General features: G+C 70.7%; 105 protein-coding genes (1 of these 105 running past the window's edge). 39 read left to right on the top strand and 66 right to left on the bottom strand.

Going from position 1 to position 114,429, the window contains the following annotated elements; translation table 11 throughout:
* The 4 genes from HUT18_RS09080 to HUT18_RS09095 form a co-directional block, all read right to left on the bottom strand.
* Positions 1–40, bottom strand: partial view of an FAD-dependent oxidoreductase gene (locus HUT18_RS09080; protein WP_176099405.1) — the start only. It extends 1,502 nt beyond the left edge of the window; 40 of the gene's 1,542 nt are visible here — the first part of the coding sequence; the start codon lies at positions 38–40; its stop codon lies off the left edge, out of view.
* On the bottom strand, positions 40–393 hold the full coding sequence (locus HUT18_RS09085; RefSeq protein WP_176099407.1) for a (2Fe-2S)-binding protein: 354 nt from the start codon (positions 391–393) through the stop codon (positions 40–42). Before HUT18_RS09085 ends, HUT18_RS09080 begins: the two co-directional genes overlap by 1 nt.
* Positions 390–1,688, bottom strand: a complete 1,299-nt coding sequence (locus HUT18_RS09090; RefSeq protein ID WP_176099409.1) for an FAD-binding oxidoreductase — start codon at positions 1,686–1,688, stop codon at positions 390–392. The genes HUT18_RS09085 and HUT18_RS09090 overlap by 4 nt, the downstream gene beginning before the upstream one ends.
* A 160-nt stretch (positions 1,689–1,848) precedes the next feature.
* A complete protein-coding gene (locus tag HUT18_RS09095) occupies positions 1,849–2,454 on the bottom strand; it encodes an XRE family transcriptional regulator (RefSeq protein ID WP_217710475.1) in 606 nt (201 codons plus the stop codon).
* A 307-nt stretch (positions 2,455–2,761) separates the two neighbouring features.
* Here HUT18_RS09095 and HUT18_RS09100 point away from each other — a divergent pair, with 307 nt between their 5' ends.
* Positions 2,762–4,426, top strand: a complete 1,665-nt coding sequence (locus HUT18_RS09100; protein WP_176099411.1) for an alpha/beta fold hydrolase — start codon at positions 2,762–2,764, stop codon at positions 4,424–4,426.
* Between the two features lie 161 nt (positions 4,427–4,587).
* Here HUT18_RS09100 and lpdA read toward each other — a convergent pair whose 3' ends face one another.
* From lpdA to HUT18_RS09115, 3 genes are all read right to left on the bottom strand, one after another.
* Positions 4,588–5,991: a dihydrolipoyl dehydrogenase gene (lpdA, locus tag HUT18_RS09105; protein ID WP_176099413.1), complete on the bottom strand. Its 1,404-nt coding sequence runs from the start codon at positions 5,989–5,991 to the stop codon at positions 4,588–4,590.
* A gap of 374 nt (positions 5,992–6,365) precedes the next feature.
* Complete coding sequence (locus HUT18_RS09110) at positions 6,366–6,812, bottom strand: phospholipase (RefSeq protein WP_176099415.1); 447 nt, start codon at positions 6,810–6,812, stop codon at positions 6,366–6,368.
* 416 nt (positions 6,813–7,228) lie between these two features.
* Positions 7,229–7,786, bottom strand: a complete 558-nt coding sequence (locus HUT18_RS09115; protein WP_176099417.1) for a hypothetical protein — start codon at positions 7,784–7,786, stop codon at positions 7,229–7,231.
* A 307-nt stretch (positions 7,787–8,093) separates the two neighbouring features.
* On the opposite strand from HUT18_RS09115, the gene HUT18_RS09120 reads away from it, so the two are divergent.
* Both HUT18_RS09120 and HUT18_RS09125 read left to right on the top strand, forming a co-directional pair.
* Complete coding sequence (locus tag HUT18_RS09120; protein WP_176099419.1) at positions 8,094–8,333, top strand: hypothetical protein; 240 nt, start codon at positions 8,094–8,096, stop codon at positions 8,331–8,333.
* 75 nt (positions 8,334–8,408) lie between these two features.
* Entirely contained in the window at positions 8,409–9,605 is a 1,197-nt protein-coding gene (locus HUT18_RS09125; protein ID WP_176099421.1) for a hypothetical protein, read from the top strand.
* An 87-nt stretch (positions 9,606–9,692) separates the two neighbouring features.
* On the opposite strand, the gene HUT18_RS09130 is transcribed toward HUT18_RS09125, so the two are convergent.
* Positions 9,693–10,721 carry a ParB/RepB/Spo0J family partition protein gene (locus tag HUT18_RS09130; protein WP_176099423.1) on the bottom strand — a complete coding sequence of 343 codons (1,029 nt, stop codon included), beginning with the start codon at positions 10,719–10,721 and terminating at the stop codon, positions 9,693–9,695.
* Positions 10,722–11,094: 373 nt separating this feature from the next.
* On the opposite strand from HUT18_RS09130, the gene HUT18_RS09135 reads away from it, so the two are divergent.
* From HUT18_RS09135 to HUT18_RS09150, 4 genes are all read left to right on the top strand, one after another.
* Positions 11,095–11,997, top strand: coding sequence for a sigma-70 family RNA polymerase sigma factor (locus HUT18_RS09135; protein WP_176099425.1), 903 nt, complete (start codon positions 11,095–11,097; stop codon positions 11,995–11,997).
* A gap of 409 nt (positions 11,998–12,406) precedes the next feature.
* On the top strand, positions 12,407–13,195 hold the full coding sequence (locus HUT18_RS09140) for a response regulator transcription factor (protein ID WP_176099427.1): 789 nt from the start codon (positions 12,407–12,409) through the stop codon (positions 13,193–13,195).
* Positions 13,196–13,611: 416 nt separating this feature from the next.
* Entirely contained in the window at positions 13,612–14,406 is a 795-nt protein-coding gene (locus tag HUT18_RS09145) for a DUF3050 domain-containing protein (protein WP_176099428.1), read from the top strand.
* A 175-nt stretch (positions 14,407–14,581) separates the two neighbouring features.
* Positions 14,582–15,175 (top strand): TetR/AcrR family transcriptional regulator, encoded by a 594-nt coding sequence (locus HUT18_RS09150; RefSeq protein WP_176099430.1) that lies wholly within the window; start codon positions 14,582–14,584, stop codon positions 15,173–15,175.
* A gap of 171 nt (positions 15,176–15,346) precedes the next feature.
* Here the strand turns inward: HUT18_RS09150 and HUT18_RS09155 are convergent, their stop codons facing one another.
* Entirely contained in the window at positions 15,347–15,811 is a 465-nt protein-coding gene (locus tag HUT18_RS09155) for an ATP-binding protein (protein WP_176099432.1), read from the bottom strand.
* 379 nt (positions 15,812–16,190) lie between these two features.
* Between HUT18_RS09155 and HUT18_RS09160 the strand changes: the two genes are divergently transcribed.
* On the top strand, positions 16,191–19,271 hold the full coding sequence (locus HUT18_RS09160) for a LuxR family transcriptional regulator (protein WP_176099434.1): 3,081 nt from the start codon (positions 16,191–16,193) through the stop codon (positions 19,269–19,271).
* A 91-nt stretch (positions 19,272–19,362) separates the two neighbouring features.
* Here the strand turns inward: HUT18_RS09160 and HUT18_RS09165 are convergent, their stop codons facing one another.
* The 3 genes from HUT18_RS09165 to HUT18_RS09175 all read right to left on the bottom strand — a co-directional run bounded on the left by HUT18_RS09165 (position 19,363) and on the right by HUT18_RS09175 (position 21,395).
* Positions 19,363–20,235 (bottom strand): D-hexose-6-phosphate mutarotase, encoded by an 873-nt coding sequence (locus tag HUT18_RS09165; RefSeq protein ID WP_176099436.1) that lies wholly within the window; start codon positions 20,233–20,235, stop codon positions 19,363–19,365.
* Positions 20,236–20,301: 66 nt separating this feature from the next.
* Positions 20,302–20,859: a GNAT family N-acetyltransferase gene (locus HUT18_RS09170; protein WP_368661512.1), complete on the bottom strand. Its 558-nt coding sequence runs from the start codon at positions 20,857–20,859 to the stop codon at positions 20,302–20,304.
* A gap of 71 nt (positions 20,860–20,930) precedes the next feature.
* On the bottom strand, positions 20,931–21,395 hold the full coding sequence (locus HUT18_RS09175) for an ATP-binding protein (protein ID WP_254878493.1): 465 nt from the start codon (positions 21,393–21,395) through the stop codon (positions 20,931–20,933).
* A gap of 196 nt (positions 21,396–21,591) precedes the next feature.
* Here HUT18_RS09175 and HUT18_RS09180 point away from each other — a divergent pair, with 196 nt between their 5' ends.
* From HUT18_RS09180 to HUT18_RS09195, 4 genes are all read left to right on the top strand, one after another.
* Positions 21,592–22,386 (top strand): helix-turn-helix transcriptional regulator, encoded by a 795-nt coding sequence (locus tag HUT18_RS09180; RefSeq protein ID WP_176099438.1) that lies wholly within the window; start codon positions 21,592–21,594, stop codon positions 22,384–22,386.
* Positions 22,379–22,600 carry a DUF397 domain-containing protein gene (locus HUT18_RS09185; protein WP_176099440.1) on the top strand — a complete coding sequence of 74 codons (222 nt, stop codon included), beginning with the start codon at positions 22,379–22,381 and terminating at the stop codon, positions 22,598–22,600. Before HUT18_RS09180 ends, HUT18_RS09185 begins: the two co-directional genes overlap by 8 nt.
* 102 nt (positions 22,601–22,702) lie before the next feature.
* Positions 22,703–23,209 (top strand): hypothetical protein, encoded by a 507-nt coding sequence (locus HUT18_RS09190; RefSeq protein WP_176099442.1) that lies wholly within the window; start codon positions 22,703–22,705, stop codon positions 23,207–23,209.
* An 85-nt stretch (positions 23,210–23,294) separates the two neighbouring features.
* The gene (locus HUT18_RS09195; protein ID WP_176096573.1) at positions 23,295–23,786 is read left to right on the top strand and encodes a GNAT family N-acetyltransferase; all 492 of its coding nucleotides are present in this window, start codon (positions 23,295–23,297) and stop codon (positions 23,784–23,786) included.
* Positions 23,787–23,958: 172 nt separating this feature from the next.
* Here HUT18_RS09195 and HUT18_RS09200 read toward each other — a convergent pair whose 3' ends face one another.
* The 7 genes from HUT18_RS09200 to HUT18_RS09225 form a co-directional block, all read right to left on the bottom strand.
* Positions 23,959–24,618 carry a hypothetical protein gene (locus tag HUT18_RS09200; protein WP_176099444.1) on the bottom strand — a complete coding sequence of 220 codons (660 nt, stop codon included), beginning with the start codon at positions 24,616–24,618 and terminating at the stop codon, positions 23,959–23,961.
* 125 nt (positions 24,619–24,743) lie between these two features.
* Complete coding sequence (locus tag HUT18_RS09205; RefSeq protein WP_176099446.1) at positions 24,744–26,045, bottom strand: hypothetical protein; 1,302 nt, start codon at positions 26,043–26,045, stop codon at positions 24,744–24,746.
* Positions 26,045–26,896: an ATP-binding cassette domain-containing protein gene (locus HUT18_RS09210; protein WP_254878494.1), complete on the bottom strand. Its 852-nt coding sequence runs from the start codon at positions 26,894–26,896 to the stop codon at positions 26,045–26,047. The genes HUT18_RS09205 and HUT18_RS09210 overlap by 1 nt, the downstream gene beginning before the upstream one ends.
* 11 nt (positions 26,897–26,907) lie before the next feature.
* The gene (locus HUT18_RS34160; RefSeq protein ID WP_303246535.1) at positions 26,908–27,033 is read right to left on the bottom strand and encodes a hypothetical protein; all 126 of its coding nucleotides are present in this window, start codon (positions 27,031–27,033) and stop codon (positions 26,908–26,910) included.
* A 252-nt stretch (positions 27,034–27,285) separates the two neighbouring features.
* Positions 27,286–28,872: an alpha/beta hydrolase gene (locus HUT18_RS09215; protein ID WP_176099447.1), complete on the bottom strand. Its 1,587-nt coding sequence runs from the start codon at positions 28,870–28,872 to the stop codon at positions 27,286–27,288.
* Between the two features lie 230 nt (positions 28,873–29,102).
* Complete coding sequence (locus HUT18_RS09220) at positions 29,103–29,771, bottom strand: response regulator transcription factor (RefSeq protein WP_176104387.1); 669 nt, start codon at positions 29,769–29,771, stop codon at positions 29,103–29,105.
* Positions 29,772–29,836: 65 nt separating this feature from the next.
* The gene (locus HUT18_RS09225) at positions 29,837–30,475 is read right to left on the bottom strand and encodes a TetR/AcrR family transcriptional regulator (RefSeq protein ID WP_176099449.1); all 639 of its coding nucleotides are present in this window, start codon (positions 30,473–30,475) and stop codon (positions 29,837–29,839) included.
* A gap of 171 nt (positions 30,476–30,646) precedes the next feature.
* Between HUT18_RS09225 and HUT18_RS09230 the strand changes: the two genes are divergently transcribed.
* The 4 genes from HUT18_RS09230 (at position 30,647) to HUT18_RS09245 (ending at position 35,556) form a co-directional block, all read left to right on the top strand.
* Positions 30,647–31,537 carry a metal-dependent hydrolase gene (locus HUT18_RS09230; protein ID WP_176099451.1) on the top strand — a complete coding sequence of 297 codons (891 nt, stop codon included), beginning with the start codon at positions 30,647–30,649 and terminating at the stop codon, positions 31,535–31,537.
* Positions 31,538–31,574: 37 nt separating this feature from the next.
* Positions 31,575–32,687, top strand: coding sequence for a PDR/VanB family oxidoreductase (locus HUT18_RS09235; protein ID WP_176099453.1), 1,113 nt, complete (start codon positions 31,575–31,577; stop codon positions 32,685–32,687).
* 79 nt (positions 32,688–32,766) lie between these two features.
* Positions 32,767–33,636, top strand: coding sequence for a M24 family metallopeptidase (locus HUT18_RS09240; protein ID WP_176099454.1), 870 nt, complete (start codon positions 32,767–32,769; stop codon positions 33,634–33,636).
* A 162-nt stretch (positions 33,637–33,798) separates the two neighbouring features.
* Positions 33,799–35,556, top strand: coding sequence for an SDR family oxidoreductase (locus HUT18_RS09245; protein ID WP_254878956.1), 1,758 nt, complete (start codon positions 33,799–33,801; stop codon positions 35,554–35,556).
* Positions 35,557–35,684: 128 nt separating this feature from the next.
* Here the strand turns inward: HUT18_RS09245 and HUT18_RS09250 are convergent, their stop codons facing one another.
* Positions 35,685–36,326 carry a histidine phosphatase family protein gene (locus tag HUT18_RS09250; protein ID WP_176099456.1) on the bottom strand — a complete coding sequence of 214 codons (642 nt, stop codon included), beginning with the start codon at positions 36,324–36,326 and terminating at the stop codon, positions 35,685–35,687.
* 297 nt (positions 36,327–36,623) lie between these two features.
* Here HUT18_RS09250 and HUT18_RS09255 point away from each other — a divergent pair, with 297 nt between their 5' ends.
* Positions 36,624–37,706, top strand: coding sequence for an MBL fold metallo-hydrolase (locus HUT18_RS09255; protein ID WP_176099458.1), 1,083 nt, complete (start codon positions 36,624–36,626; stop codon positions 37,704–37,706).
* A gap of 164 nt (positions 37,707–37,870) precedes the next feature.
* Here the strand turns inward: HUT18_RS09255 and HUT18_RS09260 are convergent, their stop codons facing one another.
* Positions 37,871–38,440: an SMI1/KNR4 family protein gene (locus tag HUT18_RS09260; RefSeq protein WP_176099459.1), complete on the bottom strand. Its 570-nt coding sequence runs from the start codon at positions 38,438–38,440 to the stop codon at positions 37,871–37,873.
* Between the two features lie 931 nt (positions 38,441–39,371).
* Between HUT18_RS09260 and HUT18_RS09265 the strand changes: the two genes are divergently transcribed.
* Positions 39,372–40,412, top strand: coding sequence for a UbiA family prenyltransferase (locus HUT18_RS09265; protein WP_176099461.1), 1,041 nt, complete (start codon positions 39,372–39,374; stop codon positions 40,410–40,412).
* Positions 40,413–40,457: 45 nt separating this feature from the next.
* Here the strand turns inward: HUT18_RS09265 and HUT18_RS09270 are convergent, their stop codons facing one another.
* From HUT18_RS09270 to HUT18_RS09305, 8 genes are all read right to left on the bottom strand, one after another.
* The gene (locus HUT18_RS09270; protein WP_176099462.1) at positions 40,458–41,327 is read right to left on the bottom strand and encodes a hypothetical protein; all 870 of its coding nucleotides are present in this window, start codon (positions 41,325–41,327) and stop codon (positions 40,458–40,460) included.
* Positions 41,328–41,427: 100 nt separating this feature from the next.
* Positions 41,428–41,967: a DUF6817 domain-containing protein gene (locus HUT18_RS09275; RefSeq protein ID WP_254878495.1), complete on the bottom strand. Its 540-nt coding sequence runs from the start codon at positions 41,965–41,967 to the stop codon at positions 41,428–41,430.
* Between the two features lie 601 nt (positions 41,968–42,568).
* Positions 42,569–43,417: a helix-turn-helix domain-containing protein gene (locus HUT18_RS09280; RefSeq protein WP_368661565.1), complete on the bottom strand. Its 849-nt coding sequence runs from the start codon at positions 43,415–43,417 to the stop codon at positions 42,569–42,571.
* A complete protein-coding gene (locus tag HUT18_RS09285) occupies positions 43,399–43,908 on the bottom strand; it encodes a DUF6879 family protein (RefSeq protein WP_176099464.1) in 510 nt (169 codons plus the stop codon). The genes HUT18_RS09280 and HUT18_RS09285 overlap by 19 nt, the downstream gene beginning before the upstream one ends.
* Positions 43,895–44,164, bottom strand: a complete 270-nt coding sequence (locus HUT18_RS09290; RefSeq protein ID WP_217710476.1) for a hypothetical protein — start codon at positions 44,162–44,164, stop codon at positions 43,895–43,897. The genes HUT18_RS09285 and HUT18_RS09290 overlap by 14 nt, the downstream gene beginning before the upstream one ends.
* A 148-nt stretch (positions 44,165–44,312) precedes the next feature.
* Positions 44,313–44,405: a DUF397 domain-containing protein gene (locus HUT18_RS09295; RefSeq protein ID WP_176099466.1), complete on the bottom strand. Its 93-nt coding sequence runs from the start codon at positions 44,403–44,405 to the stop codon at positions 44,313–44,315.
* A gap of 190 nt (positions 44,406–44,595) precedes the next feature.
* Complete coding sequence (locus HUT18_RS09300; RefSeq protein ID WP_176099468.1) at positions 44,596–45,441, bottom strand: hypothetical protein; 846 nt, start codon at positions 45,439–45,441, stop codon at positions 44,596–44,598.
* Between the two features lie 400 nt (positions 45,442–45,841).
* A complete protein-coding gene (locus HUT18_RS09305) occupies positions 45,842–46,606 on the bottom strand; it encodes a bifunctional 2-polyprenyl-6-hydroxyphenol methylase/3-demethylubiquinol 3-O-methyltransferase UbiG (protein ID WP_254878496.1) in 765 nt (254 codons plus the stop codon).
* 245 nt (positions 46,607–46,851) lie between these two features.
* Between HUT18_RS09305 and HUT18_RS09310 the strand changes: the two genes are divergently transcribed.
* Positions 46,852–47,196 carry a hypothetical protein gene (locus tag HUT18_RS09310; protein WP_176099471.1) on the top strand — a complete coding sequence of 115 codons (345 nt, stop codon included), beginning with the start codon at positions 46,852–46,854 and terminating at the stop codon, positions 47,194–47,196.
* Between the two features lie 258 nt (positions 47,197–47,454).
* On the opposite strand, the gene HUT18_RS09315 is transcribed toward HUT18_RS09310, so the two are convergent.
* The 9 genes from HUT18_RS09315 to HUT18_RS09355 form a co-directional block, all read right to left on the bottom strand.
* Positions 47,455–47,637 (bottom strand): rubredoxin, encoded by a 183-nt coding sequence (locus HUT18_RS09315; protein WP_176099473.1) that lies wholly within the window; start codon positions 47,635–47,637, stop codon positions 47,455–47,457.
* A complete protein-coding gene (locus HUT18_RS09320) occupies positions 47,634–48,500 on the bottom strand; it encodes an alpha/beta fold hydrolase (RefSeq protein ID WP_176099475.1) in 867 nt (288 codons plus the stop codon). The genes HUT18_RS09315 and HUT18_RS09320 overlap by 4 nt, the downstream gene beginning before the upstream one ends.
* A complete protein-coding gene (locus HUT18_RS09325) occupies positions 48,497–49,642 on the bottom strand; it encodes a fatty acid desaturase (protein WP_176099477.1) in 1,146 nt (381 codons plus the stop codon). Before HUT18_RS09325 ends, HUT18_RS09320 begins: the two co-directional genes overlap by 4 nt.
* A 72-nt stretch (positions 49,643–49,714) precedes the next feature.
* Entirely contained in the window at positions 49,715–49,999 is a 285-nt protein-coding gene (locus HUT18_RS09330; protein ID WP_176099478.1) for an acyl carrier protein, read from the bottom strand.
* Between the two features lie 114 nt (positions 50,000–50,113).
* Complete coding sequence (locus HUT18_RS09335) at positions 50,114–51,097, bottom strand: acyl-CoA desaturase (protein WP_176099480.1); 984 nt, start codon at positions 51,095–51,097, stop codon at positions 50,114–50,116.
* Positions 51,094–52,041: an acyl-CoA desaturase gene (locus HUT18_RS09340; RefSeq protein WP_176099482.1), complete on the bottom strand. Its 948-nt coding sequence runs from the start codon at positions 52,039–52,041 to the stop codon at positions 51,094–51,096. Before HUT18_RS09340 ends, HUT18_RS09335 begins: the two co-directional genes overlap by 4 nt.
* On the bottom strand, positions 52,038–53,807 hold the full coding sequence (locus tag HUT18_RS09345; RefSeq protein ID WP_176099484.1) for a fatty acyl-AMP ligase: 1,770 nt from the start codon (positions 53,805–53,807) through the stop codon (positions 52,038–52,040). The genes HUT18_RS09340 and HUT18_RS09345 overlap by 4 nt, the downstream gene beginning before the upstream one ends.
* Before the next feature lie 218 nt (positions 53,808–54,025).
* Complete coding sequence (locus tag HUT18_RS09350; protein ID WP_303246576.1) at positions 54,026–54,790, bottom strand: thioesterase family protein; 765 nt, start codon at positions 54,788–54,790, stop codon at positions 54,026–54,028.
* Positions 54,791–55,666: 876 nt separating this feature from the next.
* On the bottom strand, positions 55,667–56,422 hold the full coding sequence (locus HUT18_RS09355; protein ID WP_176099488.1) for a sulfite exporter TauE/SafE family protein: 756 nt from the start codon (positions 56,420–56,422) through the stop codon (positions 55,667–55,669).
* 291 nt (positions 56,423–56,713) lie between these two features.
* On the opposite strand from HUT18_RS09355, the gene HUT18_RS09360 reads away from it, so the two are divergent.
* The gene (locus HUT18_RS09360; RefSeq protein ID WP_176099490.1) at positions 56,714–57,625 is read left to right on the top strand and encodes a LysR family transcriptional regulator; all 912 of its coding nucleotides are present in this window, start codon (positions 56,714–56,716) and stop codon (positions 57,623–57,625) included.
* Between the two features lie 40 nt (positions 57,626–57,665).
* Here HUT18_RS09360 and HUT18_RS09365 read toward each other — a convergent pair whose 3' ends face one another.
* Together HUT18_RS09365 and HUT18_RS09370 are read right to left on the bottom strand one after the other, a co-directional pair.
* Positions 57,666–58,130 (bottom strand): helix-turn-helix domain-containing protein, encoded by a 465-nt coding sequence (locus tag HUT18_RS09365; RefSeq protein ID WP_176099492.1) that lies wholly within the window; start codon positions 58,128–58,130, stop codon positions 57,666–57,668.
* A 169-nt stretch (positions 58,131–58,299) separates the two neighbouring features.
* Positions 58,300–59,463, bottom strand: a complete 1,164-nt coding sequence (locus tag HUT18_RS09370) for a thiolase family protein (protein ID WP_176099494.1) — start codon at positions 59,461–59,463, stop codon at positions 58,300–58,302.
* A gap of 650 nt (positions 59,464–60,113) precedes the next feature.
* Between HUT18_RS09370 and HUT18_RS09375 the strand changes: the two genes are divergently transcribed.
* Both HUT18_RS09375 and HUT18_RS09380 read left to right on the top strand, forming a co-directional pair.
* Positions 60,114–61,352 (top strand): cytochrome P450, encoded by a 1,239-nt coding sequence (locus HUT18_RS09375; protein ID WP_254878498.1) that lies wholly within the window; start codon positions 60,114–60,116, stop codon positions 61,350–61,352.
* A gap of 223 nt (positions 61,353–61,575) precedes the next feature.
* A complete protein-coding gene (locus HUT18_RS09380; protein ID WP_176099495.1) occupies positions 61,576–62,472 on the top strand; it encodes an alpha/beta fold hydrolase in 897 nt (298 codons plus the stop codon).
* A gap of 225 nt (positions 62,473–62,697) precedes the next feature.
* Here the strand turns inward: HUT18_RS09380 and HUT18_RS09385 are convergent, their stop codons facing one another.
* The 3 genes from HUT18_RS09385 to HUT18_RS09395 all read right to left on the bottom strand — a co-directional run bounded on the left by HUT18_RS09385 (position 62,698) and on the right by HUT18_RS09395 (position 67,541).
* Entirely contained in the window at positions 62,698–64,158 is a 1,461-nt protein-coding gene (locus HUT18_RS09385; protein ID WP_176099497.1) for a DHA2 family efflux MFS transporter permease subunit, read from the bottom strand.
* 390 nt (positions 64,159–64,548) lie between these two features.
* Positions 64,549–66,468: a long-chain fatty acid--CoA ligase gene (locus HUT18_RS09390; RefSeq protein WP_176099499.1), complete on the bottom strand. Its 1,920-nt coding sequence runs from the start codon at positions 66,466–66,468 to the stop codon at positions 64,549–64,551.
* A gap of 371 nt (positions 66,469–66,839) precedes the next feature.
* Positions 66,840–67,541: a TetR/AcrR family transcriptional regulator gene (locus HUT18_RS09395; RefSeq protein WP_176099501.1), complete on the bottom strand. Its 702-nt coding sequence runs from the start codon at positions 67,539–67,541 to the stop codon at positions 66,840–66,842.
* Positions 67,542–67,689: 148 nt separating this feature from the next.
* Here HUT18_RS09395 and HUT18_RS09400 point away from each other — a divergent pair, with 148 nt between their 5' ends.
* Together HUT18_RS09400 and HUT18_RS09405 are read left to right on the top strand one after the other, a co-directional pair.
* Complete coding sequence (locus HUT18_RS09400; RefSeq protein WP_176099503.1) at positions 67,690–68,151, top strand: SCP2 sterol-binding domain-containing protein; 462 nt, start codon at positions 67,690–67,692, stop codon at positions 68,149–68,151.
* A gap of 4 nt (positions 68,152–68,155) precedes the next feature.
* On the top strand, positions 68,156–69,367 hold the full coding sequence (locus HUT18_RS09405) for an acyl-CoA dehydrogenase family protein (protein WP_176099505.1): 1,212 nt from the start codon (positions 68,156–68,158) through the stop codon (positions 69,365–69,367).
* A 168-nt stretch (positions 69,368–69,535) separates the two neighbouring features.
* On the opposite strand, the gene HUT18_RS09410 is transcribed toward HUT18_RS09405, so the two are convergent.
* The 4 genes from HUT18_RS09410 to HUT18_RS09425 all read right to left on the bottom strand — a co-directional run bounded on the left by HUT18_RS09410 (position 69,536) and on the right by HUT18_RS09425 (position 76,112).
* On the bottom strand, positions 69,536–69,892 hold the full coding sequence (locus tag HUT18_RS09410; RefSeq protein WP_176104393.1) for a PRC-barrel domain-containing protein: 357 nt from the start codon (positions 69,890–69,892) through the stop codon (positions 69,536–69,538).
* Positions 69,893–70,382: 490 nt separating this feature from the next.
* Positions 70,383–72,185: a von Willebrand factor type A domain-containing protein gene (locus tag HUT18_RS09415; protein ID WP_176099507.1), complete on the bottom strand. Its 1,803-nt coding sequence runs from the start codon at positions 72,183–72,185 to the stop codon at positions 70,383–70,385.
* Positions 72,186–72,481: 296 nt separating this feature from the next.
* Positions 72,482–73,336: an ABC transporter permease gene (locus HUT18_RS09420; protein ID WP_176099509.1), complete on the bottom strand. Its 855-nt coding sequence runs from the start codon at positions 73,334–73,336 to the stop codon at positions 72,482–72,484.
* A 79-nt stretch (positions 73,337–73,415) separates the two neighbouring features.
* Entirely contained in the window at positions 73,416–76,112 is a 2,697-nt protein-coding gene (locus tag HUT18_RS09425; protein WP_176099511.1) for an alpha/beta fold hydrolase, read from the bottom strand.
* Between the two features lie 365 nt (positions 76,113–76,477).
* Here HUT18_RS09425 and HUT18_RS09430 point away from each other — a divergent pair, with 365 nt between their 5' ends.
* On the top strand, positions 76,478–76,915 hold the full coding sequence (locus tag HUT18_RS09430; RefSeq protein WP_176099512.1) for a GNAT family N-acetyltransferase: 438 nt from the start codon (positions 76,478–76,480) through the stop codon (positions 76,913–76,915).
* 94 nt (positions 76,916–77,009) lie between these two features.
* On the top strand, positions 77,010–78,143 hold the full coding sequence (locus HUT18_RS09435; protein WP_176099514.1) for a right-handed parallel beta-helix repeat-containing protein: 1,134 nt from the start codon (positions 77,010–77,012) through the stop codon (positions 78,141–78,143).
* Positions 78,144–78,247: 104 nt separating this feature from the next.
* On the opposite strand, the gene HUT18_RS09440 is transcribed toward HUT18_RS09435, so the two are convergent.
* Positions 78,248–78,598, bottom strand: a complete 351-nt coding sequence (locus HUT18_RS09440; protein WP_176099516.1) for a DUF1330 domain-containing protein — start codon at positions 78,596–78,598, stop codon at positions 78,248–78,250.
* A 213-nt stretch (positions 78,599–78,811) separates the two neighbouring features.
* Positions 78,812–79,852: an NAD(P)-dependent alcohol dehydrogenase gene (locus tag HUT18_RS09445; protein WP_176099518.1), complete on the bottom strand. Its 1,041-nt coding sequence runs from the start codon at positions 79,850–79,852 to the stop codon at positions 78,812–78,814.
* A gap of 176 nt (positions 79,853–80,028) precedes the next feature.
* On the opposite strand from HUT18_RS09445, the gene HUT18_RS09450 reads away from it, so the two are divergent.
* Positions 80,029–80,955: a helix-turn-helix domain-containing protein gene (locus HUT18_RS09450; RefSeq protein WP_176099520.1), complete on the top strand. Its 927-nt coding sequence runs from the start codon at positions 80,029–80,031 to the stop codon at positions 80,953–80,955.
* A gap of 217 nt (positions 80,956–81,172) precedes the next feature.
* Here HUT18_RS09450 and HUT18_RS09455 read toward each other — a convergent pair whose 3' ends face one another.
* Together HUT18_RS09455 and HUT18_RS09460 are read right to left on the bottom strand one after the other, a co-directional pair.
* The gene (locus tag HUT18_RS09455) at positions 81,173–82,435 is read right to left on the bottom strand and encodes an Ig-like domain-containing protein (protein WP_176099521.1); all 1,263 of its coding nucleotides are present in this window, start codon (positions 82,433–82,435) and stop codon (positions 81,173–81,175) included.
* Between the two features lie 268 nt (positions 82,436–82,703).
* Complete coding sequence (locus HUT18_RS09460) at positions 82,704–83,066, bottom strand: hypothetical protein (RefSeq protein WP_176099523.1); 363 nt, start codon at positions 83,064–83,066, stop codon at positions 82,704–82,706.
* A 110-nt stretch (positions 83,067–83,176) separates the two neighbouring features.
* On the opposite strand from HUT18_RS09460, the gene HUT18_RS09465 reads away from it, so the two are divergent.
* Entirely contained in the window at positions 83,177–83,500 is a 324-nt protein-coding gene (locus HUT18_RS09465; protein WP_254878499.1) for an LAETG motif-containing sortase-dependent surface protein, read from the top strand.
* A 320-nt stretch (positions 83,501–83,820) separates the two neighbouring features.
* On the opposite strand, the gene hutH is transcribed toward HUT18_RS09465, so the two are convergent.
* Positions 83,821–85,398: a histidine ammonia-lyase gene (hutH, locus tag HUT18_RS09470; RefSeq protein WP_176104395.1), complete on the bottom strand. Its 1,578-nt coding sequence runs from the start codon at positions 85,396–85,398 to the stop codon at positions 83,821–83,823.
* A 250-nt stretch (positions 85,399–85,648) separates the two neighbouring features.
* Positions 85,649–86,416, bottom strand: coding sequence for a DUF4232 domain-containing protein (locus HUT18_RS09475; RefSeq protein ID WP_176099524.1), 768 nt, complete (start codon positions 86,414–86,416; stop codon positions 85,649–85,651).
* A 199-nt stretch (positions 86,417–86,615) separates the two neighbouring features.
* Here HUT18_RS09475 and HUT18_RS09480 point away from each other — a divergent pair, with 199 nt between their 5' ends.
* Complete coding sequence (locus tag HUT18_RS09480) at positions 86,616–88,292, top strand: helix-turn-helix transcriptional regulator (RefSeq protein ID WP_176099526.1); 1,677 nt, start codon at positions 86,616–86,618, stop codon at positions 88,290–88,292.
* Positions 88,293–88,514: 222 nt separating this feature from the next.
* Here the strand turns inward: HUT18_RS09480 and HUT18_RS09485 are convergent, their stop codons facing one another.
* The 5 genes from HUT18_RS09485 to HUT18_RS09505 form a co-directional block, all read right to left on the bottom strand.
* Positions 88,515–88,976 (bottom strand): pyridoxamine 5'-phosphate oxidase family protein, encoded by a 462-nt coding sequence (locus HUT18_RS09485; protein ID WP_176099528.1) that lies wholly within the window; start codon positions 88,974–88,976, stop codon positions 88,515–88,517.
* Between the two features lie 105 nt (positions 88,977–89,081).
* The gene (locus tag HUT18_RS09490) at positions 89,082–90,233 is read right to left on the bottom strand and encodes a GGDEF domain-containing protein (RefSeq protein WP_176099530.1); all 1,152 of its coding nucleotides are present in this window, start codon (positions 90,231–90,233) and stop codon (positions 89,082–89,084) included.
* A 159-nt stretch (positions 90,234–90,392) separates the two neighbouring features.
* On the bottom strand, positions 90,393–91,196 hold the full coding sequence (locus HUT18_RS09495; protein WP_176099531.1) for an enoyl-CoA hydratase-related protein: 804 nt from the start codon (positions 91,194–91,196) through the stop codon (positions 90,393–90,395).
* A gap of 292 nt (positions 91,197–91,488) precedes the next feature.
* Positions 91,489–92,799: an adenylate/guanylate cyclase domain-containing protein gene (locus HUT18_RS09500; protein ID WP_176099534.1), complete on the bottom strand. Its 1,311-nt coding sequence runs from the start codon at positions 92,797–92,799 to the stop codon at positions 91,489–91,491.
* 172 nt (positions 92,800–92,971) lie between these two features.
* Entirely contained in the window at positions 92,972–93,853 is an 882-nt protein-coding gene (locus tag HUT18_RS09505) for a biotin--[acetyl-CoA-carboxylase] ligase (RefSeq protein WP_176099536.1), read from the bottom strand.
* Between the two features lie 166 nt (positions 93,854–94,019).
* On the opposite strand from HUT18_RS09505, the gene HUT18_RS09510 reads away from it, so the two are divergent.
* The 4 genes from HUT18_RS09510 (at position 94,020) to HUT18_RS09520 (ending at position 97,067) form a co-directional block, all read left to right on the top strand.
* Positions 94,020–95,615 (top strand): acyl-CoA carboxylase subunit beta, encoded by a 1,596-nt coding sequence (locus HUT18_RS09510; RefSeq protein ID WP_176099537.1) that lies wholly within the window; start codon positions 94,020–94,022, stop codon positions 95,613–95,615.
* Positions 95,616–95,645: 30 nt separating this feature from the next.
* Positions 95,646–95,852, top strand: coding sequence for an acyl-CoA carboxylase epsilon subunit (locus tag HUT18_RS09515; protein ID WP_176099539.1), 207 nt, complete (start codon positions 95,646–95,648; stop codon positions 95,850–95,852).
* Between the two features lie 319 nt (positions 95,853–96,171).
* Positions 96,172–96,300 carry a morphogenic membrane protein MmpB gene (gene mmpB, locus HUT18_RS34165; RefSeq protein WP_303246536.1) on the top strand — a complete coding sequence of 43 codons (129 nt, stop codon included), beginning with the start codon at positions 96,172–96,174 and terminating at the stop codon, positions 96,298–96,300.
* A gap of 146 nt (positions 96,301–96,446) precedes the next feature.
* Positions 96,447–97,067 (top strand): nucleoside triphosphate pyrophosphatase, encoded by a 621-nt coding sequence (locus tag HUT18_RS09520; protein WP_176099541.1) that lies wholly within the window; start codon positions 96,447–96,449, stop codon positions 97,065–97,067.
* 34 nt (positions 97,068–97,101) lie between these two features.
* Here the strand turns inward: HUT18_RS09520 and HUT18_RS09525 are convergent, their stop codons facing one another.
* Positions 97,102–97,560, bottom strand: a complete 459-nt coding sequence (locus HUT18_RS09525) for a hypothetical protein (protein ID WP_254878500.1) — start codon at positions 97,558–97,560, stop codon at positions 97,102–97,104.
* A gap of 605 nt (positions 97,561–98,165) precedes the next feature.
* Here HUT18_RS09525 and HUT18_RS09530 point away from each other — a divergent pair.
* Entirely contained in the window at positions 98,166–99,938 is a 1,773-nt protein-coding gene (locus HUT18_RS09530; RefSeq protein WP_176099542.1) for a biotin carboxylase N-terminal domain-containing protein, read from the top strand.
* A 141-nt stretch (positions 99,939–100,079) separates the two neighbouring features.
* On the opposite strand, the gene HUT18_RS09535 is transcribed toward HUT18_RS09530, so the two are convergent.
* From HUT18_RS09535 to HUT18_RS09550, 4 genes are all read right to left on the bottom strand, one after another.
* A complete protein-coding gene (locus HUT18_RS09535) occupies positions 100,080–101,036 on the bottom strand; it encodes a DeoR/GlpR family DNA-binding transcription regulator (RefSeq protein WP_176099544.1) in 957 nt (318 codons plus the stop codon).
* Positions 101,037–101,244: 208 nt separating this feature from the next.
* Positions 101,245–101,721: a (2Fe-2S)-binding protein gene (locus tag HUT18_RS09540; protein WP_176099546.1), complete on the bottom strand. Its 477-nt coding sequence runs from the start codon at positions 101,719–101,721 to the stop codon at positions 101,245–101,247.
* A gap of 20 nt (positions 101,722–101,741) precedes the next feature.
* Positions 101,742–104,126: a xanthine dehydrogenase family protein molybdopterin-binding subunit gene (locus HUT18_RS09545; protein ID WP_176099548.1), complete on the bottom strand. Its 2,385-nt coding sequence runs from the start codon at positions 104,124–104,126 to the stop codon at positions 101,742–101,744.
* A gap of 248 nt (positions 104,127–104,374) precedes the next feature.
* Positions 104,375–105,823 (bottom strand): NAD(P)H-quinone dehydrogenase, encoded by a 1,449-nt coding sequence (locus HUT18_RS09550; RefSeq protein WP_176099549.1) that lies wholly within the window; start codon positions 105,821–105,823, stop codon positions 104,375–104,377.
* Between the two features lie 254 nt (positions 105,824–106,077).
* Between HUT18_RS09550 and HUT18_RS09555 the strand changes: the two genes are divergently transcribed.
* From HUT18_RS09555 to HUT18_RS09565, 3 genes are all read left to right on the top strand, one after another.
* Complete coding sequence (locus tag HUT18_RS09555; RefSeq protein ID WP_176099551.1) at positions 106,078–106,515, top strand: gamma-glutamylcyclotransferase; 438 nt, start codon at positions 106,078–106,080, stop codon at positions 106,513–106,515.
* Between the two features lie 232 nt (positions 106,516–106,747).
* Complete coding sequence (locus HUT18_RS09560) at positions 106,748–107,572, top strand: purine-nucleoside phosphorylase (RefSeq protein WP_176099553.1); 825 nt, start codon at positions 106,748–106,750, stop codon at positions 107,570–107,572.
* A 116-nt stretch (positions 107,573–107,688) separates the two neighbouring features.
* Entirely contained in the window at positions 107,689–109,338 is a 1,650-nt protein-coding gene (locus tag HUT18_RS09565; RefSeq protein WP_176099555.1) for a phospho-sugar mutase, read from the top strand.
* 29 nt (positions 109,339–109,367) lie between these two features.
* Here the strand turns inward: HUT18_RS09565 and HUT18_RS09570 are convergent, their stop codons facing one another.
* The 3 genes from HUT18_RS09570 to HUT18_RS09580 all read right to left on the bottom strand — a co-directional run bounded on the left by HUT18_RS09570 (position 109,368) and on the right by HUT18_RS09580 (position 111,649).
* Positions 109,368–109,826, bottom strand: coding sequence for a VOC family protein (locus HUT18_RS09570; protein ID WP_176099557.1), 459 nt, complete (start codon positions 109,824–109,826; stop codon positions 109,368–109,370).
* A gap of 88 nt (positions 109,827–109,914) precedes the next feature.
* Positions 109,915–110,757, bottom strand: a complete 843-nt coding sequence (locus HUT18_RS09575; RefSeq protein ID WP_254878501.1) for a septum formation family protein — start codon at positions 110,755–110,757, stop codon at positions 109,915–109,917.
* A 247-nt stretch (positions 110,758–111,004) separates the two neighbouring features.
* Positions 111,005–111,649, bottom strand: coding sequence for a PH domain-containing protein (locus HUT18_RS09580; RefSeq protein WP_176099560.1), 645 nt, complete (start codon positions 111,647–111,649; stop codon positions 111,005–111,007).
* 233 nt (positions 111,650–111,882) lie between these two features.
* On the opposite strand from HUT18_RS09580, the gene deoC reads away from it, so the two are divergent.
* Both deoC and HUT18_RS09590 read left to right on the top strand, forming a co-directional pair.
* The gene (gene deoC, locus HUT18_RS09585) at positions 111,883–112,851 is read left to right on the top strand and encodes a deoxyribose-phosphate aldolase (protein ID WP_176104396.1); all 969 of its coding nucleotides are present in this window, start codon (positions 111,883–111,885) and stop codon (positions 112,849–112,851) included.
* Positions 112,852–112,856: 5 nt separating this feature from the next.
* Positions 112,857–114,335, top strand: coding sequence for an aldehyde dehydrogenase family protein (locus HUT18_RS09590; protein ID WP_254878502.1), 1,479 nt, complete (start codon positions 112,857–112,859; stop codon positions 114,333–114,335).
* Positions 114,336–114,429 lie beyond the last annotated feature (94 nt).

Consider the following 114,429-nt stretch of genomic DNA (forward strand, 5'->3'; position numbering starts at 1 on the left):
CGGGGCCCGCACCGACGACGACCACCTGACGTCGCCTCATCAGCTCGCGCTTTCGGGCGAGTTGGGCTGCTGGGGCGTTGCGCCCTCCCCCGGCGACGTACGGGCCTGGGTGGTCACCTCGTCGCCGTCCTGTGCGCGGCGTCGGCAGGCGCGGACGTCCGGGACGCCGTTGACGGTGACCAGGCAGTCGAAGCAGACGCCGATGCCGCAGAACACTCCGCGCGGGGCACCCGAAGCACCCCGGCGCCAGTGGAGCCTGCCGGAGGCGAGCAGCACGCCCGCGAGGCTCTGGCCCGCGAGGCCGTCGACCCGCTCGCCGTCGACGGTGAGGCGCAACGGCCGCTCGCGGCGCCCGACGGCGTCGGCCGCCGCCGGTACGAGACGTGGAGTCACGGGTGCTCCCTTCCTTCGGAGTGCTCGGAGTTCTCAGGGCGTTCGGAATGCTTGGAGTTCTCGGGGTGCTCGGGGTGTTCCGGATGCTCGGGGCGCTCGGGGTGTTCCGCCGGGGGCGCCTCGGCGAGTACGGCGGGGCGGTCGACGCGGAACGGGTCCGGATCGATCTCCGTCGGGCGGCCGAGGACGAGTTGGCGCAGCAGCCGTGCCGTGCCGAGGGCGAGTCCGATGCCCGCGCCCTCGTGCCCGCCCGCGTGCCAGAGTCCGGCCAGGCGCGGGTCGGCGCCGAGTACGGGCAGATGGTCGGGGACGTACGGGCGGAAGCCGCCGTAGGCCCGCATCACCGGGATGTCGGCGAGGGACGGGAAGAGCCGCAGGGCCTTGGCGGCGACGGCGGCGAGCACCTCGGGGCGCAGCCGGTCGTCGAAGCCGACCCGGCGCCGCGAGGAGCCGAGCAGCACGCTGCCGCCGCGAGTGGACTCCACCACCGCCGAGGTCTGGAGGTCGGCGTCGTCGCTGCCGACGGCACCCACGTAGTCGGCGTCGTAGACCTTGTGGAAGACGGTGGGCGGCAGGGGTGTGGTGACCAGGACGTCGCCGCGCCGGGGGCGTACGTCGACCGGTGCGCCGAGCCGCGCGGAGAGCGCACCGGCCCAGGGTCCGGCCGCGTTGACGAACAGTTCGGCTTCGAGCAGACCGAGCGAGGTGTGTACGCCGGTCAGGCCCGTGGGGCCGGTCCGGGCGCCCAACACCTCGCAGCCGGTGCGGAGTTCGGCGCCCTCGGCGAGGGCGTCGGCGAGCAGGGCGGTGGCCGCGGCGGCGGGCTGGACCTGGGCGTCCTCGGGGTAGTGCAGTGCGGTGCGCCGGTCGCGGGTCAAGAAGGGTTCGGCGGCGGTGAGTTGATCCTCGTCCAAGGTCTCGGCCCGTACGCCGCACGCGCGTTGGCCCGCGGCGAACGCGGTCAGCGCCTCGGCGCCCGGTTCGGTGGTGGCGACGACGATGCCGCCCTTGGGCTCCCATTCGACGGCACGCACCAACTCGGCGGCCCTGCGTGAGCGTTGGGCGATGGCGTCGAGCACCTCGGGCCACAGGCGGCGGGAGAGCTTGGCCAACTCCAGCTCGGGTCCCGGGCCCTTGTCGGAGAGCAGGATGTTGCCCTCGCCGTGCGCGGTGGTCGCCGAGGCGGCGCCGCCCCGGTCCACCACGGTGACGGCGAACCCGGCGAGCGCCAGCTCACGCGCGCAGGCGGCACCGACGATCCCAGCACCGATCACCACCGCTCGTGTTCCGCGCATCGAACCCTCCCGTTCGTTTTATCGAACGAGAGGAGGTTAGGCGTGCCCACAGCAGGGTGTCAACGGTCACGGGCTCGGCGTCTTCGGCCCACACTCATGGGCGGTCCGGAAGTCGCGGGATCGCGCGCCGGCGGGCGAGCCGCGCCCCGGCCTCGCGCCCTTACTCGCCTTCGCCCGGCGAGGCGTACGGCGACTGGGACGGCGCCCGGTCCTTCCCGTACTGGAGCAGCAGCACGGACCGCACAGGACCGTCGAGCGCCTCGTAGCCGTGCGGCTGGGCGGCGTCGAAGCCGACGTAGTCGCCGGGGCCGAGTTCGGCCTCCTCGCCGGCGACCCGTACGCCGAGCCGACCGGACTGGACGATGGTGTGCTCGGTGCCGACGTGCCCGAGCGAGTCGCGCCGCGAACCGGCCTGAACCTGCTGGTCGTACACCTCGAAGACGGTGTCGCCCGACTCGATGCGCTGGAGCGGGCGCAGGTCGAGACCCTCGCCGCTGAGCGCCTCCACCTCCCCGGCGCGCACCACGCGCAGACCGGCCGGGGGCCGGGTGTCGAGCAGTTCGGAGATCGGCACTTCGAGGACCCGGGAGAGGCTGAACACCGTCTCGATGGTCGGGTTCCCGGTGCCGGACTCCAGCTGCGAGAGCGTGGCCTTGCCGATCTTCGAGCGCCGCGACAGCTCGGACAGCGAGAGCCCGCGGCGCGAGCGCAGCCGCTTGAGATTGACCGCCAGCATGTCCCGGATGGAGCCGTCAGGGGCGCTCACAGGTCGTTCCTTCCTCGGTGGCGCTTCGCAGCGATGTCGAGCGATCTCGTTCGTTTTGCAGAACGATCAATGGGTGGGTGCGTTCATTATCCCGATCGGACCCGGGCGTCCGGAACCCCCGTCCCGGTACGGGCGCCGAGAACCCCGAGCGTCCGCAAGGGTGATTCCGCGCAGCCATCGGAGGTCACGGCCCGAGGCGGTGGGACGGGTGCGGCGGGCCCGGTCATGTATGGACACGCCCCTCGGCGCACGGGGGGCGGCCCGTGCACCCGTACCGGGCCCGTACACAACGGAGGACGACACTCAGATGCGCGCTCGCAAGCTCACCCCGCGCCGGGCCGTGCTCGGCGCCTCGATGGCCGTCGCCCTCGCCGCGACGGCCGTGCCCGCCGCGGCCGACGCCTCTCCGGTCGCCGAAAGCGGCCCGAAGCCGCCCGCGATCCAGCCCCGCGCCTGCGCGAACCCGGAGGGCGAGACGCCGATCCCGGCGGACTGGCGCTGCGGGTACCTGGAGGTGCCGCTCGAATACCGCGCCAAGGGCGGCTACGGCGACAGCGCGGCCTCGGACCGCACCGCGGGCACGGTGCGCCTCGCGATCGCCTACCGCCCGGCCGGTGACCCCGCCGCCCGGGTCGGCGCGCTCTTCCTCAACCCGGGCGGTCCCGGCGGCTCCGGGATCGACCTGGCACGCGGCGGCGCCTGGGCCGAGGAGGTCTCGCCCGAGGTGCGCGAGCGCTTCGACCTGGTGACCTGGGACCCGCGCGGGGTCGGCGAGAGCACCCAGCTGCGCTGTGCGGCCGACGACGAGGCACGTGAGGACCTGGACGAGTTGGCGGCCCCGTACCAGGCCCCGCGCAGCACCGCCGAACTGCGCGGCAACCTCGGGGCGGCCGACCAGCTCGCGAAGTCCTGTCACACACACGCCGGGCCGCTCCTGAGCCATGTGTCGACCATGGAGAACGTGCACGACCTGGACCGGCTGCGGGGCGCCTTCCACGATCCGCGCCTCAACTACTTCGGCATCTCCTACGGCACCACCATCGGCGCCGTGTACGCCAACGTCTTCCCGCACAAGGTGCGTGCCATGGCCCTGCACGGGGTCGTCGACAACCCGGCCCGGTTCAACGACCTCCAGCGGTACGTCGCCACCGACGCCGAGGAGTCCGACCGCACCATGGAGGCGGTCCTTGCCGCCTGCGACCGGGCGGGGAGCGCGGTCTGCGCCCTCGCGGGCGGGGCCGAGGCCAAGTACCGGCGTCTGGTCGAGAAGTTCGGCTCCGACGACTCCGGCGGCGCCGAGGCCCGCGAGGCGTGGCTCGCCACCGTGGGCAACGCCCGCGCGCTCAGCGGCTCCTTCACGGCGTCCGCCGCCTCCCAGGCCGCGGCCAACCTCCAGAAGCTGTACGCCGCCGCGTTCCCGGCCGACGGCACCACCACGTTCTCGATGCCCCGGCTCGCGCCCACGCCCCGGCCCGGCTTCCTGAAGCCCGCCTACACCCACTCCGGCGACGACGTCCTGAACGCCACCAACTGCACCGACCTGCCGCCCGCGCCCCGCTCGGACGCGGGCTGGACCGGCGTATGGGGCCGGGCCCGGACCGCGTCCACGCTCGACGGGGCGATGCTGACCGGCGCGTACACGGTCTGCCGCAGCCTGCGCGACCGTTCACCGCTGCCCCGCTGGACCGGCCCCTGGGACCGGACCCGGGCCAAGGTGCTGCTCCTGAACGAGACCCACGACCAGGCCACCTCACTGGCCTGGGCCGAGCGGATGCGCGAGGCCATGGGCTCGCGCGCCGCCCTCGTCCCGATCGACGGCTTCGGCCACGGGGTCGGCACCGCGTGCAGCAGGAAGGTCATGGAGGAGCACCTGCTGACCACCCGCCTGCCCGCTTCCGGGACCCGCTGCGCCGACGGCATCCGGAACCCGTTCCTCAACACGGCGAAGACCTTCGGCCTGTTCGGCAAGTGACCGCCGGGCAGGGCGAGTAGAGGCCGCACGCAGCCACAGCGCACACGGGAGCCGGGGCCGCGCACACCGCGCGGCCCCGGCTCCGTCATGACGTATACGTACGAGCACGAAGAGGACCGGACCCCGATCCCCGTACCGCCCGCGTCGGAACCGTCAGAACGTCAGAAGTTGATCATGTGCCCCGCGAGCCCGTGCACCGCTTCCTTGACCGCCTCGCCCAGCGTCGGGTGGGCGTGAACGTTGCGGGCGACCTCGTGGACGGTGAGGTCCCACTGCTGGGCCAGCGTCAGTTCCGGCAGCAGCTCGGTGACGTCGGGGCCGATGAGGTGGGCGCCGATCAGCTCGCCGTACTTGGCGTCGCTGATGAGCTTCACGAAGCCGCCGGAGTCGCCGAGACCGTGCGACTTGCCGTTGGCGGTGAAGGGGAACTTGGCCACCTTCACCTCGAAGCCCTCCAGGCGGGCCTGCTCCTCGGTCCAGCCGAAGCTGGCGATCTGCGGCTGGCAGTAGGTGGCGCGCGGGATCATCACGTAGTCGAGTTCCATCGTCTCGGCGTCCGCGATGGTCTCGGCGGCGATGACGCCCATCGACTCGGCGGCGTGCGCGAGCATCAGCTTGGCGGTGACGTCGCCGATGGCGTACAGGTGCGGCACGTTGGTGCGGCAGCGGCCGTCGACCTCGATGGCGCCGCGCGCGTTGACGTGGACGCCGGTGGCCTCCAGGCCGTAGCCGGTGACGTTCGGCGCGAAGCCGATCGCCTGGAGCACCTTGTCCGCCTGGAGCACCTGGCTCGCGCCGTCCTTGCCGGTGACCGTGACACTGACCTGCGGTCCGGACTCGTCGATGGACTCGACCCGGGTGCCGGTGAGCACGTCGATGCCGAGCTTGCGGTAGCGCTTGGCGAGTTCGGCGGAGACCTCGGCGTCCTCCAGCGGGGCGATCCGGTCGAGGAACTCGACGATGGTGACCTTCACGCCGTAGTTGTGAAGGACGTACGCGAACTCGATACCGATGGCGCCCGCGCCCGCGATCACGACCGACCGCGGCAGTTCATCGGCGAGGATCTGCTCCTCGTAGGTGACCACGCGCTCGGTGCGGCTGGTGCCGGGCAGCAGGCGCGGGGTGGCGCCGGTGGCGATGATGCAGTTGTCGAAGGTGAGGATCTCGGTGGAGCCGTCCGCCTTGGCGACCTGGAGGGTGTGCGGGTCGGTGAAGGTGCCGCGGCCCTCGTACTCGGTGATGTCGTTCTTCTTCATCAGGAAGTGGACGCCCTTGACCCGGCCGTCGGCGACCTTGCGGCTGCGGCGGAACGCCTCGCCGTAGTCGAAGCTGACCTCGCCGTCCACCTTGATGCCGAAGGTCTTGCGCTCGTGCGTGAACAGATGGGCCAGTTCGGCGTTACGCAGCAGGGCCTTGGTGGGAATGCAGCCGACGTTCAGACAGACGCCGCCCCAGTACTTCTCCTCGACGATCGCGACCCGCTTGCCCAGCTGGGCGGCGCGGATGGCGGCGACATAGCCGCCGGGCCCCGATCCGAGTACGACAACGTCGAAGCGCTCGGCCATTGGAAGATCCCTTTCCTCTGTACTGCCGTACTGCCGATGTGCCGAGGCCGCGGGTCTGCGGCCGGCGGGGCGGCCGGACCTGCCCGCTCGGGGTCACCGGCGCGGCGTCGGACACCGTCGCCCTGACCACAGTGTCACCGAACGCCTCGGCACGCGTGTCACCCAGGTCACGCCCGGCACAGGCGGGCGGGGGCGCATGGGCGGATACGCCCGGATGTGTACGGCATCGGTCGCGCATACCCAGGCGTACGACCGCCAAGTCGACGCGCGTAGCGCGACGGCCCGGGTGCCCCCCGTGGACATCCGGGCCGTCGGTGGTGCTCAGGTGGTGCGCGTGCTCAGGTGGTGCGTGGGGCGCTGTGCCCGGCGGTCCGTCAGCCGAGCACCTTGACGGCCTGGTAGTACGTCCAGGCGGTGGAGTTGCAGGCGGTCTTGGTGGCGCCCGAGTGGCCGTTGCAGACGCGCTTCAGGTCCTCGTAGAACGCCGAGTCGATGCGGGCCTTGTTGGCGCTGAAGGTGCCCATGGCCTTGTAGTTGCGGTAGCCGAAGTCGTGGCGCGCACAGGACAGCTTGAAGTTGAAGCCGAACGGGTTGTCGGGCGAGGAACTGCAGTAGTCCGTCGACCAGTCGAAGTTGTAGGAGGCCCACTGGCCCTGGTTGTTGCGGGCGGAGTTCCAGGCGTTGTAGCTGGAGGCGCTGGTCTGGGTCCAGGAGCTGAGGACCTCGGGCTTGGTGGCGGCCGAGGCGGTGCCGGTGGACAGGAAGGTGGCGGGCAGGGCCATGGCCGTGGCGGCCAGGGTCAGGGCGTAGCGGCGGCGCATGCGAAACCTCCGGAGGGGGGCGAGAGCCTCGCGGGGTCACGAGGCGCCAGAATCCTGCCCCTCCAGAGGTGCGGCCAACAGGCACCGTCAGCGAGCCGAAGGTGAATTCTTCATGCAGAACACCGCCCCAATGGCCCCTGACGACAAGCCTGTTGACGGAAGTTCAGAAGAAGGTCGGTACAAGGTCAGGGGCAGGTCGTGGAAGTGTCCGGCAGGTGTCAGGAGTCGCGCCGCCTTACATCGCCCCAGCGTGTCGGCCGTGCGCGGGCCGCGGCGCGCGGGTACGGTCCGCCGCTCGCCGGTGGGCGGTACGTGAACGGGCCCGGCGAGGGCGAGGAGTTGAGGTGCGAGAGGGCGCGCGCGAGGCGCCCGCGCTCCCGCGTCACACCCGGGCGCCTGCCGAACGAGGCCGTGTGTCAGGCGAGGTTGTCGCGGACGCCGGTGAGGACCTTGCCGAACCGCTTGCCCGCCTGCCCGTCGGAGAACGCCTCGGCCAGCGAACCGAGCGCCTCCAGGACGGGCAGCGCCCGGACCGGGGCCACGTCCTGGAACGGCTCCCACGGCTGCGGAAACGGGGCGGAGACGAGCCACGGATCGGGCACCGGACCGAGGACGAGCCAGGGGTCGGGCAGCGGACCGGCGACCTCGTTCCCGCCCACCGGCGGCTTCGGCCAGCGGACGCCGACGGGAAGGGGCCTGGGCGGCGGGCAGAGGTCCTCCAGCTCCGAGAGGGTGTCGAGGACGGGCTCCATCCGGGCGAAGACGTCCGCCGGAGTGAGCGACTGACGGTTGCCGTTCAGTCCGGCCGCGACCCGGGTCAGCTCCGCGTACACCTCACGCGCCTTGGCCTCGGGCAGGGCGCGCAGGAGATAGCGCTGCGTCTGGGCGACCAGGAACCGGTCCCAGTCGCGCGAGTTCCGGATCCGCTTGAGGACGAACGGGGGCAGGTCTCGCACATCGTCGTCGGTGCGCATGGGACAACCTTTCCTACCGGCCGCACAGCGAGGCCCGGGGCCCGGCGGCGCGGCAGGTGAAGTCGACTGATACACGGCCAGATTCGCAGCGCCGCGCGGCGGGCGACCGCCGGGCCGAGCCGCTCGGGTGAGGCCCGCCGGCCGGCGCACCGGGGAGCCCCCGCCACTTGGCCGGACAGAATCGATCATGCGGAAGCTGTACGGGTGAAACCTGTGCCGGAGGTTCCGGATACGCGTGGAATTCGGTCACCATCGACCGACGCGAGGAAGGGAATTCCCGCGAAAGTCCACTCCGGAAAGGAACCCGATGAAACACGACCCGAAACTTCTCGACGCCCAGGTGGACGACATCAGAAAGCTGGTCGGCCAGATCCACGACGAACAGTACTGGGCCGATCTCACCGACTTCTGGCGGCGCCCGGGCTGGACGACTCCGGCGGAATGGGTTCTGGTCTCGGGTCACCTCGAATCGGTGCGGATGATGCTGGAACAGGTACGCCGGACGCAGGAGACCCTGCACGAGGGAGTAAGCGCGGTGGGGGGCTGAGCCCCTGACCACACCCCGTCCGTCCGCCCCTCTGCGCACCTCTCCCCCATCCCTCGCTCACGGAGGACACCGGACATGTCCGAGATCCTGGTCAACACATCCACCGCCGGAATTCAGCAGTTCCCGACGGTCACCGAACTGTTCGGTACGCACTATCTGGTCTGCTGGAGCGATTTCCAGGACGGCACGGTAAAAGGCCAGGCCTTCCGGGCGGACGGAACTCGGGCCGGTACGGAATTCGTCGTCAACGAGCCCGGTCCCGAGTCACGGCGGCGCATTCTCCCGGCCGCCGACAACACCGGCATGGGACCGGTGGTGGTCTGGATCGAGGTACCCGCCGAGCCCGGCGGGCGCCGGGTGAAGGCACAGCGGCTCGACCAGTCGCGGCAGCGGCTGGGCGCGGAGATCGCGGTGAGCACCGACGACGTCGACCCGGAGCACCGTCCCACGGTGGCCTCGCTGCCCGACGGGGGCTTCCTCGTGGTCTGGGTCGGCTCGGCTCAGGAACGGCGCGTCCGGGCACGGCGCTACGGTCCGGACGGCGCACCGGTCGGCGCGGAGCTGGCCGTCAACGCCACCGCCGGATTCCACGAACGCCCGGTCGTGACCGCACTGGGCGGCGGCGGTTGTGTCGTCGCCTGGGTCGGCGCACCCGGCGTCGGCGGCGGCCGCGCGGTCTTCAGGATCTTCGCGTCCGACGGGACCCCGGTGACCGGCGAGGTCAAGCCGAACCTCGCCGGCTTCCTGGGCCGCAGCAGCAAGCCCGCCGTCGCTGCACTGCACAAGCCCTACGTCGGCCCCGACGGACAGCTCGCCTTCCGCAGCCACTTCGCCCTCGCCTACGTCCGCGCCGTCTCCGAGGACACCTCCAAGGTCTACTCGGCGGTCTACGACGGCGACGGCGTCGAGCAGGTCCTGCCGCTGCCCGCGTCCGAGGGGACCGGTATCACCTGCGACGATCCGACGGTGGCCACCCTGTCGAACGGACGCGTCCTGGTGGCCTGGACGCAGAAGAACGCGGGCGCCGCGGTCCCGAGCGTCCGGGCACGGATCGTCTCCGACGAGTTCGGCGCCATCGGCGGCGAGGTCACGGCCGAGTCGGGCACGGCGGCCGACCGCTTCCAGGTACGGGCCGCGGCCGTCTTCGACGGCGGGGAGGGCAATACGGCCTTCCTGACCTGGGCCGACCGCGCGGGAGCGGCCGAGGACCCCTCGGAGTTCGCCGTCCGCGGCCGTCTCCTGACCGTGGCCGCCCAGGACTTGTTGCCGTAGTGACCTGAGTCGGAGACGCGTCGGCAGTAGGCGACCGCAAAGGCCGGGCACCCCGCCGGGAGGCGGGGCGCTCCTCCTCGGCCTCGGCTACTCCGCCCGCTGCTGCAGCTGTTCGGCGAGTTCGCTCCACGCGGCCGCGCAGCTACGGGCCAGGTCGGCGACCTCCGGGGCCCAGTGGCAGGGCAGGCCGCGGCCGAGGGTCTCCAGGCCGTCGCCGTCGACGGAGTAGTGGTGCAGCCAGCGCAGCGCGCGGCGGCCCGCCTCGTTGAGCCGCAGGGAGGGGTCCTCGCTCAGCTTGGCGAGGAGCTTCTGCCGGTCCACGCCGACGGGGACCCGCTCGGTACGGGCCGGGGCGGGCTGCGGGCGGCGCCGGTTCGCGGCGGCCGGGTCGCGGTCCTGCTTGCGGGTGTTGCGGTAGCGGCTGGGCACCGGGTCCTCGCCGCGGGCGATGCGCTGGCGTACGTCCCGCACCGTGGCCGGGGACAGTCCGGTCGCCCTGGCCACCTCGCGCAGCCCCGCCTCGGGCCGGTCCAGGAACATCGCGGCGGCGCGGCGGCGGCGCTGGCCGCTGTCGAGCGGGCGTACCCGGCCGTCCCTGCCGAGCCGGGTGGCCGAGGGCGCGGTGTCCGTGACCGAGCGGATCCGCGAGACGGTCTTGTCGGAGATGCCGGTGGCGGCGGCGACCGCGCGGTCCGACCACTGCGGGTGGGTCAGGATGATCCGCGCCGCGGCGGCGGCCCGGTCGGCGCGGGACAGCGGCAGCCCGTGCGTGACGTTGACCTTGACCGACAGGACAAAGGCGGCGGCCTCGTCGCAGTCGAGCAGCCGGGCGTCGATCTCGTCCTGTCCGTTGAGCTGGGCGGCGCGCACCCGGTGCACGCCGTCGATGACGCGCATGGTGGCGCGGTGCACGGTGATGGCGGGCAGCGGGCGCCCGGCTCCGGCGAGCAGTCGTACGTGGTCCTGGTCCTCCCCGTTCAGGCGCGGAGAGTCCGCGAGAGCAAGGGAGTTGATCCGTACACGAGTGACAGGGTGCGATTCGATCCAGATGGCCGACGACTCGATCTCGTCCAGATCGACTGCCGGGGGAGTCAACTGCTCGGCCAGAGACAACATGCACCTCCTGACAGCAATTCGGAAGCGGAATCCAGTTCCGGTAGCGATATTAGAGGCGAGCCCGATCACAGTGTCAACAGCGGGGCCGAGAGGCCGGATTGGGCCCTGTCGAGTTCCGGCCAAGGTGTGAAGCTTTTTGGCAACGCCATCAACTCATCCTTCTCACCAGGGAATTGAGATTCCGGATGTGTCCGTTCCGGCAACGGCGGACCAATACCGGGCGGCGCACCCGTACCGTGGGATGGCCCCGCACCACGCCTGCCGTGCGGCGATGGCCGACACCACCTCCCCGCGGCCCGCCCTCCCCGTGTCACATACGCTGCGTCACAGCCGTCATTCCCATGACGGGACACGAGCCGCGATGAGGTGACCGGTGAACAAGGGCGACTGGCCGACGCTCGCGGAGGAGTTCGAGGCGCACCGGAGTCATCTGCGAGCGGTGGCCTACCGGATGCTCGGGTCCGCGGCCGAGGCGGAGGACGCCGTACAGGAGTCCTGGCTGCGGCTCGGCCGCGCGGACACCACCGATGTGGAGAATCTCGGCGGCTGGCTGACCACCGTGGTCGGCCGCATCTGCCTGGACATGCTGCGCTCGCGCACCGCGCGCCGCGAGGAACTGCTCGGCGGCCCGCTGCCCGAGCCGGACCCGCACACGGGCGGAGCCGGGGATCTCCCTCAAGACCCGGTGCGCGAAGCCGAGTTGGCCGACTCGGTGGGCCGGGCGATGCTCATCGTCCTGGACACCCTCACCCCCGCCGAACGGCTCGCCTTCGTCCTGCACGACATGTTCGCCGTGCCCTTCGGGGAGGTCGCCACGATCATCGGCAAGTCCCCGGCTGCGGTGCGGCAGCTCGCCAGCCGGGCCCGGCGCCGGGTACAGACCGCCGACACCTCGCCGGACTCGGATCTGCCCCGGCAGCACGCGGTGGTGAGCGCCTTCCTCGCGGCGGCCCGTGACGGACGCTTCGGCGACCTGCTCACGCTGCTCGACCCCGAGGTGGTGCTGCGCGCCGACCCGGTGGCGGTTCCGCCGGGCGCCCTCGCGGAGGTCGTCGGCGCCGAGGCCGTGGCGGGCCGGGCGCGGATGTTCGCCGACCGCGCCCAGGGCTCCCAACTCGCCCTGGTCGACGGCCGGATGGGCATGATGGCCCCGGCGTACGGCGCGCTGACACCCGTCGGCGCCTTCGAGGTGCGGGGCGGACGGATCACCCGTATCGACATCATCGCGGACCCCGCCCGCCTGGCCGCGCTCGATCTGGCGCTGCTGCCCGCCTGACGAACGGCCGCCCCGGACCCGGGCCTCTCCCCCGCCGCCAACGGTGCGCCGGGGGACGCACGCACGCGGGCGGGGCGGCCGAATCCCTTCGCTCCAGGGTCACTTGACACCCGCGCCCGCGAAGAACGACCGGAACCCATATCCGGAATTGACCCCTCCCGCATCCCCGGGAAAGCCTGACCAATTCCCCACCGCGGGCCTGGCGAAATCGGGTAACGTCCCAGCGCGAGGCCACTCCTCACCTTCTTCGGAACAGTTGTGCGGCCATGACGGGTGGCAGCCCTCTGTCCGGAAAGAAGGGTCGCGCTCCTTCATTTCCGACACAGCCGTCTTGTAGGTTCGCCTTCCGTTTCGGGTTCCGACGGCTTTTTTGGCCACCGGGCGGAGCACATGACTCAGGGGGAGAGACATGGCACAGATTTCGTCCGAAACGCTCACGGAATCCGGCATCACCACGCGCCCCGGCCCGGCCGCGCCGCACACCGGCGAGAGCGAAGGCGCCTCGGCGGCGGTGCGCAAAGCCGTGGAGCTCCCCAGCGGGCAGCGGATCCTGGTCGTCGACAACGACGGTGACAGCGCCGAGTCCCTGGTACTCGGACTGCGCAGACACGGCCACGAGGCCGTGAGCGTCAAGGCGGGCGCAGCCGCCCTGACGGCCTTCGAGGACATGGACCTGATCCTGCTCGACCTCGAACTCCCCGACCTGGACGGCCTTGAGGTCTGCGGGGCGATCCGGTCGGTCAGCCGTATCCCGGTGATCATCGTGACCGCCCGCGGCACCGAACTCGACCGGGTGCTCGGACTCCAGGCCGGGGCCGACGACTTCCTGGTCAAGCCGTACGGCTTCCGCGAACTCCTGGCGCGTATCGAGGCGGTCATGCGACGTGTGCAGCAGCAGCCGGAGACCTCCCGGGAGATCCAGCACGGCCCGCTGCGGATCGACGCGAACTCCCGCGAGGTCAGCCTGCACGGCCGGACGGTCTGCCTGACCCGCAAGGAGTTCGACGTCCTGCTGCTGCTCGCCTCGCACCCGGACACCGTCATCCCGCGCAAGCGTCTGCTCCAGCAGGTCTGGGGCGACTCCTGGTCCCGCAGGACCATCGACACCCATGTGAGCAGCCTGCGCGGCAAGTTGGGCAACAGCGGCTGGATCGTCACCGTGCGCGGTGTGGGATACCGACTGGGCGGCGGCGTCTGAGCGTCCGCCCACACGGCGTACGACAACCCGCGAATTCCCGCGTACTGATTTCCGGTTTGCTGTCGATCGCCGACCTCACCGGAAACTCCCACTGAACGCCAGGACAGACGGTCCGGCAAGGCGTTCACAGGCGAAAACCATGACAGGAAGCGGCGATTCCGTTTCCATTTCCCGGTCGCCGCAAGGTGTGCAACAGAGAAATTCCCGCACTTGCACACACCCGAACCCGCTCTCACCTGGAACACGCCTGCCCCGCGCCCCGTTTGCACTCGATCGCCGGACCTCACATCACGTTGCGAGCCGATGTGAGGTCCGTTCATAGTGATGCTCACAGCCCGCTGTGTGCTGCCGTGAGATCAGCCCATAACGACTCTCGCGGCAGCGGCTGCCACACATACACGAGCAAGGGGATTCCTGTGTCGCGATACGACTGGGGTAAAGAGAACGCCCGCATCGAGAAGCTGCGCGCGGTCATCGAGACGGCGCGCGCCGAAGTGGTCAAACACCCCATCTACCACCAGCTCAACACGCTTGAGGACGTCAACACCTTCAACGAGAACCATGTGTTCGCCGTCTGGGACTTCATGTCGCTGCTCAAGAGCCTTCAGCGCAGCCTGACGTGTGTGCAGGTCCCCTGGGTTCCGCAGGGCTCCTCGGAGAGCCGCCGGCTGATCAACGACATCGTCCTGGTCGAGGAGAGCGACGAGCTCGGCGACGGTTTCATCAGTCACTTCGAGATGTACGTCAACGGCATGGCCGAGGCCGGTGCCGACGTCGGCACGATCAACGGCTTCCTGGACCGGATCCGCGAGGGCGAGCGCGTACGTTCCGCCCTGGTCACCGCCGAGGTGCCGACGGCCGCCGCCACCTTCGTCAACGCCACCTGGGACTTCATCGAGACGGCCCCGCTGCACTGCCGTGCCGCCGCCTTCGCCTTCGGCCGCGAGGACCTGATCCCCGAGATGTTCGACCAGGTCATCAAGGTCGACGACCAGGGCGGCAAGCTGGCCACGTTCCGCGAGTACCTGGCCCGCCACATCGAGGTGGACGGCGAGGAGCACACCCCGATGGCGATGGCGATGGTCGCCGACCTGTGCGGCGATGACGAGGCCAAGTGGGAGGAGGCGGGCAACACGGTGACCGCCGCCCTGCGCGCCCGAGTCGCCCTGTGGGGCGGCATCATGAAGGCACTGGAGGCACAACGGGCCTGATCCATCGGCCTGTTGAGCCTTCCGCCCGGAAGGCCCCGCTCGCGAAGCCGCGTACGCACCCACCGCGTACGCGGCTTTTCGCGTGCTGTGCAGGCACGTTGAACGGGTACCCGTACCTCTCCCGATCGGGAAGAAACGGAGGCATAGTATAGGTAAAAACGGAAGGAGGTTCCGCATGAGTTCCACGGGCAAGGACGAGAATCCCACCCCCCCACATCCCCGCCGCCGAGCGGATGCGGAACGCAACCGGGCCCGCGTGCTGAGCGCCGCGCGCGAACTCTTCGCGGAGCGCGGCTCCGAGGTCTCGATGGACGAGGTGGCCCGCCGCGCCGAGGTCGGCATCGGCACGCTGTACCGCCACTTCCCGACCAAGCAGGCCATGGTCCTGGCCGCAGGTCAGCAACGCTTCGGCGAGATCCTCACCTACTACCGCACCACCTGCCGCGACTCCGCCGAACCCCTCGAAGCGCTGCACCTGTTGCTCACCCACATCGCCGAAGTGGAGTCCAGGGACCGGGGGTTCGCGACGGCGGTCACCCAAGGCGCCCTCGGCTCCGCGGGCCCGCGCAGCCCCCTGCGCGAGGACCTGGAAGCGGAACTGATGTCACTGATCGGCAAGGGCCAGTCGGGCGGCACCATCCGCGGGGACGTCCAGGGCTCCGACATTCTCGCCCTCACCTGCGGCCTGACCTCGATCGTGCACCACCGCAGCGGGGACTGGCACCGCTACATCGACATCGTTCTCGACGGCCTCAAGCCCGCCCCGTAGACGGCGGGAAGCGGAAGGGGACGGCGAGCACCGAGAGAGCGAAAGCGGCGCGGGCGCCGAAGAACTTCCGGAGGCCGACAGGGCCACCGCATCGGGAACGCCCTTATGAAAAGCGGAAGTTGAGTATGCGGGTGCGGGTGCGGGTGCGGGTGCGGGTGTGGGTGCGGGCCCTCAGGCCCCGACCGCGATCTCGGCACGTACGCGCGTGCCGTAATCGCTGCCGTCCACCTCGCAGGCGACCGCGTAGGCGTCGACCAGGCGGAGCCCGCGGCCGCACGGGACGTTCGCGTCCTGGCTCGCGCGGCGGGCGCCCTCACGGCGCTTCCAGCGGCCGTCGTCGTCGACATGGATGGTGAGGGAACAGTCGCCGCGCACGATCCGCAGGGTGACATCGCGACTGCCACTGTGCAAAAGGACGTTGGTCACGAGTTCCGTGACGATGACGCAGGCCGCTTCCTCGGCGTTGCCGGGCAGGTCCCACTGCCGGGAGGTGTCCCTGGCGAACCGTCGCAGCAGTGGGACCGCTTCGGCACTCACCGGCATCGAACACAGCGCCTCGGTGACCCTGGCAACTCGCGCCCGGGCCGCGAGGCCGGTGAGGGCGGCGAGCGGTCCGGGGTTCTTGACGGTGCTCATGCGTTGCTCCAGATCTCCTGACCGGGGTGAGTCGGGATGGTGGATACACGCGCTGACGGCGTCGGCCTGCTTGCTCTGGCACCCGGTCGATGGAGAGGCCGGACCGCCTTGTGGGGAGACGGTCCGGACGCTCACCGACCGCGTCCGGATTCCTCGTGAGGCCCCGGACACGTACCTGGGGGGTGGTGCGATCCACCATCGGGGCTGGCCGTAGGGGCACACAATCAGGGACACTGAACTACGGATACGCAAACAACTCCCGACCCGGCAGGTGTCGCGACCGTGCCGTACGCGCACCCTGCCGAGGTGCCGTGCACCGCACGCCGCCAAGCACAACCGCTCGGTCGGACAGGACCATGAGCAGGGGCGTGATCGCGCGGTGACCGGCAGTGATACTACCGCAGGTAGCCGACTGCGCCACCTGCTGGTCTCGCAGAGCTCCGAACCCAGGATCGCGCTGGTCGCGGGGCGGGCCGGGACGGGCAAGACGCGCCTGGTGGAACGGCTCCTCGAACTGCCCCAGTCCCGCGCCCGGTCGGCACTCGTCCTCGCCTTCACCGCCTCCGGCGAGGCGGTGAAGCGCGTCGAACGCCCGCTCGTACGTAGTACCGCCGCCACTACGTCCACCCCTCCCGCGACCGCGGACGCGAACCACCCGCGCACGGCGACCCACCGGACGGACAGGTCGGACCAGAGAGCGGAATACGGCACAGAACGGGCGGACCGGGCAGACCGGTTGGAACACCTCGATCGCCCGGACCGTGTCGACCGCATGGACCGTGTCGACCGCACGGACCGTCCGGAGCGCGCAGACCGTCCGGACCGCACGAGCGGGACGGAACCCAGACCCTGCATACCCGGCGCCCGTACGGAGACCTTCGCACCGGACGCCACCCCCGCCGCGCCCCACACCGCGACCACGACCGCCCCCACTCCGCCGTCGCCCGCGACCCTCGGCGCGCTCGCCGCGCTCGGCGACCTCGCCGCCGCCACCGACCCCGTCCTCCTGGTGGCCGAGGACGTGCACCGCGCCGACCCCGCCGCCCTCGCCCTCCTCACCAGGCTACTGACAAAACCGCCCGCCGGACTCGTCGCGGTACTCACCTACCGCCCGGAGGAACTTCCCGAGCCGGGGCTGCCGCTCGGCGGCCCCGTCGACTACCCGGCCGAGGCGGCGGTCATCCGGATCCCCCTCGAACCGCTCACCGAGGAACAGATCGCCGCATACGCGGCGGAAGTGCTCGGTGCGCACCGGTGCAGCGCCGAGTTCACGGCGCGGCTGCACCAGCGCTCCGGTGGCGTGGCCCAGGTCGCGGCGGACCTGCTGCGCGCGCTCGACGACGGTGGCAAGGAACCGTACGGCGCCGCCGAAGTGGACGCGGTGGGGGTCCCGGTGCGCCTGGCCGAACTGATCGCGGGCCGCATCCGCGCGATACCCGCCGAGCACCGCCCCGTGGTGTGGGCGGCGGGCGTGCTCGGCGAGCCCGCCCCGGCGCACGAACTGGCCGCCGTCGCCGGAGTGCCCCTGGAGACCGGACGGGCCGGGCTGCTCGCCGCCGAGGCGGCCGGGGTGCTGCGCGAACTCGACCGCGGCCGCTACGGATTCGACGTACCGCTCGCCGCGCACGCGGTGCACGACCTGCTGCCCGGCACGGTGCGCGAGGACATGCACCGCAGGGCCGCCCGTACGCTCGGCCGCCGCCAGCCGGTGCCCTGGGCCCGGCTCGCGCGGCACCACCGGCACGGCGGGCGCACCCGGGACTGGCTGCGCGCGGTGGAGCGCGCGGCCGAGCAGTACGCGGCGGGCGGCAGGCACATGGACGCGATCGTCCTGCTCGACCGCACGCTCTCGGCGACCGGCATCCCCCAGCACCATCGGGTGAAACTGGCCCTGCTGCTCGCCCGCAGCGCGGTCATCGCGCTGCGTGTGGACGAGACGGTCGGCGTGATGCGGCACATCGTCGAGGATGTCGACCTGCCCACCGAGGTACGCGGCGAGATGCGCCTGGACCTCGCCCTGCTGCTGTCCAACACGGTCGGCCTCGGCGAGGGCGGACGGGCCGAACTCACCCAGGCCGCCGAGGAGTTGGAGTCCCGTCCGGATCTCGCGGCGCGCGCCATGTCCGCACTGGCCATGCCGTACTGGCCCGGCCCGCCGCTGGAGGCCAACCTCCGCTGGCTGGAGCGGGCCGAGGAAGCCGCCAAGGAGAGCGGCAACCTCGCGGTACAGATGGCCGTCGCCGCCAACCGGGCCACCGTCATGCTCAACATCGGCGCTCCGGGCGCCTGGCAACTCGTCGAGCAACTCCCCCGGGACACCGAGGAGTTGGCGGCGCGCCAGCAGGTGGCGCGCGGCGTGGTCAACGCCGCCGACTGCGCGTACTGGCTCGGTGAGTACGCCACGGCGGACGCGCTGCTCGCCGAGGGCCGCGAACTCGCCTCCCGCACCGGCGCCTCGGGCGCCCACCGGACCGGCCGCAGTACCGAACTGCTGCTGCGGATGGCCACCGGCCAGTGGGCGGCTCTCAGCGAGCACGCGACGGCGTACGCGATCGAGGTCGGCGAGGACCATCTCGCCGCCGTGGACGCCAACTTGGTACGGGCGCTGCTCGCGTTGGCCCGCGGCGACTGGAGCACCTGCTTCGAACTCCTCACCGGCAACGCCGTGTCGAACGAGGAGAGACCCGTACCGCTGGGCGCCGCCGCCTCGGCACTGCGGATCCGGCTCGCACTGGCCCGGCGGGAGCCGGAGGCAGCGGCCGAGGAAGCCGAGCTGGCCTGGGGACGGCTGCGCGCCAAGGGCGTCTGGGCCTGGGCGGCCGACCTCGCGCCCTGGGCCGTGGAGGCCCAGGCCCTCACCGGTCGGCGCGAGCGGGCCGCCCAGTGGGTGACCGAGTTCGCCGAGGGCGTCGAGGGCCGCCCGGTCCCGGTCGCCACCGCCTCGCTCGCCCGCGCCCGGGCCGCGCTCGCGGAGAGCGCCGAGGAACACGTCACCGCCGCCGAGCTGTTCCGCGAGGCCGCCGAGTCCTACGAAGCACTGCCGCGCCCGTACGAGGCGGCGCTCGCCCGCGAGGCGGCGGGCCGCTGCGCGCTGGCGGCCGGGGGCCGCGAGACGAGCCGCGGGGTGGACGAACTGACCGCGGCGGCAAGGGTGTTGGACGACCTCGCCGCAGTCTGGGACGCCGCCCGGGTACGCGCGACCCTGCGCACCAACCACCAGGCCCCCGACCGCCGCCCGCCGGGCCGCCCCGGCTACGGCGACCGCCTCTCCCCGCGCGAACGCGAGGTGGCGGTACTCGCGGGCCGTGGCCTGACCAACCGCGAGATAGCCGAGACGCTGCACCTGTCCTCCCGCACCGTCGAACAGCATGTGGCGCGTGCCCTGCGCAAGCTCGGTGCGCATTCGCGACAGGACTTGGCCCAGGCGGCGGAGGCCCAGGGGCCCGAGCAGGGCCAATAGGGCTCGTAGGGCTCGTAGGGCTCGTAGGGCCTCTCGTTCGGATCTTGCCGGGGGGCGGCTGGATCTTGTCGGTGGCCGGCGCCCGAGCGGATCAGGCGGGGAGCAGGCGCAGGGTGAGGCCCAGTCGGCCGGGGCGCTCCTCCGTACTCACCAGCGGGGCGTTGATCCGTCCGGTCTCCACGCACAGGAAGTGGCGGTGGTCCTCGTCGGTCAAGTCGCCCATGGAGGCGGCCAGTTCGGCGCCGGGGTTCCAGACCACGACATCGCTCGCCCCACGGTGCGCGAGCTCGACGACCCGGCCGAGGGCCTCGTCCCTGAGCAGGCTGACGTCCTCCGGCTCGGTGTAGACCCGCTCGATGTGGTCCGCGGGCACCACCGTGCCGTCGACGTCGGACACGTCCACCGCCAGCAGGTTGTCGCGGTAGCTCCCGCCGAGACCGGAGACCTCCGCCTTGCCCAGGGCGCCGACCGCCAGATAGGTGTGCAGCGCGCCCGTACTGCTGTGGTCGCCCTGCGCCTCCAGCTCGATGTCGCACGTCGCGCCGAGCACGATCCGGATGCTCAGGGTGAACTCGTGCGGCCAGACCTCACGCGTCTTCTCCGAGGCCTTCAACTCCAGGGCCAGCAGGACCCCGCCCTCCCTCTCCTCGTGCGCCACGAGGTCCCAGTCGAGGAGGCGGGCGAAGCCGTGCGAGGGCTTCGCGGCGGGACCGAACCACGGCCAGCACAGGGGCACCCCGCCCCGGACGGGCTTCCCGGCCTGCCAGGTGTTCCGCTCGCCCAGCCACAGGCCCGGCGCGGATCCGGCGGGTTGCCAGGCGAGCACCTGGCCGCCCTGGAGGCTGACCGCGCCCCGGACACGCGGGTGGTCGACGACCAGGACCGGGATCTCGCCGAGCAGGCGGCGGGTCACCGAAGGCGACAGTTCTTCGATGACGGGCAGGGCGGAGAGTGCGTCGTTCATACCGGCGACTCTTCAGAAGCGGCAGAGGAGAGTCAAGCCGGACCCAACCCCGCTTGGACAGGGCGATCAGACAGGCAGCTCGAAGACGATCTCGCGCCCGTCCCGCTCGTCCCACTGCTCGCCGACCTTCTCGAACCCGAAGCCCGAAATCGTCGCCAACGAGGCGGTGTTGTCGGGCCTGATGGTCACCCGCAGCTTTCTGACGAGGGGTTCGGCGGTGGCCCGGTCCAGGAACGCGGTCAGGATGGCCCGCGCATAGCCCTGCCGCCGGTGTTCAGGGACCACCGAGTACCCCAGTTCCACCATGCCCGCCCCGTCCGGCGGCCCATGGAACCCGGCGTACCCCACGACGTCGCCCCCCGGTTCGTCCACCACGATCTGCGTGATCCACCCCGCGCACGCCGGGTTCGCGGCCAGCTGATCGAGCCGGTACTGCCACACCCACCGCGCGTCCTCGGTGACGAAGAACTCGGTCAGAGCGACACCCGCTTCCCTACTGGCACCGGCCAGGTCGTGGTTCAGCAAGGCGGTCATGGTCTCCCGCGACAGCTCGACGAAGCCCACGGACTTCGGGCTCGTGGGGGCGGGAGTGGGGCGCGCGGCGGCGTTGTCTGTGTCTGTCACAGGGCGAATCGTCATGGCGAGCCCCGGACGTGTCCAACCGATTTCGCGCGGACCGGCCATTCCCGGTCGGCTCACGAGCGCGGGTCCCTGCCCTCCGGGCCCCGCACGGCTGCCTCCGTACGAAACCTCGCCCAGACCGTCTTGCCGATCGGCACCCGGGGATGGTGACCGAAGTCCTCGGCGAGCGCGGCGACCAGAGCGAGCCCACGTCCGCTCTCGTCGTCCTCGCCGGCGCACACGGGCCGCGGCACCCGCTCCGAGGCATCGGACACCTCAAGGAGCAGCCCGTCGAGCTCCTCGGTCAGCCGTACTTCGAAGAGCCGATCCCGAACTCGCCCGTGCCGTACGGCATTTGTGGCCAGCTCACTCACGGCGAGCACGATCCGGTCGGTGTCGCACTGTCCGTAACCCCAGGCGCGCAGGGTCTTTTCGGACTGATGCCGAGCGAGGGCCACGGCTTTCACGGAGGTGGTGAACTGCATGTACCACTGCCCGAAGTCCCCCTCCACCGGCACCGAATCCCCTGCTGACCGCACGTACGACTCCCTTGGCAACCACCTCAACTCCCCTTCCCCGCACACCGTTTCCGCCACGGGCAACCGCCCGCCGAGCATCGCCATCCAACCCACAACCTCTCTCTGTGTAGCAATTCGCTCACAGCTTGAAGTCACTCGGCGTAGTCTCGCCAGGGGGCGGGGAGTGACATCGGTTCCGTCGCGAGGGAGTTGGCACATGGGCAGCAAGTACGGCGACTGGCTCAAGGAACAGCGCGAGGCAGCGGGTCTGACGCAGCAGGAGCTCGCGGATCGCGCGATCATGACCCGTTCGCACATCTCGCACATCGAGGCGGGGCGCAGGGTTCCGTCGAAGGACGACGCGAAGCGGCTGGACAGGGCGTTGAACACGGGGAATGTGTTGCAGACGTTTCTACCGCGCACCGACGTCGTGATCGCCGACTACTTCGAGTCGGCGCTCGAACTCGAACAACAGGCAACGGTGATCCGGGAGTTCGCGCCGTCTCTGGTCCCGGGCATTCTTCAGACGGAGCCCTACATGCGAGGTGTCATCGGCGCCGTCTTCCCTCCATGGAGCGCTGAGGAGTGCGACAAGCTGGTGGTCACTCGACTCAACCGGGCGAAGATTCTTACCGACCCGACCACTCCCATGGTGTGGGCGCTTCTGGACGAAGCAGTGCTCCGCCGCCCGGTCGGTGGTCCGGAGGTCATGCTGGAGCAGATCCAGCACCTCATCGGTCTGGCCGAGTCAGGGCGAGTGCGGATTCACGTGCTTCCCCTCGGCCTTGGCGTTCACTCTCTGCTGCCAGGAATGCTGTCCCTGATGTCGTTCGAGGACCAGCCACCGGCCGCCTACACAGAGGGGCTCTACACAGGGACGCTGCACGATTCCCCGGCTATTGTCGAACAGTTGCAGGGGACCTACGACCTGGCCCTGGGCGACGCTCTGCCGATCAAGGAATCGCTTGCTCTCATGCGAGCAGCGGCGAAGGATTACGGACACCATGACTGAGCACACGCTTCCCCAAGCCTCCGCCCTCGGCGGCTGGCGCAAGTCGACCTACAGCGACGGAAACGGCGGCAGCTGCCTAGAGGTCGTCGACACCCACCCCACCGGCATCCCCGTACGCGACTCCAAGAACCCCAACGGCCCCGCACTCTGCTTCACCACCGGCACGTGGGGCACCTTCGTCTCCGCGGTGAAGGCCGACCGCCTCGCCCGCTGAGCGGCGTACCGCCCTTCCGCCGCCCCGCGTACGGCGCCGTCCGCCCTCCGACGAGGATGGGCACGGTCCGCCCGTCCGGGGCGGCGGCTTCAAGGAGCACCCGTGCGCCGCATCCGAGCAGTGACAGCCCTCGTCGTCGTCCCGCTGTCGGTTCCGGCCATGCAGGGCTGCAACCCGCACCAGTACGACTCCGTCCCCTCGGTCACGGATGTCCGCAGCTCCGAACTCACCGGAACCTGGCGGGGGTTGGACGGTACGCGGGTCGTACTGAAGGCCGACGGCACAGCGGAGGTGGCGCGCCTCGACGGCCAGGAGTTCGACTTCGACGAGGGCTGGCGCCTGTCCGGAACCGGGACGTGGCGGCTCACGGATAGGCCGTCGGGCTGGGGTGACGGGCAGCATGTCTCCCTGAAGGTCACGCGGCGGACCGCAGCGGAGACCCGGGAACCGGAGGACGGCGAGCCGCGCGCGAGCCAGGATGGCGAGCCCGCCCCGAAGGCGTACACGTGGACGCTGGAGATGGAACGCGGCGAAAAGGGCCTGCGCCTCTTCTTCCTGTTCGGGGATCCCGACTCGCGCAGCTACTACGTTCTGCAGAGGGCGGGCTGACGCGTTCGGCGAGAAGCACGGCTCGCGCGGTCGGGAAGACGCCGCCCATCGGCTCCTGTCGGTGGCTCCCCATATCCTCGGACGCGTGATCGAAACCGAGCGGCTCATTCTGCGACCTCTGGGGACCGCGGACGCCGACCTCTTCGTCGAGTTGCATGCCGACCCGAGAGTCAATCGCTTCGTCGGGGCCTACTCCCGTCAACAAGCCCTGGAACGACTCGCCTTGATCGAGCGGCAGTGGTCCGAGCGCGGGCACGGCCTGTGCGCGATCGAACTCAGGTCGACCGGGGAATTCGTGGGCCGCAGCGGCTTGCAGTACTGGGAGCAGTTCGACGAAGTCGAGCTGGGCTGGACCCTCCGTGCGGAGCACTGGGGGCACGGATACGCGACCGAAGCCGCACGAGCCTGTCTCGACTGGGGCTTCGCCACGCTCCAAGAGGACTACTTCACGGCTCTCATACGACCGGGCAACGAGCCGTCGGTGAAAGTGGCCGAGCGCCTTGGCTTCTCCCCACGGCGTCAGGACGAGGTCATGGGGAACGCCGTCACGGTGTACGCGTTGGATCGGCCCCGCTGACCGGTCCGTCGTCACGGCGAGGCGCGCCGCAGCCGACCGTTGGCCAGTCCGGCGCCCCGACGCCCGGAACTGGACGGGGCACCCGGCGGGACGCTTGCTTCGCAATTCGTCGGGGCACTTCGCGGTCCGGGGCGGCAGAGCCGGGCGACATCAGCCGTCCCTCTCGGGACGGCTACCGCCGCTCGGCCCGCTCCACCTGCCGCGGCCTCGCCGTCGCACCGACGCAGGCGCCGATGAACCAGAGCGCCGCCGCCACAGCACTGGCCGTCGCACTGTCCGAGGCATGCAGCGACCAGGCCCAGGGCTCCGGTGTGTTGTCGCTGTCCACTCCGAGGAGCAGCGTCGGGCCGAACATGCCGAACGGGAGCAGCCAGGCGAGGCCGCTGCCGAAGAGACGGGCGCTGATCAGGGCGAGGCCGAGGTAGCCGACGGCGTTGCGGGCCGCGGCGACCGCCACGTCTGCGCTCACTCCGCCTGCCAGTGGCAGCACGCTCAGGCCGACCGCCAGGGCCAGCAACAGCACCAGGTACACGCTCCGGTGGCGGTCCATCGGCTGGGCCGAGGTCTGCTCCAGATCGGCCATGGGCGAGAAGAGCGTCGCGGCCAGGAGCACGGCATGGGCGAGTGGGACGACTTCCGCCATCGGCACGCTGAAGTCCACCAGGTAGCGGAACTCGGGCACTGCCACGCGCTGCCCCGCGAAGGCGGTCGCCGCCAGCGCGATGACCAGTGCCGCCGCGGCTGCCCGGGGCAGGCCGCGGCAGCGTACGAAGGCGGAAGCGGCGGCCAAGTGCGGGCGGAGGCCGAGCACTTGGCGGGGGCGCTCCGTCACAGACTGAGGGCCGGGCATCCGACGGGGCGAGGGGTTCTCCGTCACGGGCTGAGGGCGGGACGTCCGGCCGGGCGAAGGGTTCTCCGTCGCGGGCTCCGCTCGTCGAGGTCGGTCCACAGGGTCGTTCACCTCGGCAACTCAGGGACGGGACGGCAGTCCCTGATCCGCTCGGCGGCCCGCTCGATCCAGGTGTCCTGCTCGGCGCGCGGGAGGCTGGTGATCCGGTCGAGGGCGCGGCCGAATCTGTCGCCGTAGTACTCGCCGGGGGCTCCGAGACGGGCGCGTACGGCGGCCTCGAAGAGGAAGGTGTCGGGGTAGCCGCCGGTCTCCTTGAGCACGTGGGGTGCGCAGTTGGGCGGTTCGGGTTCGGGAAGTGCCGCCGTGTACAGGGCGTCGGTCAGGCCTTCCTGGGTCTGTGCCGGTGTCATCAGGGGCAGTTCGGCGGTGTGGCCGCGCGGGCGGGTGAGGCCGCTGGCGTAGAACCGCCGGTTCAGGCCCTCCAGTGAGCCGAGTCCCGAGTCGAGGGTGTCGACCGCGGCACGGGCCGTCGGCAGCAGGTGGCGGTCCTCCGGCCACAGGCACACCTTGCTACGACCGCTCGCGGCGCAGAGCGGCTGGGCGGGCTGGGGCTTGCGCACCGCCCAGTACGAGTCGGGCGTCGGGGTCCGGAAGGCCACCAGCGTGCTGCCCGCGACCAGCGCGACCAGCGCGAGCGCTCCGGCGGCGAGGGGCCGTGGGGCCAGGGCGGCGCGGCGCCACAGTCCCGGCAGGGCGGTGAGCAGGAGGGCGAGTGCCAGGCACCAGACGACGGCGATCAGCATGCGGGACCGGTTCGGCTCGAACTCCGAGCTCCAGAACTCGTCTATCGCCGGGAACAGTTTGTCCAGAGCGGTGTTCGGGACGAACGCCACGCAGACGAAGAAGCCGTACCAGAGGATCCCCGCGAAGGGTGCGACCGCGCGTGAGGGGAACGCCGAGCCGATGGCGACCCCGAGGGCGATCTGCACGCCCATCATCGCGGCGCCGAGCAGCAGCGGTGTCCAGGACGGTTCGCTGACGTCACTGACCGAGGCGGTCCGCGAGAAGGCGAGGGCGATGAGCACGGCGTAGGCGATCAGTGCCCACAGCCAGACCGCGAACCACTGCAACAGCGCCTGCGCCCAAGCACTTTGGGCTGCGGTGTCGGCCCAGACCCGGGTGCGGTGGCGGAAGGCACGGCCCGCTCCCCAGGCCGCCGCCGCGCTCATCGTCGAGCCCATCACGATCACCGAGTAGAGCTGGACCTGGAGACTGGTCTGGGTCCACCAGCCGATCCAGTCGCTCTGCTCCGGGTCCTCGGCGGTGAAGTAGTAGATACCGATCGCGCACATCAGGGCGGCGGCCCATTTCGCCTCGCCGCGCCGCATCTCGGTGAGCAGCAGGCGCATCAGCGCACCGTCCCGGGTCCGGCGAGATGCAGGTATCCGGCTTCCACGGCGCCGCCGTCGACTTCCGTGACTGCCTCTTCTCCACCCGCCTCTTCTCCGCCCGCCCCTTCCGTACTCGCCTCGGCCTCGGCCTTGCTGCGGGGCAGGGCGCACAGTTCGGCGACCGTGCCCGTGAAGCGGACCGTCCCGTCGAGCAGTACGGCCACCCGGTCGCACACCCCCGCGACGTCCTCGGCCAGATGTGTGCTCATCACGACCGCACAGCGTTCGCTCAACTCCCGTATCAGGGACCGGAATCCGACCCGCTGGGCGGGATCCAGTCCTACCGTCGGTTCGTCGAGGAGCACCAGCGAGGGCTCGTTGACCATGGCCTGGGCGATACCGGCCCGGCGCAGCATGCCACCGGACAGGGCGCCCATCCGGCGGTCGGCGTACTTCTCCATCTCCACCAGGCGCAGTGCCGCCAGGGCACGTTCACGGCGCTTGGCGGCGGGCACCTTGCGCAGCCAGGCGGCGTACTCGGTGAACTCCAGGACGGTGAAACGGGGGTAGAAACCGAAGCTCTGCGGCAGCACCCCGATCCGCTGTCGCAGCCGCCGCACCCCCGCACGGCCCGAGGCCGCTTCGCCGAGCAGCGTGACCGCGCCCGACCTGGGTCTGGTCGCGGTACTCAACAGGGACAACAGGGTGCTTTTTCCGGCCCCGTTGGGCCCCAGCAGGCCGGTGACCCCGGCGGGGAAGTCGAGTGAGACGTCGTCGAGGGCGCGCGTGGACCCGTAGGTGACCGACACGCCCGCCACCGCCGCGACCGGCTGGTCGTCGGTCTCGGCAGCGCTGTGGGGGGAGGACACGTGATTCCCGATCAGCTCTGCGCGTCCGCGGCCGCGCCCTCATCCGCGCCCGCGTCCACGGCCGCCGACTTGGGCTTCCTTACCGAGATGTTGCCCATCAATCCCCCTGAAAGCAGGACTACTTGGTCGTTGATCAAGCTATCCGAGGGGGTGGGGATCCGCTGACGCAGGGGTCAGTTGTAGGCGTGGTCACTCGGAGGCGCGGGCGACTCCAACTCCCCATCCGTACAAGAGACATAGGGACACCGAGACACAGGGGAACAGGCCCCAGGGCCCCAGGGCCCCAGGAGCACCGGAAAACACCGAGACGCCCGGCGCAGGGGGCAGCCGGGCGTCTCGGTCGGGTTGTACGAGTCCCCACCCCCGCACAACCCGGTTCAGCGGATCCGTCAGCAGGTGGCGCCCGCGCGGATCTTCTTGCGGTGCAGGAAGTAGTCGTCGACGATCTTGCTCACGCAGGAGCCGCCGCGGCCGTAGGCCGTGTGGCCGAGGCCCTCGTAGGTCAGGAGCATGCCCTTGGGCAGCTGCTTCGCCAGGCTCCGGGCCTCGTGGTACGGGGTGGCCGGGTCGCCGGTGGTGCCGATGACCAGGGCCGGGGCCATGCCGGGGGTCTTGGCGCGGTGCGGCTTGGTGGTGCCCTTGGGCCAGTTGCGGCAGCTCATCTCGTCGACGATGGACTGGGTGCCGAAGACGCCGGCCTTGCGGTGGGCGCCGCCGAGCGCCTTCCAGTACGCCCCCGGGTCCTTCGGGTGCGGTATGTCCAGGCAGTTGATGGCGAGCAGGGCGTCGCCGCTGTTGTCCTCCGCCTTGGCAGCGGCCCGCGCCGCCGTCCGTTCCATCGTCCGTGCCGCCGTCCGTGCCGTCTCCGTCTCGGGTTCCTCACCGTCGGAGAGCTTCTGGAGCTTGGTGCCGTCGCCCTGGTCGTAGGCCTCCCACAGGGCGTCGGACAGGCCCTCCCACTGGTCCTCGGGCGAGTACATGGCGTCGGTGATCACACCGTGCAGGGTCTGGATGTCGACGGTGGTCTCGGAGCCCTGGACCGGCAGCGGCTCGGCCTCGACGTCGCGGTAGAGGGTGTCGACGACGTCGCGTATCTCCTCCGGCGTGGTGCCGGGGCAGCGGTCGCCCGCGAGGTCGGGGCAGAACTGTGCGTAGTCGTCGATGGACTTGGCGAAGGCGGTGCCCTGACTCAGCGCGCGCTGCTGCCAGTTGAGGCTCGGGTCGACGGCGCCGTCCAGGACCATGGTGCGCACCCGGTGCGGGAACAGTTCGCCGTAGGTGGTGCCGAGGCTCGTACCGTAGGACCAGCCGAGGAAGTTGATCTTCTTGTCGCCGAGTACGGAGCGCAGGACGTCGACGTCGCGCGCGGCGTCCGGGGTGCCGACGTGGCGCAGTACCTCGCCGGTGCCCTTGCGGCAGTTCTTCGCCTCCGCGTCGGCGCCCGCGAGCGCGGTCCGCCGCTCCTGCGCGTCGTCCGGGTAGAGGGTGGGGGCACTCGCCTCGCCGCCGCCCGAACCCCCTTCCTTCCAGGGGCACTTGATGGCGGGCTTGCTGCCGCCGACGCCGCGCGGGTCGAAGGAGACCACATCGAAGCGGGCACGCACCTTCTTGCCGAAGGTGGTGATGGTGCCGCCCTTGAGGTCCTCGACTCCGGAGGCGCCGGGGCCGCCGGGGTTGTAGACGATGGCGCCGATGCGCTTCTTCCTGTTCTCGGCCGGGTGCTTCACCAGCGGCAGCGTGAAGGTCCTGCCCTTGGGCTTCTTGTAGTCCATGGGGACCTTCAGCGAGGCGCACTGCAAGCCGTCGCCGCAGTTCTTCCAGCGCGGCTTCTGGTTGTAGAACTTCTGCAGCTTCGCGGAATGCGCGGGGTCGTTGTCGGCCCCGGCCGAGGCGACCTGGCAGGCGGTGAGCAGCAACGAGCCGGAGGCGGCGAGGGCCACGAGCGTGGCGGTACGCCGTCGAACGCCGAAGATCATGTGAGGGACTCCGTCGAAGGTGTGAGGGATGCCCACACCCTGGCGGGAGGAACCTGAGGAAATGCTGAGTGGCCGGGGGCCGCCGCGGACGGCCTGCGGCCGGATGTCCGGGTTTTGGACCTATGGGCCGGTCCGGGTGCGACATGAATCACAGGGCGGCGGGAGCGGGGGAATCATCCCGTCCGCGCTCGCGGTCGCGAAGGAGCACGGCCCGCCGTCGCTTCCGTCGCTCACTCGGAGCCCTGTGCCGCCTCCAAGCGGTAACCGACCCCGCGTACCGTCCGGATCACCGGCGGATCGCCCAGTTTCCGGCGCAGCTGGGACATCAGCACTTCCAGGACGTTGGACTGCGGCTCGGCCATCTCGTCCCAGCAGCCCTCGATCAGTTCGGCGCGGGTGACGGCCTGGTCGGCGCGGGCGGCCAGCATTTCGAGGACCGCGAACTCCTTGCTGGTGAGCATGAGCAGCACCCCGGCCCGGCGTACCTGCCGCCGCGCGGTGTCGATCTCCAGGTCGCCGCAGCGGTACACCGGCGGCCGCACCGCCCCCGAGCGGCGGCACAGGCTGTGCACGCGGGCGATCAGCTCCGGTACGGCGAAGGGCTTGACCAGGTAGTCGTCCCCGCCCGCGGCGAAGCCCTCGACCCGGTCGGCCACGGTGTCCCGCGCGGTGAGGAAGAGCACCGGCACCGCGCCGCCCTCCAGACGCCAGCGCCGTACGTGCTCGGCCGCGTCCCCCGACGGCAGGTTGCGGTCAAAGACGACACAGTCGTACGCGGTGATGAACAGGGCCTCGTCGGCCTGCGGCAGGTCCGCCGCCTCGTCCACCGCGAGGCCCGAGCCGCGCAGCGCGGCCGTCAGGGCGAACCGCAGATTCTCGTCGTCCTCGACCACCAGCACACGCACGGTGACCAGCCTAGACCGGCCGAGGGCAGCCCCGGACACCACGGGCGTACGGGACCCCCTCAGGGCCGTACGACCATGAGCTCCCGGATCCGCGCCCAGCGCTCCTCATCGCCGATCGCGCCGCCCGCCAGGTCGTAGAAGCTGCGCTCGCACATGTCGGTCAGCTCCTCCTTGGTGCACAGGGGGTTCGCTATCCAGCCGAGGACGACCTCCTCCATGTACGCGAGCCAGCCCGCCACGGTGAGCCGCAGCGGGCCGGTGACCTCCACACCCACCTGCTCGATGCCGTCGAGGATCCAGTCGGCGATGGTGCCGCGCACCGAGGAGTGCAGGGTCTTCACGTCCGAACCGCGGCCGAGGCTGACCACGGCCCGGTAGATCGTCGGGAAGCGGGTGACGTAGTCGATGAAGGTCACCACACCGGCGTTGAGCTGCTCGGCGAGGCTGAGGGCGGGGTCGGGGCGGACGTGGCTGAGCAGTTCCTCGGCGGCCATGGTGAGGACCGCGTGCCGGAACTTTCGCTGCGATCCGAAGTAGTGGAAGAGCAGTCCTGGGGAGACTCCCGCCTCGGCGGCGACCGCGTCGACGGAGACCTCGTCGATGGGTTTGTGCTCCAGGATGCGCCTGGCCGCGGCCAGGATCTGGGCCTGGCGGTCGGTCGGCAGCATGCGCGAGCGGGAAGCGGAAGTTCTGGGCATGGCTCCCAGTGTATTGACAGCGACTCAATAACTCCTACTGTTGAGTAAACATCAATAAGCCTGAGCCGCCTCACCCCGGATGGCTCCCCGGCCGAGGCCCGCCCCCCAGCCTTCGTGCCCGCCTCGCCTCCCCCCAAGCCTTCGCCTCAGTCTTCGCCCGAAGGAGCCGCCATGAGCAAGACCGTTGCCACCGATGAGCACGAGGATCTGGTCCTCACCCCGCGTGACGTGCGCTTCGACTGGAGCAGTGTCCCCGTGCACTGGATCCCGAACGAGCCCACGGCCACCCATGTGATCAATGTGCTGCACATGCTGCTGCCGGAGGGCGAGCGCTGGTTCGTGCGCGTCTTCCAGCAGGCCGTGCCGCTGATCACCGACGACGAGCTGCGCGAGCGGGTGCTCGGCTTCACCGGCCAGGAGGCCATGCACGCCAGCGCCCACCAGGAGGTGCTCGACGACCTGTTCACGGCCAAGGGCGTGGACATCGGCCCGTACCTCACGCAGATCGAGTACCTCTTCAACCACCTGCTCGGCGACCGGCCGGGGCTGAGCCCGACCCGCGAGCGCGAGTTCCTCATCGAGCGGGTCGCGATCATCGCGGGCATCGAGCACTTCACCGCCTTCCTCGGCGACTGGATCCTCAACGCCAAGGCCCTCGACCGGCGCGGCGCCGACGCGATGATGCTGGACCTGCTGCGCTGGCACGGCGCCGAGGAGGTCGAGCACCGCAGCGTCGCCTACGACCTGCTCAGGCACCTCGACCCGGGCTACGTCCGGCGCGCCCGCACCATGATCATCTCCATCACCGCGCTGCTCCAGCTCTGGGTGCGCGGCACCCGCCACCTGCTCGCCGTCGACCCCGAGCTCGGGGGTTCGGTGGAGCCCTCGGTCAAGCTCGCCCTGTCGGCCGCCCGGCGCGGTCTGCTGCCCAACCCGGTCAAGCTCGGCATCTCGGCGCTGCGCTACTTCAGCCGCGGCTACCACCCGAGCCAGGAGGGCTCGACCCGGCAGGCCATCGCCTACCTGGGTGCTTCCCCCGCGGCCCGCGCCGCCGCACACTGACGCCCGCCGAGCCGCGAACCCGAGGAAGAGCAGCGCCATGAGCCGCCAGCACGAAAGCATCGCCCCGCTGGACAGACTGACTCCACCACCGGACCTGTACGGCCGCCCCCGTCCGGACCGCTACCTCGCGGGCCTGGACTGGATCGCGTCCAAGTACGTGCCGCTGGTCACCAGGAAGGACCGGTACGGCTCGCGGCCCCTCGAGCCCGGCAATCCGCAGGAACTCGTCGTCGCCACACGGGAGTTCGTCGCCGACGACGTGGTCTCGCTGCGGCTGACGGCGCCGGGCGGCGGGCTGCTGCCGCGCTGGCAGCCCGGTGCGCACCTGGACCTGCACCTGGCCTCGGGACTCAAGCGCCAGTACTCGCTGTGCGGTGACCCGGCCGACCGGTACGCGTACCGGATCGCGGTACGGCTCCTCGCGAACGGCGGGGGCGGCTCGGCGGAGGTGCACAAGGAGCTGACCGTGGGCGCCCGGGTGGAGATCCGCGGGCCGCGCAACGCCTTCCCGTTCGCGGCCGACAAGAAGGTCCTGCTGATCGCGGGCGGCATCGGGCTCACCCCGATCCTGCCGATGGCGCGGGAGGCGGCCTGGCGGGGCATCGACTGGCAGCTGATCCACACCGGCCGTACCCGGGACTCGCTGCCCTTCGCCGAGGAAGTGGCCCGGCTCGGGCGGCGTCACCCCGGCAAGGTGACCGTACTCACCGACGACGAGCACGGCATGCCCAGCGCCGCCGAACTGCTCGCCCGCGCGCCCGAGGGCGCGGCCGTGTACTGCTGCGGCCCCACCCCGATGCTCGACGCGCTCCAGGCCGCCTTCCCGGCGAGCGGCGGCAAGGCGCTGCACTTCGAGCGCTTCAGCGCCGCGCCGATCGTCGACGGCAAGCCCTTCACACTGAAGCTGCGCAGCGGACGCGAACTGCCGGTGCCCGCCGACAAGAGCGCCCTCGAAGTGCTGCGCGACGACAACCCCGGCACCCCCTACTCCTGCCAGCAGGGCTTCTGCGGCGTGTGCAAGCTGCGGGTGCTCTCCGGCACCGTGGACCACCGCGACCGCAAACTCACCGATCGAGAGCGCGCGAACGGTGAGATGCTCGTCTGCGTCTCCCGCGCCGACGAGGGCGAATGCCTCGAACTGGACGTCTGAGCCCAGCCGTCACCCCTCCCAGCCGTTACCGCCCCCGGCACCGCCGAGGCGACGTACGACGAAGGCGAGATACCAGACCATGAGCACCGCAACCCCCGTGAAGCCGACCGCCCCGCTGCCCGCGTTTCCCTTCGACGAGGCCGACCTGGACCGCTTCCGCGAGCTCCAGCAGCTCTCCTACCGCTGCGCCGAGAAGGTCGCGGCCTGGCTGGAGCCGGGCGTCACCGAGCGCCAGGCCGCGGCCCGGCTGCGCAAGGAACTCGTCGCCGAGGGCGTCCAGGACTTCTTCCACGTCCCCTTCGCCTGGTTCGGCGACCGCACCGCCTTCCGCCACTTCCGCACCCCGCTCCAGTTCTTCGCCACCGGGCGGCGCCTTGAAGAGGGCATGTCCTACGTGCTCGACTGCGCGCCCGTCGTCGACGGCTACACCGCCGACATCGGCTACGCGGGCGTGATCGGCGAGAACCCGCTGTGGGAGCGCATCGCCCAGGACCTGCTGGTCTACCGCGAGCTGATCGTGGAGCTGGTACGCCAGCGCAAGACCCTCGACGAGGTCTACGCCGCCGTCGACGCGCAGATCGCCAAGCACGGCTACGACAACCGGCACAAGGTCTACCCGGGCCGGGTCATCGGCCACCAGGTGACCCGGATGCAGAACGTCCGCGGCCGCGAGGGCCTGACCCTGTTCGGCTTCGGCGTACGCACCCTGCAGACCCTCGGCCGCGAGCTGATCAGCGAGCGCGTCCAGGGCCGTTCCCCGCTGTGGGCCGACGGCCGCGCCTCCCGGCACGCGCCGACCCCCGGCCTGTGGGCGGTCGAGCCGCACGTCGGATTCCGCGACGTGGGCCTGAAGTTCGAGGAACTGCTCGTGGTCACCGAGGACGATGCGTACTGGCTCGACGACGACCTGCCGCACGTGCACCGGGGCCGCGCCCTGGCCGCCAAGTAGGGCCGCGCGAACCGCCGTACACGTGCCGATCACCACCCCGCCCGAGGGACCGAGGACGACGAGGACTCCGTGACATCCGACGACAACACCGAGAAGAAGTCCCTTCTGCGCAAGGGGCGTTCAGGCCGCGGCAAGAAGGCGCCCGAGGCGAGCGGCCCCGAGGTGGTGCGCTCCTCCCGCGTACAGTCCGGCGCGCTGTCGCTGGCCGTGTACGAGCAGGGCGACCCCGAGCGACCCACCGTGCTCCTGGTGCACGGCTACCCGGACACCCACCGCGTATGGGACGACGTCGCCGCCGAACTCGCCGTGGACCACCACGTGGTCCGCTACGACGTGCGCGGCGCCGGCGACTCCGACAAGCCCAGGCACAAGAGCGACTACCGTCTCGAACTCCTCGCCCAGGACCTGTTCGCGGTGGCCGACGCCACCAGCCCGAACCGTCCGGTGCACGTCGTCGCGCACGACTGGGGCTCCATCCAGTCCTGGGAGGCGGTGACCGAGCCGGAGGCGGCGGTACGGATCGCCTCGTACACCACGATGTCGGGGCCGAGCCTGGACCACATGGGCCACTGGCTGCGCCGCCGGATGCGCAAGCCCAGCCCGCGCAACCTGGGCCAGCTCCTCAACCAGAGCCTGCACTCCTGGTACATCTACCTGTTCCACCTGCCGGTCCTCGCCCCCGCCGCCTGGCGTCTGGGCCTGGCCCGCAACTGGGGCACCGTGCTGCGCACCCTGGAGGACGTCACCCCGCGCGAGGGCCACCCGCACGACACCCTCGCCGGGGACGCCGCCCGGGGCGTCATGCTCTACCGCGCCAACATGCTGCCCCGGCTGCTCAATCCGGGCGAGCGTCCGACCTCGGTGCCGGTGCAGATCATCACGCTCACCGAGGACAACTACGTCAGCCCGACGCTGTCCGAGGGGCTCGAGGAGTGGGCACCGCACCTGTGGCGCCGCGAACTCAAGGCAACCCACTGGTCGGCGCTGCTGGAGAAGGGACCCACCGTGGCCCGCATGATCCGTGAGTTCACCGAGCACCTGGAGGGCGCACCGGCGGCCCGGGCGCTCGCCGCCGCCCAGCAGGGCCGCGAGGGCGCCCGCGAGGGCGACTTCGCGGGCAAGCTCGTCGTGGTCACCGGCGCGGGCAGCGGCATCGGCCGCGCCACCGCCCTGGCCTTCGCCGAGCGGGGCGCCGAACTCGCCCTGTGCGACCTGGACATGGACGGCCTGGAGCGCACCGCCGAACTCGCCGGGTACCTCGGCGCCACGTCCACGCTGCACCGCGTCGACGTCTCCGACGGCCCCACCGTGGATGCCTTCGCCGCCACCGTCGCCGAGCAGCAGGGCGTCCCCGACATCGTGGTGAACAACGCGGGCATCGGCCACTCCGGCACCTTCCTCGACACCACCGAGAAGGAGTGGGAGCGCATCCTGGACGTCAACCTGTGGGGCGTCATCCACGGCTGCCGCGCCTTCGGCACCCTGATGAAGGAGCGCGGCGAGGGCGGCCACATCGTCAACGTCTCCTCGGCGGCGGCGTACACCCCCTCGAAGGTCCTCGCGGCCTACGCCACCAGCAAGGCGGCGGTGTACATGCTCTCCGACTGCCTGCGCGCCGAACTCGCCAAGGACCGGATCGGCGTCAGCACGATCTGCCCCGGCATCATCAACACCAACATCACCCGCACCACCACCTTCTCCGGCATCGACGACGCCGAACAGGCCAAGAAGCGGGCCAAGTTCAGCGGCATGTACGCCCGTCGCAACTTCCCCCCGGAGAAGGTCGCCAACGAAATCGTCGAGGCGGTGCGCACCAACCGCGCCATCGTCCCGGTGACCGTCGAGTCCAAGGCGTCACGGCTGCTGAGCCGGGTGGCGCCGGGGGCGATGCGGCTGGCGGCGCGGCTCGGGGTGGGCTGAGGCCGGACGGCGTTCGGGACGTACTACCGCTGACGGAAACGCTGACTGAACGCTGAAAGCCTCGTGCCGGGGCGGTGGTTGGGACCACTGCCCCGGCACGAGGCAGGTCCCAGCCGGTCAGGTTGAGGTCAGCCGTCTCGGGCGGAGTCGAGATGAAGGGTGCAACCGAGGCCGACGACTTGACGGTTGTGGAAGAAGTCGTCCTCGCGGAGCGTGGTGATGCTGCCGGAGGGGGCCCGAAAACTGGCGTAGCCGGCCGACTCGATCGGCATCTTGATCCAGGACGCCACGACGAACGTCAGGGAGCCGCCGTGCGTCACGACGATCTGGTGTTCGCAGGTGCTCCGCAGAATCTCGTCCATGGCCGCGTAGACGCGCCGCGCCCACGCGGCCTTGGTCTCGGAACCCGCCACGCCCTCGTCGTGGTCCATTCGCTCCCCGACAGCCGGCGGTGGGACGAAGCGCCGGTCCAGCCACTCCTGCGGCTTCCCCCCGGCCTCACCGTAGGACTTCTCCCGCAGCCTGCGATCCAGGACCGGCTTCACGCCGAACAGTTCGGCCACCTCGTCGGCCGTCCGCAGGGTGCGCCGCAGATCCGAGGAGAACAGCTCCACCTCGGCGCCGTCCGGGATCTGGGCCCGCAGCGCCCGGGCGAGGGAGACCGCGGCACGGACTCCGGCGGGCGTCAGCTGCGAGTCGTGCCATCCGCCGACGACTCCCTCGACGTGGTGCGTCGCCTCGGGATGGGTGACGACGTAAAGAGTCCGCATGCGTGCGTGCCCTCCTGTAGGTGGCGTCCTGCCTGGCGATGGTCTGGTTCAGCCACTTCTCGTCGGCGGCCTCGACGCCGCTGCTCGTAATTCTGGCCACGTGCCGGTTCGGCCACATACCGGCACGGCCATACACCGGTACGGCCGCCTGCCCGTACGGCTGCCTGCCGACCCGGACTTCGACGACCGTTTGTGAGCATCCGGTGGCGACGTTATGCCCCGCCTTGCGGGGTCACCTATCGTGACCACAATCCGTTCACGTGCGAAAACGGTCAGCAGTCAGCAGGGAGGATCACCATGACGTCCGCGCCGCACCGCCACGACTTAACCGGCCGGCTCTCCAGGAGGCGCCTCGCCCGCCTCGCCGTCCTCGGACTCGCCGCCGGCACGGGCTCACTCGGCCTCGCCTCGTCGGCCACCGCCACCGGGCGGCATGGACTGGACTCCGGGGGCGGGAAGCGCCCCGGGGAGGGGCAGGTCCACTACGACCGCGCCCGCGCGCTGGCGGGCGACGACCCGGTCCTGAGCACACTCGCGGCGTCACTGATGCCCGACTTCGAGTTCCCCCGCCCGCCCGCACCCGAGCCGCTGAAGCTCTTCGACAACCTCGCCTTCCTGAGCACGGGTTGGGTCTCCGCCATGGCGGTCCTGACCGACGACGGCATCATCCTGATCGACGCGCTCACCTCCGCCGCCGAGGCCGAGACCGTCCTCGTTCCCGGGCTGCGCGCACTGGGGGCCGACCCGCAGGCCATCAAGTACGTCGTCGCGACGCACGGCCACCACGACCACTTCGGCGGCGCGAAGTACCTGAGCGACCACTTCGGCACCCGCGTACTGATGACCCCGACCGACTGGGACCTCGTCGAGCGAACCGGTCCGGCGGACTCCCCCTCCCGGGACCTGGAGATCGCGGACGGGCAACGGCTCACGCTCGGCGGCACCACGATTCGGCTGCACCGCACCCCGGGCCACACCTCGGGCACCGTGTCACCGATCATCCCGGTCAGGGCGAACGGCGCATGCCACACCGCCATGCTGTGGGGCGGCACGAACCCCCCGGAGACGCTGCCCGAACTGCACACCTACCGCCGCTCCGTACGCTCCTTCCGCGCCCGGATGCGACAGGCCGACGTGGACGTGGAACTGTCCAACCACCCCAACGACTACGGCCTCCAGCGCGTCGAGCAGCTTCGAGAACGGCCCGAAGGACCCAACCCCTTCGTACTCGGCCGGGCGCGGACCCAGCGCTACATGCAGGTCCTGGACCTCATGCTGCAAGGGAGGATCGCCGACGCCGAAGCGGCCGGGGCCCGTGGTGCCTCAAGTACGCGCGGGTCGGCGGCCTCGCGCGGCGCGGCAGTGCACGGATGTTGCTGACTCCCACGAAAGCTCAGCGCACACGAGCACGCGGCCCCGGGGCAATCAGCGGTCGGCGGTCGGCCGGTGCCGGCACGCTGCGGCAGTGCGCCCAGGCCGGCCCGCGCCGCTCCCAGTAGTCCGCCACCGCCGTCCGACCTGCTGATGACGTTCCCAGCCGCAGTTCAGCAGGGCGTCACCTCGGGGTCGAAAATGCGCAGGCCCCAGGGTTCCAGTGTGCTGTCGCAGAGTTCGGCCAGGAATTGCACCGCCCCGCCCTCGTAGTGCCACCAGGCTCCGCCGCGGCCCGCCACGGTAACGAACCACTCCTGGGGGGTCTCTCCGGCAGTGCTCCACATGAACTTGTCGCTCTCGTCCGACTCCGACCACGGCAGAAGGCCACCCGGTGCGGGATAGGCCAGCAGGCCGAGATCGGGTTCCAGCGAGGCATCGACGAGTACCTCCAGCGCGCTCTGAAAGCCACGGTGCGCGAGGGGCTCTTCGCCTGGTTCGGGCAGGCTCACGAGAATGTAGTCGCCGATGGCGAACGTGGGGTACCACTCGGCGAGGTGCTTGTAGTCGGAGGGCAGTGCGGTGCCCAAGCTCTCCTCGACCAAGGCCCAGTCGAGCACAGCCGGCGCTGATCGGCGATGGTCGGCCAAGCCTGGGACAGCGCGCTCAAGCGCTGCAAGCGCCTCTGCCGGATCCGTGATGCGGCGCTTCGGTGTCTGTGTCTCGATGGGGTCATCCGCCATGGGCAGCAGCCTGCCAGACCCGTGTGACACCCCCTTGAGCGGAACCGACCGCAGCACCTCCGTCGCCGACCCGGCAAGGGACGTTCAGCCAGGCAAGTAATGCTGAGGACAACGGATCGAAGCCATGAGAAAGTACGCGGACGCCGGAACCCGCGCACGCCACCGAGAACGACGAAAGCGGCCTGGGACTCGCCCTGTTCGCCGCGCCGGCGGACGGGTTCGGGCACCGGCCGCGCAAGCATCTCGGCAAGACGGTGCGGAACGGTTCCACCCCGGACCCGTACGTCGTCGAGCCGCCGAACCGGGCAACCTGCCCGCTGAGTTGAGGAGGGGACGAAGCCGGACATGAAACCGCAAACGAACCGGAGCAAGTCGGACCCCAGGTACCGCTTGTGAGTATCCCGTGGCGACTTGGCCAGTGTCGCGCGGCCGTACGTATCGTGGCACCGCCCGCGCACGCGTGAGGAACGGTCGGCAAGGAGGATCACCATGACGTCTTCGGCCCATCAGGACAGGGTGGCCGACCACCTCTCCAGGAGGTGCTTCGCGGCGCGACGCCGCCCTCGGACCGGCCCCCGGTACGGGCCCGTTCGGAGTGGCGCATGGAAGGATCGCTGACGCCGAAATGCCCACCGAACGGCCGAGGGAGCGGAGCCGTCGGGTCCGCCCAGACGGCACGTCGGCGACGCGCTGCGCTGAACAAGTCCCTTGTCCCACAGGTGTTTTCCACTCCCCAGCACCAGGTGTTTTCCACTCCTTAGTACATTGACGTCCCTTCAGAAAGGTCCCCGGAAACCACGGGCCTTTTCTTTGCCCGGAGACCGGCGCCCAGGGCCCCGCACGGCGGAACCAGGCCTGCGTCTCGGCAACAACCACCCGCCGGGGACACCAGATCCCTCGCACGTGACCGAATCGAAAGGCCCACTTCTCGATGGCTCGCACTGAACCACGCGCCGAAGCGCCATCCACCAAGGACCAGCTCACCAAGATATTCACGGACGACGGAGACACCGCGGGAGCCACCGGCGGCACGGACGGCAACGGAGCCGCCTCACGCCCGTCGCTCGGCACCCGCCTGAAGTACGCCTGCGTCATCCGCCGCGTCGAGTTCCTCCCGGGTCACATTCCGCAGGTCATCGGCCCGGCCATGCTCGGTGCCGCCTCCTGGGGCGAGTTCGCCTCACTGAACAGCGTGCTCGCCATGCTCTGGATGATCTCCGGCCTCCAGATCGGCAACATGATCAACGCGCTGGCCGACCGGGAAGTGGACCTTCAGCTCAAGTCCCGTCAGTCGGACGCCATTTACGGCATCGGGGTCTCCCGGGTCATCACCCATATCGCGCTCTCCACCGCGCTCTTCGTCGCGGTGGCGGCCTTCCTGGCCGTCCGCACCCAGCACTGGGACCTGCTCGCCTACGCCGCCGCGTTCCTGGTCCTCGCCTTCAGCTACTCCCTGCCGCCGCTCTTCCTGAAGAGTTCGGGCGCTCCCCAGCTCCCCACTCTCCAGGTCACCTGCTGCCTCATCCCCGGGATAGCGATCGTGCGCTCCTTCGACGGGGCCACCGACTGGACCCTCGCATTCACGATCGTCGGCATCGCCATGCTCGTCACCTCGCTCTTCGTCACGAGCCACGCCGAGGACTACGTGGAGGACGCCAAGTTCGGCATCCGTACCTACGTCCATGCCTTCGGCCTGACCGGAACCATGCTCGTCCAGTCCGCGATGCTCTTCTTCGGCTCGATCATCGTGCTGGGCACGGTCTGGGCACAGTCCGGCCTGAACTGGGGCTTCGTGCCGTTCATCATCGCCTGGGCCATGAGCCAGCGACTGATGTGGGCCGCGACGTCGGTGGCACGCCGCGCTCCGCTGGACGAAGCGATGGAGTACTTCCACAAGAAGTCGCTGCTGGGTCCCTACCACTCGGCGTTGATGAGCTGGACGCTCGTCATCCTGGCGGCGTTCACCGTGTAGACCGCGCCGGGCCCCTTCCGTCGAGACGTCGACGGAAGGGGCCCGTCATTCGCTCTCCCCGTCCCTCACGTAACTCATGAACCAGTGAGTGTCGAAGTAGTGGGCCATCGTCCACGGGTGGTCCGGCTCGGTGAGGATGCGGCAGACGAACTCCGCGGCCCCACACGCGAAGGTGAAGTCCTCCCCGTCGGAGGACCGGACCACCACCGGCCAGCGGTCGGGATCGTCGCCGTCGGCCCGCCAGCAGTACAGGTTCTCGTGCTCGGTGCTCGCCCAGACCAGCAGGCTGTCGTCCCGGAAATGTGTCCACGGCTCCTGGTTCAGGCTCAGAAACCCGTCGAAAGCGCCCTCGCCGAACGTCTCGACCATGCGTCTGTAGTCGCTCGGCAGCGCGGAGCCGAGGCGCGCCTCCACCTGTGCCCAGTCCACGTCCGGCCGCCGGGCTGGCCCTGCCCAGTCGGTGATCCGCAGGAGCCGCTCCGCCCAGTGGGCGTAGTCCCCTTCGTCACCGTCCTCGGCCTCCCACGGGACGCCGGCCGGTGCTTCCGGCACCACCCTGCAAGCGGCAACCGCCAACACCGGCCGCTCGACCCCCTCGTCGTCCCGCGCGATACCCCCACCGATCCACCGGTCCCCGTACGCCCACGCACGGAGGAACACGGCCCGGTCGGCGAAGGGTACGAGAAGTGCCGCACCCCTCGACTCGTCGACCGTCGGATCGCTGAAGCCGTCGAGGACGAGAGTGCGCGGTGCGCCGTACATGTGCCCGAGCAGGTGCATCAGACCCTGCGGGTCCAGGTCGGCGGACAGGTACAGGTGGTCGTTCCCCGGGATGTGCTCGTTCCCCGGCATGTGGTCGTTCCCCGGGCCGAGTTGATCCAGCAGGTCGGCGATGGCGGCGTACGTGAGCTCCATACGGACAGTGAAGCGCGCCGCACCGACAAGGGGCGTGCTCGCCTACGTCATGGGGAGTCCGCCAGAACGCACGAGCACGCGGCCCAGGGGCAATCAGCGGTCAGCGGTCGGCCGGTGCCAGCACGCTGCGGCAGTGCGCCCAGGCCGGCTCGGACAGGAGCGGCCGCCATCGGGTGAAAAGGTCGAGCAGGTCCGCCCCGAAGCGGGCATGGACCTCTGGGCTGATCGCGGCGATGTCCAACTCATTGGCGGCGGTGAGTTCGGCGAAGTCCCGACGCGCTTCGAGGCTCGGACACGACCGTGTGCCGGTGAACCGGTCGACGAACATGCCCCGTTCATCGGCCAGCCCCCGGTAGGAGGACTCGCGATCGCAGGAGGCGTAGAAGTAGACGAGCGCTTCGGCCTCGACACCGACCACCTCGACCAGCTCCGCCCGGCGCCCCAAGTCAAGCAGTGCGACCGGGAATCCGTCGGTCCCGTAGAACGCGTGACACAGCCCGGCCGAGGCCAGCGCCGGGCGAGCGCCCCACGAGGTGAGAAGCGCACTGACCCGCCGCAGATGCGCCAGCAGTGTTCCACCGGGATGCTCGATCTCCCCGGCCCCGGCCGCCCGCAATTTCTCCAGCGCTGCTGCGGTCACTCGACATCACCCGTCCGAACTCTCGCTGTCCCAGGGAAAGCATCGTGCACGCGGCTCACGACGTCAGCCGGTTTCGATGCCTCCCGCAACGCCCGTAGGCGCTCCCGATCGACTCCGTGGCTTGCCGAATTCACGCAATACCCTCGGAAATCAGTTCCGCATGGCGCCCTCCAACAGGGACTTGAAGGCTGGGGTTTTGAGGCTGTCCTTCACTCTTCGCGTACGACCACGGCGAAGGAGGTGCAGATGCGCCGGTAACTCTTGTGTCCGCTCCGGCCGGTATGGCTCAGGCACTCGACATCAACTGTTGCACCGTCTGGCGAGGGCGTTGCCTTCCAACCGCACCACAGGCACTCGGCCTCGAAGCTTGCGTCCGTGTCCGGGTGCCGCGTGATCCTGTGCCTCACGTAACGAAGAACAGCTCGACTTTCCACGGTCTCCCTTGCCCTGTAGAGCTTGCCAGGGCACGGCGGGCTTCAGCTCGCCCAAAGCCCACGTGCCGATTCTTCGCCATGTCCTTGTGCCCACCGCGGTCAACGCCCCCGCTCCCCGGTTCGGATCTCGGTGCACACCCAATCCTTGGGGCTCCGGCTGAGCGGACCTACCCTCTTTCCCGTTCAGGCAAAAACCCGTCGCGGATGCCCTCGACGAGAGCGCGCATCTCGTCGCCGTGGAGTGCCACTCCGGCGAACCGTTCAAAGGTGTCGACGTAGGTCTGTATGTCCCTCGGGTCCCGCGTCGTGATCTCCGAGTGGAACGTCTCGACGATGACCAACCTGTCGTCGTGGATGCTGAAGCACGTCATGGGGAAGTCCGGCATCCTGCCGGTCAGGGGCACAACCCCGATGGCGACATTGGGCAGTCGGGACAGGGACACGATCCGGTCGAGTTGGACTGCCATGACGGCCGACTCGCAGATGAGCCACCGCAGGACGTGCTCACAGATCACAAAGCGGAACGTCCGGCCTCCGTCGTAGAGCGTGGCCTGACGCTCAAGCCTCGCCGCTACCATCCGGGCCATGCTCTCGTGTGGCAGCGCGGGAGGCAACGAGAACACCGCCGTCGCGTATTCCGGGGTCTGGAGGAGTCCGGGGACGAGTTGGCCTTGGAAAAGCCTGAGAACAACAGTGTTGGCCTCAATGGCCTTGATGGTGTTCTGGTGCTTCCACTGTCCTGTACGGCGCAAGAGGCGCCAGGCCGTAGCCTCCGTGACCTCTGCTCGGGCAGTGGCAAGAAGCCGCTCTTTCACCTGCGCCGAGACGCCCAGTGCGAAAAGGATCAAGTCGACGTCCTGCAAGGTCGGCAGTGTCCGGCCGTTCTCGATCTTCGAGAGCTTTCCTGCGGACATGGAGGCCCTGCGGGCCACGGTTTCACCGGTCAGTCCCGATGCAGCACGCAGAGCCCGCAGGGCTCTCCCGATCGACTCCGTCGTCAGTTGTGCCGCTCCCAGTAGTCCGCGAACGGCACGGCATGAGCGCGCGCAACGTCGCGGTAGCCCTGATACTTCCTCAGCCGGTCGGGAGGCAGGAGCTCGCCGCCCACGAACTTGCCCTCAGGGGTGTAGTGCATCCGGTACGCGTCGCGCTCGTCGAAGAGCCAGAAGTCGTGATCGGGCAGACCGGTCACTTCCTGCTCGGCGAGATCGATGATCCCGATGGACTCCCCGGCCGTGATGTTGCCCGGGTAGGCCGACAGCTCGTAGCGCAAGTAGTCGGTCAGGGGAGAGCGAAGGACATGGACGCGGGACACGGTCTTGCCCTTGTCCGTCATCGAGCGCACCCACGGATTGTCGTCCCACTCCGGCCCCATGTCGTCGCCCGCGAAGAACCGCGCGATCTCCTCGCGCTCTTCCGCCACGTCGTACTCGGCGAGTGTCTCCAGCCGGAACGCGGTCCGCTCGAAGTTCTCGAAGAGGCGGCCGAACTCCTCACCTGCGAGCACTGAAGTACTCCTCCAGCACCGCAGCCGGGACCACGACTGCCAACTCTCCTTCGGGGAGGGCCAGCTGCGCCAGCCGCTCAGGGTCGGTGACCAGGTGACCCTGCACGACGTAGTCCTTCCCGTCGCCGGTACCCCACAGTGTGGGGCACGTGCCGTTCTTGCAATCCGGGTCTCCGGACAGCTTCCGCAGCGGTGCGCCCACGGTTTCTCCCTCGCCTCGACAGTCCGCGTCGTAGTCGATGCTTCTGGTCCGCATGCGGCTCGGTCAAGGTTCCCGGCTTTCCACAACGGGAAAGCGGAGCAGTCGATGTCTCCCGCTCGCGATGCGCTGGTGGGGGCTCAACCCCGGACTGTGCGGGACAGACGGGCACCTTGCCAACAGGACTGTCCGCCCGGCGCTCTTGTCAGAGCTCGCCTGTCTTGACGGCGTCGATGAACGACATCCAGCCCTGGGCCCCGAAGACCATCACCGGGCTGCTCGCTTGCTTGCTGTCCATGGAGTCGTCCGGGCTGAGGGCGGACGAGCTCCAGCTCCCGGCGCTTCGACCGTTCCGCACCCCGATGGGAGAGCAGTGACGCCCCAAGGGTTCCCGCGACACCCGCCACCGCGATGATCACCGAGCTGAAATCCACCAAGGCACTCCGTGAACGTATTCGGCTCGGGACGGTGGTCTTCGCCGGCCGCCCTCAGCCCTTCTTCAAGGCCGCCAGCGTCTCCTTGACATCCGCCTTCAGCATCTTCTCGATCTCGGTCCGCGACGGCGCGTCGTCGTCCGTGCCGCCGTAGTAGCTCCAGCGCATCTCCATGGTGAACCAGCCCTCGCGTACCGCGAGTCGCATGCCGCCGAACTCCTTCTTGCCCACGTCGCCGCGTTCCTCGACGGTCAGGATCGCCTCGTCGCCGAGGCCTTCGACGGACTCGGTCTTGTAGGAGTACGACTTGGTGGAGAAGTCCTCGTAGGCCTTGCTGGTGGCGAGGAACTCCTCTGTCGGGTCCACCTTCTTGTGCCAGACGGCCGAGGTGTAGAGGTAGGTGCTCGCGTACGAGGAGCTGGTGTTCTCGTTGTCCTTGAGGCTGCGGTTGCACTGGCTCTGGTCGATGGCGGGCTGCCGTGAGGAGGCGCTGTCGTCGTCATCGTTCATGTCGTCGATCTCGTACTTCTCGTCCGTGAACGCGCTCAACTCGGCGGCGCCGCACAGGTCCTTGGCGAACTTGTTGCCGCCGAAGTCGGGATCGTCGTCGGAGCCGCCGAGGGTGCCGGTCGCGAACAGCGCGCCCGCCCATACGGCCGAGGCCACCACGATGCCGCCCAGCGCCCACAGCCAGCCGCGCGACTTCCCGCTCCCGGCGCCGGGCGGCGCCGGGGGCAGCGGCGGTCCGAACTGCTGCCCGGGCGGCTGCGCCGGAGGCTGGCCGGGCGGCGTGGCGGGCGGCTGGTACGGGCTGGGGATGCCCGCGCCCTGCGTCGGCTGATACGGCGCCTGGTACGGGTTGGGCTGGTTCGGATTCGGCTGCGAGCCCGGAATCGACATGTCCCGTAATTTACCGGCGGCGCCGCCCACCGGTCCCACCGGTACAGGTCTTCATTTTGGCCAAGTACGTTGCCGGGTGCGCTCGTTCGGGCACGGAGCGCAAGGTGGCGGCAGCGACAGGGCGCGGAGCGCAAGTCCCCTCACCGGCGGCCGGACGGGGCCAGAGGGCCATAGGGGCAGACGCGCAGACGCGCAGACGGGCAGACGGGCAGACGGGCAGACGGGCAGACGGGCAGACGGGCAGACGGGCAGACGGGCAGACGGGCAGACGGGCAGACGGGCAGACGGGGCGATACGAGCAGACGGGGCCATACGAGCAGACAGACGCGACAGGCCCGGAAGCCGCAGTTGCCCGTGCCCCCGGGCCGCGCCCGCCGCAGGTCCGCCCCGCCCGCCCGGATCAGGCCAAGCTGAACACGGCCACGTCGTAGCGCTCCGTCACCGGCATCGGCTCGCCCTCGGACTCCCTCTCGACGGCCGCCTCCAGGCGCCGCAGGCCGTCCTGGAACTGCCGGGTGGTCAGGTGGGTGAACTTGGACTGGGGGCGGGTCACCAGGCGGTCGTGGTACTCGCGGAGGCTCGCGGTCACCGGCTGGGCGAACGAGGCGACCTCCTGGAGTACGAAACCGGCCGTCACGAAGTCGTTGACCAGTTCCTTCTCGCCGGGGAAGCGGCGCTGGTCGGTCACCCTGAGCTGCGGCCAGTAGTCGTAGACGAGGGCGTCCAGGTGTTCGCGGAAGGTCGTGCGGATGATCAGTTTGCCGTCGGCGCGCAGTACCCGGGCCAGTTCCCGGGCGGCGGCCTTGCGGTCCGTGACGTGGTGGATGACGCGGGAGAGGAAGACGCCGTCGAAGCTGTCCGCGGGGGCGGGTACGGCCTCGGCCGAGCCGGGTTCGTAGCGTACGGACGGGTGCGGGTTGTGCCGCCGCGCCTCGGCGAGCATGGGCTCGGAGGGATCCACGGCGAGGAGGTCGGCGCCCTCGATCCAGCGGGCGAGACCGGCGGCGAACATGCCGGTACCGGTGCCCACTTCGAGCAGGGCGGGCGAGGTGCGGTCCAGTCGGGAGGCGATCAGGTCGACCCAGCTCCGGAGGGATTCGACGGGCATCTCGTTGCCGCGCTCATAGGCGCCTGCGAGCCGTTCATCGTCATAGACACGGTTCATGGCAACCGATCCTGGCTCAGCGCCCGCACCCCGACAAGATCGTGGCCGCGCCATATCGAATGCGCCGTACACCCACATTCCGGTTGACGCGGAGCGCACCCGTTCGGCCCACGGAAAAACGTTGCGGCTAGGGGCATTCGGGGGTGTCCCACGCGTCGCGGGACCGGATCGGTGCGGCGGCCGAACAGCCTGTGACCGGTTCAGTCCCTGCACCGCTTCCCCGCATGACACGAAAGGACACTCCCGTGCGCGTTCGTACCACCCTGGGTGCCGCTGCCGGCGCCGCCGCCCTCCTGCTCGCGCTGCCGACCTCGGCCAGTGCCGCCGACGGCGACTTCAGCTACGTCTACACCGACTCGGCCGGAGAGCGGCAGACCCAGACCCTTGAGGACCCGCCGAACGAGGAGTGCATCACCCTGGCGGAGGCCGCCTCCAACGACGTCAAGGCCGCCCACACTCCGCGGAACGACACCGACGCCAAGGCCACGGTCTACAGCGAGCCCAACTGTCAGGGCCGGCACTTCGAGCTCCGGCCCGAGGGCGGCCACGCCTCGGAGCGGCTGGAGGTGCGCTCGGTCGTCTTCAGCTGAAACTCGGCCCTACCTGAGGCTCGGCCCTACCTGAGGCTCGGCCCTACCTGGGGTTCGGCTTCACCTGAGACTCGGCTTCACGTGGGACTCGGCCACCGCCGGTCCTCGACCAGCACCGAGCCCTCGCCTCAGCCTCAACTTCCCCTTCCCGCACTGGCGTTCACCCCGGACACGCCACCCGGCCCGGACGCACCGCCCGGCCCGGTACGAGCCCCACAAGGTTCGTACCGGGCCGAAATCGGTTCCGGGCAAGGGTGATTACAGCTCCTCCATGACGAAGTCCTCCTTGGCCGCGCCGCATTCGGGGCACTCCCAGTCGTCCGGGATGTCCTCCCACCGGGTGCCCGGCGGGATGCCCTCCTCGGGCAGTCCCAGCTCCTCGTAGTACACCCAGCCGCACAGGAGGCACATCCATGCCCGTTTACCGGAGCGGTCGCTCATGAAATTCCTTCTTTTTCCCTGTTCGCGTGTTCGGCTACGAAGTCGGACACGGTGGCTCTGACCTCCCTGGACATGAGGATGCCGATGTGTCCGACGCCGTGCGCCCGTTCCAGCCGGACATGCGTCAGGCCCGCCGCGATCGCCTCCGCGTCGGAGTACGGGACCATGTCGTCGTCCGGGTCGTGCAGGGTGAGCTTGGGAACGTCGAGGCCGGGGCCGAGGGCGACGGCGTCCCAGTGGCTGACCGGTACGCCGTTGCGGCGGTGCAACTCCGCGTAGACGCCCTCGACTTTGGCGCGGTTCAGCTTCAGGCCGTCGCCCTCCCAGCGTTCCAGGACCCCGCCGAGGGTGGCCGCCGGGGCGATGAACGCCATGCAGTGCAGGGCGAGCCCGGGCCGCTGGGCGGCGGCGCCGATGGAGGCGATGGTGCCCAGTGAATGGGCCACGATCACCCGGACGTCGCCGAGGGTGTCCAGGACCGCGCCGACCGCCCGGGTGTACTGGGTCATCGTGGCCTGCGAACCGGGCCGTACGCCGTGGGCGGGAGCGTCGAACGCGGCTACCCGGAAGCCGAGTTCACGCATCGGCGTGACCAGCGAGTGCATGCTGGAGCTGTCCGAGGCCCAGCCGTGCACGAGCAGTGCCGTACCGCGCGGGGACCGCTCGCCCCAGAGGTAGCCGTTCGGGGCGTCGGGGCTGTTGTCGACGGCGAACTCCCGTGCGCCGATGGGCAGTACGTTGTCCGGGCGGATGCCGAGAGTGCGCGTACTGCTGAAGACGTCCGTCGTCCAGCGCGCACCCGCCCCCGGGGCGACGGCTCCGAGGGCGGAGTGCGCGAGGCGGCGCAGGCCGCGCGCCGTCATGCGGCCGCGCCCTTCGTGTTCTTCGTGTTCGTGGCGTTGTCGGTCCCCGGTCCTGCGTGGCCGGTGGCCACACGCGTGGGGTCGACCTTCTCGCGGGACAGGTCGGAGTAGTAGCCCGACTCGGTGTCGTAGAAGTGCAGATGGCGCACGATCCTGAACATCTGCCCGAAGCTGAACCGCTGTTCGCGGACCATGCCCGGATATGTGTCCTTCAGCGCCTGCTGGGCCTTCGGCAGGTTGTAGAAGGGGATGACCGGGGCGACGTGGTGTGCGGTGTGGATGGAGATGTTGTGGGTGAGGAAGAGCAGCCACTTCGGGTACGTGTAGTCCGTGGTGAGCAGCAGACGGCTGGCGTTGCGGGTCCAGTAGTCGGCGGTCAGGTACGGCACGTCGGAGGCGCTGTGGTGCATCAGCGTGGTGGCGCTGAACCAGGCGTGGGTGGCCAGCCACGGGGCCACGAAGTAGAGCAGGATGCCCTGCCAGCCGGTGAACCAGGCGAGCGCTGCGAGGTAGGGCAGGGCCACCGCGGCGACGAAGGCCATCGAGCGGCGGACCTCCTTGCGCTGGCCCGCCTTCGGGTAGAAGCCGGGCCGAAAGCCGGACTCCACCCAGTAGTTGATGGTGCCGCCCCAGAAGGCCCAGGTGCGGGTGGACATGTAGACGAGCTTGTCGAGGAACGACATGCGGTCGTACATGGGGGCGGGGATGGGCCGCCAGTCGGTGTCCAGCTCCAGGTGGTTGGTGCTGGAGTGGTGCATGTTGTGGACGTGCCGCCAGGCGTGGAACGGATAGACCAGCGGCAGCAACGAGACATGCCCGATCGCGTAGTTGAGCTTGCGGGAACGGGAGAAGGATCCGTGTCCGCAGTCGTGCGCGATGCAGTGCAGTCCCCAGCCGCCGAGTCCGGCGACGATCCACAGCGGGATCCACAGCAGCCAGTGCGGCGAGAAGGCCACACCGACGATGGCTCCCGCGTACAGCGCCCAGCTCACCACGAAGCCCAGGACGCCACGAGCCGTACGCGGCTCGAAGTACTCCTTCGGTATCGCGTTCTGCAGCCGCTCGCCCTCGATGGCCTCGGACTTGAGCAGAAACGCCTCGAAGGTCTTGTCGGGTGCCGAGGGAAAGTCGAACGCTCCCATGGGTGACCGTCTCCTTGTTTGAAGGACCCTTCGCCAACTACGGGACAGGTATTGCCTGTTGGGGCGCCGGCACTAGAGCTTGAGCTCCTTGGCCAGGTACCCGCTCAGCTCGTCGATGGACTGGTACTCGTAGAGCAGTCCGGGCGACAGACGGCGTTCGACGACCTTCTCCAGGGCGCCGGAGACCTGGACGGCCACGCGGGAGTCGAGGCCGTAGGACTCGAAGGTCTTCTGGGTGTCGATCTCGTCGCGCGGCACCTCGATGTGCATGGCCAGGTAGTCGGCCAGCCACTCCTTGAGCGATTCCTCGGTGAGCTTGCCCTCGGGCTTGGCAACCGTCTTCTTGCGCTTGAACACCTGTTGCTCCTGTCGGCGAGTGTCACGGTGAAGGCTGTGCGGGGGGGGCGGCGGGCCGGTCGTGCGAGGGCCTGCCGCGGGGGGTGAGGTGGCGCTGTGAGGTGGCGCAGGCGCTCAAGTGCCTTGGCTGGCAGCTGCCTTGGCCTTCTTCTCCCTGCGTTTGGCGATGGTCGCCTTGTCCGGCTCGCGCAGGCTCCAGACGACGCCCGTCCTGCCGAGTCCGGCGATCAGCCAGCCGCTGAGGTCCGGCTCGTACCAGGTCACGCCGTGTCGGAAGGAGCCGGGGAAGGCGTGGTGGTTGTTCTGCAGGCCCTCGCCGAAGGTGAGGACGGCGACGGGCCAGTTGTTGGCGCTCTTGTCCTCGTTGTCGAAGGGCCGTCCGCCGAAGGCGTGGCAGACCGAACCGACGCACCAGGCCGCCTGGTTGGCGACGAAGATGCGGGCCAGACCGCCGAAGACCAGGCCGGTGACGAGGGACATCCAGGTCTGCTGGACCGCGAAGGAGATCACCATCGGGATGACCAGGCCGAGGGTCACCCACTGCGGGTAGGTGCGGTTGTAGAACATCAGGCGGCGGTTGCGCAGGACGTCCGGGCCGAACACGGTCCACTTGGTGGTCTCCGCGCTGAGCATCCAGGGCATGTGGGCGTACCACAGTCCGCGCATCCGGCCGCGGAAGGTGCGGCCGTGCAGGTTGGGCGAGTGCGGGTCGCCCTCCTGGTCGCTGAAGCGGTGGTGCCTGCGGTGGGTGGTCACCCAGAACATCAGCGGGCCCTGGGCGCCCATCGAACCGGTGATCATCATGACGCCCTCGAACCAGGCCGAGGTCTTGAACGCCTTGTGCGCCAGATAGCGGTGGAAGCCGACCGTGATGCCGAACATGTGCACGAAGTACATGGCGGCGAAGAGCCACAGGTCGGTCGCCGAGAACTGCCCGGTGGCCAGGAAGTACACGGCGGCCGCGGTGCCGAGCAGGGGCAGGGTCATGGTGGTCAGGGCCGAGAAACGCTTGATCCTGAGGCTTACGGGATCAAGCCGGACGATCGCGGCGGACAGTGCGCCGGAACCGCCCGGGCCGACGTCGGCGGCAGAGGTCATCGCCTCGCTCCTTTCTCTTTGATCCGTTCGCGGTCGGGATAGCGCGCGTCGGAGACCAGGCCCACGCGGTCCAGGGCCCGGATGAACGCACCGGTCGGGTCGATCTGCCACAGTCCGTGCCGGTTGTGGGCGAGCGCGGGCCGGGCGTGGTGGTTGTTGTGCCAGGAGCCGCCCACCGAAAAGGCCGCGAGCGGCGCGAAGTTACGGCTGTTGTCGCGGGTGCGGTACGGGCGGTTGCCGATGAGGTGGCCGACCGAGTTGACGCCCCAGGTGACGTGGTCGAGCAGGAAGATCCGGGCCAGGCCGCCCCACAGGAAGCCGCTCGTCGCGGCCTTGGGGTCGCCGCCGCTGAGGGCGAGGCCGAGCAGGGCGGGCAGCAGGAGGCCGCCGAGTACCCACAGGAAGTAGTACTGGTTCAGGCGCATCACCAGCCGGTCGCGCACCAGGTCGGGGACGCGCTTGCTCCAGTTCTGCCGCTGGACCACGAACAGCCAGCCGACGTGTCCGTGCCAGAAGCCGCGCACCTTGCCCTTGAAGCCGGTGCCGAGCGGGCGCGGCGAGTGCGGGTCGCCGTCCTTGTCGGTGAAGGCGTGGTGCTGGCGGTGGGTGGCGACCCAGAAGAGGACCGGGCCCTGGGCGGCCATGCTGCCCGCGATGCCCCACAGCGAGGTCACCACCGGGCCCGCCGAGAAGGACTTGTGGGAGAAGAAGCGGTGGAAGCCGCCTTCGACGCCGAGCGAGGTGACGACGTAGAAGAAGAGGAGGAGGGTGGCGTCGATCCAGCTGAAGCCGTAGGTGACGGCCCAGACGACGGCGGCGGCGAAGCCGAGGGTGGGCAGGCCCACGGTGAGGTAGGCGAGCCGCCGGGCCGCCGTGTCGATGTCGGCGGGTTCGGGGGCCGCCGCCGCGGCCGCCTCGTCGGCCCCTGTGTGTGCAGTGGTCATGACACCGGCACCTTTTCCGTCGAGGGTCGGAAGGCCTTGATGCTGCCGTCGAGATAGGCGGCCCTGGTCGCGCGGCGACGGACCTTGCCGCTGGTCGTCATGAGGATGGTTCCGGGCGGGCCGAAGTAGAGCCGGGCAGGGCGGACGCCGTGCTCGGCGGTGACCGCGGCGGTGACCAGGTCGCGCAGTTCGCTCTCGCTGCTCTCGAACTCCCGTGGCGTGCCCCGGAATTCGGCGACGACTACCACGTCCTCCCCCTCGTCGCGCGCGCTCGGCACGGAGAAGGCGACGCTACGGCGCAGCAGTTCGTGGGCCCGCTCCACGGACTCCTCGATGTCCTGCGGGTAGAGGTTGCGCCCGGCCACGATGATGACGTCCTTGAGGCGGCCGGTGACGTACAGCTCGCCGTCGAGCAGGAAGCCGAGGTCGCCGGTGCGCAGGAAGCCGGGACCCTTGGGCTTGCCGGCGAGCCGGGCGTCGAAGGTGCTCGCGCTCAGCTCGGGCCGGTTCAGATAGCCCTGGGCAACGTTGGCACCGCTCACCCAGACCTCGCCGACTCGGCCTGCCGGCACGGGAGTCGCGGTGTCCGGGTCGACGACCACGACCCGGTGCCGGTTGGCGAAGACGCCGCAGCTGACGACACCGATCGCGCCCTCGGTGCCCGGGCCCGGAACCCGGACCGCCTCGCCGAGTTCGAGGGCGGCCTTGTCCAGCCACTCGGTGCGTACGGGCGTCTTCTCCTGTTTGCCGGTGACGAAGAGCGTGGCCTCGGCGAGTCCGTAACAGGGGATGATCGCGTCGGGGTTGAAGCCGGCGCTCGTACCGAAGCGCTCGTTGAAGCGGTCCAGGGTGGCGCCGGAGACCGGTTCGCTACCGCAGAAGACCTGGCGCAGGGTGCTGAGGTCCAGGGTGGCCAGTTCCTCGTCGGTGATCTGGGTGGCGCACATGTCGAAGGCGAAGTTGGGGCCGACGCTGATGGTCACCTTGTGGTCGGTGATCGCCTTGAGCCAGCGGTAGGGGTCCTGCACGAAATGGACTGGCGAGAGCATGACAAGAGGCCAGCCCCCGTGCACGGCGAGCAGGATCGTGCCCATCAGGCCCATGTCGTGGTACGGGGGCAGCCAGGAGCAGCCGACCCGGTCCGCCTCGAAGCCCATGTGCTCGTCGAGCACCCGGCAGTTGCTCACCAGGTTGTCGTGGCTGAGCACGATGCCCTTGGGTTCGCCGGTGGAGCCCGAGCTGTACTGGAGCAGGGCCTGCTCGGCGAGCCGGACCGGCCCGGGGGTGGCGCTCGGGCGGGTCTCGAAGAAGTCGGCCTCGGGAAAGATCCACCGCAACTTCTCTTCGCCGACCGGCAGTTGCTCCTCGAACTGGCCCACCTGACCGGCGAAGCGCGGGTCGGTGAGGACGGCGCCGGGGGCGCAGTCCTCCACGATCGAGACGAAGCGCTGCATCGCGCGGCGGCCGATGGGCGGGAAGGACGGGACGGCGGTGCAGCCCGCCCGCAGGATGCCGAACAGGCCTGCCACGTAGTCGAGTCCGGGGTCGAGCGCGAGCACGACCCGGCCTCGCGTGATGCCGCGCTCGGCGAGCTGCGCGGCCACCGCGGCCGCGCGCTCGGAGAGTTGCGCGTAGCTCCAGTCCACGATCTGCTCGCTGGTGCCGTCCGGCAGGAAGCGGAAGGCGAGCGCATCGGGTTGGTTCTGTGCACGCTGCTCGAGGATCTCAGGCAGCGAGGTTCCCAGGGACGTGCTTGACGACTCCACAGACTTACGGCCTTTCAGCTGGGTCCGACTGAGACTGACGGAACTGCTGCTGTGCCCTACGAGCTGCTGGCTGCCGATGAGAAGCGTTGGTGCCCTATGAACGCTGTGAACGGTTCGCGCGGTGTTGAGTTGTGAGTTGGGGTGGTGCGCTGGGGTTGTGCGGTGAGTCGTGGGTTGCGGTTGTGAGGCGGCCGCTTGCCCGGCGGCGCGCCCCGGACTCAGATCTTGCGGACCACGCGGAGCTGGTGCGCGGTGCCGAGGTGGGTGCCGTCGAGCCCCCAGGCGTCGATCTGTTCGTCGATCCAGCCGCCGGAGGTGGCCGCCAGGGTGCTCGCGCGGAGCAGGATCCAGGGCGAGGTCGCGGTGGCCAGGCCCTCGCCGGGGCGGACGGTCAGTTCGACGGTCGGTACGAAGACGAGTTCCGAGAGCATCGCCGCGTAGGAGGGGGCGAGTGCGTCCATCAGGAAGACGAAGCGCGCGGCGTCGGGCGCCTCGTCGTCCTCCAGGAGGCGGATCCAGGCGACGAGTTCGGGCTCGGGCCCACCCGCGTAGGGGCGCGCCGAGCCGACCGGCCGGATCTCCATGCTCTGCGAGATCGGCACGAACTCCTTGGGAATGGCGAAGACCTCGCAGTCCTCGGGCGGAGGTGCCTGCGGGGGCTTCGGTGCGACAAGGGGCCACCGCTGCTCGCCGGGCACCGAGAAGACACCCGTGGCCTCCAGGTGCACGCCCTTGGGTGACTCGGCCTTGGCGCTCACCGTGGAACTGGTCCGGCCGGAACGCACCAGCGCGCTCTCGATACCGAAACCGCCGTCGATGATCCGCCCGAACCGTCCGGTGATGCTCTGAAGTTGTAGCCCTGGCACATGCGCCGACATAGCGGAGGAAAGCATTCCGAGCGCGAGCCCGCCGTGAAATCCCCCGAAGCCTTTCAAATGCTCCGCCGTTTCGACCCACTCACCGGCAGGCTTACGCAGCAGCATTCCAGGTCGAATTGATTCCTGAATATGCTCACTAGACATGAACGGGAGCCTAGCGGCCGGAAGTTGACCCGAACAAGGGTGGCGACTATGACGCACGCCACAGCAACCGAGCGTGTATTTATGGGCCACGGAGGTTTAATGACCACCTTTACCGAGCCGGTGATCCAGGGACTCACCTCGGCAACAACCACCGAGGCCACACATTCCCTGAACCCATCAAATGCCCTGGTCAGCAAGGTTTCTGGGGCCTCGGAAGTGACCCGTAACGGCCGTTCGAGTATACGAAACGCGCCCTTGATCGCGCCCTGCGCCGACCGCCACCCGGGCCAGCTAAAAGCTGGATCTTGGGTGTCGGGCACCATCTCCGAGTTTCTTATCGCACTTACTGTCCACCCAAATGAATTCCCCGGACAATCCGCCCCCGGAAGCCTCATAACCCATGGCCACGGAGAGGCTCGGAACGCTTTCCCCGGAACGGCACCGCTTCACGTTCCGGCAACACCACAAGCCCCGGAGGGGCGAATTCCGCCACGGCGCGCGCCCGGCTCGGTGCATCCGCAACCGAATACCGGACGACCGGACGGTACGGACGGGGAACGAGTCCCGATATCCGCCCCGACTCTACTGCCGCCCCCGCTGACCTGCGAGGCGGCGAGGGGCCCTGTCCGGCTCGCTCGGACGCCCGGATTTCCGTGCTCGTCACGACGGGAGCATCGGTAACAGCCGTACCGGGGAAGGGAATTCGGAGCCTCCGGGTCCGGATTTAACCTACCGGCATTCCGGCCGGGCAGCACCTTCCGGGGACGGACACCCTCCGTATCCGGCCACCTACGAATTGGGGTGGGGACACCGCGCGGGCGGCCGGTACGGCCGGGCTCAGGTCGCGAGCAGGACGACGGACGCGGTCAGACCCACGACGACGATCAGGCCGCGCAGTACGACCGGCGGCAGCTTGCGGCCCACGCGCGCGCCGACGAGGCCGCCGATGGTGGAGCCGACCGCGATCACCCCCGCTGCCCACCAGTCGACGTCGGCGACACAGACGAAGACGACGGCGGCGACCCCGTTGACGATGCTGGCGAGGACGTTCTTCACGGCGTTCAGACGCTGGAGGTCGTCCTTGAGGAAACTGCCGAACAGGCCCATCAGGAGCACCCCTTGGGCCGCCCCGAAGTACCCGCCGTACACGCCCGCCGCGGCCACCCCGCACCACATGGGCACGCCGCCGTCCTTCTCGCCGTGGTTCTCGCGCTTGGCCAGCCACTTGTTGAGGCGGGGCTGGAGGACCACCAGGAGGCAGGCGAGCAGGATGAGCGCGGGGACCACCGCGTCGAAGGTGCTGGACGGCAGCTGGAGCAGGAGTATCGCGCCGATGAGCCCGCCGATCAGGGAGCCCGAGCCGAAGATCAGGACCCGCCTGAGCTGTCCCTTGAGTTCGCGCCGGTAGCCGTAGGCCGCGCTCAGCGAGCCCGGAACGAGTCCGATGTTGTTGGAGACGTTGGCGAGAACCGGGGAGTACCCGAAGGCGAGCAGCGTCGGGAAGGTGATCAGGGTTCCCGAGCCGACCATGGCGTTGATGCCCCCGGCGGCCACGCTGGCGGCCCCGATGGCCACTGCCTCGATCGCGTCCACCCGTACACCTTCCGTCGCTGTGTGCCGCACTCGTGCCGGACGGTCGTGGTCCGTGCGCGATGCCGCAGGTCACCGTACCCGCCGAGGCCCCCACAGGTCTGTGTGCTGCACAACTAGTCTCGAATCAGATCCCGGATCGGCCGCCGCGCGGGGCAGTTGGGGCGCCGCCGGATACGTACGCGCGCGTGCGCGCCGCCGCACGTCGCCTTGGCCCCTGCCTCACGTTCTGCAATCGAGATCAGGTTTCCGCGTCCTTGAGGAGGTGCGCGGGGGCCGCTATATCGTGATCGGGTGACCCTAGACGACCTGAGGGTGTTCGCGGCGGTGTGCAGGGTTCGAAATCTGAGTGCGGTGGCGCGTGAGATGAACTGCAGCCAGTCCGCCGTGAGTCAGCACGTCAGACGGCTGGAGAAGGAGGTCGGCCTGCCGCTGGTGGAGCGCAGGCCCCGCGGGGTGGTGCCCACCTCGGCGGGCGAGATCCTCTATCGCAGCGCGGCCGAGGGCCTCACCGCGCTCAGCGACGGTCTGCGGCAGATCGAGGAGCTGCGCACCGGCCGGTCGGGGACCGTCGCGGTCGCCGCGGGCTCCGCCTCGATACGGCATTTCATGGGTGGCGCCGTGCAGGCCTTCCGGAAGCGGTATCCGCAGGTGGAGCTGGAGTTCCGGCCGGAGACCACCAGCGAGCAGTGCTTGCGTGCGCTGCGCGCAGGGGCGGTGGATCTGGCCTGGATCATGTTCACCGCGCCCGCGCCGGGCCTGGAGCTGCGGCCGGTCACCGAACTGGACTGGGTGCTCGCCGTACGCGCGGACGATCCGCTCGCCCGGCTCGGCAGTCTGCGCCCGGCGGACCTGGTCCGGGACCGGCTGATCCATCCGCCCTGCGGCCCCGACGACGGCTCCGGGCAACTGGATCCGCCCGAACGCCAGGCCGCCATCGACTGGGAGACGGCCCTGCTGCTGACCGAACTGGGCCTCGGGCACGCACTGGTGCCCGCGGTGGCCGGTCTGCACGAGCGGTCCGACGGGCTGGTCCTGCTGCCACTGGAGGGTGTCGCCCCGCTCACCGTGGGGTGGGCGGCCCGGCAGTGGTCGGCGTTGCCGCCGCCGTCGCGCGACTTCGCCGAGCAGGTCGCGAAGCTGGCGGGTGAGTCGAAGCTCGCCACCGGCGGCCCGCCCGCACAACCAGCCGAGTGGGGACGGTAGTTGGGGCCCTCCACCCAACCAGCGGCGCGCAGAGGGAAGTTCAGCTCTCCCCGACCCGGACCGGCTCGGTCAGCGCTCCCCTGCCGCTGGGCGAGTGGGCGCCTTCGCGGGCCTTCTCGCCGCAGTGTCTGCACACCACCTCGGGTTCCAGGGTGTTGCCACAGGAGTGCTGCCAACGCAGCGGCGGGTCCTCGGGGTTGAGGTGTTTGTCGCCCCATTGCATCAGGGTGATCAGTACGTCGCACAGCTCGGCACCGGCGGGGGTGAGGTGGTACTCGTAGCGCGGCGGCCGGGTGCTGTACAGCTCGCGGCGTACCGCGCCCACGGCTTCCAGCTTGCGCAGCCGGACGGTGAGGATGTCGCGCGAGGTGCCGGTGTTGCGGACGATCTGGTCGAACCGGCGTACCCCATGGCTGAGTTCGCGTACCACGAGAAGGGTCCAGCGCTCGCCCACCAGGTCGAGCGCGTCGGCGATGGAGCACTCTCGGGGGATGGGTTTCGACATGAATCCATCGTAGGGCAGTGAGTTGTGTTTTCGAATGCTCTCGACGGACACCCCTTGCCTTCCGGCCGTGCACTCGATCAGGGCGTGTTCTGACGGCCCCGGACCGGTCCACCCGGACTCTGCCGGAACTCCGGCCCCCTCCGGCGCCCGCCCGGGTCACGGCCGCTGCTCACAGCCTCTCGATGATCGTGGCGTTGGCGACGCCGCCGGACTCGGACATCGTCTGGAGGCCGTAACGGGCGCCTCTGTCCTCCAGGTTGTGCAGCAGCGTGGTCATCACACGGGCACCGCTGCCGCCCAGCGGATGGCCGAGGGCGATGGCGCCGCCGCGTACGTTGAGCTGGTCGAAGTCGACGCCGGTCTCGCGCTGCCAGGCGAGGACGACGGCGGCGAAGGCCTCGTTGACCTCGAACAGGTCGATGTCCGCCAGGGTGAGCCCGCCCCGGTCCAGGACCCGTTCGGTCGCGGGGATGATCGCGGTGAGCATCAGCAGCGGGTCGTCCCCGGCGACCGCGAAGGAGTGGAAGCGGGCGCGCGGGCGCAGGCCGAGCCGTTCGGCCACGTCCTCCCCCATGATGAGCAGGGCCGCGGCGCCGTCGCCCACGGAGGAGGAGTTGCCCGCGGTGATGTGCCAGCGGATCTCCGGGAAGCGCTCCTCCAACTCCGGCTCGTAGTAGGCGGGTTGGAGTGAGGCCAGCGCCTCGGCACTGGTGTCGGGGCGGACCGCCTCGTCGGGCATCCCGGTCCAGATCACCTCACGGTCGAATTCGCCGGCCTCCCATGCCGCCGCCGCCCTGCGGTGCGAGACCAGGGCGTAGGCGTCCTGCTCGGCGCGGCTCACCTTCCAGCGGGCGGCGATGAGTTCGGCGCTGATGCCGTGGCCGACCAGGCCTTCGGAGTAGCGGCTCGCGTGCCGGGAGCCGTAGGGGTCGGCGTGCCGGGCGTGGCCGGAGTTCTTCGGTACGCGGGACATCGACTCCACCCCGCAGGCGACCACGATGTCGTACGCGCCGCTGATGACGCCCTGGGCCGCGATGTGCGCGGCCTGCTGGGAGGAGCCGCACTGGCGGTCGACGGTCATCCCGGGCACGGTCTGCGGGAGTCCGGCGGCGAGCACCGCGTTGCGGGTGATGTTGAGCGACTGCTCGCCGACCTGGCTGACGCAGCCGCCGACCACGTCGTCGATCAACTCAGGGTCGAGGTCGGCGCGTTGGACCAGCTCCTGGAGGGTGCGGGCGAGCAGGTCGACGGGATGGGTCTCGTGCAGCGCCCCGGTGGGGCTGCCCCTGCCCACCGGCGTGCGCACCGCTTCGACGATCACGGCGTCCCGCACCACAGCCTCCTCGGCCCGGCGACGCCGTCACATCCGGCGCCACTGCTACGTCATGAGACCGGAGGGCCGCTCGGCCACCGCCGCGCGCCTCCGGGCTCCGGGCCCCCGTCACAGTTCCGCTTGCCGGGGCGGGAGCGGGTTCCGGCGGCCCCGGCCGGCGACCGTCGCGGCCGCCCAACTCCTTTTCAGGGCCACCGAGTTGCCCTTTCCAACGCACTCGGCCCGTCGACCGTATCAATCGTTAGTTTGATTCCACAACCCTGACCGGGTGAGCTTTTCGCACACAGGTGCGCACGGAAGCACACGCCGGAGTGCGCGCCATGCCGCGAGCGCTGGGCGCACCACACCTGTGAAACCCGCCCGACTCGCCCTCGTAAAGCCTTCGTCAGCAGGCGAGACACCCCTTGTCCGGCCGGAAGTGATGTTGTTATGTTCATGCCTTCTGGATCCGTTTGAAGTTCCAACCCACTGGACAGGACACTTCTCCAGGACCGGCCGCGCCCGGTCCGCGGCGATCAGCGGCACCCGCCGACCCGCATCGGCAATCACTCACCACACCCCACGACCGCACCCGCCCCCGAGCCGTGTGCGGTCGTCAACTCCGACTTCGTCAGGGCGCACGGCCCGGCGATACGACATCCGGGAGTGAAGTGACGACTCAGAGCGACGCCCTGGCAGATCCGCTGGACATCATGGGCCGCCTGCTGGCCCCGGCCGGAAAGCAGAACCCGTACCCGCTGTACGAGGAGATGCGCGCACACGGCTCCCTGGTCGACGTGGCCTCGGGCACGCACGTCTTCGCCACCGGCTACGCCGAGTGCTCGCGGGCCCTGCGCGAACCCGACCTGCTCTCCACCGACGGCGCGGTGCAGGACCTCAAGCTGCCCGGCTGGCGCGAGCACTCCTCGTGGCGGTGGCTGACCCGGAACATGCTGTTCTCCAACGACCCGACCCACGAGCGCCAGCGCCGCTTCTTCGGCAGCGCCTTCTCCGCGCGCGCCGTGGCGGGCCGCCGGGCGATGATCGAGCGCCTGTCCGACGAGGCCGTCCGGCACGTGGCCCAACTCGGCCGGGACGGCGCCGAGATCGACCTGGTCCCCGAACTCACCTACCGCTTCGCCACCGCCGTCATCGGCGAACTCCTCGGCGTACCGCCGAAGGACCAGGCCCCGATGCGCGCCGGGATCGGCGACATCACCCTGGCCCTGGACCCGATCGCCGACATGAGCCAACTGGAGCCGGGCGACGCGGCGATGGACACCTTCGCCGAGTACTTCTACGAGCTGGTCGCCCAGCGCCGTGCCGAGCCGCGCGAGGACCTCACCAGTACCTGGGTGAAGGTCTGCGACGACAGCGGCGACATCAGCGAGGAGGAACTGGTCGCCAACCTGATGCTGTTCCTGGTCGCGGCGGCCGAGGCCCCGATGGACCTGTTCAGCAACACGGTCCGGCTCGCCCTGGAACACCCCGAGCACGCCGAGCGGCTGCGCGCGGACCCCGCGTACGCGGCCGGTTTCGTCGACGAGACGCTGCGCTACGAGCCCGCCGTGCACGCCCTGAACCGGGTCGCCGCCAAGGATATGGAGTTCTTCGGCCTGAAGATCACCGAAGGCACCGCGGTCACCCTGATGCTGGGCGCGGGCAACCGCGACCCGCAGCGCTACCCGGACCCGGCGGCCTTCGACCCGCAGCGCACGGACATCCAGCCGCTGACCTTCAGCGCGGGCGCGCACTACTGTCTGGGCGCCAATGTGGCCCGGATGTCCGCCGAGACGATGGTCCCCCAACTCCTGCGCGAGATCCCGCGGTTGAAGCTCACCGAGGAAGCCGTCTGGCGCGATCAGCTCGTCCAGCGCGGCCAGGCGCGAATGCTCGCCACGACGGTCTGAACGAACCGGCTCGCGGCCCGCGACCGCGAACGGCCCGGTCGGGGGCCGGCCGCGGGCCGTCGCACGCGGCACCGCACGCCGCCCAACTCCCCTGTTTCCGACGCTACTTGCACGTGCGGCGGGCAGCTGAGCCATGCCCGTACGCCTCCATGCCCGTACACCCCCCACCCCACCCCCACGTACGACCCGGCCCGCGCCGGGCGGACACGTAAGGAGAGACCACGTGCCCAGTAACTCCGAGGTACCCGGCAACGCCGAGCTCGCCTCCTTGCTGGACGGCGACTTCACCAGTGAGACCGCCGAGGTCAACGGCGTACGACTGCACTATGTGCGGGGCGGGCAGGGAGACCCGCTCTTCCTGCTGCCCGGCTGGCCCGAGACCTGGTGGGAGTACCGCAAGGTCATGCCCGCTCTGGCGCGGCGGTTCACGGTGCACGCGATCGACATCCGCGGCATGGGCGGCTCCGCGAAACCGGAGTCCGGGTTCGAGAAGAAGTCGATGGCCGCGGACATCCGGGCGCTCGCCGCGCACATCGGATACGAGCGGATCAGCATCGCCGGGCACGGCATCGGTTCGATGGTCGCGTACGCCTTCGCGGCGAACCACCCCGAGGCGACCGACAAGCTGGTCATGCTCAACACCACGCACATAGACGAGAGTTACTACGGATTCACGCTGATGCCCCGGCCCGGCACCCCGGGTCCGCACCGCTGGTGGCTGGCCTTCAACACCGTGGAGGGCTTCCCGGAGAAGGTGCTCGCGCACAACTACCGCCCGATGACGGACTTCATGTTCGACCTGAGCCTGCTGAACCCGGGCGCCGTGGGCGAGTTCGACCGCCGGGTCTACGCCGAGGCGTACTCCTCCCCCGCCGCGGTACGCGCCAGCTCCGGCTGGTTCAAGACCTACCAGCAGGACATCGCGGACTTCGCCTCGTACGAGAAGATCCGGGTCCCGGTCCTCGGCCTCGCGTACGGCGGCTTCTACGCGTACATGAGTGAGGTGCTGCCGCGGCACGGTGTGGACGTGCGCGTCGCGGAGATCACCGACAGCCGCAACTATCTCGTCGAGGAACAGCCCGAGCAGGTGACGCACCATCTGCTGGAGTTCCTCGGCTGATCAACTCGCCTCTTCCGTACGGGCGTTGACACGTGCGACCGGCCCCCGGCCTGCGGTTGCGGGCCGGGGGCAGACGGGGTCGCGCGGGTGGCGTGCGGAGGGGCGAAGGGGGAAAGGGGGACCTCCCGGCCCTGTCGGGGGATCCGCCGCCGGAGTCGGGGGAGGCGGCGGAAACAGGGCCGGGAGGTCTGGGGGTGGTGGTCCGGGGTGTCTCCCGCGTAGGGGTCAGCTCTTGGCAGCGGGTTCGGTGGACGGTTTGGCGGCCGGTGCGGCGCCCGGTTTGGTGGCGCGGAGCAGGAGCAGGCAGCTGAGTCCGGCGGCGAGGGTGACCGCGGCGGTGAACCACCAGCCGTTGTCGAAGGAGTCGGCCACCTCGTGCGGCCCGGGGGTGCCGAGTACGGCGACCAGTCCGGACACCCCGATCACACCGCCGGTCTGGCGGGCCATGGTGACGGCGGCCGACCCGGTGGAGAAGCTGGCCGGGGGCACCTTGCTGAGCGCCGCGCCGATCAGGGTCGGCATGGCGAAGCAGACGCCGACGCCGGTGAGCAGCATGCCGGGCAGCAGGCCGAGTACGTAGTCGTGGTCGGTGACATCGAGCGCGGCGATCCACCAGCCGATGCCGACCGCGAACAGCACACAGCCGACGGCCGCCACCACTCCGGCACCCAGCCGGGCCGAGAGCTTGCCCGCGTACGGGGTGAGCAGCGGGACCATCATCGGGCCCGGGCTGATCGCGAGGCCGGTCTCCAGGGCGGACCAGCCCCAGACGTCCTGGCACCACAGGGTGGCCGAGAGCAGCATCGCGCTGAAGGCCACCGCGAACACCAGGTTGGCCAGCATGGCCGGGCTCATGGCGGGGAGTTTGAGCAGGCCGAGCGGGAAGACCGGGCTCGGGTGGCTCGCGGAGCGCCGGGTGAACAGGGCCACCAGGACCACCGAGGCGGCCAGGGTGCCGAGCGTGGAGGCCGTGCCCCAGCCCCAGTCGGTGCCCTTGACCAGGCCGAGCGCCAGCGCGCCGATGCCGAGGGTGAGCAGGACGGCGCCGAGGTAGTCGACCCGGCCCACCTCGGTGCGGCGCGGGGTGTCCGCGATGATCTTCCGTCCGGCGAGCACCGCGGCGATGCCCACGGGGACGTTGATCAGGAAGATCCAGCGCCAGTCGAGTTCGGTGAGCGCACCGCCGATCACCGGTCCGAGCGCGGCGGCCAGTCCGCTGACCGCCGCCCAGTTGCGTACGGCGGCGGGCCGCTGCTCGGGCGGGGCCACACTCAGCAGGATGCCGAGCGAGGAGGGGATCAGCATCGCCGCGCCCACGGCCTGGAGGACCCGGAAGCCGACCAGGGACCAGACCTCGGGGGCCACCGCACACAGCACGGAGGCGACGGTGAACAGCGCGACTCCCTGGAGATAGGCGCGCTTCGAGCCGAGCCGGTCGGCGTAGCTGCCCGCGGGGACCAAGAGCGCCGCGAAGACCACCGAGTAGGCGTTGAGCACCCAGGACAGCGAGGACAGGGAGGCGCCGTCGAAGTCGGTGGCGATGTCCGGAAGGGCGACGTTGACGACGAAGAGGTCGAGGTTCGACATCGCGACGCCTGCGGCGACGATGAGGAAAACGCGTCGGTAGTGGGCCGCGGCGGCCGCCGGTGTCTTCTCCCCGACGCCTGGGGCTGCTTGCTGGGACATGATCCTTGGTCTCAATTCTCTCGGGATGACGCTTGGTTCATGTGGTTCATGGCAAGGACGGCCCTCGGGCCTGGGTCGCGGGGCGGCGGTGGGGCGGCGGCGTCGGCGCCCCGTACGGAACTGTTCGGCTCGGCTGTGTCCGGTCCGGTTCGGTTCGGTTCGGATCGGTTCGGATCACCTCGGCCATTGAGTTGGAAAATCCAACTCAATGACGCGGCGTCATCCTAGGGAAGTCGGTTGGAAGTGGCAACCCACTGGCCGACGCGCGGACTTGAGGGGCTGTGGGCCACCTCAAGTCCGTGCGAGCCGGTACGCCCAACGGCAACGGCCCCCGCCCCGCGGACCGAAAGGTCCGCGCGACAGGGGCCGTTCCCGTACCCGAGTACGTACTCAGCCGCCGTAGAGCTCCTCGATCTCGCTCGCGTAGGCGGCGACGATCGCATGCCGCTTGATCTTCAGAGACGGCGTCAGCAGGCCGTTCTCCTCGGTGAACTCCCCCGGAACCAGGGCGAATTTACGGATGGACTCGGCGCGCGAGACGGCCTCGTTGGCGTAGTCGACGGCCTTCTGGACCTCCGCGATCAGCTCCGGGTCGCGGACCACCTCGGCCATCGGGGTGTCCCTCGGGCGCTTGCGCACCGACAGCCAGTGCTGGACGGCGTCCGGCTCCAGGGCGATGACGGCGGAGACGAAGGACCGGTTGTCGCCGACGACGATGCACTGGCCGACCGGCGGACGGCTGCGCAGCCGGTCCTCCAGGACCGCGGGCGAGACGTTCTTGCCGCCGGAGGTGACGATGATGTCCTTCTTGCGCCCGGTGATCGTCAGGTATCCGTCGTCGTCGAGGGCGCCGAGGTCACCGGTGGTGAACCAGCCGTCGTGGAGCACCTCGCCGGTCGCCGCCGGGTTGGCCCAGTACGAGTCGAAGACGGTGCCGCTCCTGAGGAGCACCTCGCCGTCGTCCGCGATGCGCACCCCGGAACCGGGCACCGGCTGGCCGACGGCGCCCGGGCGCGGCCCCAGCGGCGGAGCGAGGGTGACGGCACCGCAGGTCTCGGTGAGGCCGTAGCCCTCGAAGATGGTGATACCGGCCGCGAAGAAGAAGTGGTTGAGACGGCTGTCGAGCGGGGAGCCGCCGCTGATCGCGTAGTTGAGGTTGCCGCCGAGCTCCTTGCGGATGCGGCGGTAGACGAGCAGGTCGTACAGGCCGTGCGCGAGCCTGAGTTTCAGGCCCGGACCCTTGCCCTTGCCGAGGAACCGCGCGAGTTCGGCCTCGCCGTAGGCCACGGCGATCCGGTCGGCGCGCTCGAAGGAGGAGCCGCGGCCCATCTTCTCGGCGGTGGCGCGTCCGGTGTCATGGATCTTCTCGAAGAGGTACGGCACCGCCACCACGAACGTCGGCTTGAACGACTGGAGTTGGGGACGCAGATCGTCCGGCTTGATGCTCGGGCAGTGTCCGACCACGATGCGCGCGTACAGGCAGGCGACCTGGAGGCTGCGGCCGAGGATGTGCGCGAGGGGGAGGAAGAGCAGCGTGGACGGTTCGACTCCGGTGATCTCCTTGAACACCGGGAGCGACAGTTCGCTGGAGTTGGTGGCCCCCGCGTAGAGGTTGGCGTGGGTGAGCACACAGCCCTTGGGGCGTCCGGTGGTGCCGGAGGTGTAGCAGAGGGTGGCCACGCTGTCGCCGGTCAGGGCGGCGCGGCGCTTGGTGACCTCGTCCTCGGGGACGTCCCGGCCGAGCCCGACGATGTCGGCGACGCCGCCCGTGTCGAGTTCCCAGATCCGCGGTGGTTCGGTGTGCTGCGCGCAGCCCTCGCGGACCACGGCCGTGTTGTCCGCGGTCTCGGTGATCACGAGGCGGGCGCCGGAGTCGCGCACGATCCACTCGACCTGACCCGGCGAGGACGTCGGGTAGATCGGGACCGTCTGGCCGCCCGCCGCCCAGATCGCGAAGTCGAGGACGCACCACTCGTAGCGGGTACGCGACATCACGGCGACCCGGCCGCCCGGTTCGAGACCGGCGGCGATCAGTCCCTTCGCGGTGGCCGACACCTCGCGCGCGAACTGCGCGGCGGTCACCGGCTGCCAGGTGTCCCCTTCCAGGCGCCGGATCACCACCTGGTCGGGTACCTCGGCGGCGTTCACGTACGGGATGTCGGGGACGCCCGCCCCCGCCGCCGGGGCGACCAGCGGCTCCGCGTGCGCCTCGCGCACCACGCCGTTGTCGTCCCGGATCAGCCTGATCTTCACGCGCCCGGTGAGATCCGGGCGGCTCTGTGCGGTCTTCAGGTCCTGGCGAACGCCCATTGCGGCTCCCGGGTGGGTGTCTGGCCTGCGGAGCGCGACTGGGCGGCAGGGGTCCCGCGTTCGGTCCCGCCCCTGGGACCCCGCCGGAGCCACGCTTACTTACTCATGAGTCAACTTACTCACGCGTAAGCGAAATTCAATGGGCAGCGCGCAGGGAAATTCCTCGCCGACCCCCACAAACAAGGGGGTGGGCTCATTGACCGAGACGGTTGGAAACGATGCGCGGTCGGGGCGTCACTCAGCGGATGCGTGAGCGGGTGCGGTGAGCGGATGCGATGAAGGATGCGGCGAAGGGCGCAGTGAAGAGTGCGGCCGCCGCCGGGGGCGCCCGGGCGGCACTCCCTGGTGAGGGGCGGTACGGGCGCCCGGGTTCAGCCGGAGCGAGGCGCCGGCGTCCAGGTCTCGCCCTCCAGGACATGACTCATGCCCACCCAGACCATGTTCATCAGACGCAGCGCGACGGCCTCCGGGGACTGCCCGGGGTTGCGGTCCATCCAGTCGGTGAGGGTGTCGGCGGCTCCGACCAGGGCGTGCGCGACGAAGTCGGCCTCCCCGTCGCCGAGTTGGACCTTGGGGCCCGCCTCGGCGATGCCGTGCCGTACGAGTCCGGCCACCTGAGCCATCACCGCACGGCGCGCCTCGGCGACCGCGGCGGCTATCGCCTCACTGAGCTCGGACGCCTGCCGGTGCAGGACCACCCAGCTGTCACGGCTCTCGGCGACGAAGCGGAAGAAGGCCACCAGGGCGGCGTGCAACTGGAGTTCAGGAGTGCCGCCCTGGCTCGCGGCGCCCTGGAACGCCTCGACGAGCCGGTCCGCCTCCCGGCGCAGGCAGGCGAGGAACAGCCCCTCCTTGGAGTCCAGGTAGAGGTACACCATCGGCTTCGAGATGCCCGCGAGCTCGGCGATCTCGTCGACCGAGGCGGCGTGGTAGCCACGCTTGGCGAACACCTGGATCGCCACGTCGATGATCTGCTGCTCGCGCACCTCGCGCGGGACACGGCGGCGCCCCTTCTGCCCGGACGCCTCCTTACGGCCCTTGTGGCCTGGAGGTTTTCCCGTTTCGTCGCTCACCCTTGCCAGCCTACCCAGCTCGTCGTACCTTACTTCTTAGTAAGTTTACTACGCGGTAAGAAAGCTCGGCAGGGGACGGACCGACGGACCCGCCGGGAGACCCGCGTCCCACAAACCCACAGCAAGAACCCGAAGGGCAGGGGTTTCCATGGCCGAAGGCATCGACGCACTGGCCGGACTCGACTTCGCGAGCGTGACTCCGGAGGAGTTCGCCAGGATCGTGAAGAAGCTCTCCACCAAGGAGATCAACGAGCTGGCGCAGGACGCACCGCTGCGCAACCGCGTCCTGGAAGAGGTCTTCGGCCGGATGGGCCGCCAGTTCAAGCCCGAAACCGCGGGCTCCCTGAAGGCCCTGATCCGCTGGAAGATCACGGGCGTCGAGGAGAAGGTCTACGAGACGGACATCGCCGACGGCACCTGCACGGTCAGCGAGGGCCGCAGCGAGGCCGAGCCGCGCGTGACGATCATCCTGGGCGACGCGGAGTTCCTGAAGCTGGCCTCAGGCAACGCCAGCCCCGTGACGATGTTCATGATGCGCAAGCTCAAGCTCGCGGGTGACGTCGGCTTCGCCTCCGGACTGACCCGCTACTTCGACATCCCGAAGGCCTGACTCCATGCCGTACTCCTTTGAACTCACCGAAGAACAGCAGGACTTGAAGGAATGGGTGCACGGCTTCGCCAAGGAGGTCGTACGCCCGGCCGCCGCGGAGTGGGACGAGCGCGAGGAGACTCCCTGGCCGGTCATCCAGGAGGCCGCGAAGATCGGCCTGTACGGATTCGAGTCGCTGGCCGACCTGTTCGGCGACCCCTCGGGCATCTCCCTGCAGATCGCCAACGAGGAGCTGTTCTGGGGTGACGCCGGTATCGGCATGGCCCTGTTCGGCACCTCCCTCGCGGTCGCCGGAATCTTCGCCTCGGGCACCCCCGACCAGCTCGCCGAGTGGGTACCGCAGTGCTTCGGCGACGAAGACGACCCCAAGCTGGCCGCCTTCTGCGTCTCCGAGCCACAGGCCGGGTCCGACGTCTCGGGCATGCGCACCCGCGCCCGCTACGACGAGGCCAAGGACGAGTGGGTGATCAACGGCCAGAAGGCCTGGATCACCAACGGCGGCATCGCCAACATCCACGTCGTGGTCGCCTCCGTGGACCCCGAGCTCGGCGCCCGCGGCCAGGCCGCGTTCATCGTGCCGCCGAACACCCCCGGCCTGGACGGTTCCAAGAAGATCAAGAAGCTCGGCCTGCGCGCCTCGCACACCGCCGAGGTCTTCCTGGACGACGTCCGTGTCCCCGGCGAATGCCTCCTCGGCGGCAAGGAGAAGCTGGACGCCCGGCTGGCCCGGGCCCGCGAGGGCACCAGGTCCGCGGGCCAGGCGGCCATGGCCACCTTCGAGGTCAGCCGTCCGACCGTGGGCGCCCAGGCCCTGGGCATCGCCCGCGCCGCCTACGAGTACGCCCTGGAGTACGCGGGCGACCGCGAGGCCTTCGGCCGCCCCATCATCGAGAACCAGGCCATCGCCTTCGCCCTCGCCGACATGCGCACCGAGATCGAGGCCAGCCGTCTGCTGATCTGGCAGGCCGCCTGGATGGCCCGCAACAACAAGCCCTTCGACGCGGGCCAGGGCTCGATGTCCAAGCTCCGCGCGGGCGAACTCGCCGTCTCCGCAACGGAGAAGGCGGTCCAGATCCTCGGCGGGGCGGGCTACAGCCGCGAACACCCCGTGGAGCGCATGTACCGCGACTCCAAGATCTACACGATCTTCGAGGGGACGAGCGAGATCCAGCGGTTGGTGATCGCTCGGGCGATTTCCGGGCGGCACATTCGCTGAGTCCGGGCGGCACATTCGCCGATAGCGACAACGGCTCAATGCCCGCTCTCCACCCATGGGTTGAGAGCGGGCATTGGCCTTCGGTCCTCTTCAGCTGGCTTCAGCCGGCTTCAGCTGGTCCTGTGCGGCGAGCTCGCAGGAGGCCCGCACGCACTCCCCCTGCGCCCCTCAGCGCCGAGCCAACCGCCGCTCCCCGCTCGCCCCCCGGTGGTACGGCAGCTCGTAGTGCTCGAAGACCTGGGGTTCGTCGTCAGCGAGGAGTTCGCCGTCGACGTCCATGGAGGGGCAGCTCTTGACGAGTTTGCCGCCGTAGGCGACCTGCAGGTACCCCGGGCCGACCTTGGCGCCGCCCAGCGGGACGAAGACCAGTTTGCGCTGGAGGGGCAGGCCGATGGTGACGGTGGCGAAGGAGGGCTCGTCGCTGGCCGTGTCCACGTAGATCGCCTCCAGACTGCCGATTTTGCGCTTCTCCTCGTCGACCACATCGTGGCCCACCCACTCACGAATGCTCACAACCTCCACCACAGCGCCCACGCCGTCACCACTTTCCGCTCGATGCCTCGATGCCACTCGCCGAACCTCGGCAAGAGCCCCGGATACGTCCTTGGCACCTGCGAGGGCAACGGGACACCCCGGCGGGGCGTACGGGTTCGCCGTATCGAGCGAGGGTTACGTACGGAAGACGGCAGCAGGGGAGGCGAGAGGAGAGGCGCGCGGGTGGCGCATCGAGGCCCGTGGACCGTAGGCCGTGCTGCGGCTGCGGCCGACGCGGGGCGCGCGTCGGCCGCAGCCTGCCGCCGGGCCCCGCACAAGGTGGGGGGAAGAGGAGCCGGGCGGCTGATCTGTGGAGTGCGGAGTCCAACGGGTCCGCTGGTTCCGTCGGTTCCGTTGGGTCCGTCACTCGGGGCTTGCGCCCTGTTAGAGGGAGTTGGCCGGGTGAGCGTTCCCTTTCCGAGCAGGAAATTTTCCGCGTCTGGTGGGCTGCTTACGGACAGTTCTGCCCATATGCGGCTCGTTACCGCAACTCTCCTTCTGGTTCGTCAGTTTCGGCACCGGCGTCTTGCGGTCGCCCCGGCCCCGCCGTACTCCCGCCCCCGTCCTCGTGCGCCGTCTCCTCCGGCACCGGCCGGTCCCTCAGTCCGGCCGCCGTGTGTATCGCCTCCGCGAGTTCGTCCACGTCCCGGTCGCCCGAGTCGTTCGCCAACTCCTCGGCGCGGCCGTCGAGTTCGGCGAGGGTGAGGGGTTCGGGCAGGGACGGGTGGTGGGGGTCGTCGGCGCGGAGGGCTTCGGCGAAGTAGGCGGCGACCGCGACGGTGCGCAGGCTCGTGGAGGAGTTCCACAGGTCCGGGTCGAGGTCGTCGCTGTGGACGGTGGACGCCTTCTCGTGGGGCTTGCGGGTGTCGGGGTCGAGCCAGCGGACGCGGGCGGTGGCCAGCGGTCCCTCGGCGCCCTCCTTCGTACGTACCGCGTACAGCGCGGTCACCGTGTGGCCGGGGCCCACCTCGCCGCCGTCCACCCGGTCGTTGCGGAAGTCGTCGTCGGCGACCTCGCGGTTGTCGTAGCCGATGAGCCGGAAGGCGCGCACCGTCTTCGGGTCGAAGGCCACCTGGGCCTTGGCGTCCCGGGCGCGCAGGCCCACGTTGGCGGGCAGCCGCTCGGTGAACAGGGCGCGGGCCTCGGCGCGTTCGGAGACGTAGGTGGTGTGGCCGTCGCCCTTGTCGGCAAGGTCCTCCATCAAGGAGTCGCCGTACTCGCTGCCCACACCGACACCGAAGAGGGTGATGCCGTGTTCGCGGCGCTCGTCCTCGATGCGGTCGAGGATGCGCGCCGAGTCGGTCTCGCCAGTGTTCGCGAGCGCGTCGGAGAGCAGGACGACACGGTTCGTGACGCCCTTGCGGTGTCCCTCGGCGGCGACGTCGTAGCCGGTGCGTACGCCCGCGTCCAGGTTGGTGGAGTCGGTGGGTTCGAGCGTTTCGATACGGGAGTGGATACGGTCGCGGTTACCGTCCAGCCGGGTCATGTCCAGGACCACCTCGGCCTCGTTGCTGAAGGCGACGATGGCCAGCGAGTCGTCGTCGCGCAGCCCGTCGGCCGCCGCCTTCAGCGCGTCCCGTACGAGGTCGAGCCTGCCCGGCTCCGCCATCGAGCCCGAGACGTCCACGACGAACGTCAGCGCGGCGGGCGGGCGTTCCTTCTGCGCCACGGGGCGGGTCGCGAGGCCGACCCGGAGCAGGGACCAGTCCTCGTCCTCGGTACGGGCGCCGTCCACGGTGACCGAGAAGCCGTCGCCCTTGGGCTTGCGGTAGTCCTGCCGGAAGCTGTTGACGAATTCCTCGGGGCGTACGGTGCCGGGGTCCGGCAGCCGCCCGTCCTCGAGCGACCTGCGGGCGAAGCCGTACGAGGCGGTGTCCACATCCAGCGCGAAGGTCGACAGGAAGTCCGGGGCCGGCGGCTTCGAGGGCGCCTCGTCGCCCTCGGTACCGGGCGCTTGCTCCTGCGCCTCGCCCGGTGACCAGGGTGCCCGGGTCGCCGAGGGGCCGGGCAGTCCGTCCGCCCTGTCCCCGCCCGAACCGTCGGCGGCGCTCTCCTTCGTGGAGCCCCCGCTCGTGCACCCCGTCAGCAGCACGGCGGCCGCGGCTCCGACCGCTACCAGCGCGCGCAGCGGGCCGAGGCGCCGGGCGCCGCGCTTCCTGCTCCGGGCGGTGCGGTCACTCCCGCCCGCGCTCCCGCTCCCGTTCTCGTTCCCGTCCTCGCTGGTGCGTTGGTGCGTACGGTCGCTCTCGCGTCCGTTGACGCGCCGGTTCGCGCGCTGTTCCATCCCGGCCCCCATTTCCGGCTCGCTTCGTGCTCCGGCTCACGCGCCTGTGCGCGCCCGCCGGTGGCACTCACCACTGTCCGAGCGCCGATGCGCTCAGTACTCCGACGCCGGGGGGACCGATTTCGCTCGGACGGAAATGTTGCGAGCCGGTCACAAGGCGGACTTGGCCGATCAGGGGCAGGGGGCAAGGGGGCAGGGTCAGGGCCCTGGCTCACAAGACTCTCGGCTCAGAGCCCTCAGCGAGGCCTCGTCCGGCATCCGGCGGGCACTGCCCGGCACCGGGGGGCAGGCAGGGCCTAGGAAACGACGTCCTTCCCCCGGAACCCCCTGAACGCCAGCGCGACCAGGACCATCGCATACGTCACCGACACCACCATGCCCTGGGTCATGCCGCCCCACTCCGGCCGGGTCTGGAGTGCGTCGGCCCAGGCGAACTGCCAGTGTGCGGGCAGGAAGTCGCGCCAGCTGCCGAGGGCGGTGACCGCGTCCAGGACGTTGCCGACGATGGTCAGGCCCACCGCGCCGCCGACCGCGCCGAGCGGTGCGTCGGTACGTGTCGACAGCCAGAACGCCAGTCCCGCGGTGACGAGTTGGGAGACGAAGATGTATCCGGTGGCGATCAGGAGGCGCTGTACCGCGGTCCCGGCGGGCAGGGTGCCGCCGGTGGGGATCTCCAGTGGGCCCCAGCCGTAGGCGGCCGTACCGACCGCGAGGGCGACCAGGGGCAGCAGCACGATCGCGGCCAGGCTCAGACCGAGGGCCACGGTCAGTTTGGAGACGAGCAGCCGGGCGCGCGGGACCGGCGCGGCGAGGAGATAGCGCAGCGAGGACCAGCCCGCCTCGGAGGCGACCGTGTCCCCGCAGAACAGCGCCACGGGGATGACGAGCAGAAAGCCCGCCGAGACGAACAGACAGGTCGCGGTGAAGTTGGCGCCGGAGGCGGTCGCCGTGTCGAGCAGCGTCACCCGGCCGTTCCTGCTGCTCGGTTCGCCGCCGACCGCGAAGGCCGTGACGAGGACGAACGGCAGTACGGCCAGTACGCCCGCCATGACCAGGGTGCGGCGGCGCCGCAACTGCCGCGCCAGTTCGACGCGCAGCGGCAGGGTGCGCAACGGCCGGTAGCCGTGCGCCAGTTCGGTCGGCGCGCTCATCGCGAACCCCTTCCGTTTCGGTGGCTCACGCGCCCACCCGGTTCTCGGCAGCTCACGTGTTCTCCCCGGTCTCGGCGGCTCACGCGCCCTCCCCGATCAGCGTCAGGAAGGCGTCCTCCAGGCGGCGGTGCGGGCCCATGGACTCCACCGGGATGTCCAGGCGCACCAGTTCGGCGAGCAGTCCGGCCGCGGTGGTGGTGCCCGTTCCGTCCAGGCGTACGAGGAGTCCGTCCTCGGCGCGTACGGCGGAGGCGATGCCGGGCAGGGCGCCGATCTTGTCGACGAGCGGCTGCGGCACCTCGGTGACCGTGCCCACCCGCAACTCCTCGCCGTTGCCGATGATTTGGGCGACCGGGCCCGCCTGGACCAGGGCGCCGCGGTCCATCACCACGAGGTGGGTGCAGGACTGTTCGACCTCGGCGAGCAGATGGCTGGAGACGATGACGGTGCGCCCGGCCGCCGCGTACCGGATCAGGACCTCGCGCATCTCGCGGATCTGTGGCGGGTCGAGGCCGTTGGTGGGTTCGTCCAGGATCAGCAGATCGGGCAGGCCGAGCATGGCCTGGGCGATGGCCAGGCGCTGGCGCATGCCCTGGGAGTAGGTGCGCACCGCGCGTTCCAGTGCGTTGCCGAGTCCGGCGATCTCCAGTGCCTCTTCGGCGTGCGCGTCCTCGGCGGGGCGGCCGGTCGCCGCCCAGTACAGATCGAGGTTGGCCCGGCCGGACAGGTGCGGCAGGAAACCGGAGCCCTCGACGAAGGCACCGACCCGCGAGAGCACCGGGGCGCCCGGCCGGATGGCGTGGCCGAAGACGCGGATCTCGCCCTCGTCGGGGCGGATGAGGCCCATGAGCATGCGCAGGGTGGTGGTCTTTCCGGCGCCGTTGGGTCCGAGCAGGCCGAGGACCTGGCCCTTCTCGACCCGGAACGACAGCTCGCGTACCGCGTACCGGTCGGCCGACTTGGCGTAGCGCTTGCTCAAGTCGCTGATTTCCAGGGGGACTTCGGCAAGTGCGGGGTCGGGCGGCGGGGCCACGGTGACCCGGCGGCGTCCGGTGACGAGCAGGCCGAGGGCGAGCAGCGCACCGGCGGCCGGCAGCCACCAGATCCAGTCGGGAAGCGGGGCGGCCGCGGTGTCCACGCCGGGCGCGGTCGGCACTCGCAGCGGACCGGCGAGGGAGGCGGTGTAGAGGGCTGGCTCGGCCGGGGAGGCGTGGCCGAGGTCGGTGCTGGCCAGGACGAGCCGCAGCCGGTGGCCCCGCTGGACCTCGTGGTCCACGGCGGGCAGCGTGAGCTCCACCTCCTTGCCTCGGTCGGTGCCCTCGACCCGCACCGGGGCGACGAGTCCGGCGGGCAGTACCTGGCCGTCGCCGCCGGGCGCGACGTCGTACACCTTGCCGAAGAGCACCATGTCCGCGCTGCTCGACTTCAGCCGCACCTTCACCTTCGGGGAGCCGGTGACCCGCAGATCGCGCCCCAGGGGCGCGGAGTCGAAGCGGGCGTGCTGGCCGGGGAAGTCGAAGGAGATGCCGACGCCGAGCGAGGAGAGCTGGGCCAGGCCGGGCGCGCCGCCTCCGCCCTCGCCGCCTCCGCCACCGCCACCGAGGCCGGGGAGTGCCGATATGGCGGGCGGGTTGCCGCCCGGCGGGTTCTGGAACCGCTGGGTACCGCCGCCGAGTTCGAACGTCCGGGGCCGGTTGCCGAGGCCGGGATAGCGGTCCGCCGTCGCGCCGCGCACGGTCGCCGCGCCGTCGGTCGAGTCCACTCCCCCGGTCCGGGTCACCCGGAACCCGGGCCCGGTGTCCTGGCTTTCGTCGCCCTTGAGGTGGCGGTCGAACCAGTCGGTCACCCGGCCCGCGACGCGTCCCGTCTCCAGGTCGCCGCCGTCGTGCCCGCCCGCGATCCAGTCGACGTCGACGGGCGCGCCGCCGGAACGGATCGTCCGCGCCGCCGCGTCCGCCTGGCCGAGGGTGAACAGCGAGTCGTTCTGGCCCTGTACGAGCAGCGTGGGCACCTTGATGCGCTTCCCGACGGCCACCGGACTGCGTTCGGTGAGCAGCCGCCGCGCCTCGGCGTCCGGGCGGCCGGTGCGCGCCACGCGCTCGTACATCCGGCACAGCCGCGGCTCGAAGCGTTGGCAGCCGCCGCCGGTGTTGATGAACAGCCCGGCCCAGGTCTTCTTGAACACCCCGGCGGGGAACAGCGCTTCGCCGAGATCCCAGTAGGTGATGAGCGGCGCGAGGGCGTCGACCCGTTTGTCGTGCCCGGCCGTGAGGAGCGCGACGGCCCCGCCGTACGAGGCGCCGGTGATGCCGACCCGCGGGTCTCCGGCGCGGTCCAGGCGCACCTCGGGACGCTTCGCGAGCCAGTCGATCAGCCGGGAGACATCGGCCACTTCACCGCGCGGGTCGTTGAGACCGATGCGCCCGCCGGACTTGCCGAAGCCGCGGGCGGACCAGGTGAGGACCGCGTACCCGTCCCGGGCCAGCCGCTCCGCCTGCTCGCGTACGTCGTCCTTGCTGCCACCGAACCCGTGGGTGAGGAGAACGGCGGGACGACGGCCGGGACCCGAGGTGAAGTACGAGGTGTCCAGGCGGGTGCCACCGGTGTCCAGCACCCGGTCGCTGCGGTGCACCGGCGCCGCCTCGTCCGAGGCCACGGCGTTCCAGGTACCGGCTCCCGCGAGCACCGCGACGGCCGCCCCGGCGGCCAGCCACCGCCGGGGCGCACGCGCCTTGGCCCACGGTCCGCGCCACGGACCGGGCAGTCTCAGTCTCATGCGCCCACCGTACGGGCGCGCACCGACAGCCGCGGCAGCCCCCGGGCGGAACTCAGCCGTCTTCCCGGGCAGTACGGCGGCGGGGGTGTGTACGGCAGGTGGTGTACGGAGTCGGTGCGGGCCGCGGGACCAAGTGGCGGAAGCGGGACGGGTGGTGCGGGCACGTGGTGCGCGCCGGTGGTGCGCGTGACGCCGTACGCCCCACTTGGCGCCCGGCCGCCTCGGAACGATCGGTGTGAAACCAGCCACAACGGGCCTCGCGGGAGGGCACTTCGGACATCCCTCGCGGGTCCGCGCGCAACCGTCACCGCCCCGCCACGATCCGGGCAGGCGTGCGACCACGCTCAAGTGGTAGGAAACCGCTCATGGACATCCGCCGTGCCACGACCGTGTTCCAGATACTTTCCGCGAGCCGCCTCTACGACGCGCCCGCGAACCCCGACTGGGCCCGCCGCTTCCACGACAACCACGGGCACCACCTCTTCCTGGCGTACGGCACCGAGGACCGCGCCAGCAAGACGGAACCCATCGGATTCGTCAGCGGAGTGGAGACCGTCCACCCCGACAAGGGCACCGAGATGCTGCTGTACGAACTCGGCGTCGCCGAGCCGCACCGGCGCCGCGGTGTCGGCACCGCCCTGGTGCACGCGCTCGCCGAGTACGCCCGCAGTCACGGCTGTTACGGCATGTGGGTCGGCGTCGACCCGGACAACGAGGCGGCCCTCGCCACGTACGCCAAGGCGGGCGCCCGCGACGAAGGCCGGTTCGCGATGCTGGGGTGGGCGTTCAGGAAGAACGTGTGACGCGGACCGCGGAACCGGGAACAGAGCAAGGGACCGCCCCGCCCCGCGCCCCGACTCGTCACCGCGACCGCACCCGCGACCCGGAAGGCCACCGATGACCGCTTTCAGGCCCGCCGCCCCCGAACCGCACCGGCCCGCGGTCTCCCGTCGCCGCGCCCTGACCGGTCTCGGCTTCACCTCCGCCTCCGCCGCACTGCTCGGCGGGGCCGCCGCCCCGGCCTCGGGTGCCGCGGCGGACGGTCCGCTGCCGGTGCTCCCGGTGGACACGGCCGACTGGACCGCCGCCCTGCGCGCCACCCCGCAGGTGCAGTTGGTGCCCGGCGCCACGTATGTCCTGCCGCAGCGGGCCGAGTTGCCGAGCGGGTGCTACATCGCGGGCAACGGGGCCACGGTCACCGTCACGGGAACGGCCCACGGGGCGCTCTCCGTCAACGGGCAGCGTGATGTGACGCTGACGGACATCCGGCTGCGCGGGCAGACGGCCGACCCGATCGACACCGGGATCGTCACCGGGCATGTGGGGCTGCGGTTGACCCGCAGTACCAACGTCCGGGTACTTGACTGCGACTTCACCCACTGGCGGGGCGCCGGGATCACGGTGACCGGCTCGGTGCAGGACGACTACTACGCGTACCGCGTCAAGATCTCCGGATGCGCCTTCCACCGCTGCTACTTCGGCGTCTCCACCGCCGACCGCAGCGAGTACTCCCAGCTGACCGCGAACAGCTTCGCCTACTGCCGGCTCGCGATCTGGAACTCCTCGGGCAACTGGACGGTCAACGACAATACGGTCGTGGGCTGTTACGGCGCCTACTACTCCTTCTCGAAGTCGAGCCCGTACGGCACGGCGAACGGTCCCGGCGGCGACAACTGGGGCCACGGCGCACTGACCGGCAACACCTTCAACCACTCCAACAACGGTGGTTCCGGGGGGCTTTGGGACGGCGGCGCAGCCTTCCCGCTGGGCGGTACGGTCACCGATCCGGGGCGCGGCGTGGTCGTCGACGGCGTGCTGCCGCCCACCTTCAGCGGCAACACGCTCTGGTACACCAACCTGCGCGCCACCAACCTGCTCGGCACCCGCTGGCTGCTCTCCGGCAGTACCTTCTCCAACCTCAACATCACGTGCAGCGGCGCGACTTGGGTACACCTGGCCGGTACTCAGTCACGCAGCGCGGCGGAGGCGCCCAAGCTGAGCGGGAATGTGAAGGACCTGCTGCCGGGGTAAGGCGGGTGGAGATCTGACGGCCAACTGACCGCTGTCCATTGGTGGTTGGCGGACGCCCACTGACTGTTGACTGATGCCCACTGGCTGTTGGCTACTGCTGGCTGCTACCGCCCCTCGGTACGGGCCTCGCGCAGGGCGGCCGCGGTGCGCCGGGCGTCGTAGTCCGCGGGTACGCCGTCGACCAGGATCGCCTCTCCGGGCACGTTACGGGTGCGCAGCGGCAGGATCTCCTGGTACGCCTCGGAGCCGTACCACTCCCGGGCGGCCCGTATGTCGGGGAAGCCGATGACGACGATGGTGCCCGGCCACGGGCCCTCGACCACTTCCACCTCCGCGCCGTGCACCAGGAACCGGCCGTCGTAGGGGTCCAGGGTGGCCTGGATGCGGTCGATGTACTCGATGACCTCGTCGTTGCGGGCGTCGGGACGGATGTGGGCGATGGCGTACGCGGTCATGGTGACCTCCTCGGTCTACGGGCCATTCGGCGGCTCGGCTGCCGCCCGGTGCTGGCGGCTCGGCTGCCGCCCGGTGCGTAACTCCAGGCTGTCGCAGTGGGCCCGGGGGCGCGATTACCCGTGAGGTAATCGCCGGGGACGCGAACGGCTCCCGCGTACCGGACGAACACCGGTACGCGGGAGCCGTCGGTACTCCGTCGGCACCACTGGGCCTCAGATCGTCGCGGTGTCGATCACGAACCGGTAGCGGACGTCGCTGGCGAGGACACGCTCGTACGCCTCGTTGACCTGCTCGGCGCGGATCAGTTCGATCTCCGCGCCGAGGCCGTGCTCGGCGCAGAAGTCGAGCATCTCCTGGGTCTCGGCGATGCCGCCGATCATGGAGCCCGCGAGGGTCCTGCGGCCGGTGACCACCGAGCCGAGGCCGAGCGAGACCGGCTCCTCGGGCATGCCGACGTTCACCAGGGCGCCGTCGATCCTGAGCAGCGAGAGGTAGGCGTCGAAGTCCAGGGGCGCCGAGACGGTGGAGACGATCAGGTCGAAGGTGCCCGCCAGGTCCTCGAAGGTCTTCGGGTCGCTGGTCGCGTAGTAGTGGTCGGCGCCCAACTTCAGGCCGTCCTCGCGCTTGCGCAGCGACTGGCTGAGCACGGTCACCTCGGCGCCGAGGGCGTGCGCGATCTTGACGCCCATGTGCCCGAGGCCGCCCATGCCGACGATGGCGACCTTCTTGCCGGGGCCCGCGTTCCAGTGGCGCAGCGGGGAGTACAGGGTGATGCCCGCGCACAGGAGCGGGGCGGCGACGTCCAGGGCGAGGCCGTCGGGGATGCGGACGGCGTAGTTCTCGTCGACGACGAGGTGGGTGGAGTAGCCGCCGTGGGTGGGCTCGCCGTTCTTGTCGCGGCCGTTGTAGGTGGGGGTCATGCCCTGGACGCAGTACTGCTCCAGGCCCTGTTCGCAGTACTCGCACACGCGGCAGGAGTCGACGAAACAGCCGACGCCGACCCGGTCGCCGACGGCGTACCGGGTGACCGCGGGGCCCACTTCGGCGACGACACCGGCTATCTCGTGGCCGGGCACCATCGGGAAGATGCCCGCGCCCCAGCCGTCGGTGGCCTGGTGGATGTCCGAGTGGCAGATACCGGCGTACTTGATCTCGATCAGGATGTCGTGCGCGCCGACCGCACGGCGCTCGATGGTGGTGCGCTCCAGCGGGGCCTTGGCGGCGGGTGCTGCGTAGGCGGCAACGGTGGTCATGCCGGATTCTCCTCGGGTTCGCTGTGTGCCGTCACGTGCGGACGGGCACGGAGTCGAATGTGCCGCAGACGCGAAGGGGCACCCAGCCCACTGTTGTGCCTAGGACCCGGGGTCCTACCACTGGCAGGGTCAGGCTGTCGAGGCTGGTCACAGATGGTGTCGGTGATACTGGCAGCATGGACGAGCAGCCCGCCGAGGAGAGGGAGCCCGGCTCCGGCGCCGAGGAGGCACTGGACCCACGGGCGGAGCTGAGCGAGTTCCTGCGCAGCCGCCGTGCCCGGCTGAAGCCGGAGGACGTCGGACTGCCCTCGTACGGCAGGCGCCGCCGGGTGCCGGGGCTGCGGCGTGAGGAGCTGGCGCAGCTCGCCGGGGTGTCCGTGGCCTACTACACGCGGCTGGAACAGGGCAACGGACGCAATGTGTCCGGCGAGGTACTGAACGCGATCGCCCGCGCGCTGCGGCTGACCGACGCCGAGCACGCCCATCTGCTCCATCTGACCAAGCCCAAGCAGCACCGCCGCCGCAAGACCTCCCGCCCGCAGCAACTACGGCCCGCCCTGCGGCAGTTGCTGGACTCCATGGACTCCGTACCGGCGTATGTGGTCGGCCGGCGCACCGATGTGCTCGGCTGGAACCGGCTCGCCTCGGCCCTGTTCGGCGACTGGGGCACGCTGCCGGGCGAGCAGCGCAACTGGGCGCGGCTGGTCTTCCTGCACGAGGAGTTCTCACGCGAGCTGTTCGTGGACTGGGAGGCGAAGGCCTCCGACATCGTGAGCTTTCTGCGGATGGACGCGGGCTGCCATGCGGATGACCCGCGGCTCGCCGCCCTGGTCGGCGAACTCTCCGTGAAGAGCGCGGACTTCAGACGGCTGTGGGCCGCCCACGACGTCCGCGAGAAGGGCTACGGCACCAAGCAGCTGCGGCACGCCCTGGTCGGTGAACTCACCCTCTCCTTCGAGACGTTCAAGCTCGCCGCGGACGAGGACCTGCACCTGGTCACCTACCACGCCGAGCCGGGCTCCGCCTCGGCCGAGTCCCTGCGCCTGCTGGCCAGTTGGGGCGCGGACGCGAGCCGCGCGGGGACGGCTTCGCGGGAGGGCTGAGCGGCGCGGAGAGGGGCGCGGGGAGGGGCGCGGGGAGGGGCGGCGCCAGGAGAGTGCCCACGACACCCACGGTCGCGGTGATCATGCCGGGTATCGCGGGGTCCATGCGCGGGACCTTACTCGGCGGGCCACCGGAAACGGACGACGGGCCCGCCCCCGTGAGGAGCGAGCCCGTGCCGTGCCCATCAGTGCCGACCGTGGGTCGGCAGGTGCCGGATCAGATCGCCGAACCGGCCTTCCACTGCGCCCAGTCCATGTTCCAGCCGTTGAGGCCGTTGTCGGGCTGGACCGTCTTGTCGCCGGTGTTCTGGACCACGACGACATCGCCGATCAGGGAGTTCTTGTAGAACCAGCCGCCCGGGGTGCCCTCGTCCTTGGCGCCCTTGGCGTCCTGCAGGCCGACACAGCCGTGGCTGGTGTTGACCTTGCCGAAGATGGAGTCGGCGCCCCAGTAGTTGCCGTGGATGAAGGTGCCGGAGTTCGACAGACGCATCGCGTGCGGCACGTCCTTGATGTCGTACTCACCCTTGCCGTCGTCATCGGTGAAGCCGACGGTCGCGCCGTTCATCCGGGTCTCCCGGAACTTCTCCGAGATCACCATCTGCCCCTCGTAGGTGGGGTTGTCGGGCGAACCGGCGGAGATCGGGATGGTCTTGACGGTCTGGCCGTCGCGCGTGACCTTCATGGTCTTGGTCTTCGCGTCGACGACCGAGACCTGGTTGCGGCCGACGGTGAAGGTGACCGTCTTCTGCTGGACACCGGTCACGCCCTCGGCACCCTCGACGCCGTCGAGGTTGAGCTTCATGGTGACGGTGGCCCCGGCCTGCCAGTAGCCCTCGGGGCGGAAGTCCAGGCGGTTGGCGCCGAACCAGTGCCCGACGACCTCCTGGCCGCTGCTGGAGGTGACCTTGATGCCGCGCTGGACATCGGCCTTGTTGGTGATGGCCTTGTCGAAGTTGATCGACACCGGGTGGCCGACACCGACGGTCGAGCCGTCCTCGGGGGTGAAGTTGCCTATGAAGCTGTTGTCGGGCGAGACCGTGGTGAACGAGGCGTTCTCGTGCGCGGCACGGCCCTCGGAGTCCTCGGCGGAGGCGCTGATCCGGTAGGTGGTGGCGCGCTTGAGCTGGCCGTTGGGCTTCCAGCTCGTGCCGTCGGCGGAGATCTCGCCCGGCACCGCGGTGCCGTCGGCGGTCTCCAGTGTCACCTCGGTGAGCTTGCCGTCGCTGACCGTGACCTTCGCGGCATTGTTGATGCCCGCGTTGTCCGCGCCGTCCTTGGGCGTGATCTCGATCTGAGCAGCGGAGCTCTTCTTGGCGGCAGCCTCGTCGACCTGAGCCTGGTCCTTGTGGGCACCAGCGCTGCTCTCGGGCTTGGAGTCACTGCTGTCGTCCCCGCCGCCACAGGCCGTGAGCGCCAGCACTCCGCCGAGCAGCGCGGACGCGGCCGCCAGGCCCTTGCGTCGTCTGCTGTCCGTCATCACACGCTTCTCCATCGTCGACTGTCCCCTGAGGCCCGGGGGTCCGAAGCCTTCGAAGCCCGAGCTCATTTCCCGAACCCGTAGGTCCCCTGCAATCCACTAGAACATGCACGCCGCCCGATTCCGGACGTTTTGTGGGCAAAGCCACGTACCGGCAGACGGGGCCGAGGGGATCACTCCCCTCTAAGACGACGAAACCCCGGACACGGTTGCCGTCCGGGGTCGGCGTCTTCCTCTTTCCGCGTTCCCGTCTTCCGCTTCCGTATCCCTACCGGCCGTCCGCGCCTTCGGTCACATGCTCCGCGTCATCTTCCTCGTCCAGGTCCCAGTCCGGCGAATCGGGGTCGTAGTCGATCCGTTCGCTGCTCCACGAGGCCTGTGCGAGCTCCACCCCCGGCACCTCGCTGACCAGGTCGTACGGATCCACGAGATAGGCGAGGGCCTCTGCCTCGTCCTCTTGTACCGCACTCTCCGCGTGCTCACGCTCGGAACGAGCCATGTCGTCCCCGCGCACCGCCGCGTCATCCGCGATCCGTTGCATCGCCGCTCCGGTGACGGCTTCCGGATCGGCGATCTCGACCACGAGCTCGACGCGTAGCCGGACGAACCGTGAAGTTTCAGTTGGGGTCATAGGACGGAGCGTACGGCCCTCGTACACCGTGACTTTTCCGCGACCCGCGGCTTTCACTAACATCGGTCCACCCTGCCAATTCACCAGCGCCACAAGGGGATCGATATTCCGTGTCCGCACGCCGCCCGTTGCTGACCGCCGCCGCCGCGGGCACTCTGCTCGGCGCCCTCTGGTTCGTTCCGTCGGCCGGTGCGACCCCGGGCGGCGGCGACCACCGCCCCACCCCGGCGCCGTCCCCGACGGCCACCGGCAACGCGGCGATCTCCGTGACGGCGGACACCAGCGGCCCGGCCGACGCCGACGACCGCCTCGACCTCGCCGAGACCGGCAGCATGGACACCACCCCGTACATCGTGGGCGGCAGCGTCTTCCTGGGCGTGGGCGCGGGTTTCGTGGCGTATTCGGTACGGCGTCGGCGTACGGACGCGGAGTAGGCACCGGTCCGGAGTACGGGGCGGGCAGCCGGAGTTGAGGGCGGTTTCGGTGGCTGGATCCGGACCGCGTGAGGGGCGCGGGGTTGACACGGGGCGCGCGCCGCTCTGCGCCCCGGCGTACCGGCCGGGGCAGTCAAGTCACCGAGTTTGTAGGTGCGTTGGAGCCCCGTACGTGAGCTGGAGCCCTGTGTGCGAGCGGAAGCCCTCGGCGGTGGCTCGCGGTGGGCGTCGGCGGCGGGAACACATGCGGCGACCCCGCCCGGTGACCGGACGGGGTCGCGAAGTCGCACTCGGTAGTGCCGACCGGAGGTGGCCCTCACTCAGGCCAGGCGCCCGGTGACCGGTTCCACAGCCTCGACCAGGCGGCCCTCGGCCACGAAGGTCTCGGCGGCGGCGAGGTCGGGGGACAGGAAGCGGTCCGGGCCGGGGCCCTCCACTCCGGCGGCGCGTACGGACTCCAGGACGGCCCGGGTGGCCGGGGCCGGGGTGAGGCCCTCGCGCAGTTCGACGGCGCGGGTGGCCGCGTACAGCTCGATCGCCAGGACGCGCGTCAGATTGCCGACCGTGGTGCGCAGCTTGCGCGCCGCGGACCAGCCCATCGAGACGTGGTCCTCCTGCATCGCCGAGGAGGGGATCGAGTCGGCCGAGGCGGGCACCGCGAGCCGCTTCATCTCGCTGACCAGGGCGGCCTGGGTGTACTGGGCGATCATCAGGCCCGAGTCGACCCCGGCGTCGTCGGCCAGGAAGGGCGGCAGGCCGTGGCTGCGGTTCTTGTCGAGCAGCCGGTCGGTACGGCGCTCCGCTATCGACGCGAGGTCGGCGGCGGCGATCGCCAGGAAGTCGAGTACGTAGGCGACCGGGGCCCCGTGGAAGTTGCCGTTCGACTCGACCCGGCCCCCGGGCAGGACTACCGGGTTGTCCACGGCCGAGGCGAGTTCGCGCTCGGCGACCAGGCGGGCGTGCGCGAGGGTGTCCCGGCCGGCGCCCGCGACCTGGGGGGCGCAGCGTACGGAGTAGGCGTCCTGGACGCGCGGGGCGTCGTCCTGGATGGGGGTCCCCCCTGCTCGAGCGGAGCCGAGAGCTTGGGGGCGGCCGGTGAGGCCCGAACCGGCAAGCACGGCAAGCATGTTGGCGGCCGAGGCGGCCTGGCCGGGGTGCGGGCGGATGGTGTGCAGCTCGGGCGCGAGCACCTTGTCCGTACCGAGCAGCGCCTCGAGCGAGAGGGCGGCCGTGATGTCCGCGGACTTGTACAGGGTGTCGAGGTCGGCGAGGGCCATGACCAGCATGCCGAGCATGCCGTCGGTGCCGTTGAGGAGGGCGAGGCCCTCCTTCTCACGCAGTTCGACGGGCGTGATGCCGGCCGCGGCGAGCAGGTCGGCGGCGGGCGCCACGGTTCCGTCCGGGCCCTCCGCGTCGCCCTCGCCCATGAGCGTCAGCGCACAGTGCGAGAGCGGCGCGAGGTCGCCGGAGCAGCCGAGGGAACCGTACTCGTGGACGACCGGGGTGATGCCCGCGTTGAGGACGTCGGCCATGGTCTGCGCGACCTCGGGGCGCACGCCCGTGTGGCCCGAGCACACCGTCTTCAGGCGCAGGAACATCAGCGCCCGGACGACCTCGCGCTCCACCCGGGGGCCCATGCCCGCGGCGTGCGAACGCACGATGTTGCGCTGCAACTGCGCCCGCAGGTCGTGTCCGATGTGCCGGGTCGCCAGGGCGCCGAACCCGGTCGAGACGCCGTAGACCGGCTCGGGCTTCGCGGCCAGCGCCTCCACGATCTCGCGGGCCGCGGCCACCGCGGCCAGCGCGTCCGCGGACAGCTCGACCCGCGCGTCCTGGCGCGCCACGGCAACCACGTCCTCGGCACTGACGCCGGACGTCCCCACCACCACAGTGTGCATATTCATATTCAGGAGCCTACGCAGTGAATCGCTTGCTGTCACGGGTGGAGTGCGGGGGCGGGGGTTACGGGCGAGGGCGGGGGCGCGGCCACGGGCGGGGATAAGGGTGGAGACACGGGCGGGGATACGGGTGGAGCGCCCGGGGCTCCGTCCGACGGTGGATCGCCGTCTCGCGGAGCCGCCGTGCCGGGGGTGGTGCCGGGGGCGGTGCCGGGGTGGGTTCACGAGGGGGGTCACCTGGAGATGAGGGTCACCAGGAGAGGGCGTCCTCCATCTCCTGCTGCCAGTAGGTGACCTTGAGGGAGTCGTCGATGTAGACGCCCTCGGCGGGCAGCGGCGGGCGGGCGGGCGAGAGGTCTTCCTCGTGGTCCTGGTCACGGCCCTGGAAGTGGACCTCGAGGGACTTCTCGGTACGGCCGTCGGTACCGGTGCCGTCGGCCGCCGACAGGTTCACCGAGGCGTAGCCGGACTCACCCGGGGCGAGCGTGACGACGGCCTGCGGCTGCGAGTCCTCGATCACCGGCGGGACCGACTGGGCCTCGCCGAAGCGGACGGCCGGGTAGTAGTACAGGAAGCACGGGACGCTGCCCGTGTTGGTCACCGTGAGCAGCATGTGGTTCACGGGGCGGTTCACGGGTGCCGCGACGGTCTTGGTGTTGGAGCCCTGGCAGGTGACGAACTTGTCGGGGTCGGTGCCGGAGTCGTCGGTCCGGGAGCCGCCGTTGCCGGTGGCCTGGTCGCCCGAACCGCCGGAGGTCTTTCCTGCGGCGCCTCCGTTGCCGGTGCCGTCGGCGTTGGCGGTCGGCTTCGAGCCGTCGGGGGCGGGCTTCGCGCCCTCCTCGCCGGACGCGCCGGAGCCGGAGGCGGAGCCCGGCGAGGCGGTCGCCGAGGAACTCGTCGACGCCCCTTCGTCGCGCACACCCGTGTTGTCCTCGTTGCAGGCGGTCAGGGAGAGGGCGGCGAGCGCGACGCTCGCGGCGGCGGTGAGCAGACGGGTACGGGAGTTGCGGACGGACATGTGGGTGAGCCCCTTCGGTGCTGCGGTGGGTGTGCTGCTTGGATGGCAGGAGCCTGTGGGGTGATCCGTCCCAGCCGCCACGCCTGCCGTGCAGTCAGGGACGCTGGAACGTTGAAACGGGCTTTGACCAGGGGAAACACAGGGTGCCTGGAACGCGGGAACGGGACGCGTCCGGGTCGCCGGGGGAAGGGGAACAACGGTGTCAGGGGCGACAGGGGCCACCGGATCGACGGGAGCCACCGGGGATGCGGAGGCATTCGCGGAACTGCTGCGGCAACTCAAGGAGCGCTCGGGCCTGAGCTACGGCGCGCTCGCCAAGCGACTGCACATGAGCACCTCCACGCTGCACCGCTACTGCAACGGCAGCGCGGTCCCGGCCGACTACGCACCGGTCGAGCGACTGGCCCGCGTCTGCCGCGCGAGCCCCGACGAACTGGTCGCGCTGCACCGGCGGTGGATCCTGGCGGACGCGGCGCGGGGGCGTAAGGGGTCGGAGGCGGGGGGTGGAGGGCCGTCGCCGGAGGCGGGGGGTCGAGCGTCATCGCCGGAGGCGGGTGGCGGATCGCGGGAGACGGGTGGCGGGTCGGCGGAGGCCGGTGGATCGCCCGAAGCCGGTGGCGGATCGCGGGAGGCGCGTGAGGGATCGCGGGAGGCCGGTGGTGGATCGCCCGAGACGCACAGCGGATGGCCCGAGGCGGCGCCGAACAGCCGTGCCGGTTCACGGCGCGGACCCTCGGCGGCCGGGAACTCCGCCGATGGGGGCGGCGCAGCGCTCGCAGGGACGGATCCGGGGACGCATGCGGGTACGGACCGGTCGGAGCAGGCGTACGCGGGCGGCTCGGGCGCAGGGGGCGCGGGGAGCACCGGGGACGCCGAAGACAGCGCGGGCGGCGCGCCCTTCGCCAGCAGCGAGCCGCTCGTCGGCACGACCGCCGCGTCCGCGCGCGTACGGCCCCGCAAGCGCCGTACCGCGCTCCTGGCCGCCGTCGCCTCGGCGGCCGTCCTGGGCATCGTCGTACTCACCGTGACGCTGCCGTCCGGGGACGACGGCGGCGGCGGCAAAGCCTCCGGCACCGTGGGCCCGACCGCCGACGACGGCATCGGGGTCGGCACCGGCCCGGAGGGCCACGGACGGCCGTCCGGGTCGGCCTCGCCCTCCCCGTCCAAGAGCGGAAAAACGGACAAGGACAAGGACGAGGACAACGACAAGGACAAGCCCTCCGCCCCGGCGACGGAGGCCCCCGCCAACGGCGGCGGCGCCGACGACTCCACCGGCGGTGCGGCGGTCAACGTCGCCACCCGGCCCTTCGTCTACGAGAGCCCGTGCAGCCAGCACTTCCTCGTCGACAGCGAGCCCGAACAGGTCGGCCCGCCCGCCACCGAGCCGAACGCGCCGCGCTGGGCCGCCGCGTACGGCGCGGTCTCCTCCGGGGAGCAGCGGGTTGCCCTCACCGTGCAGGGCACCGGGAAGGACACCGTCGTCCTGGAGGCCCTGCACGTACGGATCCTCTCCAAGGGCGCCCCGCTCGCCTGGAACGACTACTCGATGGGCGTCGGCTGCGGCGGCAACGTCGACACCAAGGTGTTCGACGTCGACCTCGACAACGGCAGCCCCTCCGTCACCGTCAAGGGCGGTCAGCGCGACTTCCCGTACAAGGTGAGCGAGTCCGACCCCGAGGTCTTCTACGTCAACGCCCGCACCAAGGCGCACGACGTCCGCTGGGACCTCACCCTGGAGTGGTCCAGCGGCAACCGCCGGGGCACCGTCCACATCGACAACGCCGGGACGCCGTTCCGCACCAGCGCCAACTCCGGCCGCCCCGGCTACGACTACCCGTTGGGCGCGAGTGAATGGAGCGAGCGGGTGGACGGCTGATCGGCAGCCCCCGGCCGCGTCCGCGAAGTCCCGCTCAGCTCACCACGCGGGCCCCGGCGCCTGGCACGCTCTCCCGAGCTCTTCCGGCTAGCCCTTCCGGCGAGCTCTTCCGGCAAGCACTTCCGTCAAGCCCTCCCGGCAGGGCCCCGGAGAGCACGCGCCGGACGCCGCAGGGTCCGTCCTCTGGCGAACCGCACCCAGGCGCCCGCACCGGGGCACGCCCTACGCCAGCCACACCCCGTCACGCATGACGACCCGGCCGCGCAGCTCCGGCTCGCCGCGCCAGGCGCGGATCGTCCGCGGCGCGACGCACAGGTACACGAAGGGGGCCTCTTCCGTACGCGGATCCCAGCCGAACTTGCCCGCGAACGCGTCCGCCGGGCCCTTCGGCACCTCCGGCGCGGGATGACACTCCGCCTCCCCTTGCAGCAGCACCACATCGAAGGTGTCGGGCAGTGCCAGCCGTACGCGAGGTTCCGCTCGTACGTTGCGTGCGGTCGCGGAGTTCACGCCGGTGCACATCCACACCGCCTGCCCGTCCCACCGGAACCACAGCGGCACTTGATGCGGGCCGTGCTCGGGGTGGGACGTCGACAGCCATATGTCGCGCTCCGCGCCGAGCCGTTCCAGGGTGTCCCGCCTGCGCTCCGCCCCGTCGCGGCGGGTGATCTCCGTACTGTGCATGGGCGCCGACCCTAGCCAGCGCGGGCGCCGCGCACATGGGGCGCGGGGCGTAGGCCCGGCGACGGACCGTCGCCCGAGCGGCCCGAAACTGCACCGTCCGCGGTCCTAGGCCGGGCGCCGCCCCCGGATCCGGCGCCGTTCCCCCTCGGGCGGCGCGGGGGCGTCGGCGAGGCGGATGACCTCGTCGTCGGGGCCCTCGCGGCCGGCCACCACCGGCTTGTCGGCGCGGGCCGCCTTGGCGCGGTACTGGGCGGCGTCGGCGAGGCGGAACAGGCGCCGGGGGGAGCGGACCGCGCCCACCGGGTCGCCGGTGGAGGCCACTCCGCAGGCCACGCCCTCGCCGACGCCCAACTCGGCGGCCCTGCGGCACAGTTCGTCCGCGACCCGGACCACCTCGTCCGTCGCGGGGCCGACGGCGAGCAGGCAGAACTCGTCGCCGCCGAGGCGGCCCGCGAGGGTGCCGGGGAGCATCGCGCCGCACAGCGAGAGCAGCGAGCCGAAGCGTTCCAGGAGGCGGTCTCCGACCGCGTGGCCCTGGGTGTCGTTGACCTTCTTCAGACCGTTGAGGTCGCAGACGACGAGGCTGACCACGGAGCCGTGGGTGCGGTGCTCCTCGATGGCCTCGTCCAGCCGTCCGTCGACCGCGCGGCGGTTGGCCAGACCGGTGAGGGCGTCGGTGTAGGCGAGACGGCGGGCCTCCTCCAGGCGCTCGGTCTGGGCGATCCCGGCGGCGACCACGGCGGCGAGCACGGTCGCGAAGTCGGCGTCGGCCTGGTCGAAGACCGCCTCGCGCTGCGGACGCGCCACATACAGCTCGCCCCAGGCGCGGCCCCGCAGCACCACCGGGGCGACCACACAGCAGCCCCGGCCGCGGCGGCGCAGCGCCGCCACCCTCTGATGGCAGTACTCCGCCTCGGCCTCGCCCTCGGCAGGGCCGCGCACCGTCTCCACCCAGGCACTGGGCTCACCGCCGCCGACCCAGCGCTCGTGCAGGAACTCGGTGATCTCCGGGAACTGGTGGACGGGGTAGACCTCCGCCTCCGGGTACTCCTCCTCGCCCTCGGCGCGCTCGCCGACGTTGACCAGGACCCGCAGCCTGCCCAGCTCGCGCTCCCAGACCGACAGCGCGGCGAAGCTGCCGTCCAGTCCCCGGCAGGCCCCGCTCGCGGCCGCCTTCCAGGACTCACGGGGCGTACGCGCCGCCGCCATCGCCTGCGCCAGTGACACCACGGCCCGGAGCCGCTTATCCTCCACCATTGCTCCAGGTTAGGAAGATTTACGGCAAATGGGAGGTCCGGTACGGCGAACAGGGCGCATCCGGCACTTCTCGCGCATCCGGGGCCCGGCCGACCGACCGTTCCGGCAGCGGCACCCGGGCCCGGAGCGAACGGCTCCGGCCCGTGCGCCACCTCTCGACTACTCCCCCGGCCAGTTCGGTGAACGCTTCTCGTTGAACGCGGCCACCCCCTCCGCACGGTCGCCCGAGAAGGCCGTGGCCCGCCAGGCCGCGTCCTCGATCTCCAGTGCGCTCGGCAGGTCCAGGCCGTTGCCGAGCCGCAGGGCCTTCTTCGCGTTGCGCAGGCCGACGGGAGAGTTGGCCGCCATCCGCGCGCCCATGGCCAGCGCCTCCTCGCGGTCGGCGCCCTCCTCGACCAGGAAGTCGACCATGCCCAGCTCACGGGCCTCGGCGGCGGCCACCTTGCGCGCGGAGAAGATCAGCTCGGCGGCGCGGGCCGAGCCCACCCGGCGCGGCAGCAACTGCGTACCACCACCGCCGGGGATGACCCCGACCGAGACCTCGGGCAGGCCGACCAGGGCGGTGCTGTCGGCCACGATCAGGTCGCAGGCCAGCGCGAGCTCGTAGCCGCCGCCGAGCGCGAAGCCGTGCACCGCGGCGAGGGTCGGCTGCGGCAGTTCCAGTACGCCCGTGTAGGCGCGGCGGGCCAGCGGGCGCTGGCGGACCAGGTCGGCGTCGCTGAAGGAGTTGCGCTCCTTGAGGTCGGCACCGACGCAGAAGGCGCGCTCGTGCGTGGACGTGAGGACCACGACCCGCGCCGCACGGTCGGCCGCGAGTGCCGCGCACGCCTCGCCGATCGAGGCCGCCATCGCACTGGAGACGGCGTTCATGGCCTTGGGGCGGTCGAGCACCAGCTCGGCCACATGGGGGTGCACCTCGTGCCGCCGGACCGCCACGAACTCCCCGTACCGCTGTTCCTCCACGAATTCCTCCGCTGCGAATTCCGCGCCGCGCCGGAGGGCTTGTGGCCTGGGCAGCGCCGCGTTGTTAACGGTCGTTACCGCTGGATCATGTCAGCTGCCCGGCCCACGTGAAAGGCCTCGAAGGGGGACCACCGATCCCCGGCGCGTCCGGCAATCACGCACGCCCGCCCAGCACCACGCACACCCCGCACGCGCCCGCGTCCGTACCACGCACCTCACGCCCGCCCCGCACCACGCACGCCCGCACCTCACGCACGCACGCGACCGCGCCCCCGCACCCGCCCGCCTCGGCTCAACTCCGCCGAGTGAGCAACCACGGCTCCACAACCCCCAGTCCACGCACCGGCCGCTGCCACATCGGCTGAAGAGCGAAGCGGTACTCCGGAGGTTCCTCGCCCTCCTTCTCGGCGGCGGCCGCCGCCTCGGCGGCCTCGGCCTCCGAGGCGGGGGCGAGTGCGGTGCGGGTGAGTTCCTGCGCGAAGGCGCTGTCGACCAGGACGGCGTCGCGCGGGGCGATGGACGTCAGACGGCTGGCGAGGTTCACCGTGGTGCCGAAGACGTCGCCCATGCGGGTCGTGACGGTGCCGAAGGCGATGCCCACCCGCAGCTCCGGCATGCTCTCGTCGTAGGCCATCGTCTCGATGAGCAGCAGCGCGATCTCGGCGGCCGTACCGGCGTCGTCGGCGCAGTAGAGGACCTCGTCGCCGAGGGTCTTGATCAGGCGGCCGCCACGGGCGGCGACCAGGTCGGCGGCGGTGGTCTCGAAGGCCTCGACCAGTTCGCCGAGTTCCTCCTCCTCCATGCGCCGGGTGAGCCGGGTGAAGCCGACCAGGTCCGCGAAGCCGACCGCCAGGCGGCGGTCCACCATCTCCTCGTCGTCCCCGGCCTGCACCACGCGGCCGGTGGCGGCGGCCAGTTGGCGGCGCCAGACGTAGACGAGGAACTCCTCCAGCTCCGGCAGCAGGAGTTCGACCAGAGGATAGGTGACCTCGGTACGGGTCATGCCGGGCTCGGGCGGTTCGGTCAGGCCCTCCAGGAAGGAGTCGATCTGCCACTCCGCGAGCCGGGCCGTGGTCTGGCCGGTGGAACGGGCCACCTGGATGGCCATCGCCTCGCTGAGCAGGCCCGCCTCCACCAGACCCGCGAGCCTGCGCAGCGCGAGCACGTCCGCCTCGGTGAGCGCCTTGGCCTGGCCGATGTCGGCGAAGCCCATGGCGCGCCAGAACCGTGAGGCCAGGTCCATGGAGACGCCCGCGGTCCGGGCCGCCTGGAAGGGCGTGTACCGGCGCTCGGCGCCCAGGATCAGACCCTCCAGGCGCAGCGCGAGCGGGTTCTCCTCGGGCGGCTTGACGGCGGCCTCGCCCGAGGAGTCGGCCGCGTCGCCGGACCGGCCGGGCTTCGCCGCGGGGGCGGGTTCCGCGGGGACCGGCGGGCCGTGACCGGCCGGTCCGCTCCCGCTGGCGGGGTCGCCCGGCTCGGACGCGGCGCCCTCGGCGCCCGGCCCGCCCTCGTCGGCGGACCGTGCGGACTGCTCGGGCTGCGCGGAGCGCACCGGAGGGGATGCCGCGCCGGAGCCCGTGGAGCCCGTGTCGTCGACGCTCACGCCTGCTGCCCTTCCGATCGGCCGCGGTCAGTGTACAAGTGGAACCCCAGTTTATGAGATCCAGCTCACGAGGGCGGCCCGGGCGCCCGGGCCGCACGCCTCACGCGGAGTCGGCGCCCGGCCGGGGCCGATGCTCCCGCGACACGGAAGACTACGGCAGATGTGCGATGGCTCACTCCCGCGGAGCGGGCCCCGCCGCCTTCAGATGCACGATGTCCCCGGCGGCCACCGGCTCCTGCACGCCCTCCTCGGTGGCGAGCACCAGACGCCCGTCGCCGTCGATGGCGACCGCCTCGCCGATGATCTCGCCGCCACCGGGCAGTTCGGCCCGCACCCGGCGGCCGAGGGTGGCGCAGCCCGCGGCGTACGTCTCCTGGATGCCGGAGACCGCCGGATCGCCGCCCGCCTCGCGCCAGTCCCCGTACCACTGCTCCAGGGAGCGCAGGATCGCGCGCAGCAGGATGTCGCGGTCGGCGTTCTTGGCGCCCGCGAGGGCCAGCGAACCGGCGCCGGGGACCGGGAGTTCGTCCGTGCGCAGGCTCACATTGAGGCCGATGCCGATGACCACGGCGCCGGTACCGGCGCGTTCGGCGAGGATGCCGCCCGTCTTGCGCTCCTCCGAGCCGACAGTGACCAGGAGGTCGTTGGGCCACTTGAGTGCCGTGTCCACGCCCGCCTCGCGGGACAGGGCGGTGGCGGTGGCGACCCCGGCGAGCAGCGGCAGCCAGCCCCAGCGCTCCACCGGTACGGCGTCGCCGGGGCGCAGCAGGACCGAGAAGAACAGGCCACTGCGCGCCGGGGCGCTCCAACGGCGCTCCAGACGGCCGCGGCCGGCGTTCTGCTCCTCGGCGACGAGCACCGTGCCCTCGTCCAGGGCGTCGGCGGCCGAGGTGAGATCGGTGTTGGTGGAGCCGGTGCTGGGCACGACCTCCAGAGAGGTCCACAGCGATCCGGAACGGATCAGCGCGCGGCGCAACGAGGCGGCGTCGAGGGGCGGACGGTCCAGGTCGGACCAGCGGCTCCCCGAATCCCCTTGGGCATTTTCATGCGTCATGCAAGCCAGCGTAGGTGTGGTCAACGCCGCACTGCCGAACCGTATTCGCGCCGATACGCTACGACCCAGTAACCGTTGGTCCACTCGCATGACCCCCCACAACGCTCCGACCACCGTGACAAGTCCCCCCGAACGTCCCCATGAGCAGGCAGGGAGCCGCAGCCCGATGTCCGAGCCCCAAGAGCCGCAGATCGACATTCACACCACCGCAGGCAAGCTCGCCGACCTGCAGCGGCGTATCGAGGAGGCGACACACGCCGGCTCGGCACGCGCGGTGGAGAAGCAGCACGCCAAGGGCAAGCTGACAGCGCGTGAGCGGATCGGCCTGCTCCTCGACGAGGATTCCTTCGTCGAGCTGGACGAGTTCGCGCAGCACCGTTCGACCAACTTCGGGCTGGAGAAGAACCGCCCGTACGGAGACGGTGTGGTCACCGGATACGGCACCGTCGACGGCCGCCCGGTCGCGGTGTTCTCGCAGGACTTCACGGTCTTCGGCGGTGCGCTCGGCGAGGTGTTCGGGCAGAAGATCGTCAAGGTCATGGACTTCGCGCTGAAGACCGGCTGCCCGGTCATCGGCATCAACGACTCCGGCGGCGCCCGTATCCAGGAGGGCGTGAGCGCGCTCGGCCTGTACGGCGAGATCTTCCGGCGCAACACGCTGGCCTCCGGTGTGATCCCGCAGATCAGCCTGGTCGTCGGCCCCTGTGCGGGCGGCGCGGTCTACTCCCCCGCCATCACCGACTTCACGATCATGGTCGACCAGACCTCGCACATGTTCATCACCGGTCCGGACGTCATCAAGACGGTCACCGGTGAGGACGTCGGCTTCGAGGAGCTCGGCGGCGCCCGTACCCACAACGCGACCTCCGGTGTGGCGCACCACATGGCGGGCGACGAGAAGGACGCGATCGAGTACGTCAAGACGCTGCTGTCCTACCTGCCGTCGAACAACCTGAGCGAGGCGCCCTCCTTCCCCGAGGAGGCCGACCTCGCCCTCACCGACGAGGACCGCGAGCTCGACACGATCATCCCGGACAGCGCGAACCAGCCGTACAACATCGTCTCGGTGGTCGAACACGTCCTGGACGACGGCGAGTTCTTCGAGACGCAGGCGCTGTTCGCGCCGAACATCGTCACCGGGTTCGGCCGTATCGAGGGCCATCCGGTGGGTGTCGTCGCCAACCAGCCGATGCAGTTCGCCGGTTGCCTGGACATCGACGCCTCCGAGAAGGCCGCGCGCTTCGTGCGCACCTGCGACGCCTTCAACATCCCGGTGCTCACCTTCGTCGACGTCCCCGGCTTCCTGCCGGGCGTCGAGCAGGAGCACACCGGCATCATCCGCCGCGGCGCCAAGCTGATCTACGCCTACGCCGAGGCCACCGTCCCGCTGATCACGGTCATCACCCGCAAGGCCTTCGGCGGCGCCTACGACGTGATGGGCTCCAAGCACCTCGGCGCGGACCTCAACCTGGCCTGGCCGACCGCCCAGATCGCCGTCATGGGCGCCCAGGGCGCGGTCAACATCCTGCACCGCCGCACCCTCGCCGCAGCGAGCGACGAGGAGCGCGAGGACCTGCGCGCCCAGCTCATCCGCGAGTACGAGGACACGCTGCTCAACCCGTACACGGCGGCCGAGCGCGGTTACATCGACGCGGTGATCATGCCGTCCGACACCCGTTCCCACCTCGTCCGCGGCCTGCGCCAGCTGCGCAGCAAGCGCGAGTCCCTGCCGCCGAAGAAGCACGGCAACATCCCGCTGTAGGACGACCGCACGGAACCGCAAGGAGCCCTCATGATCAAGGTTGTCCGGGGCAACCCCACCCCCGAGGAACTGGCCGCCGCGCTCGCGGTGGTACGCGCCCGCGCCGCCGCCGCGTCGAGCCTGCCGGGCGACGGTCCGGCACTGCCGGAGGCCTGGGCGGACCCGGCGCGGCTCGCGGTGCGCAAGGTGCCCGCACCGGGCCCGAAGTCCTGGGGCCGCACCTTCTGGCCCTCCTGAGGCACGCGCCTCCCGAGGCACGTCCCCGACGAGGCACGTCCCTGACGAGGCACAGCACAACCGAGGCACAGCGCTGCCCCTGTACGCCCTGCGGGCGCCGTCGCACTGCGCGACGGCGCCCGCGGTGCGTCCGGGGTGCGTCGTGGGTGCGTCCGGGGTGCCTGCGACCGGCCATCCCTGCTGCCTCCGACCGGCGTCCCGGCTGCCTCCGGTCAACGCCCGGCCACGACGCCGTACGTTCATCCGCAGGACACCGGACCGTGCGTATTGAGTACGCGTACTCAGGCGTCGCGGCGGCCCGGACGGCAGGATCGTTCGCATGTTGTGGTCCGACCCCGAGAACCAGCCCGACCGGCAACTGCGCGAGATGCAGTCAATGCTGCGGCGGGCCTCGTTCGTGCTGCCCGTCGCCGTCATGCTGGCGCTGCTGTTCCTCGGCTTCCGCTGAGCGGGCCGGGCGTACGGGAGCGCCGCGCGAGCCGTACGAGGGCCGCACAAGGGCCGTACGGCGCTCCGTGACAGCCCCGAGCAGGCCGTGCGTGCCCCTCGCGGCACCCCGTCGCGCCGCCACCGGGCTCGTCTACCCTGACCCCCATGAGTGATCAGCGCCGTCTCGTGCTCGCGTCCCAGTCCCCGGCCCGGCTCCAACTGCTGCGGCAGGCCGGACTCGAACCCGAGGTGATCGTCAGCGGCGTGGACGAGGACGCCGTCTCCGCGCCGACGCCCGCCGAGCTGGCCCTCGCCCTGGCCGAGGCCAAGGCCTCCGTGGTCGCCGCACGGCCCGAAGTCACCGCGAGCGGCGCCCTGGTGATCGGCTGCGACTCGGTGCTCGACCTGGACGGCGAGGCGCTCGGCAAGCCCGCGGACGCCGCCGAGGCCACCGCGCGCTGGAAGGCGATGCGCGGCCGCGCGGCCACCCTGCAGACCGGCCACTGTGTCTACGACACCGCGGCCGGACGGTACGTCGCCGCGACCGCCTCCACCGTGGTCCGCTTCGGCGAGCCCAGCGACGCGGAGATCGCCGCGTACGTCGCCTCCGGCGAACCCCTTTACGTGGCGGGCGCGTTCACCCTGGACGGCCGCTCGGGCCCGTTCATCGACGGTATCGACGGCGACCACGGCAACGTCCTCGGCCTCTCGCTGCCGCTGCTGCGCCGCCTGCTCGCCGAACTGGGCGTCGGTATCACCGAGTTGTGGACCGCGCCGGGGGCCTGACCGCCCGCCCGTACGGCGGGTGGCTACGTAGCCGTCAGGCGGGCTGCGGCGTGCCGCCCTCGGGGCTGGCGGGTGCGTCGGCGGGGCGCTCCGGTGCCTCGGGCTGCTTGCCGTCCATCACCAGCGTGAAGACGATCAGCGCGAGCACGACCATCATGAAGCCGAAGGCGGGCCAGCCCACCAGGCCGACGGTGAGGGCGCCGAGCAGGGCGTGCACCACGGCCGCGCTGATCAGCAGGATCCGGCCGAGGCCGACAGCGGGCCGGTTGCGGACGCCCACCAGGAGCATCACCAGGGCGCACAGCAGCAGATACAGGCCGAAGAGCCCGCCGCCTATCCAGGTGCCCACGCTCATCGCGTCCGGGTCCAGGCCGCCCATCGACATGTCCTGACGGTCCACCACGAGGCCCAGGAACCAGTTGAGGAGCGCGATCCCGATGGCCTCCCCGACGAGCACGAGCGCACCCACCAGCGCAACAGGTCTGCGTACCACCGCGCCCCACCCACCTTCGACTGCAGTTGTTCCGGATGTCCGTTGTTCTCGCGCGCGGCTTCGCACGCTGTCGTACCGCTCGCGCGCCCGCGTACTCACGTACCCGCGCGCCCGTCCTTCTTGTTCGTGTGTTCGCGCGTTCCCGTGTTCGTCCGGAAGCACGTGATGTTCGATACGTTCCTGCCCGCCCGGAGCCGGTCCGCCACCCCTGAAAGGGCCCTGCGATACCGGTATTTCGGACGAGTGGCCCCGAGTCCGGCCCCACAACAGGGCCCTTCGGGCCACGAACCCTTCGAACATCGTGAACGCTACTAACGGGTAAACGTCCGGACAAGGGGTCCGGCAAAGGCAAAGAACGATTGGGCCATTCGTAGGGACTCCACAAAGAAACCCCTTGGGGCGCGGCACGAATTCACAGAGACCTTGGCCACATCGCAGGGCTAGGGTTCAGACGAAGAAACCTGTCTTCGCCGGTACGACAAGGGGTTTCACCGAACGAGCAGGCCTCGAATCACGCTCCGTGTGGGCAAGCTCACCAGTGGGGACGGGTCGTAAGGCCGTGTCGGCTGTCCCTAAACTCAGCTTGTTTCAAGGAGGGAGCCATCGTGCGCAAGGTGCTCATCGCCAACCGTGGCGAAATCGCAGTCCGCGTTGCCCGGGCATGCCGGGATGCGGGTATCTCGAGTGTGGCCGTTTACGCCGAGCCGGACCGGGACGCTCTGCATGTCCGCGCGGCGGACGAGGCGTTCGCTCTGGGCGGTGACACTCCGGCCACCAGTTACCTCGACATCGCGAAGGTGCTGCAGGCCGCCGCGGACTCGGGCGCGGATGCCGTGCATCCCGGCTACGGGTTCCTCTCGGAGAACGCCGACTTCGCCCAGGCCGTGCTCGACGCCGGACTGATCTGGATCGGCCCGCCGCCGCAGGCCATCCAGGACCTCGGCGACAAGGTCGCCGCCCGGCACATCGCCCAGCGGGCGGGCGCGCCCCTGGTCGCCGGTACCCCGGACCCCGTCTCGGGTGCCGAGGAAGTCGTCGCCTTCGCCCAGGAGCACGGCCTGCCGATCGCGATCAAGGCCGCCTTCGGCGGTGGCGGTCGCGGCCTGAAGGTCGCCCGCACCCTGGAGGAGGTCCCCGAGCTGTACGAGTCCGCGGTACGCGAGGCGGTCGCCGCCTTCGGTCGCGGCGAGTGCTTCGTGGAGCGCTACCTGGACAAGCCGCGGCACGTGGAGACCCAGTGCCTGGCCGACAAGTACGGCAACGTGGTCGTCGTCTCCACCCGTGACTGCTCGCTGCAGCGCCGCCACCAGAAGCTCGTCGAGGAGGCCCCGGCGCCCTTCCTGAGCGAGGCGCAGAACGCCGAGCTGTACGCGGCGTCCAAGGCCATCCTCAAGGAGGCCGGTTACGTCGGCGCGGGCACCGTGGAGTTCCTCGTCGGCCAGGACGGCACGATCTCCTTCCTGGAGGTCAACACCCGCCTCCAGGTCGAGCACCCGGTCACCGAAGAGGTCACCGGCATCGACCTGGTCCGCGAGATGTTCCGGATCGCCGACGGCGAGGAACTGGGCTACGGCGACCCCGAGATCCGCGGCCACTCCTTCGAGTTCCGCATCAACGGCGAGGACCCGGGCCGGGGCTTTCTGCCCGCGCCCGGCACTGTCACCACCTTCGCGCCGCCGTCCGGCCCCGGTGTCCGGCTGGACGCGGGCGTCGAGTCCGGCAGCGTGATCGGCCCGGCCTGGGACTCCCTGCTTGCCAAGCTGATCATCACCGGCGCCACCCGTGAGCAGGCTCTCCAGCGGGCCTCGCGGGCGCTGAACGAGTTCCAGGTCGAGGGCATGGCCACCGCCATCCCGTTCCACCGCAAGGTGGTCAAGGACCCGGCGTTCGCCCCCGAACTGACCGGCTCCAAGGGCCCGTTCACGGTCTTCACCCGCTGGATGGAGACCGAGTTCGTCAACGACATCGCCCCGTTCCAGCCGGCCGGCGAGGCCGACGCGGAGGACGAGGCGGGCCGCGAGACGGTCGTCGTCGAGGTCGGCGGCAAGCGCCTGGAGGTCTCGCTCCCGTCCTCGCTCGGCATGTCCCTGGCGCGTACGGGTCTGGCCGCGGGCGCCAAGCCCAAGCGCCGTGCGACCAAGAAGTCGGGCCCCGCGGCCTCCGGCGACACGCTCGCCTCGCCGATGCAGGGCACCATCGTCAAGGTCGCCGTCGAGGAGGGCCAGGAGGTCAAGGAGGGCGACCTGGTCGTCGTCCTGGAGGCCATGAAGATGGAGCAGCCCCTCAACGCGCACCGGTCCGGCACCGTCAAGGGCCTGTCCGCCGAGGTCGGCGCCTCGATCACGTCCGGCGCCGCGATCTGCGAGATCAAGGACTGACCCGCCGAGAACAGCCATCGACTCGGCGACAGCCATGAGTTGGCAGCCGCGGGCCCGGCCGGACTTCGAGTTCCGGCCGGGCCCGCGGCGCGTTCCGGGGCCCGCGCGGGGCGGACGCCTACGCGCGCCCGCCCGCCCGGCTCAGCGGCGCCGCATGTCCGCGACCCGTGCCCCCGGCTGCTCCGCGATGGTGGCCGCGCTGCGCAACTGGGGTCCGCCGCCGCCCACTTGACCGCGGCGCGGGGCGGGCAGCGGGACCTGGGCGCGGCCCGGTTTGCGGGCGGGCTGGCGCTCGTTCTCGCCGCCGCCCGCGGCCCGCTCACCGGCCACCGTGATCTGGACACCCTGGTCGGCGAGGGCCTGCAACTCCGTACCCGCGCGCTCCTCGTGACCCGGCGGCTCGTCGGTGACCAGGCGGGTGATCACGTCCGTGGGCACCGTCTGGAACATGGTGTCGGAGCCGAGCTTGGTGTGGTCCGCGAGGACGATCACCTCGGCGGCCGCCTGCACCAGGGCCCGGTCCACGCTCGCCGCGAGCATGTTGGAGGTGGACAGGCCGCGTTCGGCGGTCAGCCCGCTCCCGGACAGGAAGGCCCGGGAGACCCGAAGGCCCTGCAGCGACTGCTCGGCCCCGCTGCCCACCAGGGCGTAGTTGGAGCCCCGCAGGGTGCCGCCGGTCATCACCACTTCGACCCGGTTGGCGTGCGCCAGTGCCTGGGCGACGAGCAGGGAGTTGGTGACCACCGTGAGCCCGGGCACCCTGGCCAGTCTGCGGGCCAGTTCCTGGGTGGTGGTCCCGGCACCGACGACGATGGCCTCCCCCTCCGAGACGAAGGCGGCGGCGGCGTCGGCGATGGCGGTCTTCTCGGCGGTTGCGAGATGGGACTTCTGCGGGAAGGCGGTCTCCCGCGTGAAGCCGCCGGGGAGCACCGCGCCACCGTGACGGCGGTCGAGGAGCCCTTCGGCCTCCAGGGCGCGCACATCGCGCCGGACGGTCACTTCGGAGGTCTGGACGACACGGGCGAGTTCGCGAAGCGACACCGCTCCGTTGGCCCGCACCATTTCGAGGATCAATTGGCGACGTTCTGCAGCGAACACGAAACTGACAGTAACGCGAGCGACCGTCTGCTTTCAGCAGTTTGCGCCGAACACCGGAAGTTGTCCGCACTCGGCCGCGCGAAGTGGTATACGCGACCGCGTACTTGACCACTCCGTGCCGCACAGCCGTGCGACGGCGTACGCCCCGGGCCCGGAGCGGACGCCCCACGCCCGACGCCCGGGGCGCAACCACACCAGGGCCGAGACCTCACATCCGTTCGGCGCCCGCCCGGATCGCGTCCCGAATGCGGTTGTACGTACCGCACCGGCAGATGTTGCGGATCGAGTCGAGGTCCGCGTCGTCGATCTCGCGGCCCTCGGCGGCGGCCTGGCGGACCTTGGCGACGGCGGCCATGATCTGCCCCGGTTGACAGTAACCGCACTGCGAGACGTCGAGGTCGAGCCAGGCCTCCTGCATGGGGTGCAGGTCCTTGCCCACGGTCGCGGGCAGACCCTCGATGGTGGTGACCTCGTCCTCGGGCCCGATCTTGGACACCGGCACCGAACACGGGTTGAACGCCTTGCCGTTGATGTGCGAGGTGCACGCCTGGCAGACGCCGATCCCGCAGCCGTACTTGGGCCCGGTGACCCCGAGCAGGTCACGCAGTACCCACAGCAGCCGGAGGTCGTCCTCGGCCTCGACGGTGATCTGCTCGCCGTTGAGCTTGAAGCTGTGCCTGGGCATGTGGCTCCTCAGTGGGCGGGTCAGTACGCGCGGTCGAGACCGTCGGTGGGCGAGGGCGGGGTGGAGGGCTGGCGGGGCAGCGGCTCGAAAGAGAGCGTGTCGTGGTTGACCGGGAAGCGGGTCGGCATGCTGCCGGTGGCCCGGGCGTAGGCGCAGGCGACGGCGGCGAAGGCCGGGGCCACGCCCAACTCCCCCGCCCCGCCCGGCTTCTCGTCGCTGGGCATGACCACCACTCGCAGTTCGAGTGGGGTGTTCCACTGCCGGGTGTAGAAGTAGTTGTCCCAACTGCCCTCCAGCGGCAGCCCCTTGTCGATGTGCAGGCTGGAGGTGAGCGCCATCGCGAGCCCGTCGTTGAAGCAGCCCATCATCTGGGCCTCCAGGCCACGGGGGTTGATGGCGAAGCCCGCGTCCACCACGATCAGCGCCTTGGTGACACGCGGCCCGGTCACCCCGTCCCGTACCTCGCGGCCCACCGTCTCCGGGCGGCAGTCGATCTCGGCGAGTACCGCGACCGCGCCCCGGTACTCACCGTGCAGCGCGATGCCCTGGGCGGTCAGCGCGGGCATCGACCTGCCCCACTCGCCCTCCTCGACCGCCTTGTCCAGTACGGCGCGCAGCCGCTTGTCGCGCAGGAACTCGCGGCGGAACTCCACCGGGTCCCGGCCGGTCCTCGCGGCGAGCTGGTCGACGACGAGCTCGCGGGCGCAGGCGACGTTGGGCGAGTAGATGTTGCGCATGCTGCCGGTGTTGAACTTCAGCGGCACCTCGTTGAGGAGGTGGGTGGTCACCCCGAAGTGGTACGGCGTGGACTGGGTGAGCTGGAAGATCGTCTCGGCGAAGGTCAGATTGCCCACGACCGGCAGCTTGGTGGCCGTCGCGGTGATCATGTCGCCGAGGCCGTGCCCGAAGTCGGTCTCCGAACCGGTGTGCCGCTGCTCGTAGCTGAGCACATTGCCCGCCGCGTAGGTGGCGCGCACCCGGGAGACGCACATCGGGTGGGTACGGCCCTGCCGGAAGGTGTCGGTACGGGACCAGGACAGCTTGACCGGCTTGCCCATCTTCTGCGAGATCTCGGCCGCCTCGGCGGCCACGTCGTGGAACAGCCGCCGCCCGAACGACCCGCCGCCCTCCACCACATGGACGGTGACCCGGTGCTGCGGCAGACCGAGCCGGTGGGCGATGTCGCCCTGCGCCACGATCGGCGCCTTCACGTTCGCCCAGATCTCGGCGCGGTCCTCGCGTACGTCGGCGATGGCGTTGTCGGGTTCCAGCGGGGCGTTGCTGGCGAACGCGAAGGTGAACTCGGCGTCGATCTTCTTGGTCAGCAACGGCGGCACGATCATGGGCAGTTGGGCCCGTTTGAGCTTGGCGAGGACGGACTCGTCGGACTCCCCGTCCACGGTGCCCCGGCCCCAGCTGACCTCCAGGGCGCGCAGCGCGTCGATGCACTGCCCGAAGGTCTCGCCGCGCACCGCGACGCCGTGCTCGATCGTGACCACATCGGTGATGCCGGGCATGTTCCGTACCGCGTCCGCGTTGTGCACGGCCGTCACGGTGCCGTTCACGGTGGGCGGCCTGCGCACCATCGTCGGCTTGGCGTCGGGGACCTGGAGGTCGAGGCCGAACTGCTTGCGGCCGGTGACGATGTCGCGGGCGTCGATCCGGTTGTGCGGCTTGCCGAGGACGGTGAACTCCGAGGCGGGCTTGAGCCGGGCGGTGGCCGCGGCGACCTCGGTACTGGCCGCCGCCTTCGCGAGTTCGCCGTAGGTGACACTGCGCGCCGAACCGTCCCTGATCACACCGCCGTCGGTGCTCAGCTTGGACGCGTCCACGCCCCACCGCTTCGCCGCCGTCGACACGAGCCGCTGCCGGGCCACGGCCGCCGCGGTGCGCACCGGCACGTACACGCTGCGCATCGAGTTGGAGCCGCCGGTGAGCTGGTTGAAGAGCAACTCGGGGCGGGCGTCGGCGAGTTGCACCTTCACCCGGTCGACGGGCAGGTCCATCTCCTCGGCGATCATCATGGCCACCGCGGTCGTCATGCCCTGACCGACCTCGGTACGCGGCACCGCGAAGGAGACGGTGCCGTCCTCGTGCACCTCCACCCGGATCAGCCCCGAGGTGGGCGCGCCCGCAAGGGTCTGCATGTCGCCGAGGTCGAAGAGGTCGGCCGGCTGCGGCAGCGAGGGCACCGCGGCCTCGGCCTGAGGGGCGGCGGTGGCGTCCGCGCCGAACCGTACCCCCACGGCGAGCGTGGGCGCGGCGAGCAGATAGGCGAGCACGGTACGGCGGTCGGGCCCGCGCGAGCCGGTCGCCTCCTGCTCCCCTGCCGTACTCGGCTCCCCTTCCCCCTCGGGATGTTGAGGGCCCCCGGGGCTCCGCGAGGAACGGCGGTCTGCTGCCATGCGTGGGCCTCCCCAGAACCGGAACGGCGGTCAGCGAGCGCTGCCGCGCACCGGAGCATGCCACGGCGCTGAGGACGAGGCCATGTTGCTCACCACGCCAACACAGGGTGCCCACAAGGCAGTCGGACGGCGGACGAGGACGGCGGCCCGGCGGACGCGGGGTCAACCGCCCCGCGACATACGAGGGTTCGGGCTCACTGTGCTCAACTCCCCCGCGAACAAAGAGAGTCGACGGAATCGGAGGGAACTCAGGCCTCGCCGCCGGACTTGCGGGTGTGCAGCTGCCGGGCGACCTCGGCGAGGGAGCCGGACAGCGAGGGGTACACGGTGAAGGCGTTGGCGATCTGCTCGACGGTGAGGTTGTTGTCGACGGCGAGCGAGATGGGGTGGATCAGCTCGGAGGCGCGCGGCGAGACCACCACGCCGCCGACGACGATCCCGGTGCCGGGGCGGCAGAAGATCTTGACGAAGCCGTCCCGGATGCCCTGCATCTTGGCGCGCGGGTTGCGCAGCAGCGGCAGCTTGACCACCCGGGCGTCGATCTTGCCGCCGTCGACGTCGGCCTGCGAGTAGCCGACGGTGGCGATCTCCGGGTCGGTGAAGACATTGGAGGAGACGGTCTTGAGGTCGAGCGGGGTCACCGCGTCGCCGAGGAAGTGGTACATGGCGATCCGGCCCTGCATGGCGGCGACCGAGGCGAGCGCGAAGATCCCGGTGACATCACCGGCCGCGTAGACGCCGGGCGCGCTGGTGCGCGAGACCCGGTCGGTCCAGATGTGCCCGGAGTCCTTGACCTTGACCCCGGCCTCCTCCAGGCCCATGCCCTCGCTGTTGGGGATGGCGCCGACGGCCATCAGACAGTGCGAGCCGGTGATGACCCGTCCGTCGGCGAGGGTGACCTCGACCCGGTCGCCCACACGCTTGGCGGAGGCGGCGCGCGTACGGCCCATGACGTTCATGCCGCGACGCCGGAAGACGTCCTCCAGGACGGCGGCGGCGTCCGGGTCCTCACCGGGCAGCACCCGGTCGCGGCTGGAGACCAGCGTGACCCGCGAGCCCAGCGCCTGATAGGCGCCCGCGAACTCCGCACCGGTGACACCGGAACCGACCACGATGAGCTCCTCGGGCAGCTCCTCGAGGTCGTAGACCTGGGTCCAGTTGAGGATGCGCTCGCCGTCCGGCTGGGCGTCGGGCAGCTCGCGCGGGTGACCGCCGGTGGCGATGAGCACCGCGTCCGCGACGAGCGTCTCCTCCTTACCGTCGGCAGTACGCACGACCACCTTGCGGGAGCCGTCCAGGGCCTGCCGTCCGTCGAGCCGTCCACGGCCGCGCAGGACGCGGGCGCCCGCACGGGTGACGGAGGCGGTGATGTCGTGCGACTGGGCCAGCGCGAGACGTTTCACCCGGCGGTTGACCTTGCCGAGGTCCACGCCGACGACCCGGGCCGGGGTGTCGATGTGCGGGGTGTCGTCGGCGACGATGATGCCCAGTTCCTCGTAGGAGGAGTCGAACGTCGTCATCACCTCGGCGGTGGCGATGAGGGTCTTGGACGGTACGCAGTCGGTGAGTACCGACGCCCCGCCCAGACCGTCGGAGTCGACGACGGTCACCTCCGCGCCGAGCTGGGCGGCCACCAGGGCCGCCTCGTATCCGCCGGGTCCGCCACCGATGATCACGATCCGAGTCACGTACTCCATTCTCCCGCAAGCCCGCCTCCGCTTCGCCCCCGGGGGGCCGTTCGCCCGTGCGAAGAGCCCCGCGGCGGCCGCCCGGGGCCGCGCCCCGGAAGCCTTCCGTCCGCTTCCCACCCGCCGCCACCTGCGCGTGTGCGGTTCCGCGGCGCGTCTTCGGCGCGTCGTCACCATGTCTTCGGTGCGTCTGCGGTGCGTCTTCGGGAAGCCGCCGCCGCTGGGCAGCGGGACCGGTCGCGGCCTGCCGTACCCTCGACGTCATGTCGCTCTACGCCGCGTACGCCGGCAACCTCGACGCGCGGCTGATGACCCGCCGCGCCCCGCATTCGCCGCTGCGCGCCACCGGATGGCTGGAGGGCTGGCGACTGACCTTCGGCGGCGAGCACATGGGCTGGGAGGGCGCCCTCGCCACGGTCGTGGAGGCCCCGCGCTCGCAGGTCTTCGTGGCGCTGTACGACATCGCGCCGATGGACGAGGACTCCATGGACCGCTGGGAAGGTGTCGGACTCGACATCTACCGGCGGATGCGGGTTCGCGTCCAGACCCTGGACGGCCAGGAGCCCGCCTGGATGTATGTGCTCAACGGTTACGAGGGCGGTCTGCCCTCGGCCCGCTATCTGGGCGAGATCGCGGACGCGGCGGAGTCGGCGGGCGCCCCGCACGACTATGTGACGGAACTCCGCAAGCGGCCCTGCTGACCGCCGGGTGACCCGGGACCGCGTGAAGCGGCCCGCGCTCGCCCCGGCCCCGCTCCCGCGCGCCTCCCCCAAGGCGCGCCGAGCTCGGACACTTCACGCCATTCGCGAAAAGTTTCCGCCCGCCGACCCTTGGCGTTTTGCCCCGTTCCGGACCGGTTCGAAAGATCACGATCAGGCCCGTGATTCCTCGCCCCATCTACGCGCGTAGGCCAGGACCAGCTACCCTCTTCGCGTGAACGCATCTCTCCTTCCGGACGACATCCCGGGCGACCCGCACGCCGCTGCCGACACCGCCGCCGCCAGACTGCGCGAGCTCACCGGCACGGACACCCATGACGTCGCCCTCGTGATGGGCTCCGGCTGGGGTCCCGCGGTGGAAGCACTCGGCGTCCCCGAGCACGACTTCCCGGTCACCGAGCTGTCCGGCTTCCCGCCGCCGGCGGTGGCGGGCCACGGCGGACTGATCCGCTCGTACCGGGTCGGCGAGAAGCGGGCACTGGTCTTCCTCGGCCGTACCCACTACTACGAGGGCCACGGCGTCGCGGCCGTCGCGCACGGGGTGCGCACCGCCGTCGCCGCGGGCTGCAAGACGATCATCCTGACCAACGGCTGCGGCGGACTGCGCGAGGGCATGCGCCCCGGCCAGCCGGTCCTGATCAGCGACCACCTGAACCTCACCGCCACCTCCCCGATCGTCGGCGCCCACTTCGTCGATCTGACCGACCTGTACTCGCCGCGGCTGCGCGCCCTGTGCAAGGAGGTCGACCCCACGCTGGAGGAGGGCGTCTACGCGCAGTTCCCCGGCCCGCACTACGAGACCCCGGCCGAGGTGCGCATGGCCCGGGTGCTCGGCGCGGACCTGGTCGGCATGTCGACCGTCCTGGAGGCCATCGCGGCCCGTGAGGCGGGCGCCGAGGTGCTCGGTATCTCCCTGGTCACCAACCTCGCGGCGGGCATGACGGGCGAGCCCCTCAACCACGAGGAGGTCCTCCAGGCGGGCCGCGATTCGGCCACCCGGATGGGCAGCCTGCTGGCCCAGCTCCTGGGCCGGATCTAATCTGCGACCACCCCGGTCCGGGCGCCCCGCGCCCGGAATCGACGGCAACACCCACGGACTACCCCGTGGCGCCCTGCCCCCGCGGGCGCGCGCCGGGGCGGGAGGCGGAAGACCACGTGCAGGACGAACTGCTGGCCCGGGCCCGGACCTGGCTCGCCGAGGACCCCGACCCCCAGACGCGCACCGAACTGGCCGCACTGATCGAGCGCGCCGCCGACGGTGACACCGACGAACTCGCCGAACGCTTCGCCGGAACCCTCCAGTTCGGCACCGCCGGGCTGCGCGGCGAACTCGGCGCGGGCCCGATGCGGATGAACCGCGCCGTGGTGATCCGCGCCGCCGCCGGGCTCGCCGCCTATCTGCGCGCCCGGGGCGAGGGCGACGGCCTGGTCGTCATCGGCTACGACGCCCGCTTCAAGTCCGCCGACTTCGCACGGGACACCGCCGCCGTGATGACCGGCGCCGGACTGCGCGCGGCCCTGCTGCCGCGCCCGCTGCCGACCCCCGTACTCGCCTTCGCCATACGGCACTTGGGCGCGGTGGCCGGAGTCGAGGTGACCGCGAGCCACAACCCGCCGCGCGACAACGGCTACAAGGTCTACCTCGGCGAGGGTTCCCAGATCGTGCCCCCCGCCGACGCGGGCATCGCCGCCGAGATCGCGGCGGTCGCCTCGCTGGCGGACGTACCACGCCCAGAGTCCGGCTGGGAGGTGCTCGGCGAGGAGGTCCTGGACGCCTATCTGGCCCGTACCGACGCCGTGCTCGCCGAGGGTTCGCCGCGCACCGTCCGTATCGTGCACACCGCGCTGCACGGCGTCGGCACCGAGACCCTGCGCGCCGCCTTCGCCCGCGCGGGCTTCCCGGCCCCGGTGCCGGTACCCGAACAGGCCGAGCCCGACCCCGAGTTCCCCACCGTCGCCTTCCCCAACCCGGAGGAGCCCGGCGCGATGGACCTCGCCTTCGCCACCGCCCGGCAGGCGGCGCCGGACCTGATCATCGCCAACGACCCGGACGCGGACCGCTGCGCCGTAGCGGTGCCCGACCGGGCGGCCGAGGGCGGCTGGCGGATGCTGCGCGGCGACGAGGTGGGCGCGCTCCTCGCCGCACACCTCGTGCGGCGCGGGGTGAGCGGCACCTTCGCCGAGTCGATCGTCTCCTCCTCCCTGCTCGGCCGGATCGCCGAGAAGGCGGGCCTGCGCCACGAGGAGACCCTCACCGGCTTCAAGTGGATCGCCCGGGTGGACGGCCTGCGCTACGGGTACGAGGAGGCGCTCGGCTACTGCGTCGACCCCGAGGGCGTACGCGACAAGGACGGCATCACCGCCGCCCTGCTCGTCGCCGAACTGGCCTCCGAACTCAGGGAACAGGGGCGGCAGTTGACCGACCTGCTCGACGAACTCGCCGTCGAGCACGGCCTGCACGCCACCGACCAGCTCTCGGTCCGCGTCAAGGACCTCTCCCTGATCGCCGACGCCATGCGCCGCCTGCGCGAACACCCCCCGACCCAGCTCGCGGGCCTCGCCGTGACGCGCACGGAGGACCTGACCGAGGGCACCGAGACCCTGCCGCCCACGGACGGCCTGCGCTACACCCTGGAGGGCGCGCGGGTGATCGTACGGCCGAGCGGTACCGAGCCGAAGATCAAGTGCTATCTGGAGGTTGTGCTGCCGGTGGACTCGCCCACGGACCTCGGCGTAGTCCGGCACCGGGCGACACAGCTGCTCAACGCGCTCAAGACGGATCTGGCGGAGGCCGCGGGGATCTGAGGGGCGTGGCGAGGAGGCCCCAACAGCCCTCAGACGACGCAGAATTCGTTGCCCTCGGGGTCCTGCAGAACGACGGCGTAGTACTCCATGTCCGGCTCGTCCATGATCCGCAGCACGGTGGCACCGGCTGCGGTCAGCCGTTCCACCTTGGCCGCGACCCGTTGCGTACGGACCGCCGGCGGGACCCCGCGACCGCCACCGACCTTGAGGTCGAGGTGCACCCGGTTCTTGGCCACCTTCGGCTCCGGAACCTGCTGGAACCACACCCGCGGCCCCCGTCCCTCCGGATCGACGATCGACTCCGGCGTCTCCCCGGCGCCGGGGGGCAACTCGGCCTCGGGCACGCCCATTTCCGCCCAGTAGGCGCGCCATGTGGCGTGCCCGCCCGGCGGAGGCTCGGGCACGTACCCGAGGGCCTCGGCCCAGAAGGTCACCAGCTTGCGCGGGTCGGCGCAGTCGATGGTCAGTTGCAGCGTTGTCGTCTCCATGCCCGGAGCATCGCAGGCGGGTACGACAAGGGGCCGGGTCCGCTCCACAGCAGCCCTGAAGTGGCCCCGAACAGGCTCCGAACAGGCCCTAGTCCAGCGCCCCCTGCAACTTGCTCCCGTCCGCGGCGACCAGGCTGCAGGTCACCGTCCTCATCCCGAGCCGATAGCCGCTCAGCTTCGGATACTGGGCCAGCGTCCGGAAGCGCTCCCCCGCGGGCTGCTTGCGGGCCTTGCGTTCCAGCTCGGGCTTGCACATCGCGTCGGCCTTGGTCTTCAGGGCGTCCTCGGTGGTGAAGCCCTCGCCGAGCTTCTCCTGGTACACGACCTGGGCGTCGTGGGAGCCGGGGCAGGGGACCTTGTCGCCGTAACCCTGTTTGGTTTCCGAGAGGTTGAAGCAGTCGCCCGCCCTGAGCTGGTACGCAAGGCGAGGACCGGAACTGGGGGTGGGCATGATCGACTCGAAGTCCGAGGGGGCGTCCGAGGGCGACGCGTCCGCGCCGTCGTCGTAGCCGGGGTCCGGGTCGTCGTAGTCGCCGGAGCCGTCCTCGGGCGAGGCGCTTTCGCTGTTGCTGTCGCTCGGCGAGGGTGACGCGCTCGTGGCCGTCGAGGCGCTCGGGGAGCCCGCCGCCTCGTCCTTCTCGTCGTCCCCGTCGCCACCGAACAGCAGCACGCTGCCCACGACCAGCGCGACCACCGCCACCGCGGCGGCCACCGATATGAGGAGCGTCTTGCGGTTGCCGCCGCCTCCACCACCGGGCGGCGGGGGCGGCCAGCCGCCTGGGACCGGCGGGCCGGGCGGACCACCGGGCGGACCGAACCCTCCGCCGGGCGGACCGGCGGGCGGACCACCGGGAGCGCCGTACCCGCCCGGCGGCTGCCCGGACGAGCCGTACGGGTTCTCGGGCGACGAGCCGTACGGGTTGCCGGGCACAGGGCCGTACGAATTACCGGGCTGCGCCGGAGGAACGTATCCACTCGGCGGGCCGAACCCCCCGGCGCCGGAAGGGTGGTTGGGCGGCTGCCGCCCCGGAGGCGGCGGGAAAGTCATGCCTACAGCTTGTCATGTGCAGAATGCAGGCGGTAACCGGCCCCTCGGAGTGTCGGGCACCGCTTCGGCGACCAACAGCCGCCTCCCGCAAGGGAGTTCCGGTACGGGAGCGGCGGTACGGGAGTGGCGGTCAGCCCGCGATCAGCAGGATGGCGAGCAGCGCCGCGCCCGCCGCGGAGGGCCCGAGGATCTCGTACGCCCAGCGCACCTCGACCTCGCCCTGGGCGCCCGGCTTCTTCTCGTTGGTCTCCTGGAGCTCGCGCAGTTCGTCCATCGCGCGGTCGGAGGTGGCACGGTGATCCTCGGCCGGGACGCTGTCCTGTGCGGACTTGCCGGACTCGGCGCGCGCCTGGCGCGAGGCGGCGCGCTTGCGGCCGCGCAGGGACACCGGCAGGGCCCAGAGCTGGTACTTGGTGCCGGACTCGGCGAAGACCTCGTTGGAGTACCCGGCGCGCAGATTCACCACCTGCGACCAGGGCAGCGTGATCAGCCGGAAGGGGTTGCGGACCCGCATCCGGTCGTCATTGGCGAAGATCGCGGGCCGGAGGGTGAAGGCGCACACCAGGGGCACCAGGAACAGCGCGGAGGCGAGCGCCAGCCACGGGACCCGGCCGTCACCGCGTACCAGCGCGTCGATCCCGAGCCAGGCGACGAGCGCGAGCAGCAGCACCCCGCCCACGATGCCGCCGGGCGAGCGGTAGACACGGTCCTTGTACTCTGCGGCCCCATCGGGGTTGTCGCCGGGTGCGGGGGCCTTGGGGTCCGGGCTCGTCATGGTCCCGATTGTGCCTGAAGGTGTTCACCATCCGGACGCGGGTGACCGGGCGCATCTCGGAAGGTGTCCGCTCCGTGACCTTCGCGGACCGGGGCCCGCGCCCTCCGAAGGGGACCGTGTGCGGCGGCCGCGGGCCCGCACTCACCGGCCAACCCCCCGATTACCGGCCGAGTTCTCCCGCCCGACCCGCCCTGTACAGCCGCTACGCGCGTAGATATGCTCCCCTCGTGACTATGGCGACCACTCCACCCTCTTCAGCCGCGGGGCGGGCCGCGTTTGCCGACGTGGCTGCGTCCGAGGCCACGCTGCGCCGCTTCCTGCACGGGCTCCCGGGCGTCGACCCGGTCGGGCTCGAAGCGCGCGCCGCGGCGCTGGGCACCCGCTCGATCAAGACCACGGCGAAGGCGTATGCCCTGGACCTGGCGATCTCGATGATCGACCTCACCACGCTCGAAGGGGCGGACACCCCGGGCAAGGTCCGCTCCCTCGGCACCAAGGCGGCCCACCCGGACCCGACGGACCCCACGACACCGAGGGTCGCGGCCGTCTGCGTCTATCCCGACATGGTCCCCGCCGCCAAGCGGTCCGTCGCGGGCACCGGCGTCAAGGTGGCCTCGGTCGCCACCGCGTTCCCCGCGGGCCGGGCCGCCCTGGAGGTCAAGCTCGCCGACGTACGCGCGGCGGTGGCCGCGGGCGCGGACGAGATCGACATGGTCATCGACCGGGGCGCGTTCCTCGCGGGCCGCTACCTCAAGGTGTACGAGGAGATCACCGCCGTGAAGGCGGCGTGCGGCACCGCCCGGCTGAAGGTCATCTTCGAGACCGGCGAGCTCGCCACCTTCGACAACATCCGCCGCGCGAGCTGGCTCGGCATGATCGCGGGCGCCGACTTCATCAAGACCTCCACCGGCAAGGTCGCGGTCAACGCCACCCCGGCGAACACCCTGCTCATGCTCCAGGCGGTACGCGACTTCCGCGCGCAGACCGGCGTACAGATCGGCGTGAAACCGGCGGGCGGCATCCGCACCGCCAAGGACGCGGTGAAGTTCCTGGTCCTGGTCAACGAGACCGCGGGCCAGGACTGGCTGGACAACCACTGGTTCCGCTTCGGCGCCTCCTCGCTCCTGAACGACCTGCTGATGCAGCGCCAGAAGCTGAGCACGGGACGCTACTCCGGACCCGACTACGTGACGGTGGACTGAGAGACGTGAACACAGACGTGACCAACTCCCCAACGGGCTCCCCGCTTTCGAGTTCCCCGTTCGCGTACGCGCCCGCGCCCGAGTCCCACGAGATCGTCGACATCGCGCCCTCCTACGGGCTCTTCATCGACGGCGAGTTCACCGAGGCCGCCGACGGCCGGGTGTTCAAGACGGTCTCGCCCGCGAGCGAGGAGGTCCTCTCCGAGGTCTGCCTGGCCGGTGAGGCCGACGTGGACCGCGCGGTACGGGCCGCCCGCAAGGCCTTCGTCTCCTGGTCGGCGCTGCCCGGCGCGGAGCGGGCCAAGTACCTGTTCCGTATCGCGCGGATCGTCCAGGAGCGCGCCCGCGAACTGGCCGTCCTGGAGAGCCTGGACAACGGCAAGCCCATCAAGGAGACCCGCGACACCGACCTGCCGCTGGTCGCCGCGCACTTCTTCTACTACGCGGGCTGGGCGGACAAGCTCGGCCACGCCGGGTTCGGAAGCGATCCGCGGCCGCTGGGCGTCGCGGGCCAGGTCATCCCCTGGAACTTCCCGCTGCTGATGCTCGCCTGGAAGATCGCCCCGGCGCTGGCCACCGGCAACACGGTGGTCCTCAAACCGGCCGAGACGACCCCGCTGTCCGCGCTGTTCTTCGCGGACATCTGCCGTCAGGCGGGCCTGCCCCGCGGTGTGGTCAACATCCTCACCGGGTACGGCGAGACGGGCGCGGCGCTGGTCGCGCACGAGGGCGTGGACAAGGTGGCGTTCACCGGTTCCACCGCCGTCGGCAAGCAGATCGCGCGGACCGTCGCGGGCACCGGCAAGAAGCTCACCCTCGAACTCGGCGGCAAGGGCGCCAACATCGTCTTCGACGACGCCCCGCTGGACCAGGCCGTCGAGGGCATCGTGAACGGCATCTTCTTCAACCAGGGCCAGGTGTGCTGCGCGGGCAGCCGCCTGCTCGTCCAGGAGTCGATCGAGGAGGAGTTCCTCGACGCGCTCAAGGCACGGCTCGCGACACTGCGCCTGGGCGACCCGCTCGACAAGAACACCGACATCGGCGCCATCAACTCCGCCGAGCAGCTCGCCAGGATCACCGCACTGGCCGAACAGGGCGAGGCCGAGGGCGCCGAGCGCTGGTCGCCGCCGTGCGAACTGCCCTCCTCCGGCTACTGGTTCGCGCCGACCCTGTTCACCGGGGTCTCCCAGGCGCACACGGTGGCCCGGGACGAGATCTTCGGCCCGGTCCTGTCCGTACTGACCTTCCGTACCCCCGAGGAGGCCGTGGCCAAGGCCAACAACACTCCGTACGGGCTCTCGGCGGGCATCTGGACCGAGAAGGGCTCGCGCATCCTCGCGGTCGCGGACCGCCTGCGCGCGGGTGTGGTCTGGGCGAACACGTTCAACAAGTTCGATCCCACCTCGCCGTTCGGCGGGTACAAGGAGTCGGGCTTCGGCCGCGAGGGCGGCCGCCACGGTCTGGAGGCGTACCTCGATGTCTGACAAGTCCGCGAAGGCCGCGAGCGGTTCGAAGAACTCCGGCGGCGCGAAGGGCGCCAAGAGTGCCGAGCCGGCGGCCGCGAAGCCGTCGAACGGG

It is taken from the genome of Streptomyces sp. NA04227 (genome assembly GCF_013364195.1).
Taxonomy (GTDB): domain Bacteria; phylum Actinomycetota; class Actinomycetes; order Streptomycetales; family Streptomycetaceae; genus Streptomyces.

Bases quoted from the DNA above. Each gene is read 5' to 3' on its own strand.
- HUT18_RS09385 (WP_176099497.1), bottom strand. From the start codon at position 64,158: ATGTCCCAGCAAGCAGCCCCAGGCGTCGGGGAGAAGACACCGGCGGCC.
- HUT18_RS09230 (WP_176099451.1), top strand. From the start codon at position 30,647: ATGAGCAAGACCGTTGCCACCGATGAGCACGAGGATCTGGTCCTCACC.
- HUT18_RS09215 (WP_176099447.1), bottom strand. From the start codon at position 28,872: ATGATCTTCGGCGTTCGACGGCGTACCGCCACGCTCGTGGCCCTCGCC.
- HUT18_RS09435 (WP_176099514.1), top strand. From the start codon at position 77,010: ATGACCGCTTTCAGGCCCGCCGCCCCCGAACCGCACCGGCCCGCGGTC.
- HUT18_RS09120 (WP_176099419.1), top strand. From the start codon at position 8,094: ATGAAACACGACCCGAAACTTCTCGACGCCCAGGTGGACGACATCAGA.
- HUT18_RS09425 (WP_176099511.1), bottom strand. From the start codon at position 76,112: ATGAGACTGAGACTGCCCGGTCCGTGGCGCGGACCGTGGGCCAAGGCG.
- HUT18_RS09420 (WP_176099509.1), bottom strand. From the start codon at position 73,336: ATGAGCGCGCCGACCGAACTGGCGCACGGCTACCGGCCGTTGCGCACC.
- HUT18_RS09455 (WP_176099521.1), bottom strand. From the start codon at position 82,435: ATGACGGACAGCAGACGACGCAAGGGCCTGGCGGCCGCGTCCGCGCTG.
- HUT18_RS09580 (WP_176099560.1), bottom strand. From the start codon at position 111,649: ATGACGAGCCCGGACCCCAAGGCCCCCGCACCCGGCGACAACCCCGAT.
- HUT18_RS09485 (WP_176099528.1), bottom strand. From the start codon at position 88,976: ATGCACAGTACGGAGATCACCCGCCGCGACGGGGCGGAGCGCAGGCGG.
- HUT18_RS09240 (WP_176099454.1), top strand. From the start codon at position 32,767: ATGAGCACCGCAACCCCCGTGAAGCCGACCGCCCCGCTGCCCGCGTTT.
- HUT18_RS09255 (WP_176099458.1), top strand. From the start codon at position 36,624: ATGACGTCCGCGCCGCACCGCCACGACTTAACCGGCCGGCTCTCCAGG.
- HUT18_RS09225 (WP_176099449.1), bottom strand. From the start codon at position 30,475: ATGCCCAGAACTTCCGCTTCCCGCTCGCGCATGCTGCCGACCGACCGC.
- HUT18_RS09335 (WP_176099480.1), bottom strand. From the start codon at position 51,097: ATGACCTCTGCCGCCGACGTCGGCCCGGGCGGTTCCGGCGCACTGTCC.
- HUT18_RS09550 (WP_176099549.1), bottom strand. From the start codon at position 105,823: ATGGAGTACGTGACTCGGATCGTGATCATCGGTGGCGGACCCGGCGGA.
- HUT18_RS09440 (WP_176099516.1), bottom strand. From the start codon at position 78,598: ATGACCGCGTACGCCATCGCCCACATCCGTCCCGACGCCCGCAACGAC.
- HUT18_RS09325 (WP_176099477.1), bottom strand. From the start codon at position 49,642: ATGGGAGCGTTCGACTTTCCCTCGGCACCCGACAAGACCTTCGAGGCG.
- HUT18_RS09270 (WP_176099462.1), bottom strand. From the start codon at position 41,327: ATGGAGCTCACGTACGCCGCCATCGCCGACCTGCTGGATCAACTCGGC.
- HUT18_RS09125 (WP_176099421.1), top strand. From the start codon at position 8,409: ATGTCCGAGATCCTGGTCAACACATCCACCGCCGGAATTCAGCAGTTC.
- HUT18_RS09205 (WP_176099446.1), bottom strand. From the start codon at position 26,045: ATGCGCCTGCTGCTCACCGAGATGCGGCGCGGCGAGGCGAAATGGGCC.
- HUT18_RS09570 (WP_176099557.1), bottom strand. From the start codon at position 109,826: ATGGAGACGACAACGCTGCAACTGACCATCGACTGCGCCGACCCGCGC.
- HUT18_RS09185 (WP_176099440.1), top strand. From the start codon at position 22,379: ATGACTGAGCACACGCTTCCCCAAGCCTCCGCCCTCGGCGGCTGGCGC.
- HUT18_RS09320 (WP_176099475.1), bottom strand. From the start codon at position 48,500: ATGACGGCGCGCGGCCTGCGCCGCCTCGCGCACTCCGCCCTCGGAGCC.
- lpdA (WP_176099413.1), bottom strand. From the start codon at position 5,991: ATGGCCGAGCGCTTCGACGTTGTCGTACTCGGATCGGGGCCCGGCGGC.
- HUT18_RS09405 (WP_176099505.1), top strand. From the start codon at position 68,156: ATGCCGTACTCCTTTGAACTCACCGAAGAACAGCAGGACTTGAAGGAA.
- HUT18_RS09235 (WP_176099453.1), top strand. From the start codon at position 31,575: ATGAGCCGCCAGCACGAAAGCATCGCCCCGCTGGACAGACTGACTCCA.
- HUT18_RS09475 (WP_176099524.1), bottom strand. From the start codon at position 86,416: ATGTCCGTCCGCAACTCCCGTACCCGTCTGCTCACCGCCGCCGCGAGC.
- HUT18_RS09340 (WP_176099482.1), bottom strand. From the start codon at position 52,041: ATGACCACTGCACACACAGGGGCCGACGAGGCGGCCGCGGCGGCGGCC.
- HUT18_RS09290 (WP_217710476.1), bottom strand. From the start codon at position 44,164: ATGCGGACCAGAAGCATCGACTACGACGCGGACTGTCGAGGCGAGGGA.
- HUT18_RS09540 (WP_176099546.1), bottom strand. From the start codon at position 101,721: ATGCCCAGGCACAGCTTCAAGCTCAACGGCGAGCAGATCACCGTCGAG.
- HUT18_RS09100 (WP_176099411.1), top strand. From the start codon at position 2,762: ATGCGCGCTCGCAAGCTCACCCCGCGCCGGGCCGTGCTCGGCGCCTCG.
- HUT18_RS09295 (WP_176099466.1), bottom strand. From the start codon at position 44,405: ATGGACAGCAAGCAAGCGAGCAGCCCGGTGATGGTCTTCGGGGCCCAG.
- HUT18_RS09555 (WP_176099551.1), top strand. From the start codon at position 106,078: ATGTCGCTCTACGCCGCGTACGCCGGCAACCTCGACGCGCGGCTGATG.
- HUT18_RS09515 (WP_176099539.1), top strand. From the start codon at position 95,646: ATGATCAAGGTTGTCCGGGGCAACCCCACCCCCGAGGAACTGGCCGCC.
- HUT18_RS09265 (WP_176099461.1), top strand. From the start codon at position 39,372: ATGGCTCGCACTGAACCACGCGCCGAAGCGCCATCCACCAAGGACCAG.
- hutH (WP_176104395.1), bottom strand. From the start codon at position 85,398: ATGCACACTGTGGTGGTGGGGACGTCCGGCGTCAGTGCCGAGGACGTG.
- HUT18_RS09510 (WP_176099537.1), top strand. From the start codon at position 94,020: ATGTCCGAGCCCCAAGAGCCGCAGATCGACATTCACACCACCGCAGGC.
- HUT18_RS09350 (WP_303246576.1), bottom strand. From the start codon at position 54,790: ATGCTGCTGCGTAAGCCTGCCGGTGAGTGGGTCGAAACGGCGGAGCAT.
- HUT18_RS09130 (WP_176099423.1), bottom strand. From the start codon at position 10,721: ATGTTGTCTCTGGCCGAGCAGTTGACTCCCCCGGCAGTCGATCTGGAC.
- HUT18_RS09300 (WP_176099468.1), bottom strand. From the start codon at position 45,441: ATGTCGATTCCGGGCTCGCAGCCGAATCCGAACCAGCCCAACCCGTAC.
- HUT18_RS09430 (WP_176099512.1), top strand. From the start codon at position 76,478: ATGGACATCCGCCGTGCCACGACCGTGTTCCAGATACTTTCCGCGAGC.
- HUT18_RS09150 (WP_176099430.1), top strand. From the start codon at position 14,582: ATGAGTTCCACGGGCAAGGACGAGAATCCCACCCCCCCACATCCCCGC.
- HUT18_RS09305 (WP_254878496.1), bottom strand. From the start codon at position 46,606: ATGAACCGTGTCTATGACGATGAACGGCTCGCAGGCGCCTATGAGCGC.
- deoC (WP_176104396.1), top strand. From the start codon at position 111,883: ATGGCGACCACTCCACCCTCTTCAGCCGCGGGGCGGGCCGCGTTTGCC.
- HUT18_RS09505 (WP_176099536.1), bottom strand. From the start codon at position 93,853: ATGACGCATGAAAATGCCCAAGGGGATTCGGGGAGCCGCTGGTCCGAC.
- HUT18_RS09520 (WP_176099541.1), top strand. From the start codon at position 96,447: ATGAGTGATCAGCGCCGTCTCGTGCTCGCGTCCCAGTCCCCGGCCCGG.
- mmpB (WP_303246536.1), top strand. From the start codon at position 96,172: ATGTTGTGGTCCGACCCCGAGAACCAGCCCGACCGGCAACTGCGCGAG.
- HUT18_RS09110 (WP_176099415.1), bottom strand. From the start codon at position 6,812: ATGCGCCGCCGCTACGCCCTGACCCTGGCCGCCACGGCCATGGCCCTG.
- HUT18_RS09445 (WP_176099518.1), bottom strand. From the start codon at position 79,852: ATGACCACCGTTGCCGCCTACGCAGCACCCGCCGCCAAGGCCCCGCTG.
- HUT18_RS09155 (WP_176099432.1), bottom strand. From the start codon at position 15,811: ATGAGCACCGTCAAGAACCCCGGACCGCTCGCCGCCCTCACCGGCCTC.
- HUT18_RS09115 (WP_176099417.1), bottom strand. From the start codon at position 7,786: ATGCGCACCGACGACGATGTGCGAGACCTGCCCCCGTTCGTCCTCAAG.
- HUT18_RS09140 (WP_176099427.1), top strand. From the start codon at position 12,407: ATGGCACAGATTTCGTCCGAAACGCTCACGGAATCCGGCATCACCACG.
- HUT18_RS09165 (WP_176099436.1), bottom strand. From the start codon at position 20,235: ATGAACGACGCACTCTCCGCCCTGCCCGTCATCGAAGAACTGTCGCCT.
- HUT18_RS09250 (WP_176099456.1), bottom strand. From the start codon at position 36,326: ATGCGGACTCTTTACGTCGTCACCCATCCCGAGGCGACGCACCACGTC.
- HUT18_RS09415 (WP_176099507.1), bottom strand. From the start codon at position 72,185: ATGGAACAGCGCGCGAACCGGCGCGTCAACGGACGCGAGAGCGACCGT.
- HUT18_RS09400 (WP_176099503.1), top strand. From the start codon at position 67,690: ATGGCCGAAGGCATCGACGCACTGGCCGGACTCGACTTCGCGAGCGTG.
- HUT18_RS09460 (WP_176099523.1), bottom strand. From the start codon at position 83,066: ATGACCCCAACTGAAACTTCACGGTTCGTCCGGCTACGCGTCGAGCTC.
- HUT18_RS09315 (WP_176099473.1), bottom strand. From the start codon at position 47,637: ATGAGCGACCGCTCCGGTAAACGGGCATGGATGTGCCTCCTGTGCGGC.
- HUT18_RS09490 (WP_176099530.1), bottom strand. From the start codon at position 90,233: ATGGTGGAGGATAAGCGGCTCCGGGCCGTGGTGTCACTGGCGCAGGCG.
- HUT18_RS09365 (WP_176099492.1), bottom strand. From the start codon at position 58,130: ATGTCGAAACCCATCCCCCGAGAGTGCTCCATCGCCGACGCGCTCGAC.
- HUT18_RS09260 (WP_176099459.1), bottom strand. From the start codon at position 38,440: ATGGCGGATGACCCCATCGAGACACAGACACCGAAGCGCCGCATCACG.
- HUT18_RS09450 (WP_176099520.1), top strand. From the start codon at position 80,029: ATGGACGAGCAGCCCGCCGAGGAGAGGGAGCCCGGCTCCGGCGCCGAG.
- HUT18_RS09180 (WP_176099438.1), top strand. From the start codon at position 21,592: ATGGGCAGCAAGTACGGCGACTGGCTCAAGGAACAGCGCGAGGCAGCG.
- HUT18_RS09090 (WP_176099409.1), bottom strand. From the start codon at position 1,688: ATGCGCGGAACACGAGCGGTGGTGATCGGTGCTGGGATCGTCGGTGCC.
- HUT18_RS09390 (WP_176099499.1), bottom strand. From the start codon at position 66,468: ATGGGCGTTCGCCAGGACCTGAAGACCGCACAGAGCCGCCCGGATCTC.
- HUT18_RS09545 (WP_176099548.1), bottom strand. From the start codon at position 104,126: ATGGCAGCAGACCGCCGTTCCTCGCGGAGCCCCGGGGGCCCTCAACAT.